This is a genomic window from Pseudomonas sp. 22490, from assembly GCF_052044465.1.
In the GTDB taxonomy this organism is placed as follows: Bacteria; Pseudomonadota; Gammaproteobacteria; order Pseudomonadales; family Pseudomonadaceae; genus Pseudomonas; species Pseudomonas aeruginosa.
The window spans coordinates 168,610-276,319 of the sequence record NZ_JBQENS010000006.1 but is presented as its reverse complement, the minus strand read 5'-3'; the positions used below and the strand labels follow the sequence as shown (position 1 = coordinate 276,319).

101 protein-coding genes (1 of these 101 cut by a window edge) are annotated in these 107,710 nt (G+C 66.3%); 34 read left to right on the top strand and 67 right to left on the bottom strand.

Features of this window, described 5'->3' with window-relative positions; all coding sequences use genetic code 11:
- Window positions 1–128: 128 nt before the first annotated feature.
- Together istB and istA are read right to left on the bottom strand one after the other, a co-directional pair.
- On the bottom strand, window positions 129–884 hold the full coding sequence (gene istB, locus ACTJJX_RS09500) for an IS21-like element ISPpu7 family helper ATPase IstB (RefSeq protein WP_045107743.1): 756 nt from the start codon (window positions 882–884) through the stop codon (window positions 129–131).
- Between the two features lie 17 nt (window positions 885–901).
- Window positions 902–2,416, bottom strand: a complete 1,515-nt coding sequence (gene istA, locus ACTJJX_RS09495) for an IS21 family transposase (RefSeq protein WP_146537839.1) — start codon at window positions 2,414–2,416, stop codon at window positions 902–904.
- Window positions 2,417–2,544: 128 nt separating this feature from the next.
- Here istA and ACTJJX_RS09490 point away from each other — a divergent pair, with 128 nt between their 5' ends.
- Window positions 2,545–4,212 (top strand): FMN-binding glutamate synthase family protein, encoded by a 1,668-nt coding sequence (locus ACTJJX_RS09490; RefSeq protein ID WP_440781967.1) that lies wholly within the window; start codon window positions 2,545–2,547, stop codon window positions 4,210–4,212.
- Between the two features lie 69 nt (window positions 4,213–4,281).
- Here the strand turns inward: ACTJJX_RS09490 and ACTJJX_RS09485 are convergent, their stop codons facing one another.
- Both ACTJJX_RS09485 and erdR read right to left on the bottom strand, forming a co-directional pair.
- Window positions 4,282–4,653, bottom strand: a complete 372-nt coding sequence (locus tag ACTJJX_RS09485; RefSeq protein ID WP_003092226.1) for a diacylglycerol kinase — start codon at window positions 4,651–4,653, stop codon at window positions 4,282–4,284.
- Between the two features lie 71 nt (window positions 4,654–4,724).
- Window positions 4,725–5,378 (bottom strand): response regulator transcription factor ErdR, encoded by a 654-nt coding sequence (gene erdR / locus ACTJJX_RS09480; RefSeq protein WP_003092229.1) that lies wholly within the window; start codon window positions 5,376–5,378, stop codon window positions 4,725–4,727.
- 132 nt (window positions 5,379–5,510) lie between these two features.
- Between erdR and ACTJJX_RS09475 the strand changes: the two genes are divergently transcribed.
- Complete coding sequence (locus ACTJJX_RS09475) at window positions 5,511–6,437, top strand: DMT family transporter (RefSeq protein WP_003119360.1); 927 nt, start codon at window positions 5,511–5,513, stop codon at window positions 6,435–6,437.
- A gap of 3 nt (window positions 6,438–6,440) precedes the next feature.
- On the opposite strand, the gene ACTJJX_RS09470 is transcribed toward ACTJJX_RS09475, so the two are convergent.
- Window positions 6,441–7,157: a tRNA-uridine aminocarboxypropyltransferase gene (locus tag ACTJJX_RS09470; protein ID WP_003109705.1), complete on the bottom strand. Its 717-nt coding sequence runs from the start codon at window positions 7,155–7,157 to the stop codon at window positions 6,441–6,443.
- A gap of 258 nt (window positions 7,158–7,415) precedes the next feature.
- On the opposite strand from ACTJJX_RS09470, the gene ACTJJX_RS09465 reads away from it, so the two are divergent.
- The 6 genes from ACTJJX_RS09465 (at window position 7,416) to ACTJJX_RS09440 (ending at window position 12,147) form a co-directional block, all read left to right on the top strand.
- Window positions 7,416–8,507, top strand: a complete 1,092-nt coding sequence (locus ACTJJX_RS09465; RefSeq protein WP_003119359.1) for an ABC transporter ATP-binding protein — start codon at window positions 7,416–7,418, stop codon at window positions 8,505–8,507.
- 4 nt (window positions 8,508–8,511) lie between these two features.
- Window positions 8,512–9,405 (top strand): ABC transporter permease, encoded by an 894-nt coding sequence (locus ACTJJX_RS09460; protein ID WP_003092241.1) that lies wholly within the window; start codon window positions 8,512–8,514, stop codon window positions 9,403–9,405.
- Window positions 9,398–10,168, top strand: a complete 771-nt coding sequence (locus ACTJJX_RS09455; protein ID WP_003092244.1) for an ABC transporter permease — start codon at window positions 9,398–9,400, stop codon at window positions 10,166–10,168. The genes ACTJJX_RS09460 and ACTJJX_RS09455 overlap by 8 nt, the downstream gene beginning before the upstream one ends.
- Window positions 10,169–10,256: 88 nt before the next feature.
- On the top strand, window positions 10,257–11,321 hold the full coding sequence (locus ACTJJX_RS09450) for a polyamine ABC transporter substrate-binding protein (protein WP_003113877.1): 1,065 nt from the start codon (window positions 10,257–10,259) through the stop codon (window positions 11,319–11,321).
- 175 nt (window positions 11,322–11,496) lie between these two features.
- Window positions 11,497–11,907, top strand: a complete 411-nt coding sequence (locus ACTJJX_RS09445; protein WP_003092248.1) for a quorum-sensing-regulated virulence factor family protein — start codon at window positions 11,497–11,499, stop codon at window positions 11,905–11,907.
- Between the two features lie 18 nt (window positions 11,908–11,925).
- The gene (locus ACTJJX_RS09440) at window positions 11,926–12,147 is read left to right on the top strand and encodes a DUF3820 family protein (protein ID WP_003092249.1); all 222 of its coding nucleotides are present in this window, start codon (window positions 11,926–11,928) and stop codon (window positions 12,145–12,147) included.
- A 123-nt stretch (window positions 12,148–12,270) separates the two neighbouring features.
- Here the strand turns inward: ACTJJX_RS09440 and ACTJJX_RS09435 are convergent, their stop codons facing one another.
- Window positions 12,271–14,676, bottom strand: a complete 2,406-nt coding sequence (locus ACTJJX_RS09435) for a phosphoketolase family protein (RefSeq protein WP_003113876.1) — start codon at window positions 14,674–14,676, stop codon at window positions 12,271–12,273.
- A 179-nt stretch (window positions 14,677–14,855) separates the two neighbouring features.
- On the opposite strand from ACTJJX_RS09435, the gene ACTJJX_RS09430 reads away from it, so the two are divergent.
- Window positions 14,856–16,259, top strand: a complete 1,404-nt coding sequence (locus ACTJJX_RS09430) for an MBL fold metallo-hydrolase RNA specificity domain-containing protein (RefSeq protein WP_016852569.1) — start codon at window positions 14,856–14,858, stop codon at window positions 16,257–16,259.
- Window positions 16,260–16,341: 82 nt separating this feature from the next.
- Window positions 16,342–17,412, top strand: a complete 1,071-nt coding sequence (locus tag ACTJJX_RS09425) for an LOG family protein (RefSeq protein ID WP_003092255.1) — start codon at window positions 16,342–16,344, stop codon at window positions 17,410–17,412.
- Between the two features lie 21 nt (window positions 17,413–17,433).
- Here the strand turns inward: ACTJJX_RS09425 and recX are convergent, their stop codons facing one another.
- The 3 genes from recX to ACTJJX_RS09410 form a co-directional block, all read right to left on the bottom strand.
- Entirely contained in the window at window positions 17,434–17,895 is a 462-nt protein-coding gene (gene recX / locus ACTJJX_RS09420; RefSeq protein WP_003119355.1) for a recombination regulator RecX, read from the bottom strand.
- A 5-nt stretch (window positions 17,896–17,900) separates the two neighbouring features.
- On the bottom strand, window positions 17,901–18,941 hold the full coding sequence (gene recA / locus ACTJJX_RS09415; protein WP_003092260.1) for a recombinase RecA: 1,041 nt from the start codon (window positions 18,939–18,941) through the stop codon (window positions 17,901–17,903).
- Between the two features lie 133 nt (window positions 18,942–19,074).
- A complete protein-coding gene (locus ACTJJX_RS09410; RefSeq protein ID WP_003129950.1) occupies window positions 19,075–19,581 on the bottom strand; it encodes a CinA family protein in 507 nt (168 codons plus the stop codon).
- Between the two features lie 147 nt (window positions 19,582–19,728).
- Here ACTJJX_RS09410 and ACTJJX_RS09405 point away from each other — a divergent pair, with 147 nt between their 5' ends.
- The 3 genes from ACTJJX_RS09405 to fdxA all read left to right on the top strand — a co-directional run bounded on the left by ACTJJX_RS09405 (window position 19,729) and on the right by fdxA (window position 23,819).
- Window positions 19,729–20,736: a TolB family protein gene (locus ACTJJX_RS09405; RefSeq protein WP_003098486.1), complete on the top strand. Its 1,008-nt coding sequence runs from the start codon at window positions 19,729–19,731 to the stop codon at window positions 20,734–20,736.
- Between the two features lie 125 nt (window positions 20,737–20,861).
- Complete coding sequence (gene mutS / locus ACTJJX_RS09400; protein ID WP_003113873.1) at window positions 20,862–23,429, top strand: DNA mismatch repair protein MutS; 2,568 nt, start codon at window positions 20,862–20,864, stop codon at window positions 23,427–23,429.
- 66 nt (window positions 23,430–23,495) lie between these two features.
- Window positions 23,496–23,819, top strand: coding sequence for a ferredoxin FdxA (fdxA, locus tag ACTJJX_RS09395; protein WP_003119354.1), 324 nt, complete (start codon window positions 23,496–23,498; stop codon window positions 23,817–23,819).
- Between the two features lie 426 nt (window positions 23,820–24,245).
- Here fdxA and rpoS read toward each other — a convergent pair whose 3' ends face one another.
- The 8 genes from rpoS to ACTJJX_RS09355 form a co-directional block, all read right to left on the bottom strand.
- Window positions 24,246–25,250, bottom strand: a complete 1,005-nt coding sequence (rpoS, locus tag ACTJJX_RS09390) for an RNA polymerase sigma factor RpoS (RefSeq protein WP_003113871.1) — start codon at window positions 25,248–25,250, stop codon at window positions 24,246–24,248.
- 104 nt (window positions 25,251–25,354) lie between these two features.
- Window positions 25,355–26,248, bottom strand: a complete 894-nt coding sequence (locus ACTJJX_RS09385) for a peptidoglycan DD-metalloendopeptidase family protein (protein ID WP_016852568.1) — start codon at window positions 26,246–26,248, stop codon at window positions 25,355–25,357.
- A gap of 45 nt (window positions 26,249–26,293) precedes the next feature.
- Window positions 26,294–26,929, bottom strand: a complete 636-nt coding sequence (locus tag ACTJJX_RS09380; RefSeq protein ID WP_003098558.1) for a protein-L-isoaspartate(D-aspartate) O-methyltransferase — start codon at window positions 26,927–26,929, stop codon at window positions 26,294–26,296.
- Window positions 26,930–26,961: 32 nt separating this feature from the next.
- Window positions 26,962–27,711, bottom strand: a complete 750-nt coding sequence (surE, locus tag ACTJJX_RS09375; RefSeq protein ID WP_003092341.1) for a 5'/3'-nucleotidase SurE — start codon at window positions 27,709–27,711, stop codon at window positions 26,962–26,964.
- Window positions 27,699–28,766 carry a tRNA pseudouridine(13) synthase TruD gene (gene truD, locus ACTJJX_RS09370; RefSeq protein ID WP_016852567.1) on the bottom strand — a complete coding sequence of 356 codons (1,068 nt, stop codon included), beginning with the start codon at window positions 28,764–28,766 and terminating at the stop codon, window positions 27,699–27,701. Before truD ends, surE begins: the two co-directional genes overlap by 13 nt.
- Window positions 28,763–29,236 carry a 2-C-methyl-D-erythritol 2,4-cyclodiphosphate synthase gene (ispF, locus tag ACTJJX_RS09365; protein WP_003098560.1) on the bottom strand — a complete coding sequence of 158 codons (474 nt, stop codon included), beginning with the start codon at window positions 29,234–29,236 and terminating at the stop codon, window positions 28,763–28,765. Before ispF ends, truD begins: the two co-directional genes overlap by 4 nt.
- A gap of 70 nt (window positions 29,237–29,306) precedes the next feature.
- The gene (fghA, locus tag ACTJJX_RS09360) at window positions 29,307–30,158 is read right to left on the bottom strand and encodes an S-formylglutathione hydrolase (protein ID WP_003113869.1); all 852 of its coding nucleotides are present in this window, start codon (window positions 30,156–30,158) and stop codon (window positions 29,307–29,309) included.
- A gap of 53 nt (window positions 30,159–30,211) precedes the next feature.
- Window positions 30,212–31,324, bottom strand: a complete 1,113-nt coding sequence (locus tag ACTJJX_RS09355; protein ID WP_003092351.1) for an S-(hydroxymethyl)glutathione dehydrogenase/class III alcohol dehydrogenase — start codon at window positions 31,322–31,324, stop codon at window positions 30,212–30,214.
- Between the two features lie 131 nt (window positions 31,325–31,455).
- Here ACTJJX_RS09355 and gfnR point away from each other — a divergent pair, with 131 nt between their 5' ends.
- From gfnR to yedF, 3 genes are all read left to right on the top strand, one after another.
- Window positions 31,456–32,364: a glutathione-dependent formaldehyde neutralization regulator gene (gene gfnR, locus ACTJJX_RS09350; RefSeq protein WP_003098564.1), complete on the top strand. Its 909-nt coding sequence runs from the start codon at window positions 31,456–31,458 to the stop codon at window positions 32,362–32,364.
- Window positions 32,365–32,439: 75 nt separating this feature from the next.
- Window positions 32,440–33,666 carry a selenium metabolism membrane protein YedE/FdhT gene (yedE, locus tag ACTJJX_RS09345; protein ID WP_016852566.1) on the top strand — a complete coding sequence of 409 codons (1,227 nt, stop codon included), beginning with the start codon at window positions 32,440–32,442 and terminating at the stop codon, window positions 33,664–33,666.
- On the top strand, window positions 33,632–33,880 hold the full coding sequence (gene yedF / locus ACTJJX_RS09340; RefSeq protein ID WP_016852565.1) for a sulfurtransferase-like selenium metabolism protein YedF: 249 nt from the start codon (window positions 33,632–33,634) through the stop codon (window positions 33,878–33,880). The genes yedE and yedF overlap by 35 nt, the downstream gene beginning before the upstream one ends.
- 60 nt (window positions 33,881–33,940) lie before the next feature.
- Here the strand turns inward: yedF and ispD are convergent, their stop codons facing one another.
- The 24 genes from ispD to rpsB all read right to left on the bottom strand — a co-directional run bounded on the left by ispD (window position 33,941) and on the right by rpsB (window position 61,238).
- A complete protein-coding gene (gene ispD, locus ACTJJX_RS09335) occupies window positions 33,941–34,645 on the bottom strand; it encodes a 2-C-methyl-D-erythritol 4-phosphate cytidylyltransferase (RefSeq protein ID WP_016852564.1) in 705 nt (234 codons plus the stop codon).
- A gap of 19 nt (window positions 34,646–34,664) precedes the next feature.
- Complete coding sequence (ftsB, locus tag ACTJJX_RS09330; RefSeq protein ID WP_003098569.1) at window positions 34,665–34,949, bottom strand: cell division protein FtsB; 285 nt, start codon at window positions 34,947–34,949, stop codon at window positions 34,665–34,667.
- Window positions 34,950–35,013: 64 nt separating this feature from the next.
- The gene (gene eno / locus ACTJJX_RS09325; protein WP_003092364.1) at window positions 35,014–36,303 is read right to left on the bottom strand and encodes a phosphopyruvate hydratase; all 1,290 of its coding nucleotides are present in this window, start codon (window positions 36,301–36,303) and stop codon (window positions 35,014–35,016) included.
- Window positions 36,304–36,348: 45 nt separating this feature from the next.
- Window positions 36,349–37,194: a 3-deoxy-8-phosphooctulonate synthase gene (gene kdsA, locus ACTJJX_RS09320; protein ID WP_003092365.1), complete on the bottom strand. Its 846-nt coding sequence runs from the start codon at window positions 37,192–37,194 to the stop codon at window positions 36,349–36,351.
- 2 nt (window positions 37,195–37,196) lie between these two features.
- Complete coding sequence (locus tag ACTJJX_RS09315) at window positions 37,197–38,825, bottom strand: CTP synthase (protein WP_003092366.1); 1,629 nt, start codon at window positions 38,823–38,825, stop codon at window positions 37,197–37,199.
- 170 nt (window positions 38,826–38,995) lie between these two features.
- Entirely contained in the window at window positions 38,996–40,324 is a 1,329-nt protein-coding gene (tilS, locus tag ACTJJX_RS09310; RefSeq protein WP_003122145.1) for a tRNA lysidine(34) synthetase TilS, read from the bottom strand.
- A gap of 69 nt (window positions 40,325–40,393) precedes the next feature.
- Complete coding sequence (gene accA / locus ACTJJX_RS09305) at window positions 40,394–41,344, bottom strand: acetyl-CoA carboxylase carboxyl transferase subunit alpha (protein ID WP_003098575.1); 951 nt, start codon at window positions 41,342–41,344, stop codon at window positions 40,394–40,396.
- A 149-nt stretch (window positions 41,345–41,493) separates the two neighbouring features.
- Window positions 41,494–45,015 (bottom strand): DNA polymerase III subunit alpha, encoded by a 3,522-nt coding sequence (dnaE, locus tag ACTJJX_RS09300; protein WP_003098578.1) that lies wholly within the window; start codon window positions 45,013–45,015, stop codon window positions 41,494–41,496.
- Window positions 45,016–45,144: 129 nt separating this feature from the next.
- The gene (locus ACTJJX_RS09295) at window positions 45,145–46,560 is read right to left on the bottom strand and encodes an alanine/glycine:cation symporter family protein (RefSeq protein WP_003092370.1); all 1,416 of its coding nucleotides are present in this window, start codon (window positions 46,558–46,560) and stop codon (window positions 45,145–45,147) included.
- A gap of 216 nt (window positions 46,561–46,776) precedes the next feature.
- Window positions 46,777–47,382 carry a ribonuclease HII gene (gene rnhB / locus ACTJJX_RS09290; protein WP_003098580.1) on the bottom strand — a complete coding sequence of 202 codons (606 nt, stop codon included), beginning with the start codon at window positions 47,380–47,382 and terminating at the stop codon, window positions 46,777–46,779.
- Window positions 47,382–48,518, bottom strand: a complete 1,137-nt coding sequence (lpxB, locus tag ACTJJX_RS09285) for a lipid-A-disaccharide synthase (protein WP_003113865.1) — start codon at window positions 48,516–48,518, stop codon at window positions 47,382–47,384. Before lpxB ends, rnhB begins: the two co-directional genes overlap by 1 nt.
- A 3-nt stretch (window positions 48,519–48,521) precedes the next feature.
- Window positions 48,522–49,298, bottom strand: coding sequence for an acyl-ACP--UDP-N-acetylglucosamine O-acyltransferase (lpxA, locus tag ACTJJX_RS09280; protein WP_003092373.1), 777 nt, complete (start codon window positions 49,296–49,298; stop codon window positions 48,522–48,524).
- Window positions 49,295–49,735: a 3-hydroxyacyl-ACP dehydratase FabZ gene (gene fabZ / locus ACTJJX_RS09275; RefSeq protein WP_003092375.1), complete on the bottom strand. Its 441-nt coding sequence runs from the start codon at window positions 49,733–49,735 to the stop codon at window positions 49,295–49,297. The genes lpxA and fabZ overlap by 4 nt, the downstream gene beginning before the upstream one ends.
- Before the next feature lie 45 nt (window positions 49,736–49,780).
- Window positions 49,781–50,842: a UDP-3-O-(3-hydroxymyristoyl)glucosamine N-acyltransferase gene (lpxD, locus tag ACTJJX_RS09270; protein WP_003117487.1), complete on the bottom strand. Its 1,062-nt coding sequence runs from the start codon at window positions 50,840–50,842 to the stop codon at window positions 49,781–49,783.
- Window positions 50,842–51,348: an OmpH family outer membrane protein gene (locus tag ACTJJX_RS09265; protein ID WP_003098586.1), complete on the bottom strand. Its 507-nt coding sequence runs from the start codon at window positions 51,346–51,348 to the stop codon at window positions 50,842–50,844. The genes lpxD and ACTJJX_RS09265 overlap by 1 nt, the downstream gene beginning before the upstream one ends.
- 50 nt (window positions 51,349–51,398) lie before the next feature.
- Entirely contained in the window at window positions 51,399–53,786 is a 2,388-nt protein-coding gene (gene bamA / locus ACTJJX_RS09260; protein WP_004345477.1) for an outer membrane protein assembly factor BamA, read from the bottom strand.
- Window positions 53,787–53,856: 70 nt separating this feature from the next.
- Window positions 53,857–55,209: a sigma E protease regulator RseP gene (gene rseP / locus ACTJJX_RS09255; RefSeq protein ID WP_003098594.1), complete on the bottom strand. Its 1,353-nt coding sequence runs from the start codon at window positions 55,207–55,209 to the stop codon at window positions 53,857–53,859.
- Between the two features lie 25 nt (window positions 55,210–55,234).
- Window positions 55,235–56,425: a 1-deoxy-D-xylulose-5-phosphate reductoisomerase gene (ispC, locus tag ACTJJX_RS09250; RefSeq protein ID WP_317939819.1), complete on the bottom strand. Its 1,191-nt coding sequence runs from the start codon at window positions 56,423–56,425 to the stop codon at window positions 55,235–55,237.
- The gene (gene cdsA, locus ACTJJX_RS09245) at window positions 56,422–57,237 is read right to left on the bottom strand and encodes a phosphatidate cytidylyltransferase (protein WP_003092388.1); all 816 of its coding nucleotides are present in this window, start codon (window positions 57,235–57,237) and stop codon (window positions 56,422–56,424) included. The genes ispC and cdsA overlap by 4 nt, the downstream gene beginning before the upstream one ends.
- The gene (gene uppS / locus ACTJJX_RS09240; protein ID WP_003113863.1) at window positions 57,231–57,986 is read right to left on the bottom strand and encodes a polyprenyl diphosphate synthase; all 756 of its coding nucleotides are present in this window, start codon (window positions 57,984–57,986) and stop codon (window positions 57,231–57,233) included. Before uppS ends, cdsA begins: the two co-directional genes overlap by 7 nt.
- Before the next feature lie 15 nt (window positions 57,987–58,001).
- Window positions 58,002–58,559: a ribosome recycling factor gene (gene frr / locus ACTJJX_RS09235; protein WP_003092390.1), complete on the bottom strand. Its 558-nt coding sequence runs from the start codon at window positions 58,557–58,559 to the stop codon at window positions 58,002–58,004.
- A 2-nt stretch (window positions 58,560–58,561) separates the two neighbouring features.
- Window positions 58,562–59,299, bottom strand: coding sequence for a UMP kinase (gene pyrH, locus ACTJJX_RS09230; protein WP_003092391.1), 738 nt, complete (start codon window positions 59,297–59,299; stop codon window positions 58,562–58,564).
- Between the two features lie 198 nt (window positions 59,300–59,497).
- Window positions 59,498–60,367, bottom strand: a complete 870-nt coding sequence (gene tsf / locus ACTJJX_RS09225; protein ID WP_003092393.1) for a translation elongation factor Ts — start codon at window positions 60,365–60,367, stop codon at window positions 59,498–59,500.
- A gap of 130 nt (window positions 60,368–60,497) precedes the next feature.
- Window positions 60,498–61,238, bottom strand: a complete 741-nt coding sequence (rpsB, locus tag ACTJJX_RS09220) for a 30S ribosomal protein S2 (RefSeq protein ID WP_003092394.1) — start codon at window positions 61,236–61,238, stop codon at window positions 60,498–60,500.
- A 264-nt stretch (window positions 61,239–61,502) separates the two neighbouring features.
- Between rpsB and map the strand changes: the two genes are divergently transcribed.
- From map to dapC, 3 genes are all read left to right on the top strand, one after another.
- A complete protein-coding gene (gene map / locus ACTJJX_RS09215) occupies window positions 61,503–62,288 on the top strand; it encodes a type I methionyl aminopeptidase (protein WP_003092395.1) in 786 nt (261 codons plus the stop codon).
- Window positions 62,289–62,454: 166 nt separating this feature from the next.
- The gene (locus tag ACTJJX_RS09210; protein ID WP_003098610.1) at window positions 62,455–65,157 is read left to right on the top strand and encodes a [protein-PII] uridylyltransferase; all 2,703 of its coding nucleotides are present in this window, start codon (window positions 62,455–62,457) and stop codon (window positions 65,155–65,157) included.
- A 17-nt stretch (window positions 65,158–65,174) separates the two neighbouring features.
- A complete protein-coding gene (dapC, locus tag ACTJJX_RS09205; RefSeq protein WP_003092403.1) occupies window positions 65,175–66,383 on the top strand; it encodes a succinyldiaminopimelate transaminase in 1,209 nt (402 codons plus the stop codon).
- 49 nt (window positions 66,384–66,432) lie between these two features.
- Here dapC and ACTJJX_RS09200 read toward each other — a convergent pair whose 3' ends face one another.
- Window positions 66,433–68,178 carry a Na+/H+ antiporter gene (locus ACTJJX_RS09200; protein ID WP_004345486.1) on the bottom strand — a complete coding sequence of 582 codons (1,746 nt, stop codon included), beginning with the start codon at window positions 68,176–68,178 and terminating at the stop codon, window positions 66,433–66,435.
- Between the two features lie 237 nt (window positions 68,179–68,415).
- On the opposite strand from ACTJJX_RS09200, the gene ACTJJX_RS09195 reads away from it, so the two are divergent.
- Both ACTJJX_RS09195 and ACTJJX_RS09190 read left to right on the top strand, forming a co-directional pair.
- Complete coding sequence (locus ACTJJX_RS09195) at window positions 68,416–68,775, top strand: hypothetical protein (RefSeq protein WP_003092416.1); 360 nt, start codon at window positions 68,416–68,418, stop codon at window positions 68,773–68,775.
- A gap of 321 nt (window positions 68,776–69,096) precedes the next feature.
- Window positions 69,097–69,390, top strand: a complete 294-nt coding sequence (locus ACTJJX_RS09190) for a hypothetical protein (RefSeq protein WP_003098613.1) — start codon at window positions 69,097–69,099, stop codon at window positions 69,388–69,390.
- A gap of 14 nt (window positions 69,391–69,404) precedes the next feature.
- Here the strand turns inward: ACTJJX_RS09190 and ACTJJX_RS09185 are convergent, their stop codons facing one another.
- Entirely contained in the window at window positions 69,405–69,758 is a 354-nt protein-coding gene (locus ACTJJX_RS09185) for a YkgJ family cysteine cluster protein (RefSeq protein ID WP_003098616.1), read from the bottom strand.
- Between the two features lie 302 nt (window positions 69,759–70,060).
- Here ACTJJX_RS09185 and ACTJJX_RS09180 point away from each other — a divergent pair, with 302 nt between their 5' ends.
- The 5 genes from ACTJJX_RS09180 (at window position 70,061) to ACTJJX_RS09160 (ending at window position 73,827) form a co-directional block, all read left to right on the top strand.
- Window positions 70,061–70,408 (top strand): ArsC family reductase, encoded by a 348-nt coding sequence (locus ACTJJX_RS09180; RefSeq protein ID WP_016852528.1) that lies wholly within the window; start codon window positions 70,061–70,063, stop codon window positions 70,406–70,408.
- A gap of 12 nt (window positions 70,409–70,420) precedes the next feature.
- Window positions 70,421–71,044 (top strand): LysE family translocator, encoded by a 624-nt coding sequence (locus ACTJJX_RS09175; protein WP_016852527.1) that lies wholly within the window; start codon window positions 70,421–70,423, stop codon window positions 71,042–71,044.
- 29 nt (window positions 71,045–71,073) lie between these two features.
- On the top strand, window positions 71,074–72,108 hold the full coding sequence (gene dapD, locus ACTJJX_RS09170; protein ID WP_003092431.1) for a 2,3,4,5-tetrahydropyridine-2,6-dicarboxylate N-succinyltransferase: 1,035 nt from the start codon (window positions 71,074–71,076) through the stop codon (window positions 72,106–72,108).
- Between the two features lie 94 nt (window positions 72,109–72,202).
- Window positions 72,203–73,408: a cysteine desulfurase gene (locus tag ACTJJX_RS09165; RefSeq protein ID WP_003098634.1), complete on the top strand. Its 1,206-nt coding sequence runs from the start codon at window positions 72,203–72,205 to the stop codon at window positions 73,406–73,408.
- Window positions 73,405–73,827 carry a SufE family protein gene (locus tag ACTJJX_RS09160; RefSeq protein ID WP_003092439.1) on the top strand — a complete coding sequence of 141 codons (423 nt, stop codon included), beginning with the start codon at window positions 73,405–73,407 and terminating at the stop codon, window positions 73,825–73,827. Before ACTJJX_RS09165 ends, ACTJJX_RS09160 begins: the two co-directional genes overlap by 4 nt.
- 6 nt (window positions 73,828–73,833) lie before the next feature.
- Here the strand turns inward: ACTJJX_RS09160 and ACTJJX_RS09155 are convergent, their stop codons facing one another.
- The 4 genes from ACTJJX_RS09155 to ACTJJX_RS09140 are packed head-to-tail and all read right to left on the bottom strand — an operon-like array spanning window position 73,834 to window position 78,330.
- Window positions 73,834–74,814, bottom strand: a complete 981-nt coding sequence (locus ACTJJX_RS09155; RefSeq protein ID WP_016852526.1) for a DUF4340 domain-containing protein — start codon at window positions 74,812–74,814, stop codon at window positions 73,834–73,836.
- Window positions 74,815–74,817: 3 nt separating this feature from the next.
- The gene (locus tag ACTJJX_RS09150) at window positions 74,818–76,665 is read right to left on the bottom strand and encodes a GldG family protein (RefSeq protein ID WP_016852525.1); all 1,848 of its coding nucleotides are present in this window, start codon (window positions 76,663–76,665) and stop codon (window positions 74,818–74,820) included.
- A 10-nt stretch (window positions 76,666–76,675) separates the two neighbouring features.
- Window positions 76,676–77,410, bottom strand: coding sequence for an ABC transporter permease (locus ACTJJX_RS09145; RefSeq protein WP_003117479.1), 735 nt, complete (start codon window positions 77,408–77,410; stop codon window positions 76,676–76,678).
- Window positions 77,407–78,330, bottom strand: coding sequence for an ABC transporter ATP-binding protein (locus ACTJJX_RS09140; protein ID WP_003122138.1), 924 nt, complete (start codon window positions 78,328–78,330; stop codon window positions 77,407–77,409). The genes ACTJJX_RS09145 and ACTJJX_RS09140 overlap by 4 nt, the downstream gene beginning before the upstream one ends.
- 283 nt (window positions 78,331–78,613) lie before the next feature.
- Between ACTJJX_RS09140 and plsB the strand changes: the two genes are divergently transcribed.
- From plsB to ACTJJX_RS09125, 3 genes are all read left to right on the top strand, one after another.
- Window positions 78,614–81,118, top strand: coding sequence for a glycerol-3-phosphate 1-O-acyltransferase PlsB (plsB, locus tag ACTJJX_RS09135; protein ID WP_003113856.1), 2,505 nt, complete (start codon window positions 78,614–78,616; stop codon window positions 81,116–81,118).
- Between the two features lie 143 nt (window positions 81,119–81,261).
- Window positions 81,262–81,660, top strand: a complete 399-nt coding sequence (locus ACTJJX_RS09130) for a YbaY family lipoprotein (RefSeq protein WP_016852524.1) — start codon at window positions 81,262–81,264, stop codon at window positions 81,658–81,660.
- Between the two features lie 136 nt (window positions 81,661–81,796).
- On the top strand, window positions 81,797–82,477 hold the full coding sequence (locus tag ACTJJX_RS09125; RefSeq protein ID WP_003098644.1) for a DUF4197 domain-containing protein: 681 nt from the start codon (window positions 81,797–81,799) through the stop codon (window positions 82,475–82,477).
- 40 nt (window positions 82,478–82,517) lie between these two features.
- On the opposite strand, the gene mexK is transcribed toward ACTJJX_RS09125, so the two are convergent.
- Window positions 82,518–85,595 carry a multidrug efflux RND transporter permease subunit MexK gene (gene mexK, locus ACTJJX_RS09120; RefSeq protein WP_003117477.1) on the bottom strand — a complete coding sequence of 1,026 codons (3,078 nt, stop codon included), beginning with the start codon at window positions 85,593–85,595 and terminating at the stop codon, window positions 82,518–82,520.
- 4 nt (window positions 85,596–85,599) lie between these two features.
- Complete coding sequence (gene mexJ, locus ACTJJX_RS09115; RefSeq protein ID WP_003113855.1) at window positions 85,600–86,703, bottom strand: multidrug efflux RND transporter periplasmic adaptor subunit MexJ; 1,104 nt, start codon at window positions 86,701–86,703, stop codon at window positions 85,600–85,602.
- Between the two features lie 95 nt (window positions 86,704–86,798).
- Between mexJ and mexL the strand changes: the two genes are divergently transcribed.
- Window positions 86,799–87,437 (top strand): efflux system transcriptional repressor MexL, encoded by a 639-nt coding sequence (gene mexL, locus ACTJJX_RS09110; protein WP_003092468.1) that lies wholly within the window; start codon window positions 86,799–86,801, stop codon window positions 87,435–87,437.
- Between the two features lie 6 nt (window positions 87,438–87,443).
- On the opposite strand, the gene ACTJJX_RS09105 is transcribed toward mexL, so the two are convergent.
- The 9 genes from ACTJJX_RS09105 to ppc all read right to left on the bottom strand — a co-directional run bounded on the left by ACTJJX_RS09105 (window position 87,444) and on the right by ppc (window position 96,719).
- Window positions 87,444–88,721, bottom strand: a complete 1,278-nt coding sequence (locus ACTJJX_RS09105; protein WP_003117476.1) for a cytochrome P450 — start codon at window positions 88,719–88,721, stop codon at window positions 87,444–87,446.
- A gap of 28 nt (window positions 88,722–88,749) precedes the next feature.
- Window positions 88,750–89,535, bottom strand: a complete 786-nt coding sequence (locus ACTJJX_RS09100; protein ID WP_003119335.1) for a class I SAM-dependent methyltransferase — start codon at window positions 89,533–89,535, stop codon at window positions 88,750–88,752.
- Between the two features lie 55 nt (window positions 89,536–89,590).
- A complete protein-coding gene (locus ACTJJX_RS09095) occupies window positions 89,591–90,283 on the bottom strand; it encodes an extensin-like domain-containing protein (RefSeq protein WP_016852523.1) in 693 nt (230 codons plus the stop codon).
- A 4-nt stretch (window positions 90,284–90,287) separates the two neighbouring features.
- Window positions 90,288–91,112 carry an isocitrate lyase/PEP mutase family protein gene (locus tag ACTJJX_RS09090; protein ID WP_016852522.1) on the bottom strand — a complete coding sequence of 275 codons (825 nt, stop codon included), beginning with the start codon at window positions 91,110–91,112 and terminating at the stop codon, window positions 90,288–90,290.
- A 72-nt stretch (window positions 91,113–91,184) separates the two neighbouring features.
- Entirely contained in the window at window positions 91,185–92,051 is an 867-nt protein-coding gene (locus tag ACTJJX_RS09085) for a DUF72 domain-containing protein (protein ID WP_003098658.1), read from the bottom strand.
- Between the two features lie 18 nt (window positions 92,052–92,069).
- The gene (locus ACTJJX_RS09080; RefSeq protein WP_003098661.1) at window positions 92,070–92,417 is read right to left on the bottom strand and encodes a hypothetical protein; all 348 of its coding nucleotides are present in this window, start codon (window positions 92,415–92,417) and stop codon (window positions 92,070–92,072) included.
- Between the two features lie 73 nt (window positions 92,418–92,490).
- A complete protein-coding gene (gene tsaB, locus ACTJJX_RS09075) occupies window positions 92,491–93,171 on the bottom strand; it encodes a tRNA (adenosine(37)-N6)-threonylcarbamoyltransferase complex dimerization subunit type 1 TsaB (protein ID WP_003092483.1) in 681 nt (226 codons plus the stop codon).
- A 103-nt stretch (window positions 93,172–93,274) separates the two neighbouring features.
- Complete coding sequence (gene adk, locus ACTJJX_RS09070; protein ID WP_003092485.1) at window positions 93,275–93,922, bottom strand: adenylate kinase; 648 nt, start codon at window positions 93,920–93,922, stop codon at window positions 93,275–93,277.
- Window positions 93,923–94,082: 160 nt separating this feature from the next.
- Window positions 94,083–96,719: a phosphoenolpyruvate carboxylase gene (gene ppc, locus ACTJJX_RS09065; protein WP_016263164.1), complete on the bottom strand. Its 2,637-nt coding sequence runs from the start codon at window positions 96,717–96,719 to the stop codon at window positions 94,083–94,085.
- Window positions 96,720–96,925: 206 nt separating this feature from the next.
- Here ppc and ACTJJX_RS09060 point away from each other — a divergent pair, with 206 nt between their 5' ends.
- Window positions 96,926–97,270, top strand: a complete 345-nt coding sequence (locus ACTJJX_RS09060) for a hypothetical protein (protein WP_003092488.1) — start codon at window positions 96,926–96,928, stop codon at window positions 97,268–97,270.
- Window positions 97,271–97,278: 8 nt separating this feature from the next.
- Here ACTJJX_RS09060 and cadR read toward each other — a convergent pair whose 3' ends face one another.
- Window positions 97,279–97,749, bottom strand: coding sequence for a Cd(II)/Pb(II)-responsive transcriptional regulator (gene cadR, locus ACTJJX_RS09055; protein ID WP_003103716.1), 471 nt, complete (start codon window positions 97,747–97,749; stop codon window positions 97,279–97,281).
- A gap of 113 nt (window positions 97,750–97,862) precedes the next feature.
- On the opposite strand from cadR, the gene ACTJJX_RS09050 reads away from it, so the two are divergent.
- The 3 genes from ACTJJX_RS09050 (at window position 97,863) to ACTJJX_RS09040 (ending at window position 101,697) form a co-directional block, all read left to right on the top strand.
- Window positions 97,863–100,079, top strand: coding sequence for a heavy metal translocating P-type ATPase (locus tag ACTJJX_RS09050; RefSeq protein WP_003117471.1), 2,217 nt, complete (start codon window positions 97,863–97,865; stop codon window positions 100,077–100,079).
- Between the two features lie 379 nt (window positions 100,080–100,458).
- Window positions 100,459–100,863, top strand: coding sequence for a DUF4398 domain-containing protein (locus ACTJJX_RS09045; protein WP_003092495.1), 405 nt, complete (start codon window positions 100,459–100,461; stop codon window positions 100,861–100,863).
- A gap of 48 nt (window positions 100,864–100,911) precedes the next feature.
- Window positions 100,912–101,697, top strand: a complete 786-nt coding sequence (locus ACTJJX_RS09040) for an OmpA family protein (protein WP_003092499.1) — start codon at window positions 100,912–100,914, stop codon at window positions 101,695–101,697.
- Between the two features lie 75 nt (window positions 101,698–101,772).
- Here the strand turns inward: ACTJJX_RS09040 and ACTJJX_RS09035 are convergent, their stop codons facing one another.
- From ACTJJX_RS09035 to lysS, 8 genes are all read right to left on the bottom strand, one after another.
- A complete protein-coding gene (locus ACTJJX_RS09035) occupies window positions 101,773–102,294 on the bottom strand; it encodes an O-acetyl-ADP-ribose deacetylase (protein ID WP_003092502.1) in 522 nt (173 codons plus the stop codon).
- Complete coding sequence (locus tag ACTJJX_RS09030) at window positions 102,291–102,614, bottom strand: hypothetical protein (RefSeq protein ID WP_003092509.1); 324 nt, start codon at window positions 102,612–102,614, stop codon at window positions 102,291–102,293. The genes ACTJJX_RS09035 and ACTJJX_RS09030 overlap by 4 nt, the downstream gene beginning before the upstream one ends.
- Window positions 102,611–103,516 (bottom strand): alpha/beta hydrolase, encoded by a 906-nt coding sequence (locus ACTJJX_RS09025; protein ID WP_003103721.1) that lies wholly within the window; start codon window positions 103,514–103,516, stop codon window positions 102,611–102,613. Before ACTJJX_RS09025 ends, ACTJJX_RS09030 begins: the two co-directional genes overlap by 4 nt.
- Window positions 103,513–104,259, bottom strand: coding sequence for a TIGR00266 family protein (locus tag ACTJJX_RS09020; RefSeq protein WP_003113847.1), 747 nt, complete (start codon window positions 104,257–104,259; stop codon window positions 103,513–103,515). Before ACTJJX_RS09020 ends, ACTJJX_RS09025 begins: the two co-directional genes overlap by 4 nt.
- Window positions 104,260–104,327: 68 nt before the next feature.
- Window positions 104,328–105,623, bottom strand: coding sequence for a flavohemoglobin expression-modulating QEGLA motif protein (locus ACTJJX_RS09015; protein ID WP_003092515.1), 1,296 nt, complete (start codon window positions 105,621–105,623; stop codon window positions 104,328–104,330).
- An 8-nt stretch (window positions 105,624–105,631) separates the two neighbouring features.
- Window positions 105,632–106,183, bottom strand: coding sequence for a hypothetical protein (locus ACTJJX_RS09010; RefSeq protein ID WP_003103725.1), 552 nt, complete (start codon window positions 106,181–106,183; stop codon window positions 105,632–105,634).
- A 96-nt stretch (window positions 106,184–106,279) separates the two neighbouring features.
- Window positions 106,280–106,993: a TetR/AcrR family transcriptional regulator gene (locus tag ACTJJX_RS09005; protein ID WP_003092520.1), complete on the bottom strand. Its 714-nt coding sequence runs from the start codon at window positions 106,991–106,993 to the stop codon at window positions 106,280–106,282.
- A gap of 211 nt (window positions 106,994–107,204) precedes the next feature.
- Window positions 107,205–107,710, bottom strand: partial view of a lysine--tRNA ligase gene (gene lysS / locus ACTJJX_RS09000; RefSeq protein WP_003103728.1) — the end only. The gene runs 1,000 nt beyond the window's last position; only the last 506 of its 1,506 coding nucleotides appear in the window; its start codon lies off the right edge, out of view; its stop codon occupies window positions 107,205–107,207.

Here is a 107,710-nt window from a genome sequence, read left to right as displayed (position 1 = left end):
TGCGGATTCCACACCATCCGGCCACCCAGTCCACGCTCATCTGGCCAGGCATTCCACGGCCATCTGGCCACCTGTTCCACGGCCATCCGGCCGGGCAGTCGGAGCGCAGCGACGCAGGGGTGGCATTGTTAGTCTGAGGTGCCCGGCGTCGTCAATTTCTGCGTCCGTTTGCGCATTGATTCACCCTTCAGATTGATCCGATAAGCGTTGTGCACCAGGCGGTCGAGGATGGCGTCGGCCAGGGTCGGGTCGCCGATCAGCTCGTGCCAGTTGTCCACCGGCATCTGGCTGGTGACGATGGTCGAGCGCTGGCCGTAGCGGTCGTCCAGTAGCTCCAGCATGTCGCGCCGCTGTTCGGCGGTGAACGGGGCCAGGCCCCAGTCGTCGAGGATCAGCAGGTCGGTCTTGGCGTAGCTGCTCATCAGCTTGGCGAAGCGGCCGTCGCCATGGGCCAGACCCAGTTCTTCCAGCAAACGTGGCAGGCGCAGGTAGCGCACGCTGTAGCCCTCCCGGCAGGCCTGGTGGGCCAGGGCACAGGCCAGCCAGGTTTTACCGACACCGGTGGGGCCGCCGATGATCAGGTTGAGGCCGTCGCGCAGCCACTGGCCACTGCTCAGTTGCAGGATCAGCGCCTTATCCAGTCCGCGCGGGCTGCGGTAGTCGATGTCTTCGAGGCAGGCGTTGTGCTTGAGCCGGGCCTGGCGCAGGCGGCTGCTCAGGCGCTTGTCATCGCGTTCGGTCAGCTCGCGGTCGACCAGCAGGCCGAGGCGTTCTTCGAAGCTCAGGCTGTCGATGTCCGGGGTTTTCAGTTGTTCATTCAGCGCCTTGAGCATGCCGTGCAGGCGCAGGGTTTGCAGCTTGTCCAGGGTCGGATGGGGCAGCATGGTGGGATTCCTTGGGGTCAGTGGTAGTAGGCGGATCCGCGCAGGTTGGCGTGGTCGTCCGGCAGCAGCGGCAGGTTGGTTTGAGCTAGCGGCAGGTTTTCCAGCCCCTGGCGCAGGATCGATTCGAGGCTCTTGTAGCTGCACGTGCCGAGGCTGATGGCGCGACGGCAGGCCAACTCCAGACGCGCCTCACCGTGGGTTTTACCCAGGCGCAGGATGCCCAGGCAGGCCCGGTAGCCCTGCTGCGGATGGATGCGCCGTTCGAGGATGTGCCGGATCACGCCGGCGGTGTTCGGCCCGGTCTGCTCGGCCCAGCGGATCAGCCGTTGCGGCGTCCACTCGGCATGCTCGCGATGGCTCTTGGGCATGTGCTCGGCCTGCGTGCTGTGCCTGCCCTTGTGCATTGAGCGCAGGTGGCTGGCCACTCGCTGGTTGGCGTGGAAAAACTCGACGGTGCGCGCCGTCAGGCGCACCTCCAGCTGCTTCTTCACCAGTTGATACGGCACCGAGTAGTAATGCCCATCGACCTCGACGTGGTAGTCGATGTGCACCCGCGCCTTCTTCCACTCGGCGTAGACGTAGGGTTGCTCCGGCAGGGGGCGCAGCGCCGGACGATCCAGGCTGTCGAAGGCCGACTGCCGGGAGCCCGGCAGCTTCTTGAACGGGCGTTGGTTGAGCCGCTCCAGCAGCCCGGCGATGGCCGTGTTGAGTTCATCCAGGGAGAAGAACTGCCGATTCCTCAGTGCGGCGAGGATCCAACGCTCGACCACCTGCACGCCGACTTCGGCCTTGGCCTTGTCGCGCGGTTTGCGTGCCCGCGCCGGCACCACCGCCACGCCATAGTGCTCGGCCAGATCGCGGTAGCTGGGGTTGATGTCCGGCTCGTAGCGGTGACTCTTGCTCACCGCGCTGCGCAGGTTGTCCGGCACCACGATCTCCGGCACGCCGCCGAGGAAGGCGAAGCAGCGGGCATGGGAGCCTAGCCAGTCCGGCAGCTGCTGCGACCAGGTGGCTTCGGCGAAGGTGTAGCTGGACGCGCCGAGCACCGCGACGAACACCTGCGCCTGGCGGATCTCGCCGCTGTGGCGATCGATAACCGGCACCGTCTGGCCGGCATAGTCGACGAACAGCTTCTCGCCGACGCGGTGCTCCTGACGCATCACCACGTCCAACTTGCCCTGCCAGGCTCGGTAGTGCTCACAGAACCAGCTGTACTGAAAGCCCTGAGGCTGGCTCAGGCGGTACTCCTGCCAGAGCAGCGCCAGGGTCACCCCGGGGCGGCGCAGTTCGGCATGCACCCATGCCCAATCGGGTAAAGGCCGCTTCTCACTGGCAACCGCCGGGGCCGGCGGGAACAGTTGCTGCTCCAACTCGGCATCGGACAACGAACAGGGCCAACTGAGACCGCTGGCGGCAAAACGATTGAGGTAGTCGCCGACGGTGACACGACCGACCTGCACGCTGACCGCAATCTGGCGAGCCGATAGTCCGACCTCGAACTTGAGACGTAGTACTTCGCGAATCTTACGCATGGATAAACGCTCCACGACGACCTCTCTGCTTCGAAAAAGAGGTCGATGGTAGTGAAGAAATCCTGCGTTACTGCCTGCCCGGTTGAGTGGCCGGATGGCCGTGGAATCAGTGGCCGGATGCGCGTGGAATGGGTGGCCGGATCACCGTGGAATCGGTGGTCAGATGCTCATGGAATGGGTGGCCAGATGACCGTGGAATCCGCAGTCGCTATGCGTTTTTCGCCTGTATCGCCCTGTTCACCTTGCTCAGCCTGCCGTTCCTCGGCAGCACCGAATGGCTCTGGCCGTTCACCCTCCTGGGCGTGGCCCTGAGCCTGCTCGGCTTGTTCGACCTGATCCAGACGCCCCACGCGGTGCGCCGCAACTATCCGATCCTGGGCAACATCCGCTATCTGGTGGAAGGCATCCGCCCGGAGATCCGCCAGTACCTGCTGGAAGCCGACGGCGACGCCCTGCCCTTCTCCCGCGCCCAGCGCTCGCTGGTCTACTCGCGGGCGAAGAACGAAAGCTCGGAGAAGCCCTTCGGCACCCTGATCGACGTGTACACCGCCGGCTACGAATTCATCAGCCACTCGATGCGTCCGGCGCCACTCAGCGATCCCTGCGAGTTCCGCGTCGACATCGGCGGGCCACAATGCAGCAAGCCGTACTCCGCTTCGCTGTTCAACGTCTCGGCGATGAGTTTCGGCGCCCTCAGCGCCAACGCCATTCGCTCGCTGAACCGTGGCGCGCAGATGGGCAACTTCTACCACGACACCGGCGAGGGCAGCATCAGTCCCTATCACCGCGAGAACGGCGGCGACCTGGTCTGGGAACTGGGCAGCGGCTACTTCGGGTGCCGCACCCGCGATGGCAAGTTCGACCCTGAGCGCTTCGCCGCCCAGGCCCTCGACCCGCAGGTGAAGATGATCGAGATCAAGCTCAGCCAGGGCGCCAAGCCGGGACACGGCGGTATCCTGCCCAAGCACAAGGTCACCCCCGAGATCGCCGCCACCCGTGGCGTGCCGATGGGTGAGGATTGCGTTTCGCCGTCGCGCCACAGCGCCTTCTCCACGCCGATCGAGCTGATGCAGTTCATCGCCCAGCTGCGCGAACTGTCCGGCGGCAAGCCGGTCGGCTTCAAGTTCTGCCTGGGCCATCCATGGGAGTTCATGGGCATCGCCAAGGCCATGCTGGAGACCGGCATCCTCCCCGACTTCATCGTCGTCGACGGCAAGGAAGGCGGCACCGGCGCGGCGCCGCTGGAGTTCACCGACCATATCGGCGTGCCGCTGCGCGAAGGCCTGCTGTTCGTCCACAACACCCTGGTCGGCCTCAACCTGCGCGACAAGATCAAGGTCGGCGCCAGCGGCAAGATCGTCAGCGCCTTCGATATCGCCAGCGTCCTGGCCACCGGCGCGGATTGGGCCAACTCGGCGCGCGGCTTCATGTTCGCCATCGGCTGCATCCAGTCGCAGAGCTGCCATACCAACAAGTGCCCGACCGGCGTCGCCACCCAGGACCCGCTGCGCCAGCGCGCGCTGGTGGTGCCGGACAAGGCCGAGCGGGTGCGCAACTTCCATCGCAACACCCTCAAGGGCCTGGCCGAGATGCTCGCCGCGGCGGGCCTGGAACATCCCTCGCAGCTCGAAGCCAAGCACCTGGTGCGACGCATCACCGACACCGAGATCCGCCTGTTCTCGCAGCTGCACTACTTCCTCAAGCCGGGCGAACTGCTTTCCGGCAAGATCGAGGGCGAGTTCTACGAGCGCATGTGGAACATGGCGCGGGCCGACAGCTTCGACGCGGCGGCCTGAGCCGCCGCCCTCGCACGCAAGAAAAAGCCGGAGGCATCGCTGCCTCCGGCTTTTTCATGTCCGCGTAGATCAGCCCAGCAGGATGGTCGCCCAGGTCACGGTGATCACGGTGAGGGCCACGAACTGCGCGGCGCTGCCCATGTCCTTGGCATTCTTCGACAGAGGGTGGCGTTCCAGCGAGACGCGGTCGACGGTGGCCTCGATCGCCGAGTTGAGCAGCTCGACGATCAGCGCCAGCAGGCACACCGCGATCATCAGCGCGCGTTCGCCGCGACTGACGTCGAGGAGGAAGGCCACCGGGATCAGCACCACGTTGAGCAGCACCAGTTGGCGGAAGGCGGCTTCACCGCGGAAGGCGGCGAGGAAACCTGCGAGGGAATAGCCGGTGGCGTTGAGGATACGCTTGAGGCCGGTCTGGCCTTTGAAGGGGGAAGGCGACACGTCGGGTTCTCATCGATTCGGAAGGCCGGCAGTCTAGCCGCCGGCTGGTCAAAAAAGCGTTAAGCCGTCTCTCAATGAGAAGCGGGAACCGTCTCCATTTGTTGCAGCAGCAGCGCGGCCTGGGTCCGGGTGCGCACGTTGAGCTTGCGGAAGATCGCCGTGACGTGGGCCTTCACCGTCGCCTCGGAAACGTTCAGGTCGTAGGCGATCTGCTTGTTCAGCAACCCTTCGCAGACCATGGTGAGTACCCTGAACTGTTGCGGGGTGAGGCTGGCGAGCCCGGCGCTGGCGGCCTTGGCCTCCTCGCTGAGGGCTTCGGCGGCGGCATCCTGCGGCGGCCACCAGGTGTCCCCGTCGAGCACCGCGCGCACCGCCTGCTGCAGGGTTTCCAGCGGACTGGACTTGGGAATGAAGCCGCTGGCGCCGAACTCGCGGGAGCGCTGCACCACCGCGGCCTCCTCCTGTGCCGAGATCATCACCACCGGCACCTGCGGGTATTGCCCGCGCAACAGCACCAGGCCGGAGAAGCCATAGGCCCCCGGCATGTTGAGGTCCAGCAGGACCAGATCCCAATCGGCCTTCTCGTTCAGCCGCGCTTCCAGTTCGGCGATGCTGGCGGCTTCCACCAGGCGCACGTCGGGGCCCAGCCCGAGGGTGAGGGCCTGGTGCAAAGCGCTGCGAAACAGGGGGTGATCGTCGGCGATCAGGATCTCGTAAGAAGCCATGACATGTCCTAGTTTGTTCGGCCCAGCCGAGGCGGCGCTCAGGATGCCGACCGAGGGCGGACCGGTCAAGCCGAATGAGGGATACCTCGTACACCGCGTTCGTCTTTTCAAACACCCCGGCTTGCTGGCAGAGTGGCGGACCCTCCCCGCCCCGTCGAGCGAGCCATGCGAAGCCAAGCCCTGCGTGCCGATGTCCTGATGCTGATCACCGCCATGATCTGGGGGGTGTCGTTCGTCGCCCAGCGCCTGGGGATGGACGCCATCGGGCCGTTCCTCTATACCGGCCTGCGCTTCGTCCTCGGTGCCCTGGTGCTGGTGCCACTGCTGATGCTGCGCTCGCGACGCGACGGCGCGCAACCCTTCAATCGCGGACAGTTGCTCGCCGGTGTGATCCTCGGCGTCGCCCTGACCACCGGGATCAACCTGCAGCAGGTCGGCCTGCTGTTCACCAGCGTGACCAACTCCGGCTTCATCACCGGGCTCTACGTGATCGTCGTGCCGTTGCTCGGCCTGCTGTTCGGCCAGCGCACCGGCGCGGGCACCTGGCTGGGGGCGTCGCTGGCGGTGCTCGGCATGGCCCTGCTGAGCATCGGCCCGGGCTTCCAGGTCGCCTCCGGCGACTGGCTGCAACTGGCCGGCGCGGTGGTCTGGGGCGCGCACGTCCTGCTGGTAGGCCTGTTCGCCAGCCGCTACGACCCGATCCGCCTGGCCTTCCTGCAGTTCGCCACCTGCGCGGCGGTCAGCCTGCTGCTGGCACTGGTCTTCGAGGAAATCCACTGGGACGCCATCGTCCAGGCCGGTCCCGCCCTGCTATACGGCGGCCTGCTCGGCGTCGGCACCGGCTTCACCCTGCAGGTGGTGGCGCAGAAGCACGCCATCGCTTCCCATGCGGCGATCATCCTGTCCCTGGAAGCGGTGTTCGCCGCCATCGCCGGCGCCCTGTTCCTCGCCGAGACCCTGCACCTGCGCGGCTATTTCGGTTGCGCGCTGATGCTGGCGGGCATGCTGGTGGCGCAGTTGTGGCCGCGCAAGCTCGCCGCCGAAGCGCGCCCGGCCTGACACTCAGCCACGGAACGGCGCCAGGGCACGGTGCGCCGGGCTGGCCTCGTCCAGCGGAATGTGCCGCTTGGCGCCCAGGTAGCGCTCGCTGAACACCTCCAGGTAGGCGCCGAGCGCCTCGCCCGCGGCCTCGTCGCCAGCCAGCTCCAGGCACAGCGCCGCCACTTCGGCGGTGCACAGGTGCTCGCCACGGGTCGAGCGACGCAGGCGATAGCGCGAGAGCTGCTCGGGCAGCAGGCTGAGCACCGGGAACGGCTCCAGGTAAGGACTCTTGCGGAACATCTTGCGCGCCTCGGTCCAGGTCGCGTCGAGCAGGATGAACAGCGGTCGCTTGCCTTCCGCCAGCGGGGCGACCTCGTTCACCACCCGCTCCGCCGCCACGTATTCGCCGGGGAACACCAGGTATGGCTGCCACTGCGGGTCGGCCAGCAACTCCAGCAAGCGCGGGTCGACCTCGGTGCGCGACCAGCCGAAGGCGAAGGTGTCGGCCACGGTATCGGCGATCAGCCAGCCGGTGTTGGTCGGTTTCAGCGCCTCGATGTCGTGCATGACCAGGCACATGCCTGCGCGCGCCTCGACCCGCGGCCGCCAGGCGCACATGCAATAGCTCGGCAGCAGCCGACAGCCTTCGCAGCGCGGCATGCGCGAACCGCGCGCGACGAAGGGTTTCAGGCTGCGCGCCAGGCGCTCCTGGCGCAAGCGGGAAACGGCATGGCTCATCGGGCAGGCTCCCGATACGGAAAGGACGGGCGAAGGAACATCGAAGACTCGAGGATACGGGCTGGAAAGCGACCGCGAAATTCTATCAGAGCCCGCGTGGCTCCTGCTTTGTCGGACAACTTCCGAGGCCGCGAAAAAAAATTCTTCACAGGGGCCTCAGACGTCTAGTTAGAGCGGGATGCGATCCCTATAATCCGCCCCCTTTTTCGACACCGGGCAGCCGGCTCCGCCCGCTGACCTTACTGCCTCTCCAGACGAGTGACGCCCCCCTTGCTCGAGATCCGCAACGTGACCCGCCGCTTCGGCGACTTCACCGCCGTCGACAATGTCAGCCTGACGATCAACACCGGCGAATTCTTCACCCTCCTCGGCCCTTCCGGGTGCGGCAAGACCACCCTCCTGCGCATGCTCGCCGGCTTCGACCAGCCGGACAGCGGCGAGATCCGCCTCAACGGCCAGGACCTCGCCGGCGTCGAGCCGGAGAAGCGCCCGGTGCATACGGTGTTCCAGAGCTACGCGCTGTTCCCGCACATGAGCGTGGCGCAGAACATCGCCTTCCCGCTGAAGATGGCCGGAGTGGCGAAGAGCGAGATCGACGCCCGCGTCGAACAGGCCCTGAAGGACGTGCGCCTGGCGGACAAGGGCGGGCGCATGCCGACACAGCTTTCCGGCGGCCAGCGCCAGCGCGTGGCGATCGCCCGCGCGCTGGTCAACCGGCCGCGCCTGCTGCTGCTCGACGAACCGCTGTCGGCGCTGGACGCCAAGCTGCGCGAAGAAATGCAGATCGAACTGATCAACCTGCAGAAGGACGTCGGCATCACCTTCGTCTATGTCACCCACGATCAGGGCGAAGCCCTGGCGCTGTCGCACCGCATCGCGGTGATGAACCAGGGCCGGGTGGAGCAACTGGACGCCCCGGAAACCATCTACAGCTTCCCGCGCAGTCGTTTCGTCGCCGACTTCATCGGCCAGTGCAACCTGCTCGACGCCACGGTCGAGGCGGTCGACGGCGAGCGCGTGCGCATCGACCTCAGGGGCCTGGGCGAGGTCCAGGCGCTGAAATCCTTCGACGCCCAGCCCGGCGAGGCCTGCGTGCTGACCCTGCGGCCGGAGAAGATCCGCCTGGCGCAGAGCGTCACCGCCGACAGCGACGAGGTGCACTTCCGCGGTCGCGTCGCCGAACTGCTCTACCTGGGCGACGTGACCCTGTACATCGTCGAACTGGAGAACGGCGAGCGCCTGGAAACCCTGCTGCCCAACGCCACGCCCGGCCGAGCCAAGTTCTTCGAGGTGGGCGACGCGGTGGAAGCCGCCTGGCGCTTCGATGCCGGCCATCTGGTCAGGGCCTGACACGATGAGAAAGAACCTCGGCAAGTGGCTGCTGGTCTGGCCGCCGCAAGCGTATCTGCTGTTCTTCTTCCTGGTTCCGGCGCTGATCATGCTGTTCGCCTCGTTCCGCTTTCCCGGCGACTACGGCGGCCTGGCGCCCTGGATGTACAGCGAGGACGGGCAGACCGTCTACGACCTCAGCGTGGAGAACTACACCCGGCTCACCGAGAGCTGGGTGTACCTGCAACTGTTCGTCAAATCCTTCGGCTACGCCCTGGTCACCACCCTGGCCTGCCTGCTGCTCGCCTACCCGGTGGCGACCACCCTCGCCCGGGCCCCGGCGAAGTGGCGCAACCTGCTGATCCTGCTGGTGATCCTGCCGTTCTGGAGCAACCTGCTGGTACGCGTCTACGCCTGGATGATCATCCTCTCGCCGTCCGGTGCCCTGACCCGCGGGATCAACGCCGCGCTGGACCTGTTCGGCGCGCAGCCGATCAGCCTGATGTTCACCCCGTTCGCGGTGATCCTGTGCATGGTCTACGTGCACCTGCCGTTCATGATCCTGCCGCTCTACGCCAACCTGGAGAAACACGACCCGGCCCTGCTGGACGCCGCCCAGGACCTCGGCGCCGGTCGTTGGCAACGCTTCTGGCGGGTGACCTTCCCGCTCTCGCTGCCGGGCGTGGCCGCCGGCGCGGCACTGGTATTCATCCCGGTTCTGGGAATGTTCGCCATCCCCGACCTGGTCGGCGGTACCGACGGCATCATGATCGGCAACCTGATCAAGAGCCAGTTCCTCGACTCCCGCGACTGGCCGTTCGGCAGCGCGCTGTCGATCGCCCTGACCGGCTGCATCCTGCTGCTGGTCGCCCTCGGCATGGGCGCCGCGCGCGCCCGCAAGGGAGGCGCCCATGCGTAGGCCCTACCTGCTCTGGAGCGCCACCGCGCTGGTGTACCTGTTCCTCTACGTACCGCTGGTGATCGTGGTGCTGTACTCCTTCAACGACTCGCGGCTGAACGCCGAGTGGGTGGGCTTCACCCTGGACTGGTACCGCAAGCTGTTCGGCAACCGCGACATGCTCCAGGCCGCCGCCAACTCGCTGGTCATCGCGCTGGTTTCGGCCAGCGTGGCGACCCTGCTCGGCACCCTCGCCGGGGTCGCCCTGCATCGCTTCAAGCTGCGCGTGCTGCCCCTGCTGGTGCTGACCCCGATCGCCATTCCGGAACTCCTGATGGGGGTCTCGCTGGTGATCTTCTTCATCGGCCTGAACATGAGCCTGGGCATGCTCTCGGTGACCCTCGCGCACATCACCTTCTCGGTCGGCTTCGTCGCCCTGGTGGTGCAGGCGCGCATGTCGGGCATGGACGAAAGCCTCACCGAGGCGGCCCGCGACCTCGGTGCCACGCCCTGGCAGAGCTTCCGCCTGGTGACCCTGCCGCTGATCATGCCGGGCATCGTCGCCGGCGCGCTGATGGCCTTCACCCTGTCCATCGACGACTTCGTGATCACCTTCTTCACCGCCGGCGGCGGCTTCGCCACCCTGCCGACGCAGATCTACACCATGATCAAGATCGCCGTGACGCCCGAAGTGAACGCCGTCTCCACCCTGCTGATGCTGCTCACCCTGGTGCTGATCGTGATCGCCTCGAAACTCTCCCCCAGCGCCATCAAGGGCCATTGATCCGCCGAAACCCGCGGGCCTCCCGGAGAGGCCCGCGGCCTTGCCCTGCTCCGGTTTCCGGAGCCCTGCCACCCCGTAACAAGGAACCATGATGAAAAAGCTGTTGCTCGTCGCAACCCTCATGGCAGGAGCCGCCCAGGCCACCGCCGCCGAGAAGCTGTATCTGTTCAACTGGAACGACTACATCGCCGAGGACACGCTGAAACGCTTCGAGCAGCAATGTGGCTGCGAGCTGGTGCAGGAGTTCTATTCCGGCACCGAGGAAATGATGGCCAAGCTGGCCGCCGGGGCCAGCGGCTACGACGTGATCATCCCGACCCAGAACGCGGTCGAGGCGCTGATCCGCAAGGGCGACCTGCTGGAGCTGGACAAGAGTCGCCTGGCGAACCTGAGCAACGAGGCCGCGGGCTACCTCGACAAGGATTTCGACAAGGGCAACCGCTATTCCCTGCCCTACGCCTTCACCACCACCCTGGTCGGCTACAACAAGACCGAGCTGGACAAGCTGGGCATCGACCCCGCCGACTGGTCGGTGATCTTCGACCCGGCGGTCCTGGAGAAGATCAAGGGCAGGGTCACGGTGATGGACGACCCGCAGGAACTGTTCGGCGCCGCCCTGAAGTACCTCGGTCACTCCGCCAACGACACCGACCCGCAGCACTGGAAGGAAGCCCAGGCGCTGATCCTCGCGGCCAAGCCGTACTGGGCCGCGTTCAACTCGTCGAGCTATATCAAGGAGCTGACCCTGGGCAACATCTGGGTCGCCCATGGCTACTCCAGCGACATGTACCAGGCCAGGGCCGACGCGGAGGCTGCCGGCCGCGCCTTCAAGGTCGACTTCGCCCTGCCCCGCCAAGGTGCGGTGCTGGCCATCGACAACATGGTGATCCACAAGGGCTCGAAGAACCCTGACCTGGCCTACCGCTTCATCGACTTCATGCTCGACGGTCGGAACGCTTCCGAGCTGACCAACCAGATCGGTACCGGCACGCCCAACGCCGCCGCCCTGCCCTTCATCAAGCCGGAAATCAAGACGCTCGCCGCCCTGTTCCCGGACGCCACCACCCAGGCCAGGCTGGAGCCGCTGAAGGACCTGAACTCGCGCCAGCGACGCGCCCTGAACAAGCTCTGGACAGAGATCAAGCTGCGCTGATCCGCACCGCTATCGACGAAAGGGCGACCCTCGGTCGCCCTTTTGCGTTTCCGTGCCCCGCACCGAACGCGGTAACATGGCACCCATTCGCCACCGTCCGTCCCGGGAATGGGCCGACGGAAACAATTCGCCCCCTCCATCGGTCGAATCCGCTTATTGCCCCAGGAGATCTTCGATGTCGCGCTTCATGGCCCTTGCCCTTTGTTTCGTCCTGCCCACCGCCGCCCATGCCGCCTCGCTCAAGGATTTCGAACTGAGCAAGATGCTGGAGAAAGTGGCCAAGGAAAGCAGCGTAGGCACTCCCCGCGCCATCAACGAAGACATCCTCGACCAGGGCTACACCGTCGAAGGCAACCAGTTGATCAATCACCTCAGCGTACGCGCCAGCCACGCCGAGCGCATGCGCTCCAACCCGGACAGCGTGCGCAGCCAGCTCGGCGATAGCGTGTGCAGCAACACCGGCTATCGCCAGTTGCTCGCCCGCGGCGCGATCCTCACCTACAGCTTCACCGAGTACAAGACCAACCAGCCGGTCGCCACCGAACGCTTCGATGCCGGCAGCTGCCGCATCCAGGGCAAGAAGTAAGCGCGCCGCGCGGTCGCCATGCTGGACAAGCAGCATCTGCTGAAGATCGCCAGGACGCCGATGCCGTTCGGCAAGTACCAGGGACGGATGCTGGTCGACCTGCCGGAGGAGTACCTGCTGTGGTTCTACAAGAAAGGCTTCCCGCCTGGTGAACTCGGGCGGCTGATGCAGTTGACCCTGGAACTGAAGATCGACGGGCTGGACGGGCTGCTCAAGCCGCTTCGTCCCCCCGCTCCGTAGGCGAATGACGTCGCCGACGCTATCCGCCGATACCCTGCCCACACCCTGCCTTCGCCAGACACCCGCCCCCGTTCGGCAGGGCGAATAACGCCACAGACGTTATCCGCCGATACGCAGCCGAACTCAGCGCAACAACGCCGGATCGCCCTTGCCGGCCACCGCCGCCGCTTCCTCCGGGGTCAGCAGCGCGGTGCGCGGGACCTCCATCAAGCGGGCGCAAGCCGCCAGCACGTTGCCCCAGCAGGCGCGGTTGGCGAACTGCATGCCCGCCTCGTCGAGGGTGCCGCCGCGGTTGCGATAGCCGAGTACCGAGGTGCGCCGGGCATCCGGCAGGATCGGCCAAAGATGACCGCGCGCCACTTCCGCGCGCATATGGGTGAGTAGCACGCGGCGCTCATGGCTATCCGGGAACAGTCGTTCCACCAGCGCCTCGTCGGCCACCGCCTCGACCTCCCAGCGATCGCGCGGCGCGCGGAAGCGTCCCGGCTCCTGCAGGTAGACCAGCCGGTAGGCCTGCCCGGCCTCGGCCAGGCGCTGCGCGGCGCGGCGCATCTGTTCGAGCTGGTAGCTGCCGTTGGCGATCAGCAGCAGCGGATCGGAGCCGCAGCGTTCCTCGACCAGGATCGCGCCGTCGCGGGCCAGGCGCTCGGCCTGGACGGCGTCGAACACCATCGGCCGGTCGCGCTTGGGGATCACCAGGCAGGCCAGTTGCCCCCGGCTGCGGTAGATCGTCGGTAGCAGCGCCAGGGCGCTGTTGTGATCGGCCGGGAAGAGCACCCGAACCATGTCGCTCATCTCGCCAAGCAGGGCCTCGCAGAAGGTGGTGTCCTGGTGCGACTGCTGGTTCTTGCCGTTCTCCCAGGTATGCGAAGTAGCGACCAGCGGCCAGCCCAGCCAGCCGGCCGGACGCCCGACTTCCTTCTGCTGGCGGGCGAAGATCAGGGTCTGGCGCACCGCGCCGAGCATCTTCACGCAGAACGCCTCGTAGCTGGCAACCAGGTTGAGTCCGCCCTGGTTGGCCAGGCAGGCGGACACCACCGCCTCCTCGTTGAGCGCGGTGATGACCCGACCGCTCACCGATTCCAGTTCGCTCTCCGGCTCGCTGACCCGATGCTTGAGCGCCTTGAGCACGCCGCCGAGGCGGTTGCTGGCCAATTCGTCGGGATTGCCGACCCGGGCGCGCAGGTCGGGGTTGGCCTCCACCAGTTCGGTATAGAAGCGGTCCAGCGCGGCCATCGGCGAGCAGGCGTCGTCGCGATAGCGCAGCGGCGGGATGATCGGTTCGATGGGATGGCGCAGGGCCAGCGGGTTGTCCCGTTCGAGGGGACGCTCGCCGCGCTGCTCGGCGAACAGCCGGCGGGCCAATTCGAGAGCCTCAGGCTCGACCCAGAGTTCGTTTGCATGCTGGTTGAACAGTTGCCGGGCCTGTTCGTCGTTATGCGGATTGCCCGGCAGCGGCAGGTTGTGCGCGGCGTTGCTGCCGGCGCCATAGAAGCCGAAGCCCTTGACCGTCTCGGCGATGCCGTAGGGAATCGGCAGCGGGTAGCGGAGGATGCCGCTGTTCTTCTCCTGCACGCGCCGCTCCAGGCGCTGCTCCATCTCCCAGAGCGTACAGACGAAGGCGGCCGGGTCGCGCCCATCGAAGCTGATCGGATCGAAGCCGCAGCGGCGCAGATGCAGCTTGAAGCCCTCCAGCCCCTCATGGGTGCCCAGCTCGGTGCGCTGCTCGATGCGCCGGCCATTGGCGATCATCACCGGCAGCGCCGCCCCGCAATCCTCGGCTCGCCACCAGCGCGGAATCCAGTCGCTGCCGCGCTGTTCCTCGGCGGCACCATCGGAGAGGAACGCCACCAGGGTCTCGCCGGGCAGCGGCATGTGCGCGTACTGCAATTCGGCGAAGCCGAGGTAGCCGCCCTCGGCGATACCGCCGGCGGTATGCGGATTCACGTGGCTGCCCAGTGGCGCCGCCGGTGCGCCGTTGGGGGCCTGGGCGTAGCCGTAGAAGTCCTGCAGCAAGCGGTTCAGCCCTTCCTCGCCGTCGGCATAGGCGCGCTCCTGCTCCGGGTGCAGGTTGCCGGTGAGGACGTTCAGCGCGTCGATGGCGGCCACGCAATGGCCCTGGCCCATCAGCCAGGCGCGAGTCTTGCCGGTCAGGACGTTGAGTGCCAGATAGCCAGCGTAGGCCGGGACCATGTTCAGGGCTCCGCCGGTGTGGCCCTCGGGCTGTGTCTTGAAATCCTCGGCCTGCAACGGCTGGCCGTCCAGGCGGATGCGCCGGGCGTAGGTCATGTGCACGACGATGCGCAGGGCGCTGGCGGTCAGCCGGTCGAGGGCGCGGAACAGCTGGTAGACGCTGGCCAGGTCCGGTTGCAGCCCGGCTTGGACCAATTGATGAGCGGTGCGGAACACGGCGGCGCGGGTCTCTGCGCTATGCTGGAGCGGACCATGGCCTTGCAGCCACGCGGCAAACGCCGGCTCGGCCGCCGCATGGGCAAGCAACTCGTCCTGACTGGGCAGAATCTGACTCATGGTGGGTAGCCTCCCTAGTGGTGCCTTGCAGTCTAGGCAGCACACGGCAAAGGGCGCTGACCTGCATCAAGCTCCCCGCCCCCGATTCGTTCACCCTGGCCCTGTACGAAGGTTCCATGGCATTCCACGATCCCCGAAAGGTATCGGGGTGTCGACAGAGCTCTGACGGAGGAGGCTCGATGGCATCACTGACGTTTCTAGGCGCCGCCCAGGAGGTCACTGGCTCCTGTTATCTGCTGGAAACCCTCGATGGCGTGAAGGTCCTGCTCGAATGCGGCATGCGCCAGGGGCGCCGCGAAGCCGACAACGGCAACCGCGCGCCCTTCCCCTTCGATCCCGCGAGCATCGACGCGGTGGTCATCTCCCACGCCCACCTGGACCACAGCGGCCTGCTGCCGCGCCTGGCGGCCGAGGGCTTCAAGGGCCCGATCTTCGCCACCGAGGCCACCTGCGAACTGCTGGAACTCATGCTGCTGGACTCCGCGCACATCCAGGAAAAGGACGCCGAGTGGGAGAACCGCTGGCGCAACCGGATCGGCAAGCCGAGCATCAAGCCGCTGTATACCCAGGCCGACACCGAACGCGCGCTCAAGCTGCGCCGGCCGATCAGCCTCGGCAGCACCGTGGCGGTCGCTCGTGGCGTGCGGGTGACCTTTCACAACGCCGGGCACATCCTCGGCTCGTCGATCGTCGAAGTGCAATTCCACGACCAGGTGCAACCGCGCCGCCTGGTGTTTTCCGGCGACCTCGGCAACACCTGCTCGCCGTTGATGCGAGCGCCCTCGCCGCTGAACCGGGCCGACGTGGTGATGCTCGAATCCACCTACGGCGATCGCGATCACCGCGACAGCAACGACACCCTGGAGGAACTGGCGGCGATTCTCGACCAGGCGCATCGCGACGGCGGCAACGTGCTGATCCCGTCGTTCGCCGTCGGTCGCACCCAGGACCTGCTCTACTACCTCGGCCGCTTCTACCAGGAGGGCCGCCTGCCGCAACAGGCGGTATTCCTCGACAGCCCGATGGCCGCCCGTGCCAATGGCATCTACCTGCGCCACAGCAACGAGTTCGACGACCGCGACCGCGAGTACATTCGCGGCACCGGCACCACCCGCCTGGAGGAATGGCTGCCGGTGCTGCGCGTCACCCGCAGCGCCGACGAGTCGATGGCGATCAACCGGATCAAGAGCGGCGCGGTCATCATCGCCGGCAGCGGCATGTGCACCGGCGGCCGTATCGTCCATCACTTCAAGCACAACCTCTGGCGCCCGGAATGCCATGTGGTATTCCCCGGCTTCCAGGCGCGCGGCACCCTGGGCCGCAACATCGTCGACGGCGCCAGCGCGGTTCGCGTGTTCCACCAGCGCATCGCGGTCAAGGCGCAGATCCATACCCTCGGCGGCTTCTCCGCCCACGCCGGGCAATCGCAGCTGCTCGACTGGGTCGGTCACTTCGCCCACCGTCCAGCGCTATACCTGATACATGGCGAGCGGGAAAAGATGGAAGCGCTGCAGGGCGCGATCCGCGAGCGTCTCGACTGGGATGCCGAGATACCGGAACCCGGCGAACGCATCGAGATCTGAGCCGCCGTCCGCAACTGTCACGCAGTCCGTGGCAGTATGCGGATGACCGCCTGTCCAGGGTGGTTGTAGAAGGAGTATGCGAATGCCCTACGAAGCCGATGACTATCTTTCCCGGCACTTCCAGACCAGCGGCACCGACCTGGCGCGGAAGGTCGACGAACTGGCGGCCCTTGCGGCTCCCGGCGACAGCCCCAATCTCGCGCTCTACCGCGAGATGCTCTTCACCGTGACGCGCATGGCCCAGGCCGACCGCAACCGCTGGGACGCCAAGATCATGCTGCAGACCCTGCGCGAGATGGAGCATGCCTTCAGCGTCCTCGAGCAGTTCAAGCGGCGACGCAAGGTCACCGTGTTCGGCTCGGCGCGCACGCCGGTCGAACATCCGGTCTATGCCCTGGCGCGCAAGCTGGGCGAGGAACTGGCCCGCTACGATCTGATGGTGATCACCGGCGCCGGCGGCGGCATCATGGCCGCCGCCCACGAAGGCGCCGGGCTGGAGAACAGCCTGGGCTTCAACATCACCCTGCCCTTCGAGCAGCACGCCAACCATACGGTGGACGGCAGCGGCAACCTGCTGTCGTTCCACTTCTTCTTCCTGCGCAAGCTGTTCTTCGTCAAGGAAGCCGACGCCCTGGTGCTCTGCCCCGGCGGCTTCGGCACCCTCGACGAGGCGCTGGAAGTGCTGACCCTGGTGCAGACCGGCAAGAGCCCGCTGGTGCCGATCGTGCTGCTCGACCAGCCGGGCGGCCGCTACTGGGAACACGCCCTGGAGTTCATGCAGGAACAGTTGCTGGAGAATCACTATATCCTGCCGGCCGACATGCGCCTGATGCGCCTGGTGCATTCGGCCGAAGACGCGGTGAAGGAAATCGCCCAGTTCTACCGCAACTTCCACTCCAGCCGCTGGCTGAAAGGCACGTTCGTTATTCGCCTGAACCACGCCCTGAACGAAGCCGCGCTGGCGCACCTGCACGAACACTTCGCCAGCCTCTGCCTGAGCGGCGGCTTCCAGCAGCAGGCCTACAGCGAGCAGGAACAGGACGAACCGGAGTTCCGCAACCTGACCCGCCTCGCCTTCGTGTTCAACGGGCGCGACCAGGGGCGTCTGCGGGAATTGCTGGACTACATCAACCTGCCGGAAAACTGGGACTGAAGCTGCCGCTCCGGCACGCGCTCAATCGTCGCTGCGACCGTTCAACAGGCGGCTGATCGACTCCATGGAGTAACCCCGGTACGCCAGGAAGCGGCCCTGCTGGGCCTTTTCCCTGGCGTCCTGCGGCAGGCGGGCGAACTTGCGGCGCCAGACCTCGCGCAATTGCGCACTCCAGTCGACCTCGCAGGCACCCAGCGCCCTTTCGATATCGGCGCGCGGCAGACCGCGTTGCGCCAGTTCCTCACGGATGCGCAACGGCCCATGGCCGCTACGGGCGCGACTGGCGATGAAGCTTTCGAGATAGCGGGATTCGTCGAGCAGACCTTCCTCGGCCAGGCGGTCGAGGGCAGGGTCGATCAACTCGGCAGACGCGCCACGCTGGCGCAACTTGCGGGAAAGCTCGGCGCGCCCGTGCTCACGGCGCGCCAGCAGATCCATGGCCGCCCGCCGCACGGCGACGGGCGTATCGAGCACGGTCGCCATTGGCCTCAATCGGCTTCGGCGTCAGCCACTTCTTCGGCGTCGGCCTTCACCGGACCGCTCTTGGCCAGCAGCTGGTCGCGGATGGTCTTCTCCAGCACCGAACCGATCTCCGGATTGTCTTCCAGGTACTTGGCGGCGTTCGCCTTGCCCTGGCCGATCTTGCTGCCCTGGTAGCTGTACCAGGCGCCGGACTTCTCGACCAGGCCCAATTGCACGCCCAGGTCGATGATCTCGCCGGTACGGTAGATGCCCTTGCCGTAGAGGATCTGGAACTCGGCCTGGCGGAACGGCGGGGAAACCTTGTTCTTCACCACCTTGACGCGGGTTTCGCTACCCACCACCTCGTCGCCTTCCTTCACCGCGCCGGTACGACGGATGTCCAGGCGGACCGAGGCGTAGAACTTCAGTGCGTTACCGCCGGTGGTGGTTTCCGGGTTGCCGAACATGACGCCGATCTTCATGCGGATCTGGTTGATGAAGATGACCAGGCAGTTGGCGTTCTTGATATTGCCGGTGATCTTGCGCAGCGCCTGGGACATCAGGCGTGCCTGCAGGCCGACGTGGGCGTCGCCCATCTCGCCTTCGATCTCGGCCTTGGGTACCAGCGCGGCCACGGAGTCGACGATGATCACGTCGACCGCGTTGGAGCGCACCAGCATGTCGGTGATTTCCAGGGCCTGCTCGCCGGTGTCCGGCTGGGAGACCAGCAGGTCGTCGACGTTGACGCCCAGCTTGCCGGCATAGTCGGGATCGAGCGCGTGCTCGGCGTCGACGAAGGCACAGGTGGCGCCCTGTTTCTGGGCCTCGGCGATCACCGAGAGGGTCAGGGTGGTCTTGCCCGAGGATTCCGGACCGTAGATCTCGACGATCCGGCCCTTGGGCAGGCCGCCGATGCCGAGGGCGATGTCCAGGCCCAGGGAGCCGGTGGAGATGGCCGGGATCGCCTGGCGCTCATGGTCGCCCATGCGCATGACCGCGCCTTTGCCGAATTGGCGTTCGATCTGTCCCAGGGCCGCGGCCAGGGCGCGCTTCTTGTTCTCGTCCATTGAAGTCCTCGCGAAGTCAGGGCGGCCGGACGGCCACGAACAACTGTATAAGTAGACAGTATTATTCCACAGGGCAAGTCGCTCGCCTACCCCCGACGGGAAGAATGTTCCGAACGGTTGCCCGCAGGCGCGGCTAGCCCGGGTTCTCGCCGTTGCTCATGCGCAGCAGGCCGGTCAGCGCGGTCGCCACCGTCTGCCGGCGCACGGCGTCGCGGTCGCCGTTGAACTGGCAGCGCTCACTGACCAGCCGCTCGCCGTCGGCCCAGGCCAGCCAGACCGTGCCTACCGGCTTTTCCGGCGAGCCGCCGTCGGGCCCGGCGACACCGCTCACCGCCACCGCGAAACGCGCCCCGCTGTGCCGCTGGGCGCCGCGCACCATGGCCTCGACCACTTCCCGGCTGACCGCGCCGACTGCCAGGAATAGCGACTCGGGCACCTCCAGCTGGAGGGTCTTCTGGCGGTTCGAGTAGGTCACGTAGCCAGCCTCGAACCAGCCCGAACTCCCCGGGATGCGGGTGATCGCCTCGGCGATGCCGCCACCGGTGCAGGATTCCGCCGTGCTGACCTGCTCGCCCAGGTAACGAAGGCTTTCGCCGAGGCGGGCGGCCAGTGCGGTCAGGTCGGACTCCATCAGGGTCATCACTGTTCTCCAGGGTAGAAACGGAAAGGGACTACCCTACACCATCGGCTTTTCCATTCAGAAGCAGCTTTCGGACAAGCGCAACCGCGCGAAGGCAGCGAATGCGCGAACATGCGTGTTCCATCACCGTCCAAGGAAAGGCACACCATGAACATCGCGCCACTCAAGGTCTCTCTGCTCTCCCTCGCCCTGCTCCTCTCCCCCGTTGCCAGCCTCCCCGCCCATGCGGCCTGCACCGCCAACCTGGCCCTGCAACCCGCCAGCAGCCTGCCCGCGCTCGGCGGGCGCCTGGTCTACCACAGCTATATGGAGTACGGGGACGGCTCCTCGAACCTCTACCTGCACGATTTCAAGAGCAAGAGCACCCGCCAGCTCAACCAGCCCGGCTGGAACATCGAGGACCCGATGAATGCGCATTTCTCCCCGGACGGCCGCTACCTGACCTTCATGGGCCGCCAGAATGGCGCCTGGCACGTGTTCGCCTGGGCCATCGGCGGTACCCAGGCGCCGAGCAACCTGACCGCGGCCATCGGCGGTCGCAACGAGGATCCGAAGTTCTCCTTCGACGGCCGCCAGGTCGTGCTCAAGCACGAGGGCGACATCCGCCTCGCCACCCTGGTCTTCAATGGCGATGGCAGCGTCGGCGTGAGCGCCTGGAAAGCCGTGACCGGCGACGGCTGGAGCACCGAGGAGTCGATGCCGTTCCTCACACCCTCAGGCAAGTACGTGGTCTACGCGACAGGAGCCGGCGACAGCCTGCGGGTGGTGCGCAGGAACCTGGAGAACGGCCAGGTCAGCGCCCTCGCCACCCCGGCCGCGGGGGGCCGCGACTATTACCCGGTGGTACGCGACTACACCGCCTACTTCCTCTCGCGTACCCAGCCGGCCGGCAACGACCAGTTGGCCATGGTCGTACCCAACAGCCCGCCCGGCACCCCGGCGATCCTGCCGCTCAACCACTGCCAGGGCGACAATTCCGACGCCGCGCCGGTGAACGAGGACTACCTGATCTTCTCCAGCACTTCGTTCGACCCGACCTACAGCCTGCTCCTCGGCGACATCGCCGCGGCGCGGGTCTGGCGTCTCGACCCGGCGCAAATCAACCTGCCCGACGGTCGGCAGAAGCTCGGCGCCAGCTATACCGCGGCACGCTGAAAGCAGCCCGCACAGGCGCGGACCTGAGGGTCCGCGCCGGTTCCGAACGGACCCGACACAGGCCGGCGAATCGGGTTAACATTACCCTCTTTTGCACCGTCCAAAGCCCGCTTCCGAAGGCCCGTATGACCGACCTCTCCCAGCACACGCCGATGATGCAGCAGTACTTCAAACTGAAGCATCAGCACCCCGACCAATTGATGTTCTATCGCATGGGCGACTTCTACGAGCTGTTCTACGAGGACGCGAAGAAGGCCGCCAAACTGCTCGACATCACCCTGACCGCACGCGGCCAGTCCGGCGGCAAGGCGATCCCGATGGCAGGCATTCCCTTCCATTCCGCGGAGGGCTACCTGGCCAAGCTGGTCAAGCTCGGCGAGTCGGTGGCGATCTGCGAGCAGATCGGCGACCCAGCCACCAGCAAGGGGCCGGTGGAGCGCCAGGTGGTGCGGATCATCACCCCCGGCACGGTGAGCGACGAGGCGCTGCTCGACGAACGCCGCGACAACCTGCTGGCGGCGATCCTCGGCGACGAGCGCCTGTTCGGCCTCGCCGTGCTGGACATCACCAGCGGCCGCTTCAGCGTCCAGGAGATAAAAGGCTGGGAAACCCTGCTGGCCGAACTGGAGCGCCTCAACCCGGCCGAGCTGCTGATTCCCGACGACTGGCCACAGGGCCTGCCGGCGGAGAAGCGCCGCGGCGTACGTCGCCGCGCGCCATGGGACTTCGATCGCGACTCGGCGCACAAGAGCCTCTGCCAGCAATTCGGCACCCAGGACCTGAAAGGCTTCGGCTGCCAGAACCTGACCCTGGCCATCGGCGCCGCCGGCTGCCTGCTCGCCTACGCCAAGGAAACCCAGCGTACCGCCCTGCCGCACCTGCGCAGCCTGCGCCACGACCGCCTCGATGACACGGTGATCCTCGACGGTGCCAGCCGCCGCAACCTGGAGCTGGATATCAACCTCAGCGGTGGCCGCGAGAACACCCTGCAATCGGTGGTCGACCGCTGCCAGACCGCCATGGCCAGCCGCCTGATGAGCCGCTGGCTGAACCGTCCGTTGCGTGACCGCGCGGTACTGGAAGCCCGCCAGGAGTCCATCGCCTGCCTGCTGGAACGCTACCGCTTCGAGAACCTGCAACCGCAGCTCAAGGAAATCGGCGACCTCGAACGCATCCTCGCCCGCATCGGCCTGCGCAACGCCCGCCCTCGCGACCTGGCGCGCCTGCGCGACGCGCTGGCGGCGCTGCCGGACCTGCAGAACGCCATGACCGAACTGGAAGCGCCGCACCTGCAGGCGCTGGCCACCACCATCGGCACCTATCCCGAACTCGCCGAACTGCTGGCCAAGGCGATCATCGACAACCCGCCAGCGGTGATCCGCGACGGTGGCGTGATCAAGACCGGCTATGACGCCGAGCTGGACGAGCTGCAGGCGCTGAGCGAAAACGCCGGGCAATTCCTGATGGACCTGGAAGCGCGCGAGAAGGCCCGCACCGGCCTGCCCAACCTGAAGGTCGGCTACAACCGCATCCATGGCTACTTCATCGAGCTGCCACGGGTGCAGGCCGAACAGGCGCCGGCCGACTACATCCGCCGGCAGACCCTGAAAGGCGCCGAGCGCTTCATCACGCCGGAACTGAAGGCCTTCGAGGACAAGGCGCTGTCGGCCCAGAGCCGCGCCCTGGCCCGCGAGAAGGCGCTCTACGAAGAGCTGCTGGAACGCCTGATCGGCCACCTCGCTCCGCTCCAGGACAGCGCCTCGGCGCTGGCGGAACTGGACGTGCTGGCGAATCTCGCCGAACGCGCGCTGAACCTCGACCTGAATCGCCCGCGGTTCGTCGAACACACCTGCCTGCACATCGAGCAAGGCCGCCATCCGGTGGTCGAGCAGGTGCTGGAGACACCGTTCGTGGCCAACGACCTGGCGCTGGATGCCGACACCCGGATGCTGGTGATCACCGGTCCGAACATGGGCGGCAAATCCACCTACATGCGGCAAACCGCGCTGATCGTGCTGCTTGCGCACATCGGCAGCTTCGTTCCGGCTGCACGCTGCGAGCTGTCCCTGGTGGACCGCATCTTCACCCGCATCGGCTCGTCCGACGACCTTGCCGGCGGCCGCTCGACCTTCATGGTGGAGATGAGCGAAACCGCCAACATCCTGCACAACGCCACCGACAAGAGCCTGGTGCTGATGGATGAGGTCGGCCGCGGCACCAGCACCTTCGACGGCCTGTCGCTGGCCTGGGCAGCGGCCGAGGACCTGGCCCGGACTCGCGCCTTCACCCTGTTCGCCACCCACTATTTCGAACTGACCGTACTGCCGGAAAGCCAGCCCGCGGTAGCCAACGTGCACCTGAACGCGACCGAGCACAATGAACGCATCGTGTTCCTGCACCATGTACTGCCGGGACCGGCGAGCCAGAGCTACGGCCTCGCGGTGGCCCAGTTGGCCGGCGTGCCGGCCCCGGTAATCCAGCGCGCCCGCGAACACCTCAAGCGCCTGGAAACCACCAGCCTGCCGCACGAGATGCCGAGCCAGCAGAGCGGCAAGCCCGCCTCGCCGATGCAGAGCGACCTGTTCGCCAGCCTGCCGCACCCGGTGATCGATGAATTGTCGAGGATCAATCCCGACGATATCAGCCCGCGGCAAGCTCTCGATCTGTTATATGCATGGAAGATGCGGGTCTGACGGACTACCGCACAAGCTGCTAGAATCGCGCGCGCTTAGCCGCCCGCCTGAGGAGAGAACTAGAAAATGACCTTCGTCGTCACCGACAACTGCATCAAGTGCAAATACACCGACTGCGTGGAAGTCTGCCCGGTAGACTGCTTCTACGAAGGACCCAACTTCCTGGTCATCCATCCGGACGAGTGCATCGACTGCGCCCTGTGCGAGCCCGAATGTCCGGCCCAGGCGATTTTCTCCGAAGACGAAGTGCCGGAGAACATGCAGGAATTCATCGAGCTGAACAGCGAGCTGGCGGAAATCTGGCCGAACATCACCGAGAAGAAGGATGCCCTGCCCGACGCCGAGGAATGGGACGGCGTCGCCGGCAAGCTCCAGCATCTGGAGCGCTGATACGCCAAGGCCCGCAAACAGCGGGCCTTTTCTTTGGCGACGAGTAAAACGGCAGGCAAAAAAAAGGGGCGGGGTATTACCCCGCCCACTCTTCAGTCCCTCGTCATCATCCTGATGAATCGCCTCCCTGGCGACGTCCCTTCCCCGATCCTTCGGGGTTGCGTGTTCCCTGTACGCAGGAGTGATATTAGCGATTCCCAGTGCTCCCGCAACCTGCCAGAAAACCCAGCGAAGCTTCTTCGGCAGCCATTTTAGAAAAATATATTCCTTTAATTTCAATAAGTTACTTAAATTCACCGAGCGTTTTTGGCAAACCTCCCGGGCATTTATCTACTTAGGCTCACACGCCGTGTAAGTTAATGCTTACAAGAGCAGACACAAAAAACCCGGCGAACGCCGGGTCTTCAGTGGGTCTAAGGTTTTCCGTCACTGGAACAGCGCGTCACTCGACAGGCCATTCTTCTCCAGGATCTCCCGCAGGCGCTTCAGCGCCTCGACCTGGATCTGACGAACCCGCTCGCGGGTCAGGCCGATTTCCTGGCCGACCTCTTCCAGCGTGCTGCTTTCGTGCCCGCGCAAGCCGAAGCGGCGAATCACCACCTCACGCTGCTTGTCGGTGAGTTCCGTCAGCCACTGGTCGATGCTTTCGCTGAGATCGTCATCCTGCAGCAGCTCGCACGGGTCGGTGGGGCGATCGTCGGTGAGCGTATCCAGCAGGGTCTTGTCCGAGTCCGGACCAAGAGAGACGTCCACCGAAGTCACCCGTTCGTTCAGGCCGAGCATGCGCTTGACCTCGGCGACCGGCTTCTCCAGCAGGTTGGCGATTTCTTCGGGGGAAGGTTCGTGGTCGAGCTTGTGGGTCAGTTCCCGCGCCGCACGCAGGTAGACGTTGAGCTCCTTGACCACATGGATCGGCAAGCGAATGGTCCGGGTCTGGTTCATGATGGCCCGTTCGATGGTCTGGCGGATCCACCAGGTGGCGTAGGTCGAGAACCGGAATCCGCGCTCCGGATCGAACTTCTCCACGGCGCGGATCAGGCCTAGGTTGCCTTCCTCGATCAGGTCGAGCAGGGACAGTCCGCGATTGACATAGCGCCGGGCGATCTTCACCACCAACCGCAGGTTGCTCTCGATCATCCGCTTCCGACCAGCGGGATCGCCCTTCTGCGCCAGACGAGCGAAGTGGACTTCCTCTTCGGGCGTCAACAGGGGCGAGAAACCGATTTCGTTGAGATACAGCTGCGTTGCGTCCAACGCGCGCGTGTAGTCGATGTGCTTGTGTTGTTTGGAAGAGAAGGAAGTGGTGGCTTTTGGAGTTGCCCGGGGAGAAGGCTGCTCGTCGGCAGACGACTCGTCCAGCATGATGCCGGGCTCCAGGAGGAGCACTTCATCATCGTGGTCAAACTCCGGCCCTTCTTTTTTGAGTGCCATGTCGTTATCCCTTGCATGAGTTCGACTCAAGCCCGGGCGATTCCTTTCCCGCTGGACACGCCCGGACCCGCTCACCTACATGATGTGGGCGGGCGAACTCCCGGTCAGCGACGTGGCAAATATTGCAGTGGATCGACAGGCTTACCCTGGCGGCGAATCTCGAAGTGCAGCTTCACCCGATCGGTTCCTGTGGAGCCCATCTCGGCAATCGATTGCCCTACCTTGACCTGTTGCCCTTCCCGCACCAGCAGCCTGCGGTTGTGACCGTAGGCACTCACGTAGGTCTCGTTGTGTTTGATGATGACCAACTCGCCGTAGCCCCGCAAACCACTACCGGCGTATACAACGGTCCCACCAGACGCAGCCAGGACAGGCTGGCCCAATTGACCGGCTATATCAATCCCTTTATTCAAACTTCCGTTTGAGGCAAAACGGCCGATCAGACTACCGCTCGCAGGCCATGCCCAACCGCCCACCGCAGGCCCCGCGACGACGGGAGTCGCGCCGCTGCTGGGTGGGGTCGTGGTCGAGGCCGGAGCCGGTACGGGCTTGGCAGGTACCGACGTACTAACAGCGGGTGGAACCGGGGCAGGCTTGGTCGCCACGGGCGGAGCGACGACCGGCGTGTTTTTCGCGACGGACGGTTGCGCCGGTGCCCGCCCACCAAATTGGATAGCTTGACCGACCTGGATGGTATAGGGCGGCGCGATGCCATTGCGCGCGGCCAGGGCTTTCCAGTCCCAGCCGAAGCGGAAGGCAATGGAATACAGGGTGTCGCCGCGGCGCACGATGTACTGCCCGCTGGTGACCGGCGTACGCCGCGCAGCGGCAGGCGCGGAACCGTTGCGATCGACGACCTTGACCCCGCCGGGAGGCGACGACGAACAGGCGGCGAGAAGGGAACAGACGACGGCCCCGAGCAACAGGTGGCAGCCACCGTAGAGCCGAGTCCATTGCCGCAGGGTCGCTGCTAGCCTCAATCCTTCCCCCTTATCCATCTTCTTCGCTTTCGTTCAATCGGGCCGGCGACGCCGGCCGCCGGCTCAGGCGATCGGGCCGTTGAGCAGCGGGACGAAACGTACCGAGTCGAGTACCTGGCGGCTGAACCCGTCCTCGGTGCGGACGATCAGCATCAGTTGCTGGACCTCGCCGCCACCGACCGGGATCACCAGACGGCCCCCCGGCGCCAACTGGTCCAGCAACGACTGCGGGACTTCCGTGGCCGCCGCGGTGACGATGATTCCATTGTAGGGAGCCAACGCCGACCAGCCCTCCCAGCCATCGCCCCAACGAAAGACAACATTACGCAGGTTTAGCTCCGCAAGACGCTCCTTGGCCTTGTCCTGCAACGCCTGGATCCGCTCGACGGAGAAGACCCGCTCGACCAGTTGAGCCAGCACCGCGGTCTGGTAGCCGGACCCGGTACCGATCTCCATGACCTTGTCCAGCGGGCCGGCCGCCAGCAGCAACTCGGTCATCCGCGCCACCATGAATGGCTGGGAAATGGTCTGGTTGTGGCCGATCGGCAGGGCGGTGTCTTCGTAGGCGCGATGCGAGAGCGCCTCGTCGACGAACAGATGACGCGGCGTGCGGCGGATCACCTCGAGCACGTGGGCGTTGGACAGGCCTTCTTCGTACAGGCGCTGGATCAGGCGCTCTCGGGTACGCTGGGAGGTCATGCCGATACCCCGGCGATGCAGGTCTTCGGACATCACGTCAGTCCTCCCAGCCACTCGTCGAGGCCGCCGAAGGCTTCGTGGAAGGTACGGTCCAGCTGCAACGGAGTGATCGACACGTAGCCTTGCATGACCGCGTGGAAATCCGTCCCCGGCCCGCCATCCTCGGCATCGCCGGCCGCGGCGATCCAGTAGCCTTCCTTGCCGCGCGGATTGACCACCTTCACCGGTGCGGCGGCACGGGCGCGGTGCCCGAGGCGGGTCAGTTGGATACCGCGTACGCGATCCAGCGGCAGGTTCGGGATATTGACGTTGAGCACGGTACGCGGCGGCACGGCCAGGCGCTCGTGGGCGGAGACCAGCAGGCGGGCGAAGTGCATGGCGGTGGGCAGGTTGTCCGTCAACCGCGAGACCAGCGAGAAGGCGAAGGCCGGCCCCTTCAGGAAGCGCCCTTCGATGGCCGCCGCCACGGTACCGGAATAGAGGACGTCATCGCCGAGGTTGGCGCCCAGGTTGATACCCGAGACCACCATGTCCGGCAATTCCTCCAGCAAGCCGTTCAGGCCCAGGTGCACGCAGTCGGTCGGCGTGCCGTTGAGGCTGATGAATCCGTTGTCCAGGCGCTGCGGGTGCAGCGGGCGGTCCAGCGTCAGGGAACTGCTGGCGCCGCTCTTGTCCTGGTCGGGGGCGATCACTACGCAATCGGCATGATCCGCCAGCGCGTCGTAAAGCGCGGCGATACCGGGTGCGGTCACCCCGTCGTCGTTGGCAATCAGTATGCGCATGGGTTTTCCGTCTGCCCTGTCGGTACCAGGTCGAGGATTTCACGCACCACTACGGTGGCGAAACAACCGGCCGGCAGGACGAATTCCAGTTGCAGAACATCAGGTTCGGGATAATGCCACGCCAGCCCCTGGATGGGGAGCCGCAGGATGCGCCGTTCGTGCGCCATGCCCGCCTTCGCCAGCCAGCGGCAGAGCGCCGGCTCGCTCCCGGCCAGGGCCAGCTCGCGGTCGAGGACGCCGGCGCCGCTCGGCGGATCGCCCTCGCCCCAGAGCGGTCCGGTGGGGTGCAGGTCGAGGGCGGCCAGACGGGTATCGCGGCATTCTTCCTCGCCAGCGAGGAAAAAGCTGCGGCTGTCGGTGAAGGCCAGCAGGTCGCCGACCGCTGCCCGGTTCCAGCTACCCTCCGCGACCCGCTCGGCGAGCAGGCGGTTGAACAGGTAGCTGCGCCCGGCGGAAAGGAAGCGCGAACGCAGGTTGCGGTTTGCCGGCAGCAGGTCCTGTTCCGCGCAACTGCGCGCGTCGACCAGGTTGCCGCCGCCGTGGCCGAAGCGTTGCAGGCCGAAATAGTTGGGCACGCCGTCCGCGGCGATACGTTCCAAGCGCGCGTCGAGAACGGCACGCTCCGCCCGCAGCCCGGTCAGACGCAGGGTGAAGCCGTTGGCGGCATGCGCGCCTCGCTGCAACTTGCGCGAATGACGGGTGCGGCGAAGAATCCGCAGGTCCACGCCCTCGGCTGCGCCCAGGTCGGGATCGGCCTTGCCCGGCAGGTGCAGGCTGAACCATTGCCGGGTCAGGGCCTGGCGGTCCTTCAACCCGGCGTAGCTGACGTTCTTCTGCTGCACGCCGGCGGCGCGGCCGAGGCGACGGGCCGCCTCCTCGGTGTTCAATCCGCGCTTTTCCACCCACAACCAGAGGTGCTCGCCTTCACCGCTGAGGGGAATGTCCAGCACCTCGTCGACCTGGAAGTCCTCGGCCACGGCCTTGAGCACCGCCTCGCCGCAGGCTGCCCCATGGGCGCGCGGCCCGAGCAGGTCGAGTTCGCCGAGAACGCTCATCGGGCCATCAGCAAAGCGACCGCATGTACAGCAATGCCCTCTTCGCGTCCGGTGAAACCTAGCCGCTCGGTAGTGGTGGCCTTGACGTTGACCTGGTCGACCGCGACGCCGAGGTCCTCGGCGATCAACCCGCGCATGGTCTCGATGTGCGGCGCCATCTTCGGCGCCTGGGCGACGATGGTGGCGTCGACGTTGCCGACCTTCCAGCCCTTCTCGGCGACGATGGCGACCACGTGTCGCAGCAGCGCGCGACTGTCGGCGCCCTTGAACCGCGGGTCGGTGTCCGGGAAGTGCTTGCCGATGTCGCCCAGCGCCGCCGCGCCGAGCAGCGCATCGGACAAGGCGTGCAGCAGCACGTCGCCGTCGGAGTGGGCGACCAGCCCATGTTTGTGGGGAATGCGCACACCGCCGAGGGTGATGAAGTCGCCCTCGCCGAAGCGATGCACGTCGTAGCCATGGCCAATTCGCATGAAAAAACGCCCTGGTTGGAATCAGGGCGTGATTCTACCCCGGATCGGGACAGGCTTCAGGTATCGCGGATCAACCGTTGAGAACCCCGGCATGATGGCGCAGGTGATCCTCGATGAAACTGGCGATGAAGTAGTAGCTGTGGTCGTAACCTGGTTGCAGACGCAGCTCCAGCGGGTGGCCGGCCTTGTCCGCCGCATTGCGTAGCGCTTCCGGCTTGAGCTGGACGGCGAGGAAGTCGTCGCGCTCGCCCTGGTCGACCAGGATCGGCAAGCGTTCGGACGCACCCTCGAGCAACGCACAGGCATCCCACTCGCGCCAGGCCGCCGGGTCCTCGCCCAGGTAGCGGGAGAACGCCTTCTGGCCCCAGGGACAATCGCTCGGATGGCAGATCGGCGCGAAGGCCGACAGCGACAGGTAGCGCCCCGGGTTGCGCAGCGCGCAAACCAGCGCGCCATGCCCACCCATCGAGTGCCCGCTGATGCCGCGCCGCCGGGACACCGGGAAATGCGCCTCGATCAGCGCCGGCAACTCGTGCACCACGTAGTCGTGCATGCGGTAGTGCGCGGCCCAGGGCTCCTGCGTGGCGTTCAGGTAGAAGCCTGCGCCCAGGCCGAAGTCCCAGGCGCCGTCGGGATCGCCGGGGACACCGCTGCCGCGCGGGCTGGTATCCGGCGCCACCAGTACCAATCCCAGTTCGGCGGCGACCCGCTGGGCGCCGGCCTTCTGCATGAAGTTCTCGTCGGTACAGGTCAGCCCGGACAGCCAGTACAGGGCCGGCAGCGCCGCCTCCGGCTCGGCCTGGGGCGGCAGGTAGATGGCGAAGACCATCTCGCAGTTCAGGGTCCGGGAAAAATGACGGTAACGCTGGTGCCAGCCGCCGAAGGTCTTCTGGCTGCCGATCAGTTCGAGGGAATCCTTCACGTGACCTCCGTGAAACGGTCGTGGCGAGCCGCAGGGCCCGCCGCGACGGCTTGTCAGTAATGAATGACGGTGCGGATGCTCTTGCCTTCGTGCATCAGCTCGAAGGCCTCGTTGATGTCCTCCAGCCCCATGGTGTGGGTGATGAAGGTATCCAGCGGGATCTCGCCCTTCTGCGCCTTCTCGACATAGCTCGGCAACTCGCTGCGCCCGCGCACCCCGCCGAACGCCGAACCGCGCCAGACGCGGCCGGTGACCAGTTGGAACGGCCGAGTGCTGATTTCCTGGCCGGCACCGGCGACACCGATGATCACCGACTCGCCCCAGCCCTTGTGGCAGCATTCCAGCGCGGCGCGCATCAACTGCACGTTGCCGACGCACTCGAAGGAGTAGTCGACGCCGCCATCGGTCAGTTCGACGATGACGTCCTGGATCGGCTTGTCGTAGTCCTTCGGATTGATGAAGTCGGTGGCGCCCAGTTCCCTGGCGATATCGAACTTGCCCGGGTTGATGTCGACCGCGATGATGCGCGCGGCCTTGGCCATCTTCGCCCCGATGATCGCTGCCAGGCCGATGCCGCCCAGGCCGAAGATGGCAACGGTAGCGCCCTCTTCCACCTTGGCGGTGTTCAGCACGGCACCGATCCCGGTGGTGACGCCGCAGCCAAGCAGGCAGACCTTCTCCAGCGGGGCATCCTTGGGAATCTTCGCCAGGGAAATTTCCGGCAGCACGGTGTATTCGGAGAAGGTCGAGCAGCCCATGTAGTGGAAGACCGGCTCGCCCTTGTAGGAGAAACGGCTGGTGCCGTCGGGCATCAGGCCCTTGCCCTGGGTGGCGCGCACGGCCTGGCAGAGGTTGGTCTTGCCGGACAGGCAGAATTTGCACTTGCCGCACTCGGCGGTGTAGAGCGGGATGACATGGTCGCCCACCTGCAGGGAGGTCACGCCCTCGCCCACCGCTTCGACGATACCGCCACCTTCGTGGCCCAGGATGCACGGGAACACCCCCTCGGAATCCTGGCCGGACAGGGTGTACGCGTCGGTATGGCAGACGCCGGTGGCGACGATGCGCACCAGTACCTCGCCCTTCTGCGGCGGCGCCACATCCACCTCGACGATTTCCAACGGCTTGTTGGGGGCGAAGGCGACGGCGGCACGGGACTTGATCATCTGGGAACTCCTGAACGATGGAAGCCGGCGGGCCGCTAAGCGACCCACTGAAACGGAAAGTGTAGAAAACCGCGTTTCAAGGAATAATCAGGCAATAATCAAAACATTATTGCCATACAGGGACAATCCAGATGAATCGCTGGGAAGGACTCGACGAATTCGTCGCTGTCGCCGAAACCGGGCAGTTCACCGCGGCAGCCGAACGCATGGGCGTTTCCTCGTCGCACATCAGCCGCCAGGTCGCCCGCCTGGAGGAGCGCCTGCAGACCCGCCTGCTCTACCGCAGCACCCGGCGAGTATCGCTGAGCGAAGCCGGACAGACCTTCCTGCAACATTGCCAGCGCCTGCAGGACGCCCGCGACGAAGCCCTGCGCGCGGTCAGCGACCTCTCCGCGGAGCCCAAGGGCCTGCTGCGCATGACCTGCGCGGTAGCCTACGGCGAACGTTTCATCGTGCCGCTGGTGAATGCCTTCATGGCCGACTATCCGCAACTGCGGGTCGACATCGAGCTGTCCAACCGCCAGTTGGACCTGCTCCACGAGGGCTTCGACCTGGCCATCCGCCTCGGCCGCCTGAGCGATTCGCGATTGGTCGCCACACGGTTGGCACCACGCGTCATGTACCTCTGCGCCACCCCGGAATACCTGCGCCGCCACGGCACTCCGCAGTCGCCGGCGGAACTCGGCCAGTTCAACTGCCTGATCGGCAGCAGCGACCTGTGGAGCTTCCTCGAGGACGGCCGGGAAACCCAGCACCGGGTCCAGGGCAACTGGCGCTGCAACAGCGGCCAGGCGGTGCTCGACGCCGCCCTGCGCGGCTTCGGCCTGTGCCAGCTGCCCGACTACTATGTGATCGAGCATCTGCGCAGCGGCCGCCTGGTCTCCCTGCTGGAAGGCCACCAGCCGCCGAATACAGCGGTATGGGCGCTGTACCCGCAGCAGCGGCACCTGTCGCCGAAAGTCAGGCAACTGGTGGACTATCTCAAGGAAGGCCTGGCGCAATCCCATCCGGGACTCGCCGGGGAGAAAAACCTGCGCTGAAGCAGTAAGGCGATTCACCGCTGCGATAGACTTGGCGGTTTCCCGTTCCACCCGCTATCGATTCAAGGAAGTCGCATGTCTGCCTTCAATGCGTTTCGCCAACGCTACCTGGTGAGGTTCTGGTCGCCGCTGCCGGCGCTGGTCGCCCTCGGCGTCGCCTCCGCCTACTACTTCGCGCTCACCGGCACCTTCTGGGCGGTGACCGGCGAATTCACCCGCTGGGGCGGCCACGTGCTGTCCTGGTTCGGCTACCAGCCACAGGACTGGAGCTACTTCAGGCTGATCGGCCTTCAAGGCACGCCGCTGGACCGGATCGACGGAGTGATGATCATCGGCATGTTCCTCGGCGCCCTGTGCTGCGCCCTCTGGGCCGGCAACGTCAGCCTGCGCTGGCCGACCAGCAAACGTCGCCTGCTGCAGGGTCTGGTCGGCGGTATCGTCGCCGGCTTCGGCGCGCGCCTGGCGATGGGCTGCAACCTGGCGGCGTTCTTCACCGGTATCCCGATGTTTTCCCTGCACGCCTGGGCCTTCATGTTCGCCACCGTCGGCGGCGCCTGGATCGGCGTGAAGATCAGCCTGCTGCCGCTCCTGCGCACACCGCTGAAAGTCGGCGCCACGGCCAGCGCCCTGCCCAGCGCCGAAAGCCTGGCCCGACGCGCACGCCTGCAGGCCCGCCTGGGCCTGGCGGTGCTGGCGCTCGCCGCGCTGTTCGCCGCCTGGCGCTTCGAGGTATCGCTGGTGCTGGGCATGGCCTGCCTGTTCGGCCTGCTGTTCGGCGGCCTGATCGAGCGCGCGCAGATCTGCTTCACCAGTGCCGCACGGGACCTCTGGACCACCGGCCGGACCCGCGCCGCCTTCGGTATCCTGCTCGGCATGGCGGCCGCCTGCATCGGTACCTTCGCCGCGATCCGCCTGGGCGTCGCGCCGAAGATCTTCTGGATGGGCCCGAATGCGATCATCGGCGGCATACTCTTCGGCATCGGCATCGTCCTCGCCGGCGGTTGCGAGACCGGCTGGATGTACCGCTCGATGGAGGGCCAGGTGCACTTCTGGGTGGTCGGCATCGGCAACGTCATCGGCGGAACCCTGGTGGCGATCTTTTGGGACCAGTTGGGCACCCGCCTCGCCCTGCCCTATCCCAAGCTCAACCTGCTGGAAAGCTTCGGGCCCGGCAACGGCCTGCTATTGACCTTCGCCGGCCTGGCCCTGTGCCTGCTGCTGGTGCAACTGAACGCCTCCCGATTCACCCGACCGCGGAAACCGAACCATGAGCCAGACCGACAAACCGACCCTGTCGCTTGACCTGCGCGGCGAACATTGCCCGTACAACGCCATCGCCACCCTGGAAACCCTGGCGACCATGCAGCCGGGCGAACGCCTGGAAGTGGTCACCGACTGCTCGCAATCGGTCCACGGGATTCCCGAAGATACCCAGCGCCAGGGCTACAAATGCCTGGTGGTGGAGCAGCATGGCGCGCTGTTCCGCTTCCTCATAGAGGTGCCGCTGGAAAGCTGAACGAGCGAGCCTGCAACGACAAGAAAGCCGACCCTCGGGTCGGCTTTCTTGTGCCAGGGTTCAGTGCGGAAAACTGCGCTGCAGGCGCAGCAGGTCTTCCGGGGTGGTGATCTTCAGGTTGTCGGCGCGCCCTTCCACCAGCTTCGGCGCATAGCCGGCCCACTCCATCGCCGAAGCCTCGTCGGTGATCGCCACGCCGGCCACCAACGCATCGGCCAGCGCCCGGTGCAGGGCGCCGAGGCGGAACATCTGCGGCGTATAGGCCAGCCAGACCACCGAGCGGTCGATGGTTTCGCTGACCCGGCCGTCGCGGTCGGAGCGCTTGAGGGTGTCCCTCGCCGGCACCGCCAGCAGCCCGCCGACCGGATCTTCGGCGAGTTCTTCGAGCAGGCGGTCGAGGTCGCCGCGGGTCAGGTTCGGCCGCGCGGCGTCATGCACCAGCACCCAATCGTCGGCCTGTGCCCCCAGCTCCAGCAGGCGCAGCAAGCCGCTCAACACTGAGTCGGCGCGTTCGACGCCCCCGGCGGCGCGCTGCACATGCCGGCTGGCGGCGCAGTCCAGCCCGGGCCAGTAGGGATCGTCTTCGGCCAGGCAGACCACCAGGCCCCTGAGCATCGGGTGTTCGAGGAAACAATCGAGGGTGCGCTCGATCACGGTGCGACCGGCAAGATCGAGATATTGCTTCGGGCGGTCGGCGCGCATGCGCGAACCCACGCCGGCGGCGGGGATCACCGTCCAGAAGGCGGGAAGGTCGGAAGTCGTCATCGGGAGAAGGGTCGTCAGCTCACTTGGCGAGCTGGTAGAGGGTTTCGCCGTCCTTGACCATGCCGAGCTCGTGCCGCGCACGCTCCTCGACGGTCTCGGTGCCTTTCTTCAGCTCGGCGACTTCGGCTTCGAGAATCCGGTTGCGCTCCAGCAGGCGCTCGTTCTCGCCATGCTGGTCGGCGATCTGCTTCTGCAGGTCGCGCACCTGCGCCAGGCTGCCATCGCCGACCCACAGGCGATATTGCAGGCCCGCCAGCGCCAGGATCAGCACCACGAACAGCCAGTAGGGGCTACGTAACCTCAAGCCTCGAACTCCTTGAGAAGAAAAGGGGTGGCTCTTGCCACCCCTTCACCGTACCAGACTAGGCTCAGCCGCGGAATTCCGCGCGACCACGGTACGGCGCCTTGGCGCCCAGTTGCTCTTCGATGCGCAGCAACTGGTTGTACTTGGACACGCGGTCGGAGCGGCACAGCGAACCGGTCTTGATCTGACCGGCGGCGGTACCCACGGCCAGGTCGGCGATGGTCGAGTCCTCGGTTTCGCCGGAGCGGTGCGAGATCACCGCGGTATAGCCGGCGGCCTTGGCCATCTGGATGGCCTCCAGGGTCTCGGTGAGCGAACCGATCTGGTTGAACTTGATCAGGATCGAATTGCCGATGCCCTTCTCGATGCCTTCCTTGAGGATCTTGGTGTTGGTCACGAACAGGTCGTCGCCGACCAGTTGGACCTTGGCGCCGATCTTGTCGGTCAGGCCTTTCCAGCCGGCCCAGTCGGACTCGTCCATGCCGTCCTCGATGGAGATGATCGGGTAGCGCTGGGTCAGGCCGGCCAGGTAGTCGGCGAAACCGGCGGCGTCGAATACCTTGCCTTCGCCTTCCAGGTCGTACTTGCCGTCCTTGAAGAACTCGCTGGAGGCGCAGTCCAGGGCCAGGGTCACGTCGTCACCCAGCTTGTAGCCGGCCTTCTCGACGGCCTCGGCGATGGCGGCCAGGGCGTCTTCGTTGGACGACAGGTTCGGCGCGAAGCCGCCTTCGTCACCGACGGCGGTGTTCAGGCCACGGGCCTTCAGCACGGCCTTGAGGTGATGGAAGATCTCGGCGCCCATGCGCAGCGCCTCGGCGAAGTTCTTCGCGCCGACCGGCTGGACCATGAATTCCTGGATATCGACGTTGTTGTCCGCATGCTCGCCGCCGTTGATGATGTTCATCATCGGCACCGGCATGGAGTACTGGCCGGGAGTGCCGTTGAGGTCGGCGATGTGCGCGTACAGCGGTACGCCCTTGGCCTGTGCGGCGGCCTTGGCGGCAGCCAGGGACACCGCGAGGATCGCGTTGGCGCCCAGCTTGGCCTTGTTCTCGGTGCCGTCCAGCTCGATCATCGCGTGGTCGAGGGCTTTCTGGTCGGCCGCGTCCTTGCCCAGCAGCAGGTCGCGGATCGGGCCGTTGATGTTGGCCACGGCTTTCAGCACGCCCTTGCCCAGGTAACGGCTCTTGTCGCCATCGCGCAGCTCGAGGGCCTCGCGGGAACCGGTGGAAGCACCGGAAGGCGCGCAGGCGCTGCCGACGATGCCGTTGTCCAGGATCACGTCCGCTTCAACGGTAGGGTTGCCGCGGGAGTCCAGGACCTCACGGCCCTTGATGTCGACGATCTTTGCCATTCTTGTTAACACTCCGAAGTGAATGAACGGGGCGGTCTGAGGAGACTAGGCAGTCTCGATTGCAGGAAAGCTCTTGATCAGCTCGTCCAGTTGCTTGAGCTGGGACAGGAAGGCTTCGAGTTTGTTCAGGCGCAGCGCGCACGGACCGTCGCACTTGGCGTGCTCGGGGTCCGGATGGGCCTCGAGGAACAGCCCGGCGAGCTTCTGGCTGAGCCCGGCCTTGGCCAGGTCGGTGACCTGGGCGCGCCGGCCGCCGGCGGAGTCCGCGCGACCGCCAGGCATCTGCAGGGCGTGGGTGACGTCGAAGAATACCGGGTACTCGAACTGCTTCATGATGCCGAAGCCGAGCATGTCGACCACCAGGTTGTTGTAACCGAAGGAGGAGCCGCGCTCGCAGAGGATCAGGCGGTCGTTACCGGCTTCCTCGCACTTGGTCAGGATGTGCTTCATCTCCTGGGGCGCGAGGAACTGGGCCTTCTTGATATTGATCACCGCGTTGGTCCTGGCCATCGCCACCACCAGGTCGGTCTGCCGCGAGAGGAAGGCCGGCAGCTGGATGATGTCGCAGACCTCGGCCACCGGCTGGGCCTGGAACGGCTCGTGGACATCGGTGATGACCGGCACCTTGAAGGTCTTCTTGATCTCTTCGAAGATCTTCATTCCCTCTTCCAGGCCCGGGCCACGGAACGAGTGGATCGAGGAACGGTTGGCCTTGTCGAAGCTGGCCTTGAACACATAGGGGATACCGAGTTTCTCGGTAACCCGTACGTATTCTTCGCAGACCTGCATGGCCAGGTCGCGCGACTCCAGCACGTTCATGCCGCCGAACAGCACGAACGGCAGGTCGTTGCCGATCTGGATATCGCCGACGCGAACGATCTTCTGTGCCATGCTCAGGCCTTCCCGGAATATTTCAGCGCGGCGTTGACGAAACCGCTGAACAGCGGGTGGCCATCACGCGGTGTGGAGGTGAACTCCGGGTGGAACTGGCAGGCGACGAACCACGGATGCTCCGGGGCCTCGACCACTTCCACCAGGGCGCCGTCGCCGGAGCGGCCGGAAATCTTCAGGCCGGCCTGTTCCAGTTGCGGCAGCAGGTTGTTGTTCACTTCGTAGCGATGGCGATGGCGCTCGACGATCACGTCCTTGGCATAGCAGTCGTGCACCAGGGTGCCGGTCTGCAGCTGGCATTCCTGGGCGCCCAGGCGCATGGTGCCGCCCAGGTCGGAAGCTTCGGTGCGGATCTCGGTGGCGCCGGTCGCGTCCTGCCATTCGGTGATCAGGCCGACCACCGGATGGCCGCTGGACTTGTCGAACTCGGTGGAGTTGGCGTCGCTCCAGCCGAGCACGTTGCGGGCGTATTCGATGACCGCGACCTGCATGCCCAGGCAGATGCCCAGGTAGGGGATCTTGTTCTCGCGGGCGTACTGCACGGTGCTGATCTTGCCTTCCACGCCGCGCAGGCCGAAGCCGCCCGGGACCAGGATGGCGTCGACGCCTTCCAGCAGGCTGGTGCCCTGCTGCTCGATGTCTTCGGAGTCGATGTAGCGCAGGTTGACCTTGGTGCGGCTCTGGATGCCGGCGTGGGTCATCGCCTCGATCAGCGACTTGTACGCGTCCAGCAGTTCCATGTACTTGCCGACCATGGCAATGGTGACTTCACGCTCGGGGTTGAGCTTGGCATCGACCACCCGGTCCCATTCGGACAGGTCGGCCTGCCCGCACTCCAGGCCGAAGCGCTCAACGACGATGTCGTCCAGGCCCTGGGCATGCAGCACCGACGGGATGCGGTAGATGGTGTCGACGTCTTCCAAGGCGATCACCGCGCGCTCCTCGACGTTGGTGAAGAGCGCGATCTTGCGCCGCGAGGAGACGTCGATCGGGTGATCGGAACGGCAGACCAGCACGTCCGGTTGCAGGCCGATGGAGCGCAGCTCCTTGACCGAGTGCTGGGTCGGCTTGGTCTTGGTCTCGCCGGCGGTGGCGATGTACGGGACCAGGGTCAGGTGCATCAGCATCGCGCGCTTGGCGCCGATCTCGACGCGCAGTTGGCGGATCGCCTCGAGGAACGGCTGCGACTCGATGTCGCCGACGGTGCCACCGATCTCCACCAGGGCGACGTCGGCATCGCCGGCGCCCTTGATGATGCGCCGCTTGATCTCGTCGGTGATGTGCGGGATCACCTGCACGGTGGCGCCCAGGTAGTCGCCGCGGCGTTCCTTGCGCAACACGTCCATGTAGACGCGGCCGGTGGTGAAGTTGTTGTTCTGGGTCATGGTGGTACGAACGAAGCGCTCGTAATGGCCCAGGTCCAGGTCGGTCTCGGCGCCGTCCTGGGTCACGAAGACCTCACCGTGCTGGAACGGGCTCATGGTGCCCGGGTCCACGTTGATGTAAGGGTCCAGCTTGAGCATCGTGATCTTCAGGCCACGCGCTTCCAAGATCGCAGCCAGAGAAGCCGAAGCGATGCCTTTCCCCAATGAAGAAACAACACCACCCGTGACGAAGATGTAGCGCGTCATGAAAAACCCTAGAAGTCAGCGTTTAGGCGGGATCAACCGCCGGGGATTCGGAGAAGGGAGGCCAGCTCCCGCCACGGACAAATCCGTGGGCAAAGCAAACTCCTGCTGATTCCGGAGGGAATCGGCGGGAGCAGTACAAGACGGGAGCGTAGTCTACTGGAAACGGCTTACTAGCTCAAACCCGGGTCGTTCGTCGGCGGGCTCCAGGACAGTCGCCAGCCCCCCTCGCGGGGACTGTCCAGGCCAGGAATGTTGGCCACCGCGAGCAGTTCGTCGGCTCGGAAGAGCAGCGGCAAACGACCGCGCAGGAAGCTCGGTACGCCCGCTTCGTTGAGCAATCGCTTGAGGTCGCGGCGACCGCGCCCGGCCAGGGCCAGCACCTCCCCACCCCGCCGGTAGTCGACGCGCAACGGCCCCGCCGGAACCTCGCCGAGCAACGCCAGCCGACCATTGCCGGGAAGAAGCAATGGATGAGCGGGACGCTCCCAGACGAACGGTCCCGCCGCCGCCCGCCAGTCCGCCGGCAACCACCAGATCCGCCCCGCGCCGCGACGCAGCTCGCCGCTCTCCAGGCGCCAGATCGGGTCGGCATCGTCGCCGGCATCGCGCAACGACTCCCAGCCGGCCCAGTGGTCACTGTCCGGCAACCGCGTCAGCTGCCCCAGCCAGGCCCGCAGCAGGTTGCGCTGGCGCGCAGCGCTGAGGCGGCGCAGAGGCTCCAGGGCGATCCGGGGCAGATCCAGCCAGTCCGGCCAATCCAGTTCCGAGGGTTGGCGGCAGGCCCGGAGGTCGATGGCGGCCAGTTCAGCCAGCAGGTCTTCGGCCTCGCGCAGATGCGCCGCGCAGCGCGCCATGCCGGCGACGGCCTGCGGCCAGTGGGAGGCGAGACGCGGCATGATCTCCCGGCGCAGGTAGTTGCGCGAGAAGCGCGGATCCTGGTTGGAAGGATCCTCCACCCAGTCCAGCCGGTGCGTCTGCGCATAGGCTTCCAGTTCGGCGCGGGAAACCCCGAGCAAGGGTCGGCACAGGCGGCCGCCGCCCAGCGGCCGGCTCGCCGGCATCGCCGCCAGGCCGCGCAGGCCCGCTCCACGCAACAGGCGGAACAGCAGGGTCTCGGCCTGGTCGTCGAGGTGCTGCGCGGTGAGCAGCACCTGTCCCTCGCCCAGGTTCGCCTGGAATGCGCGATAGCGGGCGTCGCGCGCCGCCTGCTCGATGCTGCCGCCAACGGCGACCTGCACCCGCTCGACCCGCAGCGGGATACCCAGCGACCGGCAGACCACCTGGCAGTGCGCCGGCCAACCGTCCGCCGCAGCCTGCAAGCCATGGTGGACATGCAGCGCCGACAGCGCCGGCAAGGCTTCGCTCCGGGCCAGTTGGGCGAGCAGATGCAGCAACACCGTGGAATCCAGCCCGCCGGAAAACGCCACGCACCAGCCCCCCGCTTCGCGCCAGGGCGCCAGGGCCTGTAACAGACGGGATTCGAGCGGCACCGCCGGCATGCTTGCGCTCCTCATGCGACAAGCCCGGCGAATGCCGGGCTTGTCGATCGTACCAGTGCGCCGGATGGCTTACGGCGCGCCGTAGCTCATCAGGCGGTCGTAACGACGCTCCAGCAACTCACCCATTTCCAGGCCCTGGAGCATCTTCAGTTGCGTCAGCAGTTCGCCACGGATCGATTCGGCCATGCTCGCCGGATCGCGATGGGCGCCGCCCAGCGGTTCGTCGATGACCTTGTCGACGATGCCCAGGCCTTTCAGGCGCTCGGCGGTGATGCCCATGGCCTCGGCGGCTTCCGGCGCCTTCTCGGCGGTCTTCCAGAGGATGGAGGCGCAGCCTTCCGGCGAGATCACCGAATAGGTGGAGTATTGCAGCATGTTCAACTGGTCGCAGACACCGATGGCCAGCGCGCCGCCGGAACCGCCCTCGCCGATCACGGTGGCGATGATCGGCGTCTTCAGTCGCGCCATCACCCGCAGGTTCCAGGCGATCGCCTCGCTCTGGCCGCGTTCCTCGGCATCGATGCCCGGGTAGGCGCCGGGCGTGTCGATGAAGGTGAGGATCGGCATCTTGAAGCGTTCGGCCATTTCCATCAGGCGGCAGGCCTTGCGATAGCCTTCCGGACGCGGCATGCCGAAGTTGCGCCGGACCTTCTCACGGACTTCGCGGCCTTTCTGGTGGCCGATGACCATCACCGGGGAACCGTCGAGGCGGGCAACGCCACCGACGATCGCCGGGTCGTCGGCGAAATGCCGGTCGCCGTGCAGTTCCTCGAAATCGCTGAACAGGTAGCCGATGTAGTCGAGGGTATAGGGACGCTTGGGATGGCGCGCGAGCTGGGCGATCTGCCAACTGGACAGATTGCCGAAGATGTTTTCGGTGAGCGCCTTGCTCTTGTCCTGCAGACGCGAGATTTCGTCGCTGATGTTCAGCGCATTGTCGTTGCCCACCAGGCGCAGCTCTTCGATCTTGGCTTGCAGGTCGGCGATCGGCTGTTCGAAATCAAGAAAGTTCGGGTTCATAGGCTTCCGTCGTGCGCAGATTCTAGTGGGCCGTTTCCGTTTGGCGCCCTACCTTACGGGATCGGGCGCCAGGGGTCGAGCCGGGAGCAAGGGCGATCCGCGTTTTCCCGCCGCAGAGCGCGGAACAACGGCGTTATCGCCCATCGCGATTAACGATAATTGAGGAAGACGTTGTCGCGCCCGAACTGGTCACGCAATGCCTGGATCAGATCGTCCGCCGGATCCACCCGCCAGCTCTCGCCGAACTGCAGCAGGGCCTTGGCGTCGGCGCTGGTGTAGTCCAGGGTGATCGGGCAGGAACCGCGATGGCGGTTGAACAGCTCGCCCAGCCAGCGCAGGCGATCGCCCTTCAACAGGTCGGCGTGCAGCTTCATCCGCAGGCTCTCCGCCAGGCCGGTACGCGCCTCCTCCAGGCTCATCACGCGCTTGGCGCGCAGGCGCAGTCCGCCGGAGAAGTCGTCCTGGCTGACCTCGCCCTCGACCACCACCAGCGCGTCGGTCTGCAGCAGCGACTGGGCCGCGGCGAAGGCTTCGGAGAACAGCGAGGCCTCGATCCGTCCGGAGCGGTCGTCTAGGGTGACGAAGCCCATCTTGTCGCCCTTCTTGTTCTTCATCACCCGCAGGTTGACGATCAGCCCGGCCACCGTCTGGGTATCGCGCGCCGGCTTCAGCTCGACGATGCGCTGGCGGGCGAAGCGCCGCACCTCGCCTTCGTACTCGTCGATCGGATGGCCGGTCAGGTACAGGCCGAGGGTGTCCTTCTCGCCCTTCAGGCGTTCCTTGAGGGTCAGCTCCTTGACCTTGCGGTGGTTGGCGTAGACATCCGCCTCCGGCTCAGCGAAGACTCCGCCGAACAGGTCCATGTGCCCGCTGTCGTGGCTGCGCGCGGTCTGCTCGGCGGCCTGGATCGCTTCCTCCATCGCCGCCAGCAGCACGGCGCGGTTGAGGTCGACGGTAGCCTGGTAGGCCTTTAGCTCGTCGTGGTAGTGCGGCCCCAGGCGATCCAGCGCACCGGCGCGGATCAGCGCTTCCAGGGTGCGCTTGTTGATGCGTTTCAGGTCGACGCGGTCGCAGAAGTCGAACAGGGTGTTGAACGGCCCGCCTTCGGCGCGGCATTCGGTGATCGCCTCCACCGGCCCCTCGCCGACGCCCTTGATCGCGCCCAGGCCATAGACGATCCGGCCATCGTCGTCGACGGTGAAGCGGAACTCGGAGTTGTTCACGTCCGGCGCCACGATGCGCAGCTTCATGTGCCGGCATTCTTCGATCAGCGTCACCACCTTGTCGGTGTTCTGCATATCCGCGGTGAGTACCGCGGCCATGAACGGCGCCGGGAAGTGGGTCTTCAGCCAGGCGGTCTGGTAGGAGACCAGGCCGTAGGCTGCCGAGTGCGACTTGTTGAAGCCGTAGCCGGCGAATTTTTCCACCAGGTCGAAGATGTTGCCCGCGAGGTCGGCATCGATGCCGTTGTTCTTGCAACCCTCGATGAAACCGCCGCGCTGCTTGGCCATTTCCTCGGGCTTCTTCTTGCCCATCGCCCGGCGCAGCATGTCCGCGCCACCGAGGGTATAGCCGGCCATGACCTGGGCGATCTGCATCACCTGTTCCTGGTACAGGATGATGCCGTAGGTGGGCTTGAGCACCGGCTCCAGGCCGGCGTACTGGTAATCGGGGTGCGGATAGGACAGCTCGGCGCGACCGTGCTTGCGGTTGATGAAGTCGTCCACCATGCCCGACTGCAGAGGACCCGGGCGGAACAGCGCCACCAGTGCGATGAGGTCTTCCAGGCAGTCCGGCTTGAGCTTCTTGATCAGCTCCTTCATGCCGCGCGATTCGAGCTGGAACACCGCAGTGGTCTCGGCCTTCTGCAGCAGCGAATAGGTCGGCTTGTCGTCCAGCGGGATGAAGTCGATGTTCACCGGCTCCAGGCCCTTCTTGGCCTGCTCGCGGTTGATGATCTCCATCGCCCACTTGATGATGGTCAGGGTCCGCAGGCCGAGGAAGTCGAACTTCACCAGGCCGGCCGCCTCCACGTCGTCCTTGTCGAACTGGGTCACCAGGCCGCCGCCTTCCTCGTCGCAGGCGATCGGCGAGAAGTCGGTCAGCTTGGTCGGCGCGATCACCACGCCACCGGCGTGCTTGCCGGTACCGCGGGTGATGCCTTCCAGCTTGAGGGCCATCTCCCAGATCTCGGCGGCTTCCTCGTCGCTCTTGAGGAAGTCGCGGAGCATTTCTTCCTGCTCGTAGGCCTTATCCAGGGTCATGCCGACTTCGAACGGGATCATCTTCGACAGCCGGTCGGCGAGACCGTAGGACTTGCCCTGGACCCGCGCCACGTCGCGTACCACCGCCTTCGCCGCCATGGTGCCGAAGGTGATGATCTGGCTCACCGCGTTGCGCCCGTAGGCGTCGGCCACGTAGTCGATCACCCGGTCGCGGCCCTCCATGCAGAAGTCGACGTCGAAGTCGGGCATGGAGATCCGTTCCGGGTTGAGGAAACGTTCGAACAGCAGGTCATAGGCCAGCGGATCGAGGTCGGTGATCTTCAGCACGTAGGCCACCAGCGAGCCGGCGCCCGAGCCCCGCCCGGGGCCTACCGGCACGCCGTTGTTCTTCGCCCACTTGATGAAGTCCATCACGATGAGGAAGTAACCGGGGAAACCCATCTGGATGATGATATCGAGTTCGAAGTTCAGGCGATCGACATAGACCTGGCGCTTGGCCTCGTAGTCCGGGGTGTCCTTCGGCAACAGCACCTCCAGGCGCTCCTCGAGACCTTCGAAGGAGGCGTGCCGCAGGTAGTCGTCGATGCCCATGCCATTGGGCGTGGGGAAGTCCGGCAGGAAGTACTTGCCCAGCTGCACCTCGATGTTGCAGCGTTTGGCGATCTCGACGGTGTTTTCCAACGCTTCCGGCAGGTCGCTGAACAGCTCGGCCATTTCCGCCGGCGACTTCAGGTATTGCTGGTCCGAATAGGTACGCGGCCGCCGCGGATCGTCGAGGGTCCGACCCTCGCCGATGCAGACGCGGGTCTCGTGGGCCTCGAAGTCTTCCTGCTTGATGAAGCGCACGTCGTTGGTCGCCACCAGCGGCGCGTTGCAGCGTGACGCCAAAGCCACCGCCGCGTGGAGGTGCTCCTCGTCGTTGACCCGGCTGGTACGTTGCACTTCGACGTAGAAGCGCTCGGGGAACACCTCCATCCACTCGCGCAACAGCGCCTCGGCCTTGGCTTCCTCGCCGTCGAGCAGAGCGTGGCCGATCTCGCCCTCCTTGGCCGCGGACAGCGCGATCAGGCCTTCCGCCGCCTCCTTGACCCAGTCGCGTTCGATGATGATCTCGCCGTTGCGCTGGCCTTCGCTCCAACCGCGGGAAATCAGCTCGGTGAGGTTGCGATAACCCTTCGCGTTCATCGCCAGCAGGCTCAGGCGACTGAGCGGGCCATCTTCCTCGCGGCTGGCGAGCCAGATGTCGGCCCCGCAGATCGGCTTGATGCCGGCGCCCATGGCGGTCTTGTAGAACTTCACCAGCGAGCACATGTTGCTCTGGTCGGTGACCGCCACCGCCGGCATGCCCAGCCCTGCCACTGCCTTGGCCAGGGGCTTGACCCGGACCAGGCCGTCGACCAGGGAGAATTCGGTATGCAGACGCAGGTGAACGAAGGATACGGTCATGAAGGCCCCGGAGCAGAAATAACGCAAAAACGACAAGGCCCGGATTGTACCGGGCCCGGTGGCAAAGCTACAGGTTCAAGAGCGGACGATGCGCCTCGGCTGCGCCGAGAAGCCTCGCCCGCCCCGCGCTCAGGCGCGGCGGTCGTCCCAGATGCCCGGCTCGAGCTTCTGCTGGACTTCCGGGAACTGGCTGGCGTCGAAGGTCGGCAGCTTGCCGGCCTTGCGCTGGGCGTTGTAGTCCTTGGCCAGCTTGATCGCGAGGTTGGACAGCAGCAGGATGGCGATCAGGTTGGTGATCGCCATCAGGCCCATCGACACGTCGGCAAGGTTCCAGACGAACGGCAGCGAAGCCAGCGCGCCGAACATCACCATCGCCAGCACGATCAGGCGGAAGATCAACAGGCCCGCCAGGTGGTTGTGCTCGAGGAATACCAGGCAGTTCTCGGCATAGAAGTAGTTGGCGACGATCGAGGTGAAGGCGAAGAACAGGATGATCACCGCCAGGAAATAGCGGCCCCAATCGCCGACCTGGCTGGTCAGGGCATTCTGCACCAGCATGATGCCCTCGCCTTCCTGCGGTCCGGCCAGCAGGATGATGGCGGCGGAAGCGGTACAGATCAGCAGGGTATCGATGAACACGCCGGCCATCTGCACGTAGCCCTGGGACGCCGGGTGCGGCGGATAGGGCGTGGCCGAGGCGGCGGCGTTGGGCGCCGAGCCCATGCCTGCTTCGTTGGAGAACAGGCCGCGCTTGAAGCCGTTGAGGATCGCCGCGCCGATGCCGCCGGCGGCGGCCTCGTGCCAGCCGAAGGCACTCTTCACCACCATCGCCAGGACGCCCGGCAGTTCGCTGAGGTTGAACAGGATGATGCCCACCGCCAGCAGCAGGTAGGCCACCGCCATGAAGGGTACCGCCAGTTCGGAGAAGCGCGCGATGGAACGCAGGCCGCCGAAGATGATCAACGCGGTGAGGATCACCACGGCGATGCCGCTGATCCAGGTCGGCACGCCGAAGGCGCCCTGCATGGCACCGGTGATGGTATTGGCCTGCACCGAGTTGAAGACGAAACCGAAGGCGATGATCAGGAAGATCGAGAACAGGATGCCCATCCAGCGCGCGCCCAGGCCCTTCTCCATGTAGTAGGCCGGGCCGCCACGGAACTGGCCCTTGTCGTCGCGAATCTTGAACAACTGGGCCAGGGTCGCCTCGACGAAGCCGGTCGCCATCCCCACCAGGGCGATCGCCCACATCCAGAACACTGCGCCGGGACCGCCGAGCGTGATCGCTACCGCCACGCCGGCGACGTTGCCGGTACCGACCCGCGCCGCCAGAGAGGTGCAGAGCGCCTGGAACGAGGAGATTCCCGAGTCGTCCGACTGGCGGCTGCCCTTGAGCACGCTGAAGGTATGACCGAAGTGGCGGAACTGGATCAGCCCCAGGCGCACGGTGAAGTACAGGCCGCAACCGACCAGCAGCCAGATGAGGATCTTGCCCCAGATAAGGCCGTTGAGCAGGTCGACGACCTGAGTGGCGAATTCTTGCATGGATAACTCCCCTGTTCCGCTTGTGGCGGATTGTTGTCAGCCGACCTCCCGGGTAGAAGGCCGCGTGTTTCGGACACACACGGAATGACGTGCGAGCCGAAGGAAATTTCGCTGTGAATGGCACTTGGCAGGAAGGGGCAGGACTTTCCGCTATTGACGTCGCTCGCCGCTTGTCACCAGGCGACAGATACGGTCAGTCACGCGACATCCGTTCAATTATTGAACAGAGACGTCCAGCAATTCGCGAACCGGCGCAAACGAGCGTCGATGGATCGGCGTCGGGCCGAGGCGGGAAAGCGCCTCGAGATGGACCGCGGTCGGATATCCCTTGTGCCCGGCCATGCCATAGCCCGGATAGACCCGGTCCAGCTCGACCATTTCCCGGTCGCGACTGACCTTGGCCAGGATCGACGCCGCAGCGATCGCCGGCACCTGGCTGTCGCCCTTGACCACCGGCGCGCAGGGCACCGCCAGTTTCGGACAACGATTGCCGTCGATCAGGGCCAGCCGCGGAGTCACGCTGAGGCCTTCGACCGCGCGCTGCATGGCGAGCATGGTGGCATGCAGAATGTTCAGCCGGTCGATCTCCTCGACCTCGGCGCGGGCGATGCACCAGGCCAGGGCCTTCTCGCGGATCTCTTCGAACAGCGCCTCGCGGCGGGCTTCGCTGAGCTTCTTCGAGTCGTTCAGGCCGAGGATCGGGCGGCTCGGGTCGAGAATCACCGCGGCGGTGACCACCGGGCCGCACAACGGACCGCGACCGACCTCGTCGACGCCCGCGACCAGATCCTCCACCAGATTGAAATCCAGACCCAGTTGCATCAGCGGCGCTCCACCAGTTGCAGGACGGCTTCCGCCGCCTGTGCCGAGGCATCCTGGCGCAAGGCCCGATGGATGGCATCGAAGAATTCCACCTGCTGCGAGCCGTCGTCCAGCAGCGGCGAGAGGGTTGCGGCTAGCGCTTGCGGGGTGGCGGCGTCCTGGATCAGTTCCGGCACCAACAGGCGTCCGGCCAACAGGTTCGGCAGGGAGATGTAAGGGCTTTTCACCAGGCGCTTGAGAATCCGGTACGTCAGCCCGGCGACCCGATAAGCCACCACCATGGGCCGCTTGTAGAGCAGCGCCTCGAGGGTCGCGGTACCGGAGGCGATCAGCACCGCATCGCAGGCGGCAAGCGCTTCATGGGAAGCGCCGTCGAGCAGCGTCAGCGGCAGAGGCTCGCGGCCCTGGAGCATCTGCTCGATCTGTTCGCGCCGTGCAGCGCTGGCGCAGGGCAGCACGAAACGCAGGCCCGGCCGTTCGACGAGCAGGCGCTGGGCGGTGTCGAGGAACAAGGCGCCGAGCTTGCCGACCTCGCCGCCGCGACTGCCCGGCATCAGCGCCAGCACCTGTCCGTCCGCCGGCAATCCGAGCCGCGCGCGGGCCGCAGCGCGATCCGCCTGCAGGGGAATGGTGTTGGCCAGGGGGTGGCCGACGAAACGCACAGGCACCCCATGCTCTTCGTAGAAACGTGCTTCGAAGGGGAACAATGCCAGCATCAGGTCGCAGGCTTCGCGAATCTTCAGCACCCGCTTCTGCCGCCAGGCCCATACCGAAGGGCTGACGTAATGCACGGTGCGCAGGCCAGCCTGGCGCAGCTTGTGTTCGACGCCGAGGGTGAAGTCGGGAGCGTCGATGCCGATCATCACATCCGGCCGGGCCTCGATGAGCGTGCGGATCAGGCGCTTGCGCCGTCGCAACAACTCCGGCAGCCTGCCCAGCACTTCGACCAGGCCCATCACCGACAGGCGCTCCATGGGGAAATAGCTGGACAGCCCTTCGGCCTCCATGCGCGGCCCACCGACGCCGATGAACTCGATATCCGGGTGCCGCGCCCGCAGCGCCTGCATCAGTCCGGACCCGAGGATGTCGCCGGAGGCCTCGCCGGCGACCAGGGCTACGCGTAATCCGTCAGCCATGGCTCAGCGGGTGATGCCGCGGGTTGCGCTCTGGATGGAATCACGGAACACCGCGACCTCGGGGAACTGGGCAGCGCTTTCGGCCAGCTCGGCCAGGGCTTCCTCGACGGTATGTCCCTGGCGATAGACCACCTTGTAGGCACGCCGCAGGGCATGGATGGCCTCGCTGCTGAAGCCGCGCCGACGCATGCCTTCGAAGTTCATGCTGCGGGCTTCGGCCGGGTTGCCGAAGACCGTCACGTAGGCCGGGACGTCCTTGCCGATGGCGCTGCCCATGCCGGAAAAGCTGTGCGCGCCGATCCGGCAGTACTGGTGCACCAGGGTGTAGCCGGACAGGATCGCCCAGTCGTCCACGTGGACATGCCCGGCCAGCGCCGTGTTGTTCACCAGGATGCAATGGTTGCCGATCACGCTGTCATGGCCGATGTGCGCATAGGCCATGATCAGGTTGTGGTCGCCAATGGTGGTTTCCGCGCGATCCTGGACGGTTCCGCGATGGATGGTCACGCCTTCGCGGATCACGTTGTGGTCACCGATCACCAGGCGCGTCGGCTCGCCCTTGTATTTCAGGTCGGGAGTGTCCTCGCCGACGCTGGAAAACTGGTAGATGCGGTTGTGCTTGCCGATCTTCGTGGGGCCCTTGAGCACCACGTGCGGACCGATCACCGTCCCTTCACCGATCTCCACTTCCGCCCCGACGATGGACCACGGGCCCACCTGGACGTCAGCCGCCAGCCTGGCGCTCGGATCGATGATGGCGCGAGGATCGATCAAACTCATAGTTTGCGTTCCGCACAGATGATTTCAGCCGAGCATACCGGCTTGTCGTCGACGGTAGCGTGGCAGTCGAATTTCCAGATGCTGCGCTTCACGCTGATGAACTTGGCGTGCAGTTGCAGTTGGTCGCCCGGCAGGACCGGCTGGCGGAAGCGCAGCTTGTCCGAACCGACGAAGTAGTAAAGGGTGCCGTCGGCGGGCTTCACGTCGAGCATCTTGAAACCGAGGATACCGGCCGCCTGGGCCATCGCCTCGATGATCAGCACGCCCGGCATGATCGGGTGCTCGGGGAAATGTCCGTTGAAGAACGGCTCATTGATACTGACATTCTTGTAGGCGCGAATGCGCTTGCCCTCGATGTCCAGCTCTACCACCCGATCCACCAGCAGGAAAGGATAGCGATGAGGCAGGTATTCGCGAATCTCGTTGATGTCCATCATGTTAGGGGGAGCCTGTTCAGAAAAGGGTGACGCAAAAAACGTCAATTACGCATCAGATGAAGCGTCACCGCTTGAGGTCACGGCAGCCAGGCGTTTTTCCAGCTGCTGAAGTCGACGCGCCATGTCGTCCAGTTGACGAATGCGCGCGGCGCTTTTTTTCCATTCGGCCGCCGGTTGCATGGCGGTACCGGAGGAATACGATCCCGGCTCGGTGATCGAGCGGGTCACCATGGTCATGCCGGTCACGAAAACGTTGTCGCAGATCTCGATATGGCCGACCAGGCCAACGCCGCCGGCGAGCATGCAATGCCTGCCGATCTTGGCGCTGCCGGAAATGCCGACGCAAGCGGCCATGGCGGTATGATCGCCGATCTGCACGTTGTGCGCGATCATGATCTGGTTGTCCAGCTTCACACCGTTGCCGATCAGCGTATCGGACAGTGCTCCACGGTCGATGGTGGTGTTCGCGCCGATCTCGACGTCGTCACCGATGGTCACCCCGCCGATCTGGGCGATCTTCTGCCAGACGCCCTTCTCGTTGGCGAAACCGAAACCTTCGCCGCCGATCACCGCGCCCGACTGGATACTCACCCGCGCGCCGATGGTGACGTCGTGGTAGAGCGTGACCCGCGGCGCCAGCCAGCCGCCTTCGCCGATCACGCTACGGGCTCCGATCACGCAGTGCGCGCCGATGCTGACGCCAGCGCCGATGCGGGCGCCACTCTCGATCACCGCATAGGCGCCGACGCTGGCGCTCGGATCGACCTCGGCGTCCGCCGCGACGATGGCGGTAGGATGGATACCGGCGGCCGCCTTCGGTTTGCGATCGAACAGGTGCGACAGGCTGGCATAGGCCAGGTAGGGATTGGCCACCACCAGCGCGGTACCGGCGAACCCGTCGGCGTCGGCAGCCGTCAGCAGGACGGCGCCGGCACGGCTTTCGGGCAGGTACTTGCGATACTGCGGGTTGGCCAGGAAGCTCAGCTGAGCCGGTCCGGCCTCCTGCAAGGTCGCCAGGCCCTGGATCGGCAGGTCCGCGTCGCCACGGAGTTCCGCGCCGACATGCGCGGCCAGCTGGCCCAGGGTGTAGGACAAGGTACTCATCATCAACGCAGCTGGTTCATCCGCTCGATCACCTGGCGGGTGATGTCGTATTGCGGCTTGACGTCGACCACGGCGCCACGTTCGATGACCATGTCGTAACCACCTTTCTTGATGGTCTCCTCGACGGCCTGGTCCAGCTTCGGCTTGAGCTTCTTCAGCATGTCGCGGTCGGCGGCGGCCTTCGACTCGTTCAGTTCCTTGGACTGGAACTGGAAGTCACGGGCCTTCTGCTTGAAGTCCAGCTCGGCCTTCTCGCGGTCGCCCTGGGACATCTTGCTGCCGTTGGAAACCAGCTTGTCCTGCAGCGCCTTGGCGTCGCGCTCGAGGTTCTTCAGCTTGTTCAGCTGGGGGCCGAACTTCTTCTCGGCATCCACGGCGTATTGCTTGGCGGCATCGGACTCGAGCAGCGCCATCTGGTAGTTGAGCACCGCGATCTTCATTTCAGCGAACGCCGAAGGAGCCGCCATGATGGCTGCGGTGATCAGGACGAACTGGGTGAACTTACGCACGATGCACTCCTGCACAAAGCATGGTTTCGTTACTCGGTACTACGTACAAATCAGAAGGTCTGGCCCAGGGAGAACTGGAAGACCTGGGTTTCCGCGTTGTCCGGCTTCTTGATCGGCGTCGCCAGGCTGAAGCTCAGCGGGCCCAGCGCGGTGATCCAGGTCAGGCCGACGCCCACGGAACTGGCGAGGTTGTCGGTCTTGATGCCGTCGCAGTTGGTGGTGGTCTTGGTCGGGCAGTCGGTATCGAAGGTGCTACCCACGTCCCAGAACAGCACGGTACGCAACTGGCGCTGGTCCTTGACGAACGGCAGCGGGAACAGCAGCTCGGCGCCGCCGGTGATCAGGATGTTACCACCGAAGGCTTCGGGATCCTGGTCCGGGTCGGTGTAGCGACCTTTGCTGTCAGGGCCAACGATCTGGTTACCGTTGCCATCACGCGCAACTGATGGCGTGCTGCGCGGCCCCAGCGTGCTGTCCTTGAAGCCTCGCACCGAGTTGAAGCCGCCGGCGTAGTAGTTCTCGTAGAACGGCAGGCGCTCGGTGGATCCGTAGCCGTCGCCATAGCCCAACTCGGTGTGGAAGCGCATGGTGTAGTTGTCGGTCAGCGGGGCGAAGACCTGCCCGCGGTAGTCGATCTTGTAGAACGACAGGTCGCTGCCCGGCAGGGTGGTTTCCAGGGTCAGGCTCTGCGAGTGACCACGGGTGGCCAGCACGCCCTTGTTCAGGGTCGATTCGGACCAGCCGATGGAAGCCTTGAAGTTGGTGAAGTTGTCGCCTTCCTTGTCGAGGAAGTCGTAGATCTCGTCCACGGTGTAGCGGCCGGTGTCGATCTGGTCGCGCTGCACGCTCAGGCCATAGGTCAGGCGCGAGGTCTCGCTGATCGGGTAGCCGATGCTCATGCCGGCGCCCAGGCTGTTCACCGAGTAGCTGGCGACGTCGACGTCGAGCTCGTCGTAGTCGGTCTTCCGATAGAAGGCGTTGTAGCCGAGGCTGACGCCGTCGACGGTCCAGTAGGGGTCGACGAAGCCGAAGTTGTAGCGGGTCTGGTATTCGCTGCGGGTCAGGCCGATGCTGACCTTGTTGCCGGTACCCAGGAAGTTGTTCTGGCTGATCGAGCCACCGAGGATCAGGCCGGCGCTCTGGGCGAAGCCGACGCTGGCGGTGATCGAGCCGGAGGGTTGCTCTTCGACGCTGTAGTTGACGTCGACCTGGTCGTCGGTGCCGGGAACCGCCGGGGTCTCGACGTTGACTTCCTTGAAGTAGCCGAGGCGCTCCAGACGGGCCTTGGACTGGTCGATCAGGTAGGTGGAGGCCCAGCCGCCTTCCATCTGGCGCATTTCGCGGCGCAGCACTTCGTCTTCGGTCTTGGTGTTGCCGCGGAAGTTGATGCGGTTGACGTAGGCGCGCTTGCCCGGGTCGACGACGAAGGTCACCGAGACGGTCTTGTCGTCGTCATGGGCTTCCGGCACGCCGTTGACGTTGGCGAAGGTGTAGCCCTCGTTGCCCAGGCGACGGGTGATCAGGTCGGAGGTGGTGGTCATCACCTTGCGCGAGAACACCTGGCCCTTCTGTACCAGCAGCAGGCGCTTCACTTCCTCTTCCGGCACCTTCAGGTCGCCGGTCAGCTTCACGTCGCGGATGGTGTACTTCTCACCCTCGTTGATGTTGACGGTGATGTAGACGTGCTTCTTGTCCGGGGTGATGGATACCTGGGTGGAGGCGATATCCATGTTGATGTAGCCGCGGTCCAGGTAATAGGAGCGCAGGCGCTCGAGGTCGCCGGAGAGCTTTTCGCGGGCGTACTTGTCGTCGTTCTTGAAGAACGACAGCCAGTTGGTGGTCTTCAGTTCGAACAGGTCGGTCAGGTCTTCTTCGGAGAAGACGGTGTTGCCCACCACGTTGATGTGGGAAATCGCGGCGACCGTGCCTTCGTTGATGTTGATCTTCAGCGCGACGCGGTTGCGCGGCTGCGGGATCACTTCCGCGTTGATCTCGGCCGAGTAGCGGCCCTGGGCCACGTACTGGCGTTGCAGCTCGTTGCGCACGCCTTCGAGGGTGGCGCGCTGGAAGATCTCGCCCTCGGCCAGGCCGGACTGTTTCAGGCCCTTGAGCAGGTCTTCCTTGGAAATCGCCTTGTTGCCCTCGATCTCGATGCTGGAGATCGACGGGCGCTCGACTACAGTGACTACCAGCACGTTGCCATCGCGGCCGAGCTGGATGTCCTGGAAGAAACCGGTCTTGAACAGGGAGCGGGTGGCCTGGACCAGGGCCTGGTCGTCGATGGTCTCGCCGACGTTCAGCGGCAGGGCGGCGAACACGCTACCGGCGGACACGCGCTGCAGGCCATTGACCCGGATATCGGAAACAGTGAAGGACTCGGCGTGAACCTCGGCGATCATCAGCGCTGACAGCAGCGCGGGTAGCAGAAAGCGTTTCATGGAGTCCTTTTTTTCCAACTGACAAATAGAGAATCTGCCGCAAAGGGCGGCAGATTCGAATTCAACATGACTACAGACGACTCAGATCGTTGACCAGAGCGAGCAACATCACGCCAACGACCAGACTGATGCCGATCTGCATCCCCCAAGCCTGTACCCGTTCGGATAATGGGCGCCCGCGCACCCACTCAACCAGATAGAACAGCAGATGCCCGCCATCGAGGACAGGGATCGGCAGCAGGTTGAGAACCCCCAAGCTAATGCTCAGATAGGCCAGGAAATTGAGAAAATCCCCCACGCCAGACTGGGCTGAAGCGCCCGCCACTTTAGCAATGGTTATCGGCCCGCTCAAGTTTTTTACCGAGAGCTCGCCGAGCAACATTTTCTTTATGGAGTCGAGCGTTAGCAGGCTCATGGTCCAGGTTCGGGAAAGCGCCTGACCCACCGCCTCCAGCGGTCCGTAGCTCACTTCGCGGAGCATTTCCGCCGGCCATTCGGTACCGGCGACCCCCGCCCCCATGTAGCCGCTCCGGGCCTTGCCCTCGCCGCGCACCGCCAGCTCCAGGGCAACATCCAGCACTTCGCCGTCGCGCAGCACCTTGAGCTGGACGCGCTGCCCGGGACGGGCACGGACGCTGTCCACCACCTGCTGCCAGTCGTCGACGGCGATGCCATCGATGCTCTGCAAGCGGTCGCCGAGCTTCAGCCCGGCGGCCTGCGCCGGCCCCTTGGGGTCGAGTTCGGCCAGCACCGGCGGCAAGGCCGGCCGCCAGGGCCGGATGCCCAGCGAGGCGATGGGATCGGGATTGTCCTCGCCCTTCAGCCAGCCATCCAGACGCACCTGGTGGGTGGAATCGACATTCGAGCCCTTTTCCTGCACCCGCACTTCCAGCGTACCGCTCTCGCCGAGACGGCGAACCAGCTGCAGGTTGACCCCGTTCCAGCCGGTGACGGGCTCGCCATCCACCGCCAGCAGCTCCTGCCCGGCCTCCAGGCCGGCCTGGGCGGCCAGGCTCTCCGGCGCCACGGAACCGATGACCGGGCGTACCTGCTGGCTACCGAGCAGGGCGACGACCCAGAAGAACAGAATCGCCAGTAGGAAATTGGCGATGGGACCAGCCGCGACGATGGCGATCCGCTGACGGACCGTCTTGCGATTGAAGGACTGTTCGAGCAGATGGGCCGGTACTTCCGCCTCGCGCTCGTCGAGCATCTTGACGTAGCCGCCCAGCGGAATGGCCGCCACCACGAACTCGGTGCCGTGCCGGTCGTGCCAGCGCACCAGCGGCGTGCCGAAGCCGACGGAGAAGCGCAGGACCTTCACCCCGCAGCGTCGCGCGACCCAGAAGTGGCCGAATTCGTGGAACGTCACCAGCACACCCAGGGCTACCAGGGTGCCGACGATCATGTAAAGCGCACTCATCTCCTACCTCCAGGCCGTCCGAAGACTAGCCGGCGTGCCGGGTCAACCATTGCCCGGCGACCGAACGCGCGCGGCGATCGGCAGCCAGGACCTGATCGAGCGATTCGACTGCGGTCACCGCCTCGCGGTTCAGCACGTCCTCGATGATAACCGCGATGTCGCTGAAGCGGATGTGCCGCTCGAGAAATGCGGCCACGGCCACCTCGTTCGCGGCATTCAGCATGGCCGGGGCGCTGCCGCCGGTTTCCGCGGCCTGGCTCGCCAGGCGCAGGCAGGGGAAGCGCTGCTCGTCGGGGCGCTGGAAATCCAGGCGACCGACGGCGAACATATCCAGCGGCGAAACGCCGGAATCGATTCGCTCCGGCCAGGCCATGGCATAGGAAATCGGCGTGCGCATGTCCGGATTGCCGAGCTGGGCGATCACCGAACCGTCGACGTAGTCCACCATCGAGTGGATCACGCTCTGCGGGTGGATCACCACCTCGACCTGGCTCGGCTGGGCGTCGAACAGCCAGCACGCCTCGATCAGTTCGAGCCCCTTGTTCATCATGCTGGCGGAATCGACGGAAATCTTCCGCCCCATCGACCAGTTCGGGTGCGCACAAGCCTGCTCCGGCGTCACCGAAGCGAGCTGCTCCAGCGGCGTCTCACGGAACGGGCCGCCGGAGGCGGTCAAGAGGATCCGACGCACGCCGACCCGCTCCAGGCCATCGGCATAATTGCGCGGCAGCGACTGGAAGATCGCGTTGTGCTCGCTGTCGATCGGCAGGAGCACCGCGCCGCTGCGCTTGACCGCCTGCATGAACAGCGCGCCGGACATCACCAGCGCCTCCTTGTTGGCCAGCAGTACGCGCTTGCCGGCCTCGACGGCCGCCAGGGTCGACGGCAGCCCGGCGGCGCCGACGATGGCCGCCATTACCATGTCCACTTCGGGCGCGCTGGCCACTTCGCACAACGCCTGCTCGCCGAACAGCACCCGGGTGCGGACACCCGCCGCGGCGAGCGAGCCCTGCAAGGCAATCGCCGCGGCCTGCTCCGGCACCACCGCATAGACGGGGCGGTGCCTGAGGCACAGCGCCTCGAGTTCGGCCAGGCGGCTGAAGCCAGTCAGGGCGAAGGCTTCGTAACGATCGGGATGACGCTGGACGACGTCCAGGGTGCTCAGGCCGATCGAGCCGGTCGCGCCGAGCACGCTGATCCGCTGCAGTCGACTCATGGCGCACCCCAGCCGGCGGCCCAGAGCAGGGCCGCGAACACCGGGATGGCTGCCGTCAGGCTGTCGATGCGATCCAGCACGCCACCGTGGCCGGGCAGCAGGTTGCTGCTGTCCTTGATTCCGGATTGGCGCTTGAACATGCTTTCGGTAAGGTCGCCGACGATCGAGACGAACACCACCAGCGCCGCGCCGAGCAGGGCCAGGAGCAGCGCGCCGAGGGACCAGCCGCGGTAGAGGCCGACCGCCAGGGTGATCGCCAGGCTGGCCGCCAGGCCGCCGTAAACGCCTTCCCAGCTCTTGCCGGGGCTGACCCGCGGCGCCAGCTTGCGCTTGCCGAAGGCCTTGCCGGAGAAGTAGGCGCCGATGTCCGCGCCCCAGACCAGCACCATCACGGCGATGATCAGGCCATTGGCCAGCGGCCACTGCTTGAGCAGGACCAGCCCCTGCCAGGCCGGCAACAGGATCAGCAGGCCCATGCCCAGGCGGCGCCAGCGGCCGCCCCAGTAGCCGACGCTTTCCGGGTAGGTGAGCACCAGCACGGTGGCCAGCGTCCACCAGACCAGCGCCAGCAGCAGCACGGCTCCGGCAAGCTGCGGCAGATGGTAGAGAGCGACCATCAGCACGGCGACCGTCGCCGCGTAGGCAACGCGGCCGAACTGCTGTTCATAGCCGGCCAGGCGTGCCCATTCCCAGGCCCCCAGGCTCACCACCGCGCCGATGAACAGGGCGAAGAACGCCCCTTCGAGAAGGAAAAAACCACCCAGCGCGATGGGCAGGAGCACCAGCGCCGTGATGATCCGTTGTTTCAGCATGACGGACGGGCCTCGGCCTCGACTTGCTCGCTGGTCTTGCCGAAGCGGCGCTGGCGCTTGGAGAAATCCGCCAGGGCAGCCCGCATCGCCGCGTGCTTGAAGTCGGGCCAGAACAGGTCGGAGAAATACAGCTCGGCGTAGGCCAGCTGCCAGAGAAGGAAATTGCTGATGCGATGCTCGCCGCCGGTGCGGATGCACAGGTCGGGCAGCGGCTGGTCGCCGGTCACCAGGCAGCCCTGGAGCAGCTCGGCGGAGATATCGTCCGCCGCCAGGTGCCCGCCCTGGACCTCGCGCGCCAGGCGCTGTGCGGCCTGGACGATGTCCCACTGGCCGCCGTAGTTGGCGGCGACCTGGAGGAGGAAACGGGTATTGCCGGCAGTGGCGGCTTCCGCTTCGCGCATGGCCGCCTGCAACTCCGGATGGAAACGCGTGCGATCGCCGATGATGCGCAGGCGGATGCCGTTCTCGTCGAGCTTGCGCACCTCGCGGCGCAGGGCCACGAGAAACAGCTCCATCAGCGCGCTGACTTCGTCCGCCGGACGCTGCCAGTTCTCGCTGGAGAACGCGAACAGGGTGAGGACCTCGACCCCTGCCTCGGCGCAGACCTCGATCACCGCCCTGACGGCATCGACACCGGCCTTGTGGCCGGCGACGCCGGGCAGAAGACGCTTCTTCGCCCAGCGATTGTTACCGTCCATGATAATGGCCACGTGGCGTGGCACGCACACATCCTTCCGGGTCTTTTCCATGACGTCAGCCCGGCCTCAGACAGCCATGAGGTCCGCTTCTTTGGCTTCCAGTGCCTTCTCGATCTCACCGATGAACTTGTCGGTCAGCTTCTGCACGTCGTCGCCGGCGCGGCGCTCTTCGTCCTCGCTGATTTCCTTTTCCTTCTGCAGATCCTTCAACTGGGCCAGCGCATCGCGACGGATGTTGCGCACGGAAACCCGCGCCTGCTCGGCCTCGGCACGCGCCTGCTTGGTGTAGCCCTTGCGGGTCTCCTCGGTCAGGGCCGGCATCGGTACGCGGATGGTGGTGCCGGCGGTGGCCGGGTTGAGCCCCAGGTCGGAGGTCATGATGGCCTTCTCGACCGCCTGGATCATGCTCTTGTCGAACACGGCCAGGGCCAGGGTACGGGAGTCTTCCACGGTGACGTTGGCGACCTGGCGCAGCGGCGTATCGGCCCCGTAATAGGAAACCATCACGCTATCCAGGATGCTCGGATGCGCGCGACCGGTACGAATCTTCGCGAAGGCATGGCCCAGCGCTTCCAGGGTCTTGCCCATGCGCTCCTGCGCTTCCTTCTTGATCTCGTTGATCATTCTCAACCCTCCTCGATCAGGGTGCCTTCGGCACCACCAACAACAATATTCAGCAATGCGCCCGGCTTGTTCATGTTGAACACCCGCAGCGGCATGTTCTGGTCACGGCACAGGCAGATGGCGGTCAGGTCCATCACGCCGAGCTTGCGGTCGAGCACTTCATCATAGGTCAGGCGCTCGAACTTCTCGGCATTCGGGTCCTTGAACGGGTCGGCAGTGTACACGCCATCGACCTTGGTAGCCTTAAGGACCACGTCGGCGTCGATCTCGATGGCGCGCAGGCAAGCCGCCGAGTCGGTGGTGAAGAACGGGTTGCCGGTACCGGCGGAGAAGATCACCACCTCGCCACCGCCGAGGTGGCGCATGGCCTTGCGGCGGTCGTAGTGGTCGGTCACACCGACCATGGAGATCGCCGACATCACCAGCGCGGGGATGTTCGAGCGCTCCAGCGCATCGCGCATCGCCAGGCCGTTCATCACGGTGGCCAGCATCCCCATGTGGTCGCCGGTCACCCGGTCCATGCCGGCCGCGGACAGGGCCGCGCCGCGGAACAGGTTGCCGCCGCCGATGACCAGGCCGACCTGCACGCCGATCCCGACCAACTGGCCGATTTCCAGCGCCATGCGGTCCAGCACCTTGGGATCGATGCCGAACTCCTCCGAGCCCATCAGGGCTTCGCCGCTCAACTTTAGAAGAATGCGTTTATAGCGAGGTTGACGAGCGCTCAGTTGCTGAGCCATGACCTTTTCTCCTGCGGCGATAAAAATACGTGACGGCCGGGCCGTCGTGGGCGGAGACGACTTTGCGCCTGCGTTGCGTGCGAGCCCGCCGAGCGGGCCGGCAACGCGGAAGCTGCCCCGAACGCTTCCCCATTTGACGAAGAGGCCGCACGCATCAGCGGGCAGCCTCTTCCGGGGCGACAGTCGAAACCGTCTTTGTTACTGCTTGGTGGCGGCTACTTGAGCGGCAACTTCGGCAGCGAAGTCCACTTCGGCCTTCTCGATGCCTTCGCCCACTTCGTAACGAACGAAGGAAACGATTTCGGCGCCGGCCTGCTTGGCCAGGTCGCCGACCTTCACTTCCGGGTTCTTCACGAAAGGCTGCTCGACCAGGCTCGCTTCGGCGAGGAACTTGCTGATGCGGCCCTTGACCATGTTCTCGACGATGTTCTCCGGCTTGCCGGCGATCTTGTCGGCGTTCAGCGCCAGGAAGATTTCCTTCTCTTTCGCGATCGCTTCTTCGGAAACTTCCGAAGCGCTCAGGAACTGCGGGTTGCTGGCGGCGACATGCATGGCGATGTCCTTGGCCAGTTCCGGGTTGCCGCCTTTCAGGTTGACCACGACACCGATGCGGTGGCCGTGCAGGTAGGCGCCGACCACGTCGCCCTCGACGCGGGTCAGGCGGCGGATGTTGACGTTCTCGCCGGTCTTGGCGACCAGGGCCAGACGAGCTTCCTCACGTGCTTCGACCAGCGGAGCGGCGTCGGTCAGCTTCTCGTTGAAGGCCTTTTCCAGGCTCTCGGCGACGAAGCCCTTGAAGTCGTCCTGGAGGGCCAGGAAGTCGGTCTGGGAGTTGACTTCGATGATCACGGCGGCCTTGTTGTCGGCAGCGATCTTGACGGCGATCGAGCCTTCGGCGGCAATGTTGCCGGCCTTCTTGGCAGCCTTGATCGCACCGGCAGCGCGCATGTCGTCGATGGCCTTCTCGATGTCGCCGCCAGCGGCGGTCAGCGCCTTCTTGCACTCCATCATGCCCAAGCCGGTACGCTCGCGCAGTTCTTTAACCATGGCTGCAGTAATTTCTGCCATTTCGAAATCCTCTTGAGTGGTAGCTCTCAAAAAACCTTTGTGCCCGGCCTGCCGGACAGAAACTCAAAGGTGGCAAAAAGGGGGCCTAGCCCCCTTCCTGCGCACCGTCGGACGTCTGAACGTCCCGGAATCAGCCTTCGGCGGATTCGGCCGGCGCTTCCTCGACGAACTCGTCGGCGCTGGTGGCAGCGCCCTGCTTGCCGCGGATTACCGCTTCGGCCATCGAGTTCAGGTAGAGTTGCACGGCGCGGATGGCATCATCGTTACCGGGAATTACATAGTCGACGCCTTCCGGGCTGCTGTTGGTATCGACAACGCCGATGACCGGGATGCCCAGCTTGTTGGCTTCGGTGATGGCGATGCGCTCGTGGTCGACGTCGATCACGAACAGAGCGTCCGGCAGGCCGCCCATGTCCTTGATGCCGCCCAGGCTGCGCTCGAGCTTCTCGAGGTCACGGCTGCGCATCAGGGCTTCTTTCTTGGTCAGCTTGTCGAAGGTGCCGTCCTGGGACTGGGTTTCCAGGTCGCGCAGGCGCTTGATCGACTGACGGATGGTCTTGTAGTTGGTGAGCATGCCGCCCAGCCAGCGATGGTCGACGTACGGCATACCGCAACGAGCGGCTTCCTCGCGAACGATCTTGCCGGCGGAACGCTTGGTGCCGACGAACAGGATCTTGTTCTTGCCAGCGGCCAGGCGCTCAACGAAGGTCAGGGCCTCGTTGAACATCGGCAGGGTCTTTTCGAGGTTGATGATATGGATCTTGTTGCGCGCGCCGAAAATGAACTTGCCCATTTTCGGGTTCCAGTAACGGGTCTGGTGGCCGAAGTGCACACCGGCCTTCAGCATATCGCGCATGTTGACTTGGGACATGATAGTTCCTCGATAAGTCGGGTTAGGCCTCCACGCATCCCAATGACCAACCCTTGCGGGCACCCAGGCCATCGTGTCGATGCATGTGTGGGTTTGTGCTCCGAAAAAGGCCGCAGCCTCGGAGCGGGGCGCTTTATACCATAACCGTGGACGCAGTGAAACCCGCCGCGGATGGCCGGGCGGGAGTAGATCGGTCGGTCAGGTCTGCTAGAATCGCGTATTCCTTATTATTCATGCGTGCTTGCACGCCCGAAGAGAATTCGCATGACCGTCACCATCAAGACGCCCGACGATATCGAGAAGATGCGCATCGCCGGCCGCCTGGCCGCCGAAGTGCTGGAAATGATCGGCGAACACATCAAGCCCGGCGTGACCACCGAGGAGCTGGATCGCATCTGCCACGACTATATCGTCAACGAGCAGAAGGCGATTCCCGCCCCGCTGAACTACAAGGGCTTTCCCAAGTCGATCTGCACCTCGATCAACCATGTGGTCTGCCATGGCATCCCCAACGAGAAGCCGCTGAAGGAAGGCGACATCCTCAACGTCGACATCACCGTCATCAAGGACGGCTACCACGGCGACACCAGCAAGATGTTCCTGGTCGGCAAGACCCCGGAATGGGCCGACCGCCTCTGCCAGATCACCCAGGAATGCATGTACAAGGGCATTTCCGTGGTGCGTCCGGGCGCGCACCTGGGCGATATCGGCGAAATCATCCAGAAGCACGCGGAAAAGAACGGCTTCTCGGTGGTCCGCGAATACTGCGGCCATGGCATCGGCAAGGTGTTCCACGAGGAGCCGCAGGTCCTCCACTACGGTCGTGCGGGTACCGGCATCGAGCTGAAGGAAGGCATGATCTTCACCATCGAGCCGATGATCAACCAGGGCCGCCCGGAGACCCGCCTGCTCGGCGACGGCTGGACCGCGATCACCAAGGACCGCAAGCTGTCCGCGCAATGGGAGCACACCGTGCTGGTCACCGCCGATGGCTACGAGATCCTCACCCTGCGCAACGACGAAACCTTCCCGCGCACCTCGGCAGCCTGATCCGGCCCGGCTTTTGCTGCCAGCCGTGCGCCTCGACGCCCCGCCCCATTCCGGCGGGGCCGACGCCCCGATTCGGCGCAGCGCGCGCACCAATACAGCGCAAAAACGCACCAAGACGGGGCGCTCGCGTATCGAACCCAACCGCTAGCAGATAAAGGAAGGCCGCATGCCGCAGGTGGATCCCGAATTGTTCGATCGCGGGCAGTTCCAGGCGGAACTGGCCTTGAAGTCCAGCCCGATCGCCGCCTTCAAGAAGGCCATCCGGCAATTCCGCGAAGTGCTCGACAACCGTTTCAACAGCGGCCGCGACATCCGCCGCCTGATCGAAGATCGCGCCTGGTGCGTCGACCAGATCCTGCAACAGGCCTGGCAGCGCTTCGACTGGGGAGACGACGCCGACATCGCCCTGGTCGCCGTGGGCGGCTACGGCCGCGGCGAACTCCACCCCTACTCCGACGTCGACCTGCTGATCCTCCTCGACAGCGAGGACCAGGAGAGCTTCCGCGAACCGATCGAAGGCTTCCTCACCCTGCTCTGGGACATCGGCCTGGAAGTCGGCCAGAGCGTGCGCTCGGTGCAGCAGTGCGCGGAGGAAGCACGCGCCGACCTGACGGTGATCACCACCCTCATGGAGTGCCGCACCATCTGCGGCCCTGACAGCCTGCGCCAGCGCATGCTGCGGGTTACCGGCAGCGCGCACATGTGGCCGAGCAAGGAGTTCTTCCTGGCCAAACGCCACGAACAGCAGCGCCGCCACGCCAAGTACAACGACACCGAGTACAACCTCGAGCCCAACGTCAAGGGCTCCCCCGGCGGCCTGCGCGACATCCAGACCATCCTCTGGATGGCCCGCCGCCAGTTCGGCAGCCTCAACCTGCACGCCCTGGTGCGCGAAGGCTTCCTGGTGGAAAGCGAGTGCAGCATGCTGGCTTCCAGCCAGGAGTTCCTCTGGCGGGTCCGCTATGCCCTGCACATGCTCGCCGGGCGCGCCGAGGATCGCCTGCTGTTCGATCACCAGCGCAGCATCGCCCGTCTGTTCGGCTACGAAGACAACGACGTCAAGCTGGCGGTCGAACGCTTCATGCAGAAGTACTACCGGGTGGTGATGGCGATCTCCGAGCTGAACGACCTGATCATCCAGCACTTCGAGGAAGTCATCCTGCCCTGCGAGCAGCCGGTGCAGATCCAACCGCTGAACAGTCGCTTCCAGTTGCGCGATGGCTACATCGAGGTGACGCACCCGAACGTCTTCAAGCGCACCCCGTTCGCCCTCCTGGAAATCTTCGTGCTGATGGCCCAGCACCCGGAAATCAAGGGCGTGCGCGCCGACACCATTCGCCTGCTGCGCGACAGCCGACACCTGATCGACGACGAGTTCCGCCACGACATCCGCAACACCAGCCTGTTCATCGAGCTGTTCAAGAGCAGCCAGGGTATCCACCGCAACCTGCGGCGGATGAACCGCTACGGCATCCTCGGTCGCTACCTGCCGGAGTTCGGCCATATCATCGGGCAGATGCAGCACGACCTGTTCCATATCTATACGGTGGACGCCCACACCCTCAACCTGATCAAGCACCTGCGCAAGCTGAATCGGCCGGAGATGGCCGAGAAATATCCGCTGGCGAGCAAGATCATCGATCGTCTGCCCAAGCCGGAACTGATCTACATCGCTGGCCTCTACCACGACATCGCCAAGGGCCGTGGCGGCGACCACTCGGAACTCGGTGCGGTGGACGCCGAGGCCTTCTGCCAGAGCCACCAGTTGCCGCTCTGGGACACCCAACTGGTGTCCTGGCTGGTGCAGAACCATCTGGTGATGTCGACCACCGCGCAACGCAAGGACCTCTCCGACCCGCAGGTGATCTTCGATTTCGCCCAACTGGTCGGCGACCAGACCCACCTCGACTACCTGTACGTGCTCACCGTGGCCGACATCAACGCCACCAACCCGACGCTCTGGAACTCCTGGCGCGCCAGCCTGCTCCGGCAGCTCTACACCGAGACCAAGCGCGCCCTGCGCCGCGGCCTGGAGAACCCGGTGGACCGCGAGGAGCAGATCCGCCAGACGCAGACCGCGGCCCTCGACCAACTGGTACGCAACGGCATCGACCAGGACGATGCCGAGCAGTTATGGAGCCAGCTCGGCGACGACTACTTCCTGCGCCACACCGCCGGCGACGTGGCCTGGCACACCGAGGCGATCCTCCAGCACCCGGACGACGGCACGCCGCTGGTGCTGATAAAGGAAACCACCCAGCGCGAGTTCGAGAGCGGTTCGCAGATCTTCATCTACGCCGCCGACCAGCACGATTTCTTCGCGGTCACCGTGGCCGCCATGGACCAGCTCAACCTGAGCATCCAGGACGCGCGGATCATCACCTCCACCAGCCAGTTCACCCTCGATACCTATATCGTGCTCGACGCCGACGGCGACTCCATCGGCAACAACCCGGAGCGCATCGCCGAGATCCGCGAGGGGCTTATCGACGCGCTGAAGAACCCCGACGACTACCCGACCATCATCCAGCGCCGGGTGCCGCGCCAGCTCAAGCACTTCGCCTTCGCCCCGCAGGTGACCATTTCCACCGACGCGTTGCGCCAGGTCTCGGTGCTCGAAGTCATCGCCCCCGACCGCCCAGGCCTGCTGGCGCGGATCGGCGGCATTTTCCTGGATTTCGACCTGTCGGTGCAGAACGCCAAGATCGCCACCCTCGGCGAGCGCGTGGAGGACGTCTTCTACATCACCGATGCGCGCAACCAGCCGCTCGCCGACCCCGACCTGTGCAAACGCCTGCAGGCCGCCCTGGTCGAGCAGCTGTCACAAGACAACGGACGGGACACCCTGCCTACCCGGATAAACTTCTGAGAAGCCTTGCCAACGCCATGAATACCGCACTCGACAACCTGCAGCCCTACCCCTTCGAGAAGCTCCGCGCCCTGCTCGGCGGCGCCCGGCCGCCCGCGACGCTGAAGCCGATCGCACTGTCCATCGGCGAGCCCAAGCACCGCTCGCCGAGCTTCGTCGCCGAAACCCTGGCGGAGAACCTGGACCAGCTCGCGGTCTACCCGACCACCCTCGGCCTGCCGGCCCTGCGCGAGGCCATCGCGCGCTGGTGCGAGCGGCGCTTCTCGGTACCGGCCGGCTGGCTGGATGCGGCGCGCCACGTACTGCCGGTGAACGGTACCCGCGAGGCGCTGTTCGCCTTCACCCAGACCGTGGTCCGCCGCAGCGAGCCCGGCGAGGCGCCCGGCCTGGTGGTCAGCCCGAACCCGTTCTACCAGATCTACGAAGGCGCGGCGCTGCTCGCCGGAGCCGTGCCGCACTACCTGCCCTGCCGCGAGGAAAACGGCTTCAACCCCGATTTCGACGCGGTCGACGAGGCGACCTGGCAGCGCTGCCAGATTCTCTTCCTCTGCTCGCCGGGCAACCCTACCGGGGCCCTGGTACCGCTGGAGACCCTGAAGAAGCTGATCGCCCTGGCCGACCGCTACGACTTCGTGATCGCCGCCGACGAGTGCTACAGCGAACTCTACTTCGACGAAAACGCCCCGCCGCCCGGCCTGCTCAACGCTTGCGCCGAGCTGGGCCGCACGGACTTCAGCCGCTGCGTGGTGTTCCACAGCCTGTCCAAGCGCTCCAACCTGCCCGGCCTGCGCTCGGGCTTCGTCGCCGGCGACGCGGAGATCCTGAAGAAATTCCTCCTCTACCGCACCTACCACGGCTGCGCCATGCCGGTGCAGACCCAGTTGGCGAGCATCGCCGCCTGGAACGACGAGGTCCATGTGCGCGCCAACCGCAGCCTCTACCGCGAGAAATTCGACGCCGTGCTGGCGATCCTCGACGGCGTGCTCGACGTACAGCGCCCGGACGGCAGTTTCTACCTGTGGGCACGTACCCCGGTGGACGACACCGTATTCACCCGCGAACTGTTCGAGCAGCAGCACGTGACGGTGGTGCCGGGTTCCTACCTGTCGCGCGAGGTGGACGGCGAGAACCCCGGCGCCAACCGCGTGCGCATGGCCCTGGTGGCACCACTGGCCGAGTGCGTCGAAGCCGCCGAGCGCATCCGCGACTACCTGCGGGCGCGCTGAAGCCTGCGCGGAGAAACGAAAAGGGATCGCCGCGGCGATCCCTTTTCGTTCACACCCAGCGGGCGAAGCGATTGGTCAGCCAGCTTTCCTGCTGGTCCAGCTCGCGCAGGATGTCGCCCAGGGTCTCGTCGTCGATCTCGTTGTTACGCCGCTGCCGGTACAGTTCCAGGCGCTGCGCGCGCAACGCCTTCAGGCGCAAGGCCTTGTCGGCGATCTCCAGGGCTTGGGCCTGGTCGCGGGCCTCATCGGTGGTCGGTGCGGTATCCAGCGACTGGCGGTATTCGGCCATGATCTGCGCACGCGCCTCGGCGACCCGCGAAGTATTCGCCGCATCGTTGCCTTCCACCTGCGGCAGTTCCTCGCTCTCCAGGGCCCGGATCGCCGCCTCCGCGGTCTTGCGCCAGGCCTCACGCCGCTCGCGCTCGTGGGCGCCATTGTTGCTCGCCGGCAGCCCGCGCAGCAGCAGCGGCAGGCCGATGGTCGCGCCGATCAGGGAAATCAGGATCACGCTGGTGGCGATGAAGATGATCAGGTCGCGCTGCGGGAAGGCGCTGCCATCCATCAGGCTCATCGGTACCGACAGCACCGCCGCCAGGGTCACCGCACCACGCACGCCGCTCAATGCACTGAGGGCGGAGAGACGGCGCAGGGAGATGCCGCTCAGCCCGGGCGGGCTTTTGCCGCGCCAGCGATCGATGCGCAGCGACAGCTTCCAGTAGCCATAGACCCAGCCGTAGCGGATCAGCATCAGCACGGCGGTGATCGCCGCCACGTAGGCCAGCAGCAGCGAGGAACGCCAGAGCAGGTCGCCGTGGTGGTTGGCCACCGACTTCATGATGTCCGGCAACTGCAGGCCGAGCAGCAGGAACACCACGCCGTTGAAGGCGAACTCCAGCATCGACCAGACGCTGCGGTTGAGCAGGCGCGTGGAAGTCTGCCGCGGCAGCAGGTCGACCCAGCTCTGCATCATGCCGGCCGCCACCGCCGAGAGAATCCCGGAGACGCCCAGGTGTTCCGCCACCATGTAGGAGGCGAACGGCAGCAACAGCATCAGTACCACGTGGGTCGCCGGGTCGTCCCAGCCACGGGAGATCATCCAGGCGCGGATGCGGCCCAGCGACCAGCTGAGGAACACCCCGATGGCCAGGCCGCCGACCGCGACCAGGAGGAAGTTGAGGCTGGCGTCCACCAGCGAGAACACGCCGGTCATCGCCGCGGCGATGGCGAACTTGAATGCCACCAGGCCAGAGGCATCGTTCATCAGCGCCTCGCCCTCCAGCAGGTGCATCAGGCGCTTGGGCAGCCGCCCCTGGGTGATCGCCGAGACCGCCAGGGCGTCCGTGGGCGACAGCACGGCGGCGAGGGCGAAGGAAGCCGCCAGGGGAACTTCCGGGATCAGCAGATGGATGAAATAGCCGGCGCCGACCACGGTGAAGAACACCAGGCCGAACGCCATCATCAGGATCGGCCAGCGCATCCGCCAGACTTCCCGCTTGGGAATACGCCAGCCGTCGACGAACAGCAGCGGCGGAATGAACAGGAAGAGGAACAGCTCCGGGTCGAGGGCAATGTGCAGTCCGAGGGACGGCAAGGCCAGCAGGGCCCCGGCGGCGATCTGGATCAGGGGTAGCGGCAAGGGCAGCAACTGGGCAGCCAGGCGGGTGGCGCCGACGACCAGCAGCAGGGTCAGAACGGTGTACACGGTTTGCATGAGGGCGGGGATCTCCGGCTTCGTCCCTGGACGATGCGACTGCGCCGATTGCACCATCGCGATCGGTAGGCAGCTATCCGACATTCGCACAATCCGTACGGTCTTTCCTAGCCCCGCCGCTCTACCCCGCGCGTCCGCCCCCTCCGCGGCGACGACCGGGGCGCCCGGCCAAGGTTCCCGCACTAGTACATCCGAGCTATTTCATAGCGGTGCGAGACGCTCCTACACTCCCCTTCAGTCCAGGCCCGCCGTAGCGTCGGCCAGGACGACGCCCCGAAGGAGTACGGGGTGCAGCGCCCACTCAGACAAAGGAATGCCGCCATGACAAGCAAGGGACTTACTTCCGCACTGCTGCTCGCCTCGATGTTCGCCGCCACCTCCGGCTGCCTCCAGCAGAACGCACTGACCCAGGGCTACCGCACCACCCAGCCCGGGCAACCCGGCCAGGCTCAGGTCGCCTCCGCCAACACCCCTTGCACCCCCAGCGCCACCAATGACCTGATCGCTACCGGTCGCAGCCTGCTGGACATCACCACCAACCTGATCAAGACCCGCAACCAGATGAGCGACGGCGGCAGCATCATGCGCGACGTCGACGACGTGCAGAAGGTCGGCAAGGGCCATGCCGTACTGGACAGCGTCGAGAGCATGACCGGCGGTCCGCAGCAGCCCTGCGGCTAAGCGCACCACGACGATTCATCCCGGACAGCGAGCCCCCGCACGCTGTTCTCCCCCTGAGCCTCGCCTACCCGGCGGGGCTTTTTTTGTCCTGCGCCAAACAGCCGCCGCCCCGCATCAAGGAACTCGCCCATCACCCGGCCATGCAGACCAGGCCGCTTCGAGTCCCGTTCGTCACCTGTGCAAGGCGTCTGGAACGCGACTATTGTCCGACGATCGAAGTGATGGCAATGTAGAATTACACCTTTGGATGTAGTCGTTTCGGGTAGGTCGCGAGATGGAACGAGCTTTTTCCCCTACCGCGGAATCGCGGAGCAGCGGCCCATGAGGCGCGCCGAGATGCTGTTGCTGAAGAGCCTGGCTGAGACACTGATGGCCGACCGGGACAACCGCCACGACGACTTGCAGGCGACCATGCGGCTGGCGCACCTGAGTTCGCCGGAGATGATCCTGTACATGGTCAACCGGGTGCTCGAGCTCGAAGAGAGCATCGAGCGGATCGCCGCGGTTCTCCAGAAACTCTCTGCGGACGAGCCGATGCCCCTAGAGGAAACGCCGCCCGAACCAGCCTTCGAACCGGCCCTGCAGTCCCGCGCCACCGAGACCGCGGAAACCTAGCGGCGGGCAGGCCGCTACACCAGCACCTGGCGAGTGCTGGCGATCAGCGCATGCACCTGTCGCTCCACCTGCTCCGCCACCGGCACTTCGGGCCCCCGCCCCTCCGGGCAGGGCAGGTTCGGCGTGGTGCCGAACAGCCGGCAGATCAGCGGACGTTCCTCATAGGCCTCGCAGCCGTTCGGTCCGAGATGGACGCAGTTCCACTCGGCCAGGGCGGCGTCGTGTTCGGCCTCGCTCTTCACCGGCAGGCGGGCCATCTCTTCCGACGAGGCGGTAACCGGCCCGCAGCAATCGTGGCAGCCGGGCTTGCAGGCGAAGCCCGGTATCTGCAGGCGTAATTGGTCTATCTGGCGACCGATGCAACTCATGGGAAATCTCCTCGGCGGGGGAAGGATTGTACAGCGCGGACCGGAGCATTCCGAAAGTACCGGTAAGGATGCTCTCCAGCGAGCCGAATCGACCTGTTCAACCTGCGCTCTCTCCGTTCCCGGCCAGGGAAACAGCCCGGCTCCCTGTCCGCCCGCCCGTCCACGGCTATCTGCCGTCACGCCGCTCCCGAGCGCGGTAGCCCCGAGACCGCACAGGGGCGGAACGACGTGGCATAATCCGGCGATCACCTTTCGGCGACCTATCGGCAGGGCCCGGGAAGACCCGGGCCTCGGGAGAAGCAATGACCTACGTTCTCTACGGCATCAAAGCCTGCGACACCATGAAGAAGGCTCGGACCTGGCTCGACGAGCACAAGGTCGCCTACGACTTCCACGACTACAAGACCGTCGGCATCGACCGCGAACACCTGCGGCGCTGGTGCGCGGAGCACGGCTGGCAAACCGTCCTCAACCGCGCCGGCACCACCTTCCGCAAGCTCGACGAAGCGCAGAAGGCCGATCTCGACGAAGCCAAGGCGATCGAGCTGATGCTGGCCCAGCCGTCGATGATCAAGCGCCCGGTGCTGGAACTGGGCGGCAGGACGCTGGTCGGCTTCAAGCCCGACGCCTACGCCGCCGCCCTGGCCTGAACGGGAGGCCGCATGAGCATCGCCTGGGCCCTGTTCGTACCCGCCTGCTTCGCCCTCAACCTGGCGCCGGGGCCGAACAACCTGCTGTCGCTGAACAACGCCGCGCGGCACGGTTTCGCCACCGCCTCGCTGGCCGGCGGCGGGCGCCTGCTGGCATTCGCCGGCATGCTCGCCCTGGCCGCCTCCGGGCTGGCGCTGGTGCTGCACACCTCGGCCTGGCTGTTCCTGGCGATCAAGCTGCTCGGCGCTGCCTACCTGTTGTGGCTTGCGGTGCAATTGTGGCGGGCCGATGCGCAGCCACTGGCGAACGAAGCCAGCCCGGTGCGTCCCAGCCTCTGGCGCCTGGGGCGCCAGGAGTTCCTGGTGGCGGCGGGCAACCCGAAAGCGATCCTGATCTTCACCGCCTTCCTGCCGCAGTTCGTCGATCCCGGCCAACCGCTGGGCGCCCAGTTCGCCCAGCTCGGCGCGGCATTCCTGCTGCTCGAATGGCTGGCCATCGCTCTTTATTCCTATGCCGGGCTCCACCTCGGCCGGCTGCTCGCCGGCCAGCGGGCCCGGCGTCTGTTCAACCGCGGTTGCGCCGCGCTGCTCGGCAGCGCGGGACTGGGCCTGCTGCTCAGCCGCCGTCCGGCCTGACCGTTCCACTCCGTTTCGAGGAAACCCACATGTCGCAATCCCTGTTCAGCCTGGCCTTCGGCGTCGGCACCCAGAACCGCCAGGAAGCCTGGCTGGAAGTGTTCTACGCGCTGCCGCTGCTCAAGCCTTCGAGCGAAATCGTCGCCGCCGTCGCACCGATCCTTGGCTACGCAGCCGGCAACCAGGCGCTGACCTTCACTTCGCAGCAGGCCTACCAGTTGGCCGACGCCCTGAAGGGTATCGACGCCGCTCAGTCGGCCCTGCTCTCGCGCCTGGCGGAAAGCCAGAAGCCGCTGGTCGCCACCCTGTTGGCGGAAGACGCCGCGCCGTCCTCCACCCCGGAGGCCTACCTCAAGCTGCACCTGCTCTCCCACCGCCTGGTCAAGCCGCACGCTGTGAACCTGAGCGGCATCTTCCCGCTCCTGCCGAACGTGGCCTGGACCAATATCGGCGCGGTGGACCTGGCCGAACTGGCCGAACTGCAACTGGAAGCGCGACTGAAGGGCAAGCTGCTGGAAGTCTTCTCCGTCGACAAGTTCCCGAAGATGACCGACTACGTGGTCCCGGCCGGCGTACGCATCGCCGACACCGCCCGCGTGCGCCTGGGCGCCTACATCGGTGAAGGCACCACGGTGATGCACGAAGGTTTCGTCAACTTCAACGCCGGCACCGAAGGCCCGGGCATGATCGAAGGCCGCGTATCCGCCGGCGTGTTCGTCGGCAAGGGGTCGGACCTGGGCGGCGGCTGCTCGACCATGGGCACCCTTTCCGGTGGCGGCAACATCGTCATCAGCGTCGGCGAAGGCTGCCTGATCGGCGCCAACGCCGGCATCGGCATCCCGCTGGGCGATCGCAACATCGTCGAGGCCGGCCTGTACATCACCGCCGGCACCAAGGTCGCCCTGCTCGACGAGCAGAACGCCCTGGTGAAAGTGGTCAAGGCCCGCGACCTGGCCGGTCAGCCCGACCTGCTGTTCCGCCGCAACTCGCAGAACGGTGCGGTGGAGTGCAAGACCAACAAGACCGCCATCGAGCTGAACGAAGCGCTGCACGCGCACAACTGAGCCCAGCTCGCCTCCCCGCTCGCCCGACGGTGCTCGCCAGCGCCGCCGGGTGCGCTACCCTTTCCCCTGTAACCGTCCTCGCACAGTGTCCGCCATGTCCCTGCCGTCTCCCTGGCGCGCCGACTTTCCGGCCTTTTCCGCCTTCGCCGCGGAAGGCCTGACCTACCTCGACAGCGCCGCCACCGCCCAGAAGCCACAGGCCGTACTCGACGCCCTGAACGGCTACTACCTCGGCGGCGCCGCCAACGTCCACCGCGCCCAACATGTCCCCGGCGAGCGTGCCACCCGGGCCTTCGAGGCCGCGCGCAGCCGCGTCGCCCACTGGCTGCACGCCGGCAACCCGGCCGAGGTACTGTTCACCCGCGGCACCACAGAGGCGATCAACCTGGTGGCCTATGGCCTGGAGCGGCATTTCCGGCCTGGCGACGAACTGCTGGTCAGTGCCCTGGAACACCATGCCAACCTGCTTCCCTGGCAGCAGTTGGCCCTGCGCCGCGGCCTGGTCCTGCGCGTGTTGCCGCTGGACGAGCGCGGGGTGATCGACCTGGAGCAGGCCCGCCATATCATCGGCGAGCGCACCCGCCTGCTGGCGATCAGCCAGTTGTCCAACGTTCTCGGCACCTGGCAACCGGTGGTGGAGTTGATCCAGCTGGCCCGCGAGCGCGGTGCCTGGACCCTGGTCGACGGCGCCCAGGGCAGCGTCCACGGACGCCACGACCTGCCGGGCCTGGGCTGCGACTTCTACGCATTCTCCGGCCACAAGCTCTACGGCCCCGACGGCATCGGCGTGCTCTGGGGTCGCCCACAGGCCCTGGAGCAACTGGCGCACTGGCAGTTCGGCGGCGAGATGGTACGCCACACCGGCTTCCACGAAGCCAGCTTCCATGCCGCTCCGCTCGGCTTCGAGGCGGGCACCCCGGCGGTTTCCGCGGCGATCGGCCTAGGCGCGACCATCGACTGGCTGGCCACCCTGGACGAAGCCGAAGTCGCCGCCCACGAAGGCGCCCTCCACGCCCGCCTGCTCGCCGGCCTGCTGGCGCGCGACGGCGTCAGCCTGCTCGGCGAACCGCAGGCGGCGCTGGCCAGCTTCTGCGTCGACGGCGTGCACGTCGCCGATCTCGCCCACCTGCTCGGCGAACAGGGCATCGCGGTGCGCGCCGGCCACCATTGCGCGATGCCGCTGCTGCAACGCCTCGAGGTACCCGGCGCCCTGCGTGTCTCGCTGGGCTTGTACAACGATGCCGACGACCTGGAGCGCTTCTTCCTGGCCCTCGACCGCTCACTGGAGTTGCTGCGATGAACCCGGTTCTCCCCGAACAGGCCCAGGAGGCACTGGACGCCTTCGGTCACACCGCCAGTTGGGAACAGCGTGCGCGTCTGCTGCTGCAATGGGGCGAGCGCCTGGCGCCGCTCGCGGAACACGAACGCCAGGAAGAGCATCGCGTGCACGGTTGCGAAAGCCTGGTCTGGCTGCTCGGCGAGCAGCGCGACGGCCACTGGCGCTTCCGTGCCGACAGCGACGCGCGCCTGATCCGCGGCCTGCTGGCGGTGCTGCTGGCACGGGTCGACGGCATCGAGACCCGCGAGCTGGCGCGCCTGGACCTCAACGACTGGTTCACCTGCCTGGGTCTTTCCCGCCAACTGTCGCCCTCGCGCAGCAACGGCCTGAACGCCGTGCTGCAACGCATGCGCGAACTGGCCGGCCAGACCGCCGGCTGAGCCCGCTCAGCGCGCCAGCAGCTCCGGCAGGTGCCGGGCCAGGGCGCGGTAGCGGTCCTCTTCGATCCGATAGGCCCAGTCAGGATGGGCGGCGACCTCGCCCTCGGCGAAGCCCTCGACGCTCTTCGGCAACAACCAGTATTGCTCGCCCTGGCGCCGAATCTCGCCATCCAGGCGCGCGCCGGAAAACGTCCGCAGGCTGAACGCCAGGAGCAATGGCGCCTGTCTGAATCCCACCTGCGCCAGCGGCGCTACATCGGCGAAACGCAGGTCGGCGAACAGCGCCGCCGCGCCGTTGGCCGCTGCCTCATAGGCCAGCTTGCGCCCTGTGGGCAATTGCCGGACCTGCAGGTTCGGCTGCCCGGCGTCGTCGCGATAGAGATCCAGGCGTTCGCCCTTCGGATAGCGCAGTTGCAGTTCGCGCACCCGGGCGAAGGGCAGCGTGGCGATCCGCCGGTCGAGCCACTCCAGCTCGTTGTTCGGCAACGGCAGGCGCTTGTCGATCAGCCAGGCCTGCGGGTCGCCCAGTCGTCGTACGAAGCTACCGCCATGCTGCGCATCCTTGCCCACCAGCAGCACCAGAGGCTCGTCGGACTGCCAATGCAGGCTCAGGCGTAGCGCCTGCCCCTCGCCACGCTCCGCCAGGCCAAGCAGCGCGCGGTTCTTCGGGTTGGCGCTCTTCGCCTCGACCTTGCGCGCCTCTGCCAGTGCCTCGAGCAGCGCCGACAAGCGTAGCCGGTCGGCCGGATAGTCGGCCTTGGCCGGCAGGACCCACGCGCCCGCACGCCGCTCGACCCGGATATCCGGCGAACCGTCGGCAAACTGCATGTGCAGGCCACTCAGCGTCGCGCTGTCCAGTTCCGGCAGCCAGCGCTCTGCCGCCGGCAAGGCAGGTACCTCGGCTGCGCGCTCGCGCTGCAGCCAGGCGAAGGTTCCGGCCAGCGCCGCCACCAGCGCCAGCAGGACGATCAGCGTATTGCGCCGCATGCGTCAATGCCCTCCCCGGGCCATGCGCCGGCGCCGCCAGAGCCAGCCGAGCAGCACGCCGACCGTGAGCAACGAGGGAACCAGGGCGATATTGACCAGCTTCAGGGTGCGGCCCAGTGCGTCGATATCGGCGTTCAACTGGTACTGCACCTCGCGCAGCTCCTTGCGGATGCGCAGCTTCTCCTGCATGTACTGGCGCACCGTGGCCTGCTGTTCGGGCGTCAGTTCGACGGCCTTCTCCGGGTCGGCACCCTGCTGGAGGGCGGCGAGTTGCTGCTCGGTATCGGCGAGGCGCTGCTTGAGCTGCTCCTCCTTCTGCCGGAAGCTCGTCTCGGCCTCGCGCTGCAGGCGCTCGACCACCACGAACGGCCGGCTGAACCGGCCGCGGGAGCGCACGCTGATCAGCGCGTCGGTGCCCGACAGGTTGTCCAGCGCGTTGACCACCAGCGCGCCGTTGTCGGCCCAGGGCTGCGGCACACGCTGGCCGAAGAAGTCCTGCACCTGGACCCACATGCGATCGCTGAGCAGGTCGGTATCGGCCACGACGATGACATTGATGTTGCGCGCCTCCTTCAGGCCTTCCCGATGCCCCTCGATGCCCTCCGCGAAGGCACTCTTCGCCGGCCCCTGGATACGGGCGGCGAGAGTATGCCGCCGGCCGCTCGGGCGCAGCTCGCGCATCAGATCGCCGGGGTCGCGCAGCAGGCCGAAGCGCGAGGCATCGAACGGCATCGCCTGGGCCGAGCTTTGCAGCAAAGGCGTGAAGCTGGTGCTCGCTCCGGGGAGCCTTTCGAGGATGCCGGGCGTCGCCAGGGTCAGGCTTTCCAGGCCGGCAGTGGCGATGTCGTCCTGGTCCAGCGCCTCGCGCGGCAAGCTGAGCCAGGCCGGATGCCGGGCCGGACGCTGGTCCCGGCCAAGACTGATGGACATCGCATAGGCGCCATCGCCGAGCACCTTGCCCGGCAGCAGCCGCAGCCCCCAGGCCTCGAACAGCGGCGCGAGGTCGGACGACTTGTCGCCATCCAGCGTAGCGGCGAAATCGCTGCCGCTGTCGGCCTCGCTGAAGGGGTCGACGAACGCCAGCAGCTTGCCTCCGCGCAGGACGAACTGGTCGATGGCGTATAGCGTCTGCTCGGGTAACTGCTTGGGATGCACCAGCAGCAGCACCGAGACCTCCGGCGGGATTTCCGTGGCATCGCTCTTGAGGCTGCGCAGGTCGAATTGCTGGCGGATTTCCTCCATGACCATCCACGGCGAGGTCGGCTGCCGGCTGGCCATGTCGAAGCCGCCATTGAGCGGCAGCGACGACATCAGGCCGACCACCGGCCGCTGCGGCTGGGCCAGGGTCTGCACCAGGCGACTGATGTCGTATTCGAGGAACTCCTCCTGATCGAGCGGGAAGAAGGGTATGACCTGGACTCCGTCCAGGGCGTTGCTGCCGGCCAGGCCGAAGTACAGGTTGTCGCCGCCCTGCTGCAGGGGAATTCCTTGCAGGCCGAACTCGGTGGCCTTGTCCTCGTTCTCGGAGAACGGCTCGGGATCGATCACCTGCAGGCGAATCCTGCCGTTCGCCTCGCCCTCGTAGGCGCGCAGCAGTTCCTCGACGCGCCTGGCGTAGTTGCGCAGCGGCACCAGTTCCCGGGCACCGCTATCCGAATAGAAGAAGTACAGGTTGATCGGCTCGTCGAGGCCGGCCAGGATCCGCTTGGTGCCGGGGCTGATGGTGTAGAGCTTCTGCTCGGTCAGGTCGAGCCGCGCGCCGCTGAACAGCAGGCCGGAGACCATGTTGAAGGCCAGGAATGCCAGCGCGATCAGCAACAGCCCGGCGCCAGAGGACAACACGCGTTTCATCGACTCCCCCTCATTCGGCTTTCTTCAGCTCGACCGCCACCGCCGTGGCGGCCAGCCAGGCGACGATCAGGCTGACGAAATACAGCAGGTCGCGCAGGTCGATGACGCCCTTGCTGACGGCATCGAAGCGGGTCAGCAGGCTCAGCGAGGCCACCGCATCGAGCAACCACTGCGGCGCCCACTGGCTGAACGCATCGAGCACCAGCGGAAAGCCGCTGAGCATGAACAGGAAGCAGGCGGCCACGGCGAGGATGAAAGCGATCACCTGGTTCTTCGCCAGGGCCGACATGCACGAACCGATGGCCAGGTAGCCGCCGGCCAGCAGCCAACTGCCCAGGTAGCCGGCGAGAATCGCACCGTTGTCCGGCTCGCCCAGGTAGTTCACCGTGAGCACCATGGGGAAGGTCAGCAGCAGTGCGATTCCGGCGAACGCCCAGGCGGCCAGGAACTTGCCGGCCACGGCTTCGAAGCGGGTCAGCGGCAGGGTCATCAGCAGCTCGATCGAGCCGGACTTGCGCTCCTCCGCCCACAGGCGCATGGCCAGCGCGGGAACCAGGAACAGGTAGAGCCAGGGATGGAAGGCGAAGAAGGAGGCCAGGTCGGCCTGGTTGCGTTCGTAGAAGTTGCCCAGGTAGAAGGTGAACACGCCCGCCAGGACCAGGAAGATCACGATGAACACATAGGCCAGCGGCGTGGCGAAATAACTCGCCAGCTCGCGCTTGAAGATCACCGGCAGTTGCTTCATGCCTCCGTCCCCCGGGTCAGGTTGCGGAATACCTCGTCGAGCCGGCCGCGCTCCACGTCCAGTTCGCGGATCCGCCAGCCGCGCTCGGCGACCAGCCCGCTGACCTGGGGGAAGATTACCGCGCCCGGCTGCGCCAGGACGGTCAGGCTGCCTTCGGCGGGGTTCTCCTCGATGCCCGCCACGCCCGGCAGCACCGCCAGCGCCACGGCATCCAGGGGCTCGTCGCTGTAGAGCGTCACCGCCTGGTGGTAGCGCGAGCGGCTGGCCAGCTCCAGCGGCGTGCTGTCCGCCAGCAGCCGCCCGCCGCCGATCACCAGGGCGCGGCTGCACAGCGCCGAGACTTCCTCGAGGATATGGGTGGAGATGATCACGATGCGCTCCTGCGCGAGGCCGCGGATCAGTTCGCGGACCTGGTGCTTCTGGTTCGGATCGAGCCCGTCGGTGGGCTCGTCGAGCACCAGCGCCCGCGGTTCGTGGAGGATCGCCTGGGCCAGGCCGACACGCCGGCGGAAGCCCTTGGAGAGGGTTTCGATGGTCTGCCGGCGCACCTCGTCCAGTTCCAGCAGCCCCAGTGCCCGGGCGACCCGCTCGCGCTTGCCGGCACCACGGTAGCCACGGATCTCGGCGATGAAATCGAGGAAGCCCTGCACAGTCATTTCCGCGTAGCAGGGCGAACCTTCCGGGAGGTAGCCGATCAGCCGCTGCGCCTGCAGCGTGCGGTTGCGGATGTCGAAGCCGAAGATGCTCGCGGTGCCGGCGCTGGGCGCCAGGAAGCCGGTGAGCATCTTCATGGTGGTGGACTTGCCGGCGCCGTTCGGACCGAGGAAGCCCAGTACCTCCCCCGTCTCCACCTGGAAGGACAGGTCGTCCACCGCCACCCGCGAGCCGAAGCGTTTGCCGAGGTTTCTTGTTTCGATCATGGTCCCCTACCTGTTCCGGCGGCCGCCGCCATGTCCGGCCAGGGCCGCGAAAAACGCGCAGGGACTATAGCCGAAGCGCCCCGCCGCCTGGCAATACGGGGCATCGGGAGAACCTTGGCAAAACGTGACAGAACCCGAACGCCTGCCGAAGGTTCTACATTCGCAACCTGTTCGCCGCCGTTCGCCGTAGGACGCGTTGCGTTCTTTTGCGGCCCTCCGGGGATTGCGGCAAACTAGCCGCGCCCGTCACGCCGGGTCCCGATCAACTGCCAGTAGACACCGTATGCCCCGCTACCCTTTCCGCCGCTTTGGTTTTGGCGCCCTGCGCCGCCTGCTGTACCTCTGGGTACGCTCGGAAACCATCAACCAATCGGCCTTCACCCTGAAGATCGACCGCAGCAAGCCGGTGCTCTACGTGCTGCAACAGCCTTCGGTCAGCGATCTCGCGGTAGTGGATACCGAATGCCGCAAGGCCGGGCTGCCGCGTCCGGTGATGCCGGTAGCGGTAGGCGACGCCATCGAGCCGGCGGCGTTCTTCTACCTGACGCCCGAACCCGACTGGCTCGGCCGCCAGGATAAGCGCGGCGCCTCGCCGACCCTGGTGCGCATGCTCGCCGCGGTCGGCCAGAACGGTCTCGACGACGCGCAGATCATTCCGGTCAGCGTGTTCTGGGGACAATCGCCGGACAGCGAATCGAGCCCCTGGAAGCTGCTGTTCGCCGACAACTGGGCGGTCACCGGGCGCCTGCGCAAGCTGGCGCGCATCCTGATCCTCGGACGCAAGACCCGCGTGCAGTTCTCCGCGCCGATTCACCTGCGCGAGCTGGTGGAACAGGGCAAGGGCCACGAACGCACGCTGCGCATGGTCAACCGTATCCTCCGGGTGCACTTCCGCAACCTGAAGACCGCGGTGATCGGTCCCGACCTGTCGCACCGCCGCAACCTGGTCAAAGGCCTGCTGCGCGCGCCGCTGGTACGCCAGGCGATCAGCGAGGAATGCGAGAGCGAACGGATATCCCAGGAAAAGGCCGAAGGCATCGCACTGCGCTACGCCAATGAAATCGCCTCGGACTTCTCCTATCCGGTGATCCGCTTCCTCGAAGTCATCCTCAGCTGGTTCTGGAACAAGCTGTACGAAGGTGTCAAGGTCAACCACATCGAGCGGGTGCAGGACGTGGCCCAGGGCAACGAGATCGTCTACGTGCCCTGCCACCGCAGCCACATCGACTACCTGCTGCTCTCCTACCTGCTGTTCCGCAACGGCCTGACCCCGCCGCACATCGCCGCCGGGATCAACCTGAACATGCCGGTGATCGGCTCGATCCTGCGCCGCGGCGGGGCCTTCTTCATGCGCCGCAGCTTCAAGGGCAACCAGCTCTACACCGCGGTGTTCAACGAGTACCTGCACACCCTGTTCTCCCGCGGCTTCTCCACCGAGTACTTCGTCGAGGGCGGCCGTTCGCGCACCGGGCGCATGCTCCACCCACGCACCGGCATGCTCGCCATCACCCTGCGCAGCTTCCTCCGTGACTCGCGCCGGCCGATCGTCTTCGTGCCGGTCTACATCGGCTACGAGCGCGTGCTGGAAGGCCGCACCTACCTCGGCGAACTGCGCGGCGCGACCAAGAAGAAGGAGTCGATATTCGACCTGTTCAAGGTGGTCGGCGCCCTGAAGCAGCGTTTTGGCCAGGTCTGGGTGAACTTCGGCGAGCCGATCCATCTCGACCAGTTCCTCGACCGCCACCAGCCCGACTGGCAGGACCAGGACCTCGGCCCGGAATACCGCCCCGACTGGCTGCCGCAGACCACCAACCTGCTGGCCAAGGACGTCGCCCGCCACCTCAACGACGCGGCGGCGATCAACCCGGTCAACCTGGTCGCCCTGGCGCTGCTCTCCACCAGCCGCCAGGCCCTCGACGAAAGCGCCCTGGCGCGAATCCTCGACCTCTACCTGGCGTTGCTGCGCAAGGTGCCCTACTCGCCCAGCGCGACCCTGCCGGACGGCGACGGCCAGGCCCTGATCGAATACGTGAAGAGCATGAACCTGCTGGCCGAGCAGAAGGACGCGCTGGGCCGCATCCTCTATCTCGACGAACAGAACGCGGTGCTGGCGACCTACTACCGCAACAACGTCCTCCACGTCTTCGCCCTGCCGGCGCTGATCGCCAGCTTCTTCCAGAGCAACTCGCGGATCAGCCGCGAACAGTTGCTGCGCTTCGCCCGCGCGCTCTATCCCTACCTGCAGGCGGAACTGTTCATCCGCTGGAGCCTGGACGAACTCGACGCGGTGATCGACCAGTGGCTGGCGGCCCTGGTGGAACAGGACCTGCTGCGCCAGGAGAACGACACCTTCATCCGCCCGGCGCCAAGCTCGCGGCAATATGTGCTGCTGATCCTCCTCGCTCGTTCGGTGACCCAGACCCTGCAGCGCTTCTACATGGCCATCGCCCTGCTGCTCAACGCCGGGCAGAACGCCCTGACCGCCGAGGAACTGGAGAACCTCTGCACCGTGATGGCCCAGCGCCTGTCGATCCTGCATGGCCTGAACGCCCCGGAGTTCTTCGACAAGAGCCTGTTCCGCCACTTCATCCAGACCCTTCTCGACCTGCGCGTGCTGCGCAAGGACGAGGCCGGCAAGCTGAGCTACCACGAACTGCTCGGCGAACTGGCCGAAGGCGCCGCCAAGCGCGTGCTGCCGGCGGAGATCCGTCTGTCGATCCGCCAGGTGGCGCTGGAGCGCCCCGCCGAGGAAGCCGCCGCCGAAAGCAACGACGCGGCCGCCAACTGAAGCCCGGCGCCCGCCCCGCGAGGGACGGGCGTCGCTCCGCTGAAATATCCTGCGACCTTTCCCTGTTCCGTCCCGGCAACCTATGCTGGTTTCCCGGGTCAGAGGCCCGCTCGTTTTCTTGTTCCGTCTGAAAGGAGGCTCCCATGAAAAAACTGCCATTGCTGCTCGCCGCCAGCATTCTCGCCGGCTGCGGTACCCAGCAATCGACTTCGAACGCCAGCTTCGATGGTGAGGTCTTCTACCGCGAGCGTATCGCCCTGCCGCCCTCGGCGCGCCTGAGCGTGAGCCTGGAAGACGTGTCCCTGGCCGACGCCCCCTCGGTGCAACTGGCCAGCCAGACCCGCGAGATCACCAGCCAGGTGCCGCTGGCGTTCCACCTGGAGTACGACCCGAAGCAGGTCAAGCCGGGCCACAGCTATGCGGTGAGCGCGCGCATCGAGCTGAACGGCCAGTTGCTGTTCATCGACACCACCCGCCACTCGGTGAAACTCGACGGCAGCGACCCGCAGCCCTATCGCGTGCAGGTCGAATCGGCGCGCTGAAGCACACCGCGGCATGCCGCCGGTGCGAACCGGCGGTTCCCTCCAGTACACTCCACCTCCTATTCGCTACCGGTTGCCGATCCACCTCACGACGAGCGGCCGGATACCCCGTACGTTCCACATCAAGGACGCTGTCATGTTCCGACTCACTGCCCTCTGCGCCGGCCTGCTGCTCTCGGCCAACGCCCTCGCCCTGTCCCTCGCCGACCTGTCGCAGAACGACGCCTCCAGCGGCCTGAAGGACGCCCTGACCCAGGGCGCGCAGATCGCCGTCCGCCAGCTTGGCCAGCCGGGCGGCTTCAACAACAACCCGGACGTGCGCATCGAACTGCCCGGCAAGCTGGGCAAGGCGGCGAAGCTGATGAAGCAGTTCGGCATGGGCGCCCAGGTCGACCAGCTCGAGGCGAGCATGAACCGCGCCGCCGAGGCTGCCGTGCCGCAGGCCCAGGGCCTGCTGGTGGAGGCGGTGAAGAAGATGACCGTGGCCGACGCCAAGGGCATCCTCAAGGGCGGTGACGACGCCGCCACCGAATACCTGGACAAGTCCAGCCGCGAACAGCTGCGCGCGAAGTTCCTGCCGATCGTCAAGCAGGCCACCGACGAGGTCGGCCTGGTCAAGCAGTACAACGCCTTCGCCAGCCAGGCGGCGACCCTTGGGGTGGTCGATGCGAAGAGCGCCAACGTCGAGGGCTATGTCACCGAGCAGGCCCTCGACGGGCTCTTCGAGATGATCGCCAGGCAGGAGAAGAGCATCCGCCAGAACCCGGCGGCTGCCGCCACCGGCCTGGCCAAGAAGGTCTTCGGCGCGGCCAGGTGAGCCGACGGACGGGGCGCGATCGCCCCGTCCCCTTCTCCCGTCAGGCCCGCGCCTCGTCCTTCTTCACGCGGAACCAGGCGGCATAGAGCGCCGGCAGGAACAGCAGGGTGAGCACGGTGGCGACGATCAGCCCGCCCATGATCGCCACCGCCATCGGCCCGAAGAACACGCTGCGCGACAGCGGGATCATCGCCAGCACCGCCGCCAGCGCGGTCAGCACGATGGGCCGGAAACGCCGCACGGTAGCCTCGATGATGGCGTGCCAGCGATCCAGTCCATGGCTGATGTCCTGTTCGATCTGGTCCACCAGGATCACCGAGTTGCGCATGATCATGCCGGCCAGGGCGATGGTCCCGAGCATCGCCACGAAGCCGAACGGCTGGCGGAACAGCAGCAGGAACAGGGTCACGCCGATCAGGCCCAGCGGTGCGGTGAGGAATACCATCGCCATCCGCGAGAAGCTGCGCAACTGCACCATCAGCAGGCTCAACACCACCACGATGAACAGCGGCACGCCGGCGTTCACCGAACTCTGGCCCTTCGCCGCGTCCTCCACCGTGCCGCCCACCTCCAGCAGGTAGCCGTCCGGCAGCTCGGCGCGGATCGGTTCCAGGGTCGGGGCGATCTGCGCGACCAGGGTCGCCGGCAGCGAATCGTCGTAGATATCGGCACGCACGGTGACCGTCGGCAGGCGGTTGCGGTGCCAGATGATGCCCTCTTCGAAGCCGTATTCGAGCGTAGCGATCTGCGACAGCGCCACGCTCCGGCCATTCTCGGTCGGCACCGCCAGGCTCGGCAGCAACGACAGGTCACGACGCTCCTGCTCGGTGCCGCGCAGGAGGATCTCGATCAGCTCGTTGTCTTCGCGGAAGAAGCTCACGTGCGAGCCGGTCAGCGCGCTCTGCAGGAACTGCGACAGGCTGGCGGTGCTCACCCCCAGGGCACGGGCGCGCTCCTGGTCGATGCTCAGGTACACCACCTTGCTCGGCTCTTCCCAATCCAGGTGCACATTCACCACGTGCGGGTTCTCGCGCATCTTGTCGGCGACCTTGCGCGCCAGTTCGCGAACCTGCGGGATGTCCTCGCCGGAAACCCGGAACTGCACCGGATAGCCCACCGGCGGCCCGTTCTCCAGGCGACTGATGCGGCTGCGCAGGTGCGGGAAGTCCTCGTTCATCCGCTCGATCAGCCACTTGCGCAGCGCCTCGCGGCTCTCCAGGTCCTTGGCCAGCACCACCACCTGGGCGAAGCTGGCCGCCGGCAATTGCTGGTCCAGCGGCAGGTAGAAGCGGGGCGAGCCGGTGCCGACGTAGGCCACGTAGTTGTCGATGCCGTCATGGCCCTGCAGCATTTTTTCCAGGCGCTGGACTTCCTCGCCGGTAGAGCGCAGTGAGGCGCCCTCCGCCAGCTTGATGTCCAGCAGCAGCTCCAGGCGCGCCGAGGGCGGGAAGAACTGCTGCGGCACCAGGCGGAACAGCAGCAGCGCGCCGACGAAGGCGGCGAGGGTCAGGACGATCACCGTCTTGCGGTAGCGCACGCACCACTCCACCAGACGCCGGAAGCGCTGGTAGAAGGCCGTAGCATAGGGATCGTAGCCATCGGCGCTGCCGCCGTGCTTCTGCGCGTGCAACCTGGCCAGGTCCGGCAGCAGCTTGGCCCCCAGGTAGGGAACGAAGACCACCGCGGCGAACCAGGAGACCACCAGGGCGATGGTCACCACCTGGAACAGCGAGCGGGTGTATTCGCCAGTGCCGGACTGCGCGGTGGCGATCGGCAGGAAGCCGGCGGCGGTGATCAGGGTGCCGGTGAGCATCGGGAAGGCGGTGCTGGTCCAGGCGAAGGCGGCCGCCTTGAGGCGGTCGTAGCCCTGCTCCATCTTCACCGCCATCATCTCCACCGCGATGATCGCGTCGTCCACCAGCAATCCCAGCGCCAGCACCAGGGCGCCGAGGGAGATCTTGTGCAGGCCGATGCCGAAGTAATGCATGGCGGCGAAGGTCATCGCCAGCACCAGCGGGATCGACAGCGCCACCACCAGGCCGGTGCGCAGGCCGAGGGAGAAGAAGCTCACCAGCAGGACGATCACCAGCGCCTCGGCCAGCACCCGGATGAACTCGCCGACCCCGGTACGTACCGCCGCCGGCTGGTCGGACACCTTGCGCAGTTCCAGTCCGGCCGGCAGCGACTGCTGCAGGCGGGCGAACTCGGTTTCCAGGGCCTTGCCCAGCACCAGGATGTCGCCGCCCGGCTTCATCGCTACCGCCAGGCCGATGGCGTCCTCGCCCATGAAGCGCATGCGCGGCGCCGGCGGATCGTTGAAGCCGCGGCGAACCTCGGCCACGTCGCCGATGCGGAAGGTGCGGTCGCCGACGCGGATGGGGAAGTCGCGGATCTCCTCCACCGAATCGAAACGCCCGGAAACGCGCAACTGCACGCGGTCGCTGGCGGTCTCGAAGAACCCGGAGGAGGCCACCGCGTTCTGTTCCTCCAGCGCCTTCTGTACCGCCGCCAGGGGCAGGCCGAGGGTGGCCAGCTTGGTGTTGGACAGGTCGATCCAGATCTTCTCGTCCTGCAGGCCGATCAGCTCGACCTTGCCGACGTTCCTGATCCGCTGCAATTGCAGTTGCAGGCGGTCGGCATAGTCCTTCATCACCGCGTAGTCGAAGCCCTTGCCGGTGAGCGCATAGATGTTGCCGTAGGTGGTGCCGAACTCGTCGTTGAAGAACGGGCCCTGGATGCTTTGCGGCAAGGTGGCGCGAATGTCGCTGATCTTCTTGCGGATCTGGTACCAGAGTTCGGGGATCTCGCTGGAATGGATGTCCTCGCGGGCCATGAAGGTCACCTGCGAGACGCCGGGGCGGGAGAAGGACACGATGCGATCGTAGTCGCCGGTTTCCATCAGCTTCTTCTCGATACGCTCGGTGACCTGCCGGGCCACCTCTTCGGCGCTGGCGCCCGGCCAGTTGGTCTGCACCACCATGGCCTTGAAGGTGAACGGCGGGTCTTCGCTCTGCCCCAGCTTGCTGTAGGACAGCGCGCCGACCGCGCCAAGCAGGATCATCAGGTACAGGACGATCTGGCGATTCTGCAACGCCCAGGCGGAAAGGTTGAAGGACATGCGACTACTCCTTGGCCGCCAGTTTCACCGTGCGGTTGGCCCGGTCGATCGGACGCACCTGCTGCCCTTCGCGAAGCACCTGGACCCCGGTGGCCACCACCCAGTCGCCAGCCTTCAGGCCTTCGAGCACCGGCACCCGGTCCTCGGCATAGGGACCGGTGCGCACCGCCTGCCGGCGCAGGGTCGAGCTGCCCGGCTCGACCACCCAGACGAACGCCTGGCCGGCCTCTGCGGTCAGCGCCGACAAGGGAACCGATAACGGCACCGCCTCGGCGGCGGCGACGTAGACCCGCGCGCTCTGGCCCAGTTCGGCCGGAGTCGCGCGGTCGTCGAAGGCCACCCGGGCGGCGAAGGTACGCGATTGCGGATCGGCCGCGGGCGAGAGCTCGCGGATATGCCCGGCGAAGCGTCTGTCGCGTTGCGACCAGAGTTCGACCGACACCGGCTGGCCGATGCGGAAACGTTCGAAGCTGTGTTCCGGCAGGCCGATCAGCACCTCGCGTTCGCCGTCGGCGGCCAGGCTGAAGACCGTCTGTCCGGCCGCCACCACCTGGCCCACCTCGACGCGCCGGCTGGCGATCACGCCATCCTGGGGCGAGCGCAGCACGGCGTAGCCGGCCTGGTTGTCGGCGACGTTGAATTCGGCGCGGATCTGCTTCAGCCGCGCCTCGCCGGCGCGGTAGCTGTTCTGGATGTTCTCGAACTGGGAATGGCTGACCAGGTTGCGGTCGAGCAAGGTGCGGTAGCGCCGGTACTCGGCGCGCACGGTCTGCAAGTTGGCCTCGGCGGCACTGACCTGGGCCCGCGCCGCCTCCAGTTGCAGGCGCACGTCCTGGGGATCGAGTTCGGCCAGGGGCTGGTCCTTCTTTACCCGCTCGCCGACTTCCACCAGCCGGCGGATGACCTTGCCGCCGATGCGGAAGGCCAGCTCCGGCTCGTGGCGGGCGCGGATCTCGCCGGGAAAGGCCTGGCTCACCTCCCCCGCCGGCTGGGGCTGGACGACGATCGCCGGACGCGCCGCGGCTGGCGGCGGCGTGCCGTTGCCGCAGGCGGCGAGGAACAGGGAGGAAAACAGGGACAGGGCGACGAGCGGGATATGGCGGTACATGTGACACCTTCCGCAAACTGCGTTCGAGTTCTTATACTGGGCGGTATAGTAAAAATACAGAACCCATCAGTCCAGTATTTCAATTGTATAAGCGCATGTCAGAATCCACCTCCTCCGTCGGTCCCGGCCGGCCCAAGGACCCGGCCAAACGGGAAGCCATTCTCGAGGCGGCCAAGCGCCTGTTCCTCTGCAACGGCTACGACGGCAGCAGCATGGAAGCCATCGCCTCGGAAGCCGGCGTTTCCAAGCTCACCGTCTACAGCCACTTCACCGACAAGGAAACCCTGTTCAGCGAAGCGGTGAAGGCCAAGTGCGCCGAGCAGCTTCCCGCCCTGTACTTCCAGCTGGCCGAAGGCGCGCCACTGGAAAAGGTCCTGCTGAATATCGCCCGCGGCTTCCACCGGCTGATCAACAGCCACGAGGCGATCGCCCTGACCCGCCTGATGGCCGCGCAGGCCGGGCAGAACCCCAAGCTTTCCGAGCTGTTCTTCGAGGCCGGGCCGAAGCAGGTGATCGACGAGATGGAACGCCTCCTCGAGCAGGCCCGCCGCAGCGGCAAGCTGGCGTTCCCGGACGCGCGCCACGCCGCCGAACACTTCTTCATGCTGGTCAAGGGCTGCGCCAATTACCGTCTGTTGATCGGCTGCGCCGAACCGCTGGACGAGGCCGAAGGCGAGCGGCACGTGGAAGAAGTGGTGGCGCTGTTCCTGCGCGCCTTCGCCGCGGGCGGCTGAGGCAGCTCAGGCGCGACGGCGGAAACGCACCCGCGCTCGCTGCGGACGCAGGGAAAACCAGCCGCGCGGCGCCAGGTCGCCGTCGTGCATGATGTCCCAGTGCTCGACCCAGTAGGCCAGCGCCGCCGCCAGATCGATCATCGCCATCGCGGTGCCGGGGCAGGCGCGGTCGCCGAGGCCGAAGGGGAAGTAGGCGCCGCGCGGCCAGCGCGCCGGTTCGAGGAAGCGCTCGGGACGGAACTCCAGCGGCGCCTCGAACCAACGGGGATCGCGCTGGGTGATCCAGCTCGAGACCATGGTCACGTCGCCGCGCTTCAGCCGCTGGCCGAACACCTCGATGTCCGCCGTCACCTGCCGCGGCGCCAGGCCGTAGGCCGGCGGGTACAGGCGCAGGCACTCCTGCAGGACCGCCCTGAGCAGCGCGCAATCACGCAGGTCGGCGACCGAGCGGATCGCCGTCCAATTCACTCGCGCCAGCTCGGCGCGTAGCCGCGCGAGCAACTCGGGACGCTGGGCCAGCAGCAACAGGCTCCAGGTCAGGGTCACGCCGGTGGACTGGTGGGACGCCATGAGCAGGGTGCAGAGTTCATCGCGCAGGTCCGCCAGCGGCCGCGGCGAGCGCTCCGCCACCTCACCCACCGCCTCGCGCAACTGGCCCAGCGCCCAGCGCTTGCGCGGGCACAGTTTGCTCGGAAACCAGTGGCCCAGTGGCAGGCCGGTGCTCATTTCCAGTAATGCCACCCGCGACAGCAGGCGCACTGCCTTGGCGATCCGATAGGCCGACGGTTGCAGGTCGACGTCGAACAGCGCGTGACCGCTGAGGGTGACGCTGAACGCAGCCATTTCCAGGTCGAGGTCGTATTCGCGCCCCTCCTCCACCCGCTCGCCCCACTCCGCGGCCAGGCGGCGAACCTCGCTGGCCGGCGGCGGCGCCAGGTGCGGCCGTACTTCTTTGCGCCGGGCCTGGGCGGGGGCGCCCTCGCGCATCATGAAGCTGCGCCCGTTCCACTGTTTCAGCATGCACAGCGCCGGCTGCCAGCGTTGCAGGTCATCGCGGCGATCGACCATCAATTCCTGCACCGCCTGCGGATGGAACAGGCACCAGAGGCGCTGCGGGCCCATGCGGGCAACCGCGAGGTCCGGCTGCGCGACGTGCATCTTCTGCAACCAGGCCAGCGGATCACGCTGCATCTCCAGCCAGTGGCGGACACCGGCACGCCCGTCGTTGGCCCAGGGCAGGTGCGCCAGGCGCCGGCGAATCGGACAATCGATGGTCTGCTGCATGCTCGCCGCCTCCCTGCGGTGTCGACACTCAGCCCTTGCCCAGGGCCTTCTTCGGATAGATGTCGTAGCGGCTGGACTTGCCTTCCAGGCTATAGCCGGGCTTGGGCCCTTCGATGATCGGCGCCTTGCGCGGGCGCTTCACCACCACCCGGTGGCTGGCCAGGGCCAGGGCCGCCTGCAACAGCGCCGGGGCGTCGAGATCGTCGCCCACCAGCGGCCGGAACAGACGCATTTCCTTCTTCACCAATGCGCTCTTGTCGCGATGGGGAAACATCGGGTCGAGGTAGATCACCTGCGGCGCCTCGCCATCCCAGGCGCGCATCAGGTCCGCCGAGTTGCCGCCGAGCAGACGCATCCGCGCGGCGATCGGCGCCACGTCGGGATCGCGCCGGGCGCGCTCCAGGCCATCCTCGAGCAGGGCGGCGATCAGCGGCTGGCGCTCGACCAGGGTCACCTCGCAGCCCAGGCTGGCGAGGACGAACCCATCCCGGCCCAAGCCGGCCGTGGCGTCCAGGACCCGCGGACGGATGCCTGGCTGGACGCCGACCGCCTTGGCGATCATCTGTCCGCTGCCGCCGCCGAACTTGCGCCGGTGGGCGCTGGCGCCCTCGACGAAATCGACCCGCACCGGACCGGGGGAGTCCGCCCCCAGTTGCAAGACCTGCAAGCCCTGCTCGCCGACCTGCACGGCGAACTCCGCCTCGTCGTCCGCCGCCAGCGGCAGGCCGAGCCGCTCCGCCCAGCGCCGCGCAGCCTCGGCGCAATCGGCGGACAGGGCTTGGACATGCAGGCGAGGAGCGGCGGAATCGGTCATGGTCGGGCAATCGTCGGGGAAAGCGCGGATTTTGCCAGAGTTGACCCGCACGCGCTCACCGGCAGACCTTCCATAGGCCCATGTCGAGGTGGAAGTGATCCCGGTGGGCGGCGTTGTAGTCGGGCCCCAGCACCGCATTGAAACTGGCGCAGGCGCCGTCCCGCACGCGGCGCAGGAAGCGCCCGTCGGCGCTCTCGCCGGCCCAGTCTGTGGCCAGGCGGATCCGCCTCCCGTCGGCCAGGCGGAAGCCGCTGATGTCCAGGGCATTGGCCGAGGCATGCTGGCTGCGCCGACCGTCCTCGCGGTTGTAGACGTTGCGGCAGGCGAAGCTGCCGACATGCTCGACCCGCGCCAGCGGCTGGCCATAGATATCCAGGGCTGCCGGTTGCAGCACGTGGCGCTCGAACAATGCATAGCTCACTGCCAACGGGCAACTGGCGAGGAAGCTGCTGCTCAACTCCAATGCCGCCCCACGCACGCGCAGGCTGTTGCTCAACGGGCAGGTAGCCGATGGCGGATCGTCGGCGACCCGCTGGTAGCGCAGTTGCGAGGTGGCCAGGGCGGCGTCACAGAGGCTCCGGTCGTCGGCCAGCCGCCATAGCTTGTAGCGGGTCAGCAGGTTCGGCGGTTCGCGCACGTCCAGCGGCAGCCAGGGATTCCAGCGCGCCGGCAGATCGAGCCACTGGTAGCGCAGGGCGCCGACGGCCCCCGCCAGCAGCAATGGCAGCAACCAGGCCAGGCGGCGCACGGGTTCAGCAGAACAGGTCGTTGATACGGTCGAAAGGCATCGCCGCACGGGTCGCTTCCAGGTCGCGCCGCGCCAGCGCCTGCGCCGCCTCATGGAAAGCGCCGAAGGCGACCCGGGCAAGGTTCGAGCCCAGGCTCACGCGCTTGACGCCGAGGGCTTCCAGCTCGTCCAGCGACAGCTCCAGGCGCGGCGAACCGACCAGTACGTTGACCGGCTTCGGTGCCACCGCTTCGAGCACCGCGACGATCTGTTCGCGGCGGTTCAAGCCAGGCGCGTAGAGCACATCGGCGCCGGCATCGGCATAGGCGCGCAGGCGCCGCAGGGTGTCGTCGAGATCCTCGCGACCATGCAGGAAATTCTCCGCGCGGGCGCAGAGGGTGAACGGGAATGGCAACGCACGGGCCGCCTCGACCGCGGCAGCGACCCGCTCCAGCGCGGCGGAGAACTCATAGATGGGCTGTCCGGCGCGCCCGCTGGCATCCTCGATGGAACCACCGACCAGGCCGGCCTCGGCGGCCAGGCGGATGGTCGTGGCGCAGTCTTGCGGAGCATCGCCGTAGCCGTTTTCCAGGTCGGCGGCGACCGGCAGATCGGTGGCGGCGACGATCGCCCGGGCGTTTTCCAGTGCCTCAGTCCGGCTCACCGCGCCTTCCGCGTCGCGCCGGCCCAGGGAGAACGCCAGGCCTGCGCTGGTGGTGGCAAGGGCGTCGAAGCCGAGGCTGGCGAGCATCTTCGCCGAACCGGCATCCCAGGGATTGGGCAGGACCAGCATGCCGGGCCCCTGGTGCAGGTCGCGGAAACGTTCGGCGCGTTGGCGTTGGCTGGTCATGGCGGCGGGCTCCGTGGCGGGGAAAGGACTCCCTAGCCTAGGCGCAGGCCGGTGGAGCGTCGAGCGCCGCGCTCAGAGCAGGCCCAGTTGCTCCACTTCCGGGGCCGGGATCGGCTCGGGTAGCGCCGGCAAGCCTGGCAGGCGCTGGCCCAGCAGCGCATGGAAACGCTGGGCCTGCTGGGCCGCCAGGTGATTGTCGGGGGTATGCAGGAATACGTATGGAGTCAGGCCGGCCTCGATCCAGTCGGCCACCTTGTCGACCCAGGGCAAAAGGAACACCTCGTTGGCCGGCAGGTCGGGACCGCCGATGAAACGCACCTGTGGCGTATCGCTGAAGGCCGCCGGACGGATCGGCAGGCGCGGCTTCTTCGACTGGGCGTGGAGCACCGCCGGATCGTCCGAACGGCAACTGAACAGCGCCCGCGAATCCAGGCAGATGCGCTCCACGCCACGCTCGCGCAGGTGGCGGTTGAGCAGGCGCTCGTCCTCGCCTTTGTCGAAGAACGCCGGGTGGCGTACTTCCACGGCAATCCGTCGCGGACTCAGCTCATCGAGGAAATACAGCAGTTCGCCCAGGCGCTGCGGGGTGAACGCCGCCGACAGTTGCAGCCACAGCGGGCTGACCCTTTCGCCAAGCGGCGCCAGCAGTTCGAGGAAGTCGCCGGCGGCCTCGAGCCGTTCGCGCAGGTCGCCTTCGTGACTGATATCGCGGGGAAACTTGGCACAGAAGCGGAACCCCGCCGGCATCGTCTCGGCCCAGCGCCGCACGGTTTCCGCCGAAGGCCGGGCATAGAAAGTGGTATTGCCCTCGACCGCGTTGAAGATGCCGCCGTAGTGTCCGAGGTAGTCGGCGGAACGCAATTCGCGCGGATAGAAGCTGCCGCGCCAGGCCGCCTCGTTCCAGGATGGACAACCGAGGAAATAAGGAAGGGAAACCACGGGAGCGCAGGGAACCGCTCAGGCGTAAAGGTCGAGGCCGAGGACATCCTCGGCGCCGGCGTCGATGTTGAGGCTGGCGGTGGAGTTGTAGCTGGCCAGGGCCATCGCCGCATGGCTGCTTACCGGGCGCTGGAACGCCAGCAGGTCGCGGGCGCTGACCGGCAGGCTGTCGCCGCCCGCCGAACTGGCCTGGACCTTGCGCGCCTGCGGCGCCTGCTCGAAGCCCTGGCTGCCGGAAACCGGCGCCGGCTGCTCGCGCCGCGCCTCGACCTCGCGCTGCACGTCGCGATACGGCGTGACCGCGGAGCCCGGTCGGGCGCTGCGCTCCAGCGGCAACGAAGAGGAAGAAAGACCGTCGATACGCATGATCAAAACCCGGGGAAGTCTCCACACTCTAGCCAGCCCCGAAAGGCTTGGCAATTACCGCTGCGCGGCATTTTCAGGGCGCTTTTTTCGGCGTCGCCACGTTGTCGCGCAGGTACACCGGCAGCGCCTGTTCCGCCTCCACGCCTTCGCCGCGCGCCCAGGCGAAGCCGGCCAGGCTGAGCAAGTCCTCGGCATGCGGCAGCAGGCTCGCGTCCAGCGCGGCCGGGCGCTGCGGCATGCGCTCGACGTAGCCCCAGCCGGTGCCGGCGCCGAACCAGTCCGCGGCAGCGGCGTCCCACGGTACGGCGACCCGCTCGGGCGGCAGTACCGCTTCGCTGCCGGCCAGGCGCATCTCGCCCTGTTGCAACTGGTAGCAACCCCAGTAGACCTCGTCCATCCGCGCGTCGATGGCCGCGGCGACCCGCTCCGCACCCTGCTCGCGGTAGGCCCGCTGGGCCAGGATCGCCAGGTCGGAGACCGCCAGTACCGGGCGCTGCAGGGCGAAGGCCAGGCCCTGGACCACGCCGATGGCGATGCGCACGCCGGTGAAGGCGCCCGGACCGCGCCCGAAGGCGATGGCGTCCACCGCGGACAGGGCGACGCCGGCCTCGTCGAGCAGGTCGCGGACCATCGGCAGCAGGCGCTGGGCGTGCAGGCGCGGGATCACCTCGTAGTGACTGAGCGCCCGCCCCTCGTGGAGCAGGGCGACGGAGCAGGCTTCGGTGGAGGTATCCAGGGCCAACAGAGTGGACATCGACGGTTCCGCGTGGTGAAAAAGACGCCGATTGTACCAGCCTTCGCCGCCCCGGAAACGCCGACGGCCCGCAAGCGGGCCGTCGGTGCTACAGCGCTGCGGATCAGCTCAGGGCCGAAAGCACTTTCGCGGTGATCTGCTCGACCGAGCCGACGCCGGCGATGCTGTGGTATTTCGGGGTGCCTTCGGCGGCCGACAGCTTCTGGTAGAAGTCGACCAGCGGCTTGGTCTGCGAATGATAGACCGACAGGCGGTGACGCACGGTCTCTTCCTTGTCGTCCTCGCGCTGGATCAGCTCTTCGCCGGTAACGTCGTCCTTGCCGGCGACCTTCGGCGGGTTGTGCTCGGTGTGGTACACGCGGCCGGAGGCCGGATGCACGCGACGACCGGCGATACGCGACACGATCTCCTCGTCGTCGACGGCGATCTCGACCACGTGGTCGATGGTCACACCGGCGTCCTTCAGCGCTTCGGCCTGCGGGATGGTCCGCGGGAAGCCGTCGAACAGGAAGCCCTTGGCGCAATCGGCCTCGGTGATGCGTTCCTTGATCAGGGCGATGATGATGTCGTCGGATACCAGGCCGCCGCTGTCCATCACGCCTTTCACCTGCTGGCCGAGCGGGCTGCCGGCCTTGACTGCGGCGCGCAGCATGTCGCCAGTGGAGATCTGCGGAATGCCGAACTTCTCGGTGATGAACCGTGCCTGGGTGCCTTTGCCGGCACCGGGTGCCCCGAGCAGAATCACACGCATCGATATGCTCCTTAGAATTGGTAAGCGAAAGTCTGGATCCGCCTCGTGGGGCCAATCTCGTATTTGCAGGAAACGGCACTGTATGGCGCCGAAAAGGCTGTCCAAGATACACAGCGCCCCCCCACCGCACAAGACACCGAAAGTTGCCCCCCGCCTTCCCTCATCCGGTGTTGCGCAGTCCGGCGGCGACCCCCGCGACCGTCACCAGCAGCGCCTGCTCCAGGCCGCCGCAGGCGTCGCCCTGGCAGCGCCGCGAACGGGCCAGAAGCTCAGCCTGGAGCAGGTGCAGCGGGTCTAGATAGCTGTTGCGCACGCTGATCGACTCGCGGGTCTCGCTGGCGTGGGCGAGCAGCAGCGACTGCCCGGTCAGTCCCAGTACCACGCGCACCGCCTGCGACAATAGGTCGCGTAAACGACGCCCCAGCGGACGCAGCTCGAGCGGCACTAGACGTTCGTCGTAGAGCCGCGCGATATCCGCGTCGGCCTTGGCCAGGACCATTTCCAGCATGTCGATGCGGGTGGTGAAGAACGGCCATCGCTCGCGCATCTGCCCGAGCAGCGCGCCCTCGCCACGCTCGATGGCGTTCAGCAAGGCGGTCTCCCAGCCAAGCCATGCCGGCAGCATCAGGCGCGTCTGGGTCCAGGCGAAGATCCAGGGAATCGCCCGCAGGCTCTCCACCCCGCCTTCGCGGCGCTTGGCCGGGCGGCTGCCCAGCGGCAGACGGCCCAGTTCCTGCTCGGGCGTGGCCAGGCGGAAATACTCGACGAACTGCGGATCGTCGCGCACCACCCTGCGGTAGGCCAGCAGCGCGTCCTTCGCCAGGCGGTCCATCTGCGCGCGCCAGGCCGGCTCCGGAGCCGGCGGCGGCATCAGGGTCGCTTCCAGCACTGCGGCGAGGTAGAGATTGAGGTTCTGTTCGGCGATGTCCGGCAGACCGAACTTGAAGCGGATCATCTCGCCCTGTTCGGTGACCCGGAAGCGCCCGGCCACCGAACCCGGCGGCTGCGACAGGATCGCCGCGTGGGCCGGCCCGCCGCCGCGGCCGACGGTACCGCCGCGGCCGTGGAAGAGCAGCAACTCGACCTCGTGCTGGCGGCAGATCTCCACCAGTTTCTCCTGCGCCCGGTACTGCGCCCAGGCCGCCGTGAGGGTACCGGCGTCCTTGGCCGAATCGGAGTAGCCGATCATCACTTCCTGCACCCCGGACAGCCGCGAACGGTAGCCCGGCAGCGTCAGCAGGCGCTCCATGCAGGGGCCGGCGTTGTCCAGGTCGTCGAGGGTCTCGAACAGCGGCACCACGCGCATCGGCCAGTCGACGCCGCTTTCCTTTAGCAGCAGTTGCACCGCCAGCACGTCGGACGGCTGGCCGGCCATCGAGATCACGTAGGACCCCAGCGACGCCGGTGGTGCGGCGGCGATCGCCCGGCAGGTGGCGAGCACCTCGGCGGTATCCGCCGAAGGCTGGTAGTGCGCCGGCAGCAGGGGGCGGCGGCTGTTCAGTTCCTCGAGAAGGAATTCCAGGCGGGTCTTCTCGTCCCACTCGTCGTAGCTGCCCAGCTCCAGGTACTCGGTGATCTCGCTCAGCGCGGCGGCATGACGGGCCGAGTCCTGGCGCACGTCCAGGCGTACCAGGAACAGGCCGAAGGTGGCGGCGCGGCGCAGGCAGTCGAGCAACGCGCCATCGGCGATCACGCCCATGCCGCAGGCGTGCAGCGACTCGTGGCACAGTTGCAGCGGCTCGACCAGGTCGCGGTTGTGCTCCAGGACGCCCTCCGCGGCCGGCACCTCGCCGGCCAGGGCCTGGTGGGTCCAGTTGCGGGTCACGCGCAGGCGCTCGCGCAATTGCTTGAGCAGGGCGCGATAGGGCTCGGCGCTATCGCCGACCCGCGCCAGCAGCTGCGGCGAGGCCTGCTGCATGGACAGCTCGGCGGCCAGTCGGTCGATATCGCGCAGGTACAGGTCGGCGGCCATCCAGCGCGCCAGCAGCAGGACCTCGCGGGTCACGCTGGCGGTGACGTTGGGATTGCCGTCGCGGTCGCCCCCCATCCAGGACGCGAAGCGCAGCGGCGCGGCGGTCAACGGCAGGCGTTCGCCGGTGCTGCGCAGGAGTACCTCGTCGACGTGCCGAAGGACGTTCGGCAAGGCCTGCCAGAGAGAATGTTCGATCACCGCGAAGCCCCATTTCGCCTCGTCCACCGGGGTCGGCCGGACCTTGCGGATCTCGTCGGTATGCCAGGCCTCGGCCACCAGCCGCTGCAGGCGCTGCTGGATGCGACTGCGCTCCTCCGGCAGCAGGTCGGCATGGTCCTTGGCCGCCAGCTGCGCGGTGATCGCATCGTATTTCTGGATCAGCGTGCGCCGCGCCACCTCGGTGGGATGGGCGGTCAGCACCAGTTCGATCTCCAGCCCGGCGAGCTGGCGAGCCAGTTGCCCGGGGGCATGCCCGGCGTCCTTGAGACGCCCCAGCAGCTCTTCCAGCACCAGGTTCTCGAAGGGTTCCGGCTCGTTCGGCCGGCGCCGGCGGATACGGTGGTATTGCTCGGCGATATTGGCCAGGTTGAGGAACTGGTTGAAGGCCCGCGCCACCGGCAGCAGTTCGTCTTCCTCGAGCCCGTCGAGGGTGGCGGTGAGCTGCTGGGCGCCCTCCGCGGAACCGCGGCGGGCAGCCTTGGCGCCCTTGCGGATCAGCTCGATCTTGTCGAGGAACCGCGGGCCGTACTGCTCGCGGATGGTGTCGCCGAGCAATTCGCCCAGTTGGTGGACGTCCTCGCGCAGGCGCGCATCGATCTCCGGCATGACCTGTCTCCACTGCGGGTGGGAAACCAGCTTGGCTCAGGCGCCCCCGCGCTTACAAGCCCGCAGGGTGCCAGTACGGCGCCGCCGGGCCGGAAGCGAGGCTGCCGGCGCCGATCGGGTCTAGTCTGAAGGAAGTGCCCGCACCGAGGCACGGCCCCACGAGGGCCCCCCAGCACGCCCGCCACGACCGGGCTGAAGAGGTCAGCATGAAGATCCGTGAGCTTGTCCGCCATTGGGAACACACCGCCAAGGGCCGCATGGCCCGCAACCACTACAGCATCCCGCTGGACGTCGAAAGCGCCGCGCGCCTCGCCGCGCTGCACGAGATGTATCCGCGGCGCAGCGTCGAGGAACTACTGGGCGAGCTGGTCGGCGCCGCCCTGGAAGAACTGGAGGCGAGCTTTCCCTACGTGAAGGGGAGTCAGGTGGTGGCCACCGACGAACAGGGCGATCCGCTCTATGAGGATGTCGGCCCTACCCCACGCTTCCTGTCGCTCTCGCGCAAGTACCTGCACGAACTGGTCGCGCAACAGGACACCTCCAGTCACTGAGCGCGGCTTCAGCCATGCCGGCGGTGCACGCCGGGGACGTGCATGTGCCCGGCCTCGGCGCATTCCTCGGCGATTGGCGACAGCGGCGCGGGCTGCTCCAGTTCGCGGAGGATGCCGCAGGCCTGGCTGTTGCCGGCGACCGTACAGCGTGAGCCGAGATCCCGCAGTTGCTCGCGCAATGCCTGGAGTTCGGCGATGCGCACCTCGACGTGATGCAGGTGCTCGTCGATCAACCGGTTGGCGGTGCCGCAATCCGCCTCGGGACGGTCGCGCAACGCCAGCAGGGTACGGATTTCCTCCTGGGTCATGTCCAGCGAGCGGCAGTGACGGATGAACGACAGGCGCTCGACATGCGCCAGGGTGTATTGCCGATAGTTGCCTTCGCTACGCGCGGGCTCGGGCAACAGGCCTTCGCGCTCGTAGTAGCGGATGGTCTCTACCGGGCAACCGGTTCTCTTCGCCAGCTCACCGATCTTCATGCCAACCCTCCTCCAATCGCCGACGCGGCTACCCGAATTGGCAGTACCGCTTGACTCTGTAGTTGCTACAGGGTGTGCAATCGCACCCAACACGTCAAACGGGAATTGTTTCCATGAGCCACGAACACGCCGACACTTGCTGTCACGGTCACGGACATGATCATGGGCACCGCCACGCGCCTCGCCCGGCGGTGGCCGCCATCGGAACCCTGGCCGGCAACGCCGAGTTGCGCTGGAGCGACCTGCGCATCGAAGCGATGGACTGCCCGACCGAGGAGCGCCTGATCCGCGACGCCCTCGGTCGCCAGCCGGCAGTGGAGTCGCTGGAATTCAACCTGATGCAGCGCCTGCTGCGCGTCCAGCATCGCTTCGACAGCGTCGAGCCGCTGCAGAAGCTGATCGCCGGCCTCGGCATGCAAGCGGTGCCGCTGGATGCCGGCGAAAATACCGACGGCCCCTCGCAAGCGCCGGCGAAACCCTGGTGGCCGCTGGCCCTGGCCGGCGCGATGGCGCTGGCCTCGGAGATCGTCGAATGGTTCGGCCTGGCGCCGGACTGGGTGGTCGCCGGCCTCGCCCTGCTGGCCATCCTCGGCGCCGGCCTGCCGACCTACCGCAAGGGCTGGATCGCCCTGAAGAACCGCAACCTGAACATCAACGCCCTGATGAGCATCGCCGTGACCGGCGCCGTGCTCATCGGCCAGTGGCCGGAAGCGGCGATGGTCAGCGTGCTGTTCGCCATCGCCGAGCTGATCGAGGCGAAGTCCCTGGATCGCGCGCGCAACGCCATCCGCGGCCTGCTGCAACTGGCTCCGGAACAGGCCACGGTACTGGTCGGCGGCGAATGGAAGGAGCTGCCGGCCAAGCAAGTGGAACTGGAAGCCACCGTGCGCGTGAAGCCCGGCGAACGCATCGCCCTCGACGGCGAGGTGACCAGCGGCCGCTCCAGCGTCAACCAGGCGCCGATCACCGGCGAAAGCCTGCCGGTGGAGAAGGAGGTCGGCGAGCCGGTGTTCGCCGGCAGCATCAACGGCGAGGGCGCGCTGGAGTACCGCGTCACCCGCCGCGCCGACGACAGCACCCTGGCCCGGATCATCCACGCCGTGGAGGAAGCCCAGGGTTCCCGCGCACCGACCCAGCGTTTCGTCGACAGTTTCGCCCGCGTCTACACCCCGGTGGTATTCCTCATCGCCCTCGCCACCGCGGTGCTGCCGCCGCTGCTATTCGGCGGCGCCTGGCTGGACTGGATCTACCGCGCCCTGGTGCTGCTGGTGATCGCCTGTCCCTGCGCGCTGGTGATCTCCACCCCGGTGACCATCGTCAGCGGCCTTTCCGCCGCGGCGCGCCTGGGCATCCTGATCAAGGGCGGGGTGTTCCTCGAACTCGGGCGCAAGCTGTCCTGGGTCGCCCTCGACAAGACCGGCACCATCACCCATGGCAAACCGCAACAGACCGACTACCTGCCGATCGCGGAGGCTGACGGGACGGATGCGCGCCTGCTCGCCGCCAGCCTGGCCGCGCGTTCCGACCACCCGGTATCGCGCGCCGTGGCCAACGCAGCGGAAGAGGACGGCCTTGCCCTGGGCGTGGTCGAGGACCTCGCTGCCTTGCCGGGACGAGGCGTCAGCGGACGCATCGACGGCGTCCTCTACCACCTCGGCAACCATCGCCTGGTGGAGGAACTGGGCCTCTGCTCGCCGGCCCTGGAAGAGCGCCTGGACGCCCTGGAGCGCCAGGGCAAGACGGTCATCGCGCTGTGCGATCCGCAGCGCGTGCGGGCCCTCTTCGCCGTCGCCGACGGGGTCAAGGACAGCAGCCGCGAGGCGATCCGCGAGCTGCACGCGCTGGACGTGAAGACCCTGATGCTCACCGGCGACAACCCGCACACCGCAGCCGCCATCGCTGCCCAGGTAGGCATCGACGCAGCTCGCGGCAACCTCCTGCCGGAGGACAAGCTGCGTGAAGTGGAAGCGCGCCAGGCCGACGGCTCGCGGGTCGGCATGGTCGGCGACGGGATCAACGACGCGCCGGCCCTGGCCCGCGCCGACATCGGCTTCGCCATGGGCGCGGCGGGCACCGACACGGCCATCGAGACCGCCGGCGTCGCGCTGATGGACGACGACCTGCGCAAGTTGCCGCAATTCGTCCGGCTGTCGCGCACCACCCACGCGATCCTGGTCCAGAACATCACCCTGGCCCTGGGCATCAAGGCGGTGTTCCTCGCCCTTACCCTGGCAGGCGAAGGCACCCTGTGGATGGCGGTATTCGCCGACATGGGCGCCAGCCTGCTGGTGGTGTTCAACGGTCTGCGACTGTTGCGCAAGCGTTTCTAAAAGGCCCCACTGGCCTCCTCCAGCCCCACTCAGGTGGGGCTTTTTTCTGCCCGAGTGTTCCGTCCTGGAGCGCTGCGGCAGTTGTGCGTTTCGTGGACTAGAGCCCTGTAGGACGGGCTTTAGTGAGCAGAGGTGGCGTTCTGCGACCACGCCGGAAGCCGACTGTTCAGTCAGAAAATTTCAGATTTTTTTTTGAACCCCTGAACCAGCGGGGGAGTCACTAAAAGTACATGGCCAATCGCCAAGCCCCTGAAACAGAGGCCTGGCAGAGGCTTGCTCAGTGAGCAGGAAGAAAAGACCGGAGGGCCGGAAACGCGCCCACGGTAATGGCCAGAGATGAAAGCCAAGGAATCAGCATCCCTGTCAGAGGAAATTTCCCATGGAGCAAAAAGCGATGAGCAAGCAACACACCGGTTCCCTGCGTGGCCTCAAGCTGGCCCTGCTGGCCGTAGGCAGCAGCCTGGTCCTGGCCGGCTGCGCCGGCAACCCGCCGACCGAGCAGTTCGCCGTGACCGAATCCGCGGTGAATAACGCGGTGAGCGCCGGCGGCCCGGAATATGCCCCGGTCGAGATGAAGTCCGCTCAGGACAAGCTGAGCCAGGCGCGCATCGCCATGAACGACAAGGAATACGACCAGGCCAAGCGCCTGGCGCAGCAGGCCGAGTGGGACGCCCGGGTCGCCGAGCGCAAGACCCAGGCCGCCAAGGCGCAGAAAGCCGTGAAGGATGCCCAGCAGGGCGTCATGGAACTGCGTGAGGAAGGCATGCGCGATACGCAGCACTAAGCCGGATTCCGCCCTTCTTTCGTCGATTCGTGATTAAGGATGACCCCTATGCGTAAGTACATTGCCCTCCCCGCCGTATCCCTGCTGGCCCTGGCGCTGGCCGCCTGCTCCACGCCGCCGAACGCCAACCTGGAACAGGCCCGCAGCAACTTCTCCGCGCTGCAGTCGCAGCCCGACGCGACCAAGGTCGCGGCCCTGGAAACCAAGGACGCCGGCGACTGGCTGGCCAAGGCCGACAAGGCCTACCAGGATGGCGAAGACCAGCGCGACGTGGACCAACTGGCCTACCTGACCAACCAGCGCATCGAACTGGCCAAGCAGACCATCGTCCTGCGCAATGCCGAGGCGCAGTTGCAGAACGCCTCCGCCCAGCGCGCCCAGGCCCGCCTCGACGCGCGCACCGCGCAACTGGACAAGCTGCGTAGCCAACTGAATGCCAAGCAGACCTCGCGCGGCACCATGGTGACCTTCGGCGACGTTCTGTTCGATCTCGACAAGTCCGACCTGAAGCCCGGCGCCATGCGCAACATCCAGCAACTGGCCGAGTTCCTCCAGCAGAACCCGGAGCGCCAGGTGATCGTAGAGGGCTACACCGATAGCACCGGTTCCGCCAACTACAACCAGCGCCTGTCCGAGCGTCGTGCCGACTCGGTGCGCATGGCCCTGCTCAGCCGCGGCATCAGCCCGGAACGCGTAGCCACCCGTGGCTACGGCAAGGAATATCCGGTGGCCAGCAACGGCACCAGCTCCGGCCGTGCCATGAACCGTCGGGTGGAAGTCACCATTTCCAACGACGCCAAGCCGGTCGCGCCACGCTCCTCCGTCAGCGGCTGATAAGCCCTACGGAAGCCCAAAAGCCCCGCCATCCGGCGGGGCTTTTTCATGGGCGGGGCTTGAGCTTTCCAGGTATCAGCGGGCCACAGGCCGCTCGCCGAGCAAGCGCTGGTAGCGCTCGGCCATCGAGCTATCGAAGGCAACCAGGACGATTTCCTCCAGGCTGCTGTGCGCCGGGCGTTGCCGGCAGACCTCTTCGACGGCAATGGCCGCGGCCTGCTCCAAGGGATAGCCGTAGATGCCGCAGCTGATGGCGGGGAACGCGACGCTGGCCGCCCCGGCCTGCTCGGCCAGCGCCAGGCTGCGCCGGTAGCAGCTGGCCAGCAGCTCCGCTTCGCCGTTGTCGCCGCCGCGCCAGACCGGGCCGACGGTGTGGATCACGTGGGCCGCCGGCAGACGGAACCCACGGGTGATCTTCGCCTCGCCGGTCTTGCAACCGTGCAGCAGGCGGCAGGCCGCCACCAGTTCGGCACCGGCGGCGCGGTGGATGGCGCCGTCGACACCGCCCCCACCGAGCAGCGAGGAGTTCGCCGCGTTGACGATGGCATCCACCGCAAGACGGGTGATGTCTCCCTGCCAGACGCGGACCTCGGTCATTTCACTTCCTGCGGGACTTCCTGTCCGGCGCAGCGCACGGCGTGCTTCCTGTTGTCCACCAGCACGCCGGAAAGGCCCTTCTGCTCGGTGTCGAACAGCACCAGGACGCCATCGATGCACTGCGCGACCTGCTTGGCCGGCTCCAGGGACAGCTTCACATCTTCGCCGGGCAGGCTCTTCAGCATGGTGAAGTCGGCCAGCAACAGGGCGTCCTGCGGCTTGGCGAAATGCAGGTAGCCGTAGTACCAGAGCACGCCGACGGTGACGAAGATGGTACCGATGCCGGTCAGGATGCAGGGGAGTACGTTACGGTCGCTCATGGATTGCCTTCGGGTTTCGCGGATTCGCGGTTCGGGATTTCGGCCAGCCGGCGCAGGCCGGTGAAGCCATGGGGATCGTCGAGGAAGCGCAGCATCACTTCCTGCCAGGTCGCTTCGGCGAAGGTCTGCACGTGGCCGCCTCGGGTCAGTTGCAGGACCTTCGGCGGCCGCGCCTGGCGGTACAGGGCGATGCCGTTCTCGAGGGGCACAATGGTATCGTCGATGCTGTGAAAGAACAGCATGGGTGCGCCAGAAAGCCGCGCCACCGAATGGATGGCGCTGTCGTCGTCGGGCACCAGCCAGGACAGCGGCACCTGCAGCGGCCAGGTCAGCCAGGAACCGTCCAGCATGTGCCGGGCGATGCCGCGGTAGCTCGCCGGTACCCCGTCGAACACCAGCGCCTTGAACTGGCCCTGGCGCTGCGGATGCTCGGCCAGGTAGTGGATCGCCAGCGCGCCGCCGAGACTCTGCCCCAGCAGCACGCGCTCGGTGCCCTTCACCTCCGGCGCCTGGTCGAGCCAGGCGAACGCCGCGTCGATGTCGCGGTAGACCTCCGGCAGTCCCGGCTGGCCCTCCGACTGGCCGTAGCCGCGATAGTCGAGCATCAGCACCTGGTAGCCCTCGGCGGGCAGCCACCACGTGCCGCCGAGGTGCCAGGACAGGTTGCCGCCGTTGCCGTGCAGGTAGAGCACAGTGCCTTTCACCGGCACGCCTTTCTTCGCCGGCAGCCACCAGGCGCGCAGGCGCACGCCGTCGGCGGTGGTCAGGGTGACGTCGCGGTACTCCAGCCCGGCGCGCGCCGGAGTGATCTGCACCACCGGCTCGGGATAGAACAGCAGCGAACTGCAGCCACCGAGGAACAGCGCGCCGAGTACCAGCAGCGGGATCAGCAGGCGCTTCATCCGTTGTTGGTCCTTACCTCTTCGCGGGCGCGAAAGGTGGCGTCGTAGATGCGCCCGGCCAGGCGCGAGAACGGCAGGCTCTGCAGCCAGACGGTGCCGCTGCCCTTGAGGGTGGTCAGCAGCAATCCTTCGCCGCCGAACAGCATGCTCTTCAGGCCGCCGGCCAGTTGCACGTCGTAGTCGATGCCGTCGGTGAAGGCCACCAGGCAACCGGTGTCGACCCGCAGCGTCTCGCCATTCAACTGGCGGCGGATCAGCGTGCCGCCGGCGTGGACGAAGACCAGGCCATCGCCCTCGAGCTTCTGCAGGATGAAGCCCTCGCCGCCGAAGAAACCGGCGCCCAGGCGCTTGGTGAAGGCGATGCCGACCCGGGTGCCATAGGCTGCGCAGAGGAACGAGTCCTTCTGGCAGAACAGGCGCCCGCCGACATCGTCCAGGTCCACCGCCACCACGCTGCCCGGATAGGGCGCGGCAAAGGCCACGTGCTGCTTGCCCTGGCCTTCGTTGGTGAAGTGGGTCATGAACACCGACTCGCCACCGAGCTTGCGCTTGCCGGCGCTCCACAGCTTGCCCAGCAGGCTGCCGTCGGAGCCGTCGCCCATCCGCGCGGTGAAGCGGATGTCGCCGGTCATGTAGTTCATCGCCCCGGCCTCGGCGATCACGGTTTCCCCGGGGTCGAGTTCGATCTCCACGGTCTGCATGGATTCGCCGAGGATGCGGTAGTCGAGTTCGTGGCTGGCCATCGCCGTTCTCCTTGCTTGCCGGCCGACCGCCCGCGCGCACCGGGAAAGACCGGCACGGCAGGGAACGGTCAGAGGATGTTCGCGTAGTCCGCTTCGATGCGGTCCAGGCTGAGGTGGTTGAGGAAGTTCGAGAAGCACATCCAGGCCGACAGCGCGTTGAGGTCGCGGAACTGCGGCGGCAGGTACTTCGGCGGCGCCACCAGGCCCTCGTCCACCAGTTGGCGCAGGGTGCGCATGTCTTCCAGGGTGGTCTTGCCGCAGAACAGCAGGGGGATCTGTTCGAGCTTGCCCTTGCGCACGGCGAGCTGGATGTAGTTGTAGATGAGGATGAAGCCCTTCAGGTAGGACAGGTCCTTGGTGAACGGCAGGCCATCCGGGGTCGAGCCGCGGAAGACCCGGCTGGCGTTCTGGTAGCTGTCCTCCAGGCTGTAGCCCTGCTCGCGGTAGAAGTGGAACACGTCGAGGAAATCGGCGCCCTCCTCGGCCATGTGGATCGCCCGGGTGCGATTGGTCAGCTTGCGCAGGCGGGTCGGGTAGGAGGCGAAGGCGATCACCTCCATCAGGATCGCCAGGCCTTCCTGGGTCACGGTGGAGGACGGCGGTCCCTTGGCGAGGAAGGTGCAGATCGGCTGGCTCAGGCCGTTCAGGGTGGTGCCGACGTGCACCAGGCCCTCGTGGACCTCCAGCGCGCGCACGTCGCGCTCGTTGAACAGGGCGTCGGCGCGTACCTTGATGTAGTCGGCGCCGGCCGCCGCGTCGGCGACGATGCCGTCGGACTCGAACACGCGGATGGTGCCCTCCTCCTCGCCGAACACGGTGTTCAGCCGCGCCTGGAGGATCGGTACGACCTCCTTGGCGGTCAGGGTCTTGGGTTCGTCCTTGAGATCGCCGCGGTCGGCGATGTTGTTCAGGTAGTCGGAGAGCATCAGGCCGAGGTCGGCCAGGGTCGGATCGCCGGCATGGAAGGCGTCCGAGGCCGAGCCGTAGAGTTCCTGGGAGATCAGCCCGAGGTCCGGGGTGCCGCGCGCCTCGAGCATGCGAATGACCATTCGGTATTCCTTGCACATCCGCCGCATGATCTGCCCGACCGGGTTGAACTGGCCCAACTGGCGGGTGATGTCGCGCTCGATGTTCTGGAATTCCTGCTTCTTGGCGCTGGCGTCGAAGGCCAGCGGGCGGCTGTCGTAGTAGCCGCGGTCGACCTTCGGCGCATGCTTGCCGCGGCCCTTGAGGAAGTCCTGGCGGATCCCGTCGTCCCATTTGATCGCATCCAGCACGCGGATCGGCGTCTGCGCCTCGACGATGCGATCGGACAGGGAGCGGATGATCTTCTGGTAGTCGTTCTGCGCCTTGCGCTGGCTCATCGGCAATCTCATTGGGTGACCCGCTGGAAGCGGGCGGCCTCGACGAACACGTCGGAATTGGCGGGATCGTTCAGGTAGGCGAAGACCTTCGCCAACGGGCTGCGCACCAGCGCGCCCTTGCCCTGATCGCTGTCGACGGTCTCGCCGTCGAGCTGGCCGGCGCCGAGGTCCTCGACGATGCGCTCGACGTCGAGGTTGTAGATCACCAGCTCGTCACCGTCGGTGATCTCGAAGCCGGCGATGATGAAGTTGCCGCCCAGGCTCTTCGGCAGGCCGGCCGACAGGTACCAGCGCTTGCCCTGGTGGGAGACGGTGAAGCCGTAGTCTTCCAGGCTCTCGGTATTGTCCTTGCTGTCCACGTAGCTGAGCGCACGGTAGACATTGCTGCCGGAACGGGTGATCTCCAGGAATTGTTCTTCCTTCCACTCGTTCTCGCGGCTCCAGGTCCCGAGCAGATGGCTCGGCGCCGCCTCGCGCGGCGGTATCGGCTCCTTGAAGGTGACCAGGCAACCGCCCAACAGCAGGAAACTCAGGACCACCAGGCAACGCCAGGCTTTCATCACACGCTCCTTAGGAACCCTCCGCAACCTGCGACCGGCTGGCCGAGGGAAGGTTCGGGTATGAAAAACCCCGCCATGGCGGGGTTGACGCTCAGGTCACAGGCCCATGACCAGATTCAGGTACCGTCTGAGTATGGCGCGCATTTCGTCCACGGCCAGTTGCTCGACCCCGTCCACGAGGCCCTGATATTCCATCTGCAGAATAATCGACGTCAACACCTTGGCGTCCTGCTCGGGCTGCCCGGAACCGAGCACCTGGAAGAAATGCACGGCGCCGAGGGAGAGAATCCGCTGGTGGGCATCGGCCAGTTCGCGCAGGCGCGGGTTGAGCAACGCCTCCTGGCGGAAGGCCTGCTCGGCCAGCAGGTGCTCGCGGCGCTCGGTGAGCTGGACCTGGACATACTGCACGGCAAGCTCGACGATCCGTTCCACCAGCGAGCCACGGGCGCCGGGGTCGTCGGCCAGCACCGCGGCCATCTCCTGGAGGTCGCCCTCCACGCTGCTCCAGAACGCCGACAGCGCCTCTGCGTTGCGCTCGACGAAGAGGGCGAAGGTGTCGGTGATGAGATCGTCGATGTCCTTGAAGTAGTAGGTGGTGGCCGACAACGGCACCTGGGCCTCGGCGGCCACCGCGCGGTGGCGCACGGCCCGTACGCCGTCGCGGACGATCAGGCGCATGGCGGCATCGAGAATCGCCTGGCGCCGCTGCTCGCTGCCCTGGCGGCTGGCCTTGCGGCCCTGGTAACGAACGCTTTCGGCTACCGCGCTGGCGGCCTGCGCGGCGCTGTCTCTGGGAGCTACTCGGGACACGGTGTTTCCTCCGCTCGCGGACGATGGGGCATTGTTCGGACTTTTTCGCGTGGAATCAATCGGCCGCTATCGGGGAAGCTCCGATCCCACCCGCACCTTCCGTGGTCAGCCGGCGGATCGGCGGCTATCGGCCCCTGGCCCGGCGGCCGGGACACCGCGCGGCCATGAAAAAACCGCCCGAAGGCGGCTTTTCCATGGACTGTTGCGGCGCTCAGGCCTGCGGGCGCATGTGCGGGAACAGGATCACGTCGCGGATCGACGGCGAGTTGGTCAGCAGCATCACCAGGCGGTCGATGCCGATGCCTTCGCCGGCGGTCGGCGGCATGCCGTATTCCAGGGCATTGATGAAGTCGGCGTCGTAGTGCATCGCCTCGTCGTCGCCGGCGTCCTTCTCCTTGACCTGCAACATGAAGCGCTCGGCCTGGTCCTCGGCGTCGTTCAGCTCGGAATAGGCATTGGCGATCTCGCGGCCGCCGATGAACAGCTCGAAGCGGTCGGTGACGCTCGGGTCTTCGTCGTTGCGGCGGGCCAGCGGCGAAACCTCGAAGGGGTAGCGGGTGATGAAGTGCGGCTGCTCCAGCTTGTGCTCCACCAGTTCCTCGAAAATCATCACCTGCAGCTTGCCCAGGCCTTCGTGGCCGAGGACCTTGGCGCCGGCCTTCTTGGCGATGGCCCGCGCCTTCTCGACGTCGTTGAGGTCGGCGGCGGTGATCTCCG

What these genes read in the sequence shown, in the direction of transcription:
- ppc (WP_016263164.1), bottom strand. Translation starts at nt 96,719, where the DNA reads ATGCCGGAGATCGATGCGCGCCTGCGCGAGGACGTCCACCAACTGGGC.
- cdsA (WP_003092388.1), bottom strand. Translation starts at nt 57,237, where the DNA reads ATGCTGAAACAACGGATCATCACGGCGCTGGTGCTCCTGCCCATCGCG.
- ACTJJX_RS09295 (WP_003092370.1), bottom strand. Translation starts at nt 46,560, where the DNA reads ATGCAAGAATTCGCCACTCAGGTCGTCGACCTGCTCAACGGCCTTATC.
- ACTJJX_RS09105 (WP_003117476.1), bottom strand. Translation starts at nt 88,721, where the DNA reads ATGCAGCAGACCATCGATTGTCCGATTCGCCGGCGCCTGGCGCACCTG.
- ACTJJX_RS09125 (WP_003098644.1), top strand. Translation starts at nt 81,797, where the DNA reads ATGTTCCGACTCACTGCCCTCTGCGCCGGCCTGCTGCTCTCGGCCAAC.
- ACTJJX_RS09410 (WP_003129950.1), bottom strand. Translation starts at nt 19,581, where the DNA reads ATGACCCTGATGGAGTCCGACCTGACCGCACTGGCCGCCCGCCTCGGC.
- ACTJJX_RS09130 (WP_016852524.1), top strand. Translation starts at nt 81,262, where the DNA reads ATGAAAAAACTGCCATTGCTGCTCGCCGCCAGCATTCTCGCCGGCTGC.
- ACTJJX_RS09080 (WP_003098661.1), bottom strand. Translation starts at nt 92,417, where the DNA reads ATGCGTATCGACGGTCTTTCTTCCTCTTCGTTGCCGCTGGAGCGCAGC.
- ACTJJX_RS09155 (WP_016852526.1), bottom strand. Translation starts at nt 74,814, where the DNA reads ATGCGGCGCAATACGCTGATCGTCCTGCTGGCGCTGGTGGCGGCGCTG.
- mexK (WP_003117477.1), bottom strand. Translation starts at nt 85,595, where the DNA reads ATGTCCTTCAACCTTTCCGCCTGGGCGTTGCAGAATCGCCAGATCGTC.
- lpxB (WP_003113865.1), bottom strand. Translation starts at nt 48,518, where the DNA reads ATGGCTGACGGATTACGCGTAGCCCTGGTCGCCGGCGAGGCCTCCGGC.
- ACTJJX_RS09165 (WP_003098634.1), top strand. Translation starts at nt 72,203, where the DNA reads ATGTCCCTGCCGTCTCCCTGGCGCGCCGACTTTCCGGCCTTTTCCGCC.
- ACTJJX_RS09405 (WP_003098486.1), top strand. Translation starts at nt 19,729, where the DNA reads ATGAACATCGCGCCACTCAAGGTCTCTCTGCTCTCCCTCGCCCTGCTC.
- rpsB (WP_003092394.1), bottom strand. Translation starts at nt 61,238, where the DNA reads ATGTCCCAAGTCAACATGCGCGATATGCTGAAGGCCGGTGTGCACTTC.
- pyrH (WP_003092391.1), bottom strand. Translation starts at nt 59,299, where the DNA reads ATGGCTCAGCAACTGAGCGCTCGTCAACCTCGCTATAAACGCATTCTT.
- lpxA (WP_003092373.1), bottom strand. Translation starts at nt 49,298, where the DNA reads ATGAGTTTGATCGATCCTCGCGCCATCATCGATCCGAGCGCCAGGCTG.
- ACTJJX_RS09145 (WP_003117479.1), bottom strand. Translation starts at nt 77,410, where the DNA reads ATGAAGCAACTGCCGGTGATCTTCAAGCGCGAGCTGGCGAGTTATTTC.
- fdxA (WP_003119354.1), top strand. Translation starts at nt 23,496, where the DNA reads ATGACCTTCGTCGTCACCGACAACTGCATCAAGTGCAAATACACCGAC.
- ACTJJX_RS09140 (WP_003122138.1), bottom strand. Translation starts at nt 78,330, where the DNA reads ATGATCGAAACAAGAAACCTCGGCAAACGCTTCGGCTCGCGGGTGGCG.
- tsf (WP_003092393.1), bottom strand. Translation starts at nt 60,367, where the DNA reads ATGGCAGAAATTACTGCAGCCATGGTTAAAGAACTGCGCGAGCGTACC.
- ACTJJX_RS09010 (WP_003103725.1), bottom strand. Translation starts at nt 106,183, where the DNA reads ATGAAAGCCTGGCGTTGCCTGGTGGTCCTGAGTTTCCTGCTGTTGGGC.
- ACTJJX_RS09045 (WP_003092495.1), top strand. Translation starts at nt 100,459, where the DNA reads ATGGAGCAAAAAGCGATGAGCAAGCAACACACCGGTTCCCTGCGTGGC.
- mexJ (WP_003113855.1), bottom strand. Translation starts at nt 86,703, where the DNA reads ATGTACCGCCATATCCCGCTCGTCGCCCTGTCCCTGTTTTCCTCCCTG.
- ACTJJX_RS09430 (WP_016852569.1), top strand. Translation starts at nt 14,856, where the DNA reads ATGGCATCACTGACGTTTCTAGGCGCCGCCCAGGAGGTCACTGGCTCC.
- ACTJJX_RS09175 (WP_016852527.1), top strand. Translation starts at nt 70,421, where the DNA reads ATGAGCATCGCCTGGGCCCTGTTCGTACCCGCCTGCTTCGCCCTCAAC.
- surE (WP_003092341.1), bottom strand. Translation starts at nt 27,711, where the DNA reads ATGCGCATACTGATTGCCAACGACGACGGGGTGACCGCACCCGGTATC.
- rseP (WP_003098594.1), bottom strand. Translation starts at nt 55,209, where the DNA reads ATGAGTGCGCTTTACATGATCGTCGGCACCCTGGTAGCCCTGGGTGTG.
- mexL (WP_003092468.1), top strand. Translation starts at nt 86,799, where the DNA reads ATGTCAGAATCCACCTCCTCCGTCGGTCCCGGCCGGCCCAAGGACCCG.
- ACTJJX_RS09450 (WP_003113877.1), top strand. Translation starts at nt 10,257, where the DNA reads ATGATGAAAAAGCTGTTGCTCGTCGCAACCCTCATGGCAGGAGCCGCC.
- ACTJJX_RS09100 (WP_003119335.1), bottom strand. Translation starts at nt 89,535, where the DNA reads ATGACCGATTCCGCCGCTCCTCGCCTGCATGTCCAAGCCCTGTCCGCC.
- ACTJJX_RS09185 (WP_003098616.1), bottom strand. Translation starts at nt 69,758, where the DNA reads ATGAGTTGCATCGGTCGCCAGATAGACCAATTACGCCTGCAGATACCG.
- frr (WP_003092390.1), bottom strand. Translation starts at nt 58,559, where the DNA reads ATGATCAACGAGATCAAGAAGGAAGCGCAGGAGCGCATGGGCAAGACC.
- ACTJJX_RS09200 (WP_004345486.1), bottom strand. Translation starts at nt 68,178, where the DNA reads ATGTCGGATAGCTGCCTACCGATCGCGATGGTGCAATCGGCGCAGTCG.
- erdR (WP_003092229.1), bottom strand. Translation starts at nt 5,378, where the DNA reads ATGGCTTCTTACGAGATCCTGATCGCCGACGATCACCCCCTGTTTCGC.
- ACTJJX_RS09435 (WP_003113876.1), bottom strand. Translation starts at nt 14,676, where the DNA reads ATGAGTCAGATTCTGCCCAGTCAGGACGAGTTGCTTGCCCATGCGGCG.
- lpxD (WP_003117487.1), bottom strand. Translation starts at nt 50,842, where the DNA reads ATGATGAGTACCTTGTCCTACACCCTGGGCCAGCTGGCCGCGCATGTC.
- ispF (WP_003098560.1), bottom strand. Translation starts at nt 29,236, where the DNA reads ATGCGAATTGGCCATGGCTACGACGTGCATCGCTTCGGCGAGGGCGAC.
- tilS (WP_003122145.1), bottom strand. Translation starts at nt 40,324, where the DNA reads ATGCCGGCGGTGCCGCTCGAATCCCGTCTGTTACAGGCCCTGGCGCCC.
- ACTJJX_RS09180 (WP_016852528.1), top strand. Translation starts at nt 70,061, where the DNA reads ATGACCTACGTTCTCTACGGCATCAAAGCCTGCGACACCATGAAGAAG.
- istB (WP_045107743.1), bottom strand. Translation starts at nt 884, where the DNA reads ATGCTGCCCCATCCGACCCTGGACAAGCTGCAAACCCTGCGCCTGCAC.
- ACTJJX_RS09355 (WP_003092351.1), bottom strand. Translation starts at nt 31,324, where the DNA reads ATGATCAAGTCCCGTGCCGCCGTCGCCTTCGCCCCCAACAAGCCGTTG.
- dapC (WP_003092403.1), top strand. Translation starts at nt 65,175, where the DNA reads ATGAATACCGCACTCGACAACCTGCAGCCCTACCCCTTCGAGAAGCTC.
- bamA (WP_004345477.1), bottom strand. Translation starts at nt 53,786, where the DNA reads ATGAAACGCTTTCTGCTACCCGCGCTGCTGTCAGCGCTGATGATCGCC.
- map (WP_003092395.1), top strand. Translation starts at nt 61,503, where the DNA reads ATGACCGTCACCATCAAGACGCCCGACGATATCGAGAAGATGCGCATC.
- dapD (WP_003092431.1), top strand. Translation starts at nt 71,074, where the DNA reads ATGTCGCAATCCCTGTTCAGCCTGGCCTTCGGCGTCGGCACCCAGAAC.
- truD (WP_016852567.1), bottom strand. Translation starts at nt 28,766, where the DNA reads ATGAGCGTTCTCGGCGAACTCGACCTGCTCGGGCCGCGCGCCCATGGG.
- kdsA (WP_003092365.1), bottom strand. Translation starts at nt 37,194, where the DNA reads ATGGCACAGAAGATCGTTCGCGTCGGCGATATCCAGATCGGCAACGAC.
- ACTJJX_RS09470 (WP_003109705.1), bottom strand. Translation starts at nt 7,157, where the DNA reads ATGAGCCATGCCGTTTCCCGCTTGCGCCAGGAGCGCCTGGCGCGCAGC.
- yedE (WP_016852566.1), top strand. Translation starts at nt 32,440, where the DNA reads ATGTCTGCCTTCAATGCGTTTCGCCAACGCTACCTGGTGAGGTTCTGG.
- mutS (WP_003113873.1), top strand. Translation starts at nt 20,862, where the DNA reads ATGACCGACCTCTCCCAGCACACGCCGATGATGCAGCAGTACTTCAAA.
- uppS (WP_003113863.1), bottom strand. Translation starts at nt 57,986, where the DNA reads ATGGAAAAGACCCGGAAGGATGTGTGCGTGCCACGCCACGTGGCCATT.
- ACTJJX_RS09015 (WP_003092515.1), bottom strand. Translation starts at nt 105,623, where the DNA reads ATGAGCCAGCGCAAGGCGCAGAACGACTACCAGAAGATCATCCGCTCC.
- ACTJJX_RS09030 (WP_003092509.1), bottom strand. Translation starts at nt 102,614, where the DNA reads ATGAGCGACCGTAACGTACTCCCCTGCATCCTGACCGGCATCGGTACC.
- ispD (WP_016852564.1), bottom strand. Translation starts at nt 34,645, where the DNA reads ATGACGACTTCCGACCTTCCCGCCTTCTGGACGGTGATCCCCGCCGCC.
- ACTJJX_RS09090 (WP_016852522.1), bottom strand. Translation starts at nt 91,112, where the DNA reads ATGACCAGCCAACGCCAACGCGCCGAACGTTTCCGCGACCTGCACCAG.
- ACTJJX_RS09445 (WP_003092248.1), top strand. Translation starts at nt 11,497, where the DNA reads ATGTCGCGCTTCATGGCCCTTGCCCTTTGTTTCGTCCTGCCCACCGCC.
- gfnR (WP_003098564.1), top strand. Translation starts at nt 31,456, where the DNA reads ATGAATCGCTGGGAAGGACTCGACGAATTCGTCGCTGTCGCCGAAACC.
- adk (WP_003092485.1), bottom strand. Translation starts at nt 93,922, where the DNA reads ATGCGTGTGATTCTGCTCGGGGCACCCGGTGCCGGCAAAGGCACCCAG.
- ACTJJX_RS09210 (WP_003098610.1), top strand. Translation starts at nt 62,455, where the DNA reads ATGCCGCAGGTGGATCCCGAATTGTTCGATCGCGGGCAGTTCCAGGCG.
- ACTJJX_RS09455 (WP_003092244.1), top strand. Translation starts at nt 9,398, where the DNA reads ATGCGTAGGCCCTACCTGCTCTGGAGCGCCACCGCGCTGGTGTACCTG.
- rpoS (WP_003113871.1), bottom strand. Translation starts at nt 25,250, where the DNA reads ATGGCACTCAAAAAAGAAGGGCCGGAGTTTGACCACGATGATGAAGTG.
- recX (WP_003119355.1), bottom strand. Translation starts at nt 17,895, where the DNA reads ATGGCGACCGTGCTCGATACGCCCGTCGCCGTGCGGCGGGCGGCCATG.
- accA (WP_003098575.1), bottom strand. Translation starts at nt 41,344, where the DNA reads ATGAACCCGAACTTTCTTGATTTCGAACAGCCGATCGCCGACCTGCAA.
- ACTJJX_RS09440 (WP_003092249.1), top strand. Translation starts at nt 11,926, where the DNA reads ATGCTGGACAAGCAGCATCTGCTGAAGATCGCCAGGACGCCGATGCCG.
- yedF (WP_016852565.1), top strand. Translation starts at nt 33,632, where the DNA reads ATGAGCCAGACCGACAAACCGACCCTGTCGCTTGACCTGCGCGGCGAA.
- ACTJJX_RS09160 (WP_003092439.1), top strand. Translation starts at nt 73,405, where the DNA reads ATGAACCCGGTTCTCCCCGAACAGGCCCAGGAGGCACTGGACGCCTTC.
- ACTJJX_RS09315 (WP_003092366.1), bottom strand. Translation starts at nt 38,825, where the DNA reads ATGACGCGCTACATCTTCGTCACGGGTGGTGTTGTTTCTTCATTGGGG.
- ispC (WP_317939819.1), bottom strand. Translation starts at nt 56,425, where the DNA reads ATGAGTCGACTGCAGCGGATCAGCGTGCTCGGCGCGACCGGCTCGATC.
- ACTJJX_RS09150 (WP_016852525.1), bottom strand. Translation starts at nt 76,665, where the DNA reads ATGAAACGCGTGTTGTCCTCTGGCGCCGGGCTGTTGCTGATCGCGCTG.
- ACTJJX_RS09425 (WP_003092255.1), top strand. Translation starts at nt 16,342, where the DNA reads ATGCCCTACGAAGCCGATGACTATCTTTCCCGGCACTTCCAGACCAGC.
- ACTJJX_RS09460 (WP_003092241.1), top strand. Translation starts at nt 8,512, where the DNA reads ATGAGAAAGAACCTCGGCAAGTGGCTGCTGGTCTGGCCGCCGCAAGCG.
- ACTJJX_RS09040 (WP_003092499.1), top strand. Translation starts at nt 100,912, where the DNA reads ATGCGTAAGTACATTGCCCTCCCCGCCGTATCCCTGCTGGCCCTGGCG.
- fabZ (WP_003092375.1), bottom strand. Translation starts at nt 49,735, where the DNA reads ATGATGGACATCAACGAGATTCGCGAATACCTGCCTCATCGCTATCCT.
- ACTJJX_RS09190 (WP_003098613.1), top strand. Translation starts at nt 69,097, where the DNA reads ATGAGGCGCGCCGAGATGCTGTTGCTGAAGAGCCTGGCTGAGACACTG.
- ACTJJX_RS09060 (WP_003092488.1), top strand. Translation starts at nt 96,926, where the DNA reads ATGAAGATCCGTGAGCTTGTCCGCCATTGGGAACACACCGCCAAGGGC.
- cadR (WP_003103716.1), bottom strand. Translation starts at nt 97,749, where the DNA reads ATGAAGATCGGTGAGCTGGCGAAGAGAACCGGTTGCCCGGTAGAGACC.
- ACTJJX_RS09195 (WP_003092416.1), top strand. Translation starts at nt 68,416, where the DNA reads ATGACAAGCAAGGGACTTACTTCCGCACTGCTGCTCGCCTCGATGTTC.
- recA (WP_003092260.1), bottom strand. Translation starts at nt 18,941, where the DNA reads ATGGACGAGAACAAGAAGCGCGCCCTGGCCGCGGCCCTGGGACAGATC.
- ACTJJX_RS09020 (WP_003113847.1), bottom strand. Translation starts at nt 104,259, where the DNA reads ATGGCCAGCCACGAACTCGACTACCGCATCCTCGGCGAATCCATGCAG.
- ACTJJX_RS09385 (WP_016852568.1), bottom strand. Translation starts at nt 26,248, where the DNA reads ATGGATAAGGGGGAAGGATTGAGGCTAGCAGCGACCCTGCGGCAATGG.
- eno (WP_003092364.1), bottom strand. Translation starts at nt 36,303, where the DNA reads ATGGCAAAGATCGTCGACATCAAGGGCCGTGAGGTCCTGGACTCCCGC.
- tsaB (WP_003092483.1), bottom strand. Translation starts at nt 93,171, where the DNA reads ATGTCCACTCTGTTGGCCCTGGATACCTCCACCGAAGCCTGCTCCGTC.
- plsB (WP_003113856.1), top strand. Translation starts at nt 78,614, where the DNA reads ATGCCCCGCTACCCTTTCCGCCGCTTTGGTTTTGGCGCCCTGCGCCGC.
- ACTJJX_RS09035 (WP_003092502.1), bottom strand. Translation starts at nt 102,294, where the DNA reads ATGACCGAGGTCCGCGTCTGGCAGGGAGACATCACCCGTCTTGCGGTG.
- ACTJJX_RS09050 (WP_003117471.1), top strand. Translation starts at nt 97,863, where the DNA reads ATGAGCCACGAACACGCCGACACTTGCTGTCACGGTCACGGACATGAT.
- istA (WP_146537839.1), bottom strand. Translation starts at nt 2,416, where the DNA reads ATGCGTAAGATTCGCGAAGTACTACGTCTCAAGTTCGAGGTCGGACTA.
- ACTJJX_RS09025 (WP_003103721.1), bottom strand. Translation starts at nt 103,516, where the DNA reads ATGAAGCGCCTGCTGATCCCGCTGCTGGTACTCGGCGCGCTGTTCCTC.
- dnaE (WP_003098578.1), bottom strand. Translation starts at nt 45,015, where the DNA reads ATGACCGTATCCTTCGTTCACCTGCGTCTGCATACCGAATTCTCCCTG.
- ACTJJX_RS09490 (WP_440781967.1), top strand. Translation starts at nt 2,545, where the DNA reads ATGGGTGGCCGGATCACCGTGGAATCGGTGGTCAGATGCTCATGGAAT.
- ACTJJX_RS09380 (WP_003098558.1), bottom strand. Translation starts at nt 26,929, where the DNA reads ATGACCTCCCAGCGTACCCGAGAGCGCCTGATCCAGCGCCTGTACGAA.
- rnhB (WP_003098580.1), bottom strand. Translation starts at nt 47,382, where the DNA reads ATGCAACTGGGTCTGGATTTCAATCTGGTGGAGGATCTGGTCGCGGGC.